The 106597-nt window shown below is 61.5% G+C and carries 73 protein-coding genes and 1 tRNA gene (1 of these 74 running past the window's edge); 24 read left to right on the forward strand and 50 right to left on the reverse strand.

What is annotated here, in order from left to right; translation table 11 throughout:
- Positions 1 to 1659 carry the 3' portion of an alpha-galactosidase gene (locus JNK74_06795; GenBank protein ID MBL7645884.1) on the forward strand. The gene continues 345 nt to the left of window position 1, outside the view, so 1659 of the gene's 2004 nt are visible here — the last part of the coding sequence; its start codon lies beyond the left edge, outside the window; the stop codon is at positions 1657 to 1659.
- 104 nt (positions 1660 to 1763) lie between these two features.
- Here the strand turns inward: JNK74_06795 and JNK74_06800 are convergent, their stop codons facing one another.
- Together JNK74_06800 and JNK74_06805 are read right to left on the reverse strand one after the other, a co-directional pair.
- On the reverse strand, positions 1764 to 3266 hold the full coding sequence (locus tag JNK74_06800) for a hypothetical protein (GenBank protein ID MBL7645885.1): 1503 nt from the start codon (positions 3264 to 3266) through the stop codon (positions 1764 to 1766).
- A gap of 174 nt (positions 3267 to 3440) precedes the next feature.
- Positions 3441 to 3824, reverse strand: a complete 384-nt coding sequence (locus JNK74_06805; protein MBL7645886.1) for a GxxExxY protein — start codon at positions 3822 to 3824, stop codon at positions 3441 to 3443.
- Between the two features lie 636 nt (positions 3825 to 4460).
- Here JNK74_06805 and JNK74_06810 point away from each other — a divergent pair.
- Complete coding sequence (locus tag JNK74_06810) at positions 4461 to 5894, forward strand: hypothetical protein (GenBank protein ID MBL7645887.1); 1434 nt, start codon at positions 4461 to 4463, stop codon at positions 5892 to 5894.
- A gap of 285 nt (positions 5895 to 6179) precedes the next feature.
- Here the strand turns inward: JNK74_06810 and JNK74_06815 are convergent, their stop codons facing one another.
- Positions 6180 to 7637, reverse strand: a complete 1458-nt coding sequence (locus JNK74_06815; GenBank protein MBL7645888.1) for a hypothetical protein — start codon at positions 7635 to 7637, stop codon at positions 6180 to 6182.
- Between the two features lie 336 nt (positions 7638 to 7973).
- Between JNK74_06815 and JNK74_06820 the strand changes: the two genes are divergently transcribed.
- Positions 7974 to 8663 carry an alpha/beta hydrolase fold domain-containing protein gene (locus tag JNK74_06820; GenBank protein MBL7645889.1) on the forward strand — a complete coding sequence of 230 codons (690 nt, stop codon included), beginning with the start codon at positions 7974 to 7976 and terminating at the stop codon, positions 8661 to 8663.
- Positions 8664 to 8761: 98 nt separating this feature from the next.
- Here the strand turns inward: JNK74_06820 and JNK74_06825 are convergent, their stop codons facing one another.
- From JNK74_06825 to JNK74_06840, 4 genes are all read right to left on the reverse strand, one after another.
- Complete coding sequence (locus tag JNK74_06825) at positions 8762 to 9193, reverse strand: hypothetical protein (GenBank protein ID MBL7645890.1); 432 nt, start codon at positions 9191 to 9193, stop codon at positions 8762 to 8764.
- Positions 9194 to 9245: 52 nt separating this feature from the next.
- Positions 9246 to 9650: a hypothetical protein gene (locus tag JNK74_06830; protein MBL7645891.1), complete on the reverse strand. Its 405-nt coding sequence runs from the start codon at positions 9648 to 9650 to the stop codon at positions 9246 to 9248.
- 125 nt (positions 9651 to 9775) lie between these two features.
- Positions 9776 to 10954, reverse strand: a complete 1179-nt coding sequence (locus JNK74_06835; GenBank protein MBL7645892.1) for an exo-alpha-sialidase — start codon at positions 10952 to 10954, stop codon at positions 9776 to 9778.
- Positions 10955 to 11503: 549 nt separating this feature from the next.
- A complete protein-coding gene (locus JNK74_06840; protein MBL7645893.1) occupies positions 11504 to 12970 on the reverse strand; it encodes a putative DNA binding domain-containing protein in 1467 nt (488 codons plus the stop codon).
- Positions 12971 to 13245: 275 nt separating this feature from the next.
- Here JNK74_06840 and JNK74_06845 point away from each other — a divergent pair, with 275 nt between their 5' ends.
- Both JNK74_06845 and JNK74_06850 read left to right on the forward strand, forming a co-directional pair.
- Positions 13246 to 14268: a Gfo/Idh/MocA family oxidoreductase gene (locus tag JNK74_06845; GenBank protein MBL7645894.1), complete on the forward strand. Its 1023-nt coding sequence runs from the start codon at positions 13246 to 13248 to the stop codon at positions 14266 to 14268.
- Positions 14269 to 14283: 15 nt separating this feature from the next.
- Complete coding sequence (locus tag JNK74_06850) at positions 14284 to 15267, forward strand: Gfo/Idh/MocA family oxidoreductase (GenBank protein ID MBL7645895.1); 984 nt, start codon at positions 14284 to 14286, stop codon at positions 15265 to 15267.
- Positions 15268 to 15396: 129 nt separating this feature from the next.
- Here JNK74_06850 and JNK74_06855 read toward each other — a convergent pair whose 3' ends face one another.
- The 3 genes from JNK74_06855 to JNK74_06865 all read right to left on the reverse strand — a co-directional run bounded on the left by JNK74_06855 (position 15397) and on the right by JNK74_06865 (position 17916).
- On the reverse strand, positions 15397 to 15933 hold the full coding sequence (locus JNK74_06855) for a transposase (GenBank protein MBL7645896.1): 537 nt from the start codon (positions 15931 to 15933) through the stop codon (positions 15397 to 15399).
- A 316-nt stretch (positions 15934 to 16249) separates the two neighbouring features.
- On the reverse strand, positions 16250 to 16786 hold the full coding sequence (locus tag JNK74_06860; protein MBL7645897.1) for a methylated-DNA--[protein]-cysteine S-methyltransferase: 537 nt from the start codon (positions 16784 to 16786) through the stop codon (positions 16250 to 16252).
- 86 nt (positions 16787 to 16872) lie between these two features.
- On the reverse strand, positions 16873 to 17916 hold the full coding sequence (locus JNK74_06865) for a metallophosphoesterase (GenBank protein MBL7645898.1): 1044 nt from the start codon (positions 17914 to 17916) through the stop codon (positions 16873 to 16875).
- 393 nt (positions 17917 to 18309) lie between these two features.
- On the opposite strand from JNK74_06865, the gene JNK74_06870 reads away from it, so the two are divergent.
- Positions 18310 to 19431, forward strand: a complete 1122-nt coding sequence (locus JNK74_06870; GenBank protein MBL7645899.1) for a hypothetical protein — start codon at positions 18310 to 18312, stop codon at positions 19429 to 19431.
- Here JNK74_06870 and JNK74_06875 read toward each other — a convergent pair.
- Positions 19364 to 22456, reverse strand: coding sequence for an efflux RND transporter permease subunit (locus JNK74_06875; GenBank protein ID MBL7645900.1), 3093 nt, complete (start codon positions 22454 to 22456; stop codon positions 19364 to 19366). The two genes, JNK74_06870 and JNK74_06875, sit on opposite strands and share 68 nt — an antisense overlap.
- Positions 22453 to 23601, reverse strand: a complete 1149-nt coding sequence (locus tag JNK74_06880) for an efflux RND transporter periplasmic adaptor subunit (protein ID MBL7645901.1) — start codon at positions 23599 to 23601, stop codon at positions 22453 to 22455. Before JNK74_06880 ends, JNK74_06875 begins: the two co-directional genes overlap by 4 nt.
- 356 nt (positions 23602 to 23957) lie before the next feature.
- Between JNK74_06880 and JNK74_06885 the strand changes: the two genes are divergently transcribed.
- Entirely contained in the window at positions 23958 to 25292 is a 1335-nt protein-coding gene (locus JNK74_06885; GenBank protein MBL7645902.1) for a sulfatase, read from the forward strand.
- 9 nt (positions 25293 to 25301) lie between these two features.
- Here JNK74_06885 and JNK74_06890 read toward each other — a convergent pair whose 3' ends face one another.
- Complete coding sequence (locus JNK74_06890) at positions 25302 to 26537, reverse strand: hypothetical protein (GenBank protein MBL7645903.1); 1236 nt, start codon at positions 26535 to 26537, stop codon at positions 25302 to 25304.
- Between the two features lie 141 nt (positions 26538 to 26678).
- On the opposite strand from JNK74_06890, the gene JNK74_06895 reads away from it, so the two are divergent.
- Positions 26679 to 28277, forward strand: coding sequence for a calcineurin-like phosphoesterase C-terminal domain-containing protein (locus JNK74_06895; GenBank protein MBL7645904.1), 1599 nt, complete (start codon positions 26679 to 26681; stop codon positions 28275 to 28277).
- A 152-nt stretch (positions 28278 to 28429) separates the two neighbouring features.
- Positions 28430 to 29305 (forward strand): ankyrin repeat domain-containing protein, encoded by an 876-nt coding sequence (locus tag JNK74_06900; protein MBL7645905.1) that lies wholly within the window; start codon positions 28430 to 28432, stop codon positions 29303 to 29305.
- A gap of 24 nt (positions 29306 to 29329) precedes the next feature.
- Here the strand turns inward: JNK74_06900 and JNK74_06905 are convergent, their stop codons facing one another.
- The 4 genes from JNK74_06905 to JNK74_06920 all read right to left on the reverse strand — a co-directional run bounded on the left by JNK74_06905 (position 29330) and on the right by JNK74_06920 (position 33859).
- On the reverse strand, positions 29330 to 30541 hold the full coding sequence (locus JNK74_06905) for an ABC transporter permease (GenBank protein ID MBL7645906.1): 1212 nt from the start codon (positions 30539 to 30541) through the stop codon (positions 29330 to 29332).
- 62 nt (positions 30542 to 30603) lie between these two features.
- A complete protein-coding gene (locus JNK74_06910; protein ID MBL7645907.1) occupies positions 30604 to 31815 on the reverse strand; it encodes an ABC transporter permease in 1212 nt (403 codons plus the stop codon).
- Between the two features lie 5 nt (positions 31816 to 31820).
- Positions 31821 to 32525, reverse strand: a complete 705-nt coding sequence (locus tag JNK74_06915) for an ABC transporter ATP-binding protein (protein ID MBL7645908.1) — start codon at positions 32523 to 32525, stop codon at positions 31821 to 31823.
- Entirely contained in the window at positions 32522 to 33859 is a 1338-nt protein-coding gene (locus tag JNK74_06920; GenBank protein MBL7645909.1) for an efflux RND transporter periplasmic adaptor subunit, read from the reverse strand. Before JNK74_06920 ends, JNK74_06915 begins: the two co-directional genes overlap by 4 nt.
- Before the next feature lie 186 nt (positions 33860 to 34045).
- On the opposite strand from JNK74_06920, the gene JNK74_06925 reads away from it, so the two are divergent.
- The gene (locus tag JNK74_06925) at positions 34046 to 35761 is read left to right on the forward strand and encodes a TolC family protein (GenBank protein MBL7645910.1); all 1716 of its coding nucleotides are present in this window, start codon (positions 34046 to 34048) and stop codon (positions 35759 to 35761) included.
- 112 nt (positions 35762 to 35873) lie between these two features.
- On the opposite strand, the gene JNK74_06930 is transcribed toward JNK74_06925, so the two are convergent.
- From JNK74_06930 to JNK74_06945, 4 genes are all read right to left on the reverse strand, one after another.
- Positions 35874 to 36158, reverse strand: coding sequence for a hypothetical protein (locus tag JNK74_06930; protein MBL7645911.1), 285 nt, complete (start codon positions 36156 to 36158; stop codon positions 35874 to 35876).
- A gap of 192 nt (positions 36159 to 36350) precedes the next feature.
- The gene (locus tag JNK74_06935) at positions 36351 to 37148 is read right to left on the reverse strand and encodes a hypothetical protein (protein MBL7645912.1); all 798 of its coding nucleotides are present in this window, start codon (positions 37146 to 37148) and stop codon (positions 36351 to 36353) included.
- A gap of 665 nt (positions 37149 to 37813) precedes the next feature.
- A tRNA-Ser gene (locus tag JNK74_06940) sits at positions 37814 to 37903 on the reverse strand.
- Positions 37904 to 38044: 141 nt separating this feature from the next.
- The gene (locus JNK74_06945; GenBank protein MBL7645913.1) at positions 38045 to 39961 is read right to left on the reverse strand and encodes a VCBS repeat-containing protein; all 1917 of its coding nucleotides are present in this window, start codon (positions 39959 to 39961) and stop codon (positions 38045 to 38047) included.
- 197 nt (positions 39962 to 40158) lie between these two features.
- Between JNK74_06945 and JNK74_06950 the strand changes: the two genes are divergently transcribed.
- The 3 genes from JNK74_06950 (at position 40159) to JNK74_06960 (ending at position 43362) form a co-directional block, all read left to right on the forward strand.
- On the forward strand, positions 40159 to 41199 hold the full coding sequence (locus JNK74_06950; GenBank protein ID MBL7645914.1) for a TetR family transcriptional regulator: 1041 nt from the start codon (positions 40159 to 40161) through the stop codon (positions 41197 to 41199).
- A 37-nt stretch (positions 41200 to 41236) separates the two neighbouring features.
- Positions 41237 to 41656 carry a GreA/GreB family elongation factor gene (locus JNK74_06955; protein ID MBL7645915.1) on the forward strand — a complete coding sequence of 140 codons (420 nt, stop codon included), beginning with the start codon at positions 41237 to 41239 and terminating at the stop codon, positions 41654 to 41656.
- Between the two features lie 122 nt (positions 41657 to 41778).
- Complete coding sequence (locus JNK74_06960; GenBank protein MBL7645916.1) at positions 41779 to 43362, forward strand: hypothetical protein; 1584 nt, start codon at positions 41779 to 41781, stop codon at positions 43360 to 43362.
- 97 nt (positions 43363 to 43459) lie between these two features.
- Here the strand turns inward: JNK74_06960 and JNK74_06965 are convergent, their stop codons facing one another.
- From JNK74_06965 to JNK74_06975, 3 genes are all read right to left on the reverse strand, one after another.
- On the reverse strand, positions 43460 to 44245 hold the full coding sequence (locus JNK74_06965) for a trypsin-like peptidase domain-containing protein (GenBank protein ID MBL7645917.1): 786 nt from the start codon (positions 44243 to 44245) through the stop codon (positions 43460 to 43462).
- 10 nt (positions 44246 to 44255) lie between these two features.
- Positions 44256 to 45254 (reverse strand): RluA family pseudouridine synthase, encoded by a 999-nt coding sequence (locus tag JNK74_06970; protein ID MBL7645918.1) that lies wholly within the window; start codon positions 45252 to 45254, stop codon positions 44256 to 44258.
- Between the two features lie 101 nt (positions 45255 to 45355).
- Positions 45356 to 45817 (reverse strand): hypothetical protein, encoded by a 462-nt coding sequence (locus JNK74_06975; protein ID MBL7645919.1) that lies wholly within the window; start codon positions 45815 to 45817, stop codon positions 45356 to 45358.
- 286 nt (positions 45818 to 46103) lie between these two features.
- On the opposite strand from JNK74_06975, the gene JNK74_06980 reads away from it, so the two are divergent.
- The 3 genes from JNK74_06980 to JNK74_06990 all read left to right on the forward strand — a co-directional run bounded on the left by JNK74_06980 (position 46104) and on the right by JNK74_06990 (position 48788).
- A complete protein-coding gene (locus JNK74_06980; protein ID MBL7645920.1) occupies positions 46104 to 46871 on the forward strand; it encodes an ABC transporter ATP-binding protein in 768 nt (255 codons plus the stop codon).
- Entirely contained in the window at positions 46871 to 48535 is a 1665-nt protein-coding gene (locus JNK74_06985) for a hypothetical protein (GenBank protein MBL7645921.1), read from the forward strand. The genes JNK74_06980 and JNK74_06985 overlap by 1 nt, the downstream gene beginning before the upstream one ends.
- A 115-nt stretch (positions 48536 to 48650) precedes the next feature.
- On the forward strand, positions 48651 to 48788 hold the full coding sequence (locus JNK74_06990; GenBank protein MBL7645922.1) for a hypothetical protein: 138 nt from the start codon (positions 48651 to 48653) through the stop codon (positions 48786 to 48788).
- Between the two features lie 365 nt (positions 48789 to 49153).
- Here the strand turns inward: JNK74_06990 and JNK74_06995 are convergent, their stop codons facing one another.
- Positions 49154 to 49246 carry a hypothetical protein gene (locus JNK74_06995; GenBank protein MBL7645923.1) on the reverse strand — a complete coding sequence of 31 codons (93 nt, stop codon included), beginning with the start codon at positions 49244 to 49246 and terminating at the stop codon, positions 49154 to 49156.
- Positions 49247 to 49469: 223 nt separating this feature from the next.
- Between JNK74_06995 and JNK74_07000 the strand changes: the two genes are divergently transcribed.
- Together JNK74_07000 and JNK74_07005 are read left to right on the forward strand one after the other, a co-directional pair.
- On the forward strand, positions 49470 to 50666 hold the full coding sequence (locus JNK74_07000) for an ImmA/IrrE family metallo-endopeptidase (GenBank protein ID MBL7645924.1): 1197 nt from the start codon (positions 49470 to 49472) through the stop codon (positions 50664 to 50666).
- 21 nt (positions 50667 to 50687) lie between these two features.
- Positions 50688 to 51188, forward strand: coding sequence for a DUF4411 family protein (locus JNK74_07005; protein MBL7645925.1), 501 nt, complete (start codon positions 50688 to 50690; stop codon positions 51186 to 51188).
- Positions 51189 to 51191: 3 nt separating this feature from the next.
- Here JNK74_07005 and hemB read toward each other — a convergent pair whose 3' ends face one another.
- The 6 genes from hemB to JNK74_07035 all read right to left on the reverse strand — a co-directional run bounded on the left by hemB (position 51192) and on the right by JNK74_07035 (position 60295).
- Positions 51192 to 52181, reverse strand: a complete 990-nt coding sequence (gene hemB / locus JNK74_07010) for a porphobilinogen synthase (GenBank protein ID MBL7645926.1) — start codon at positions 52179 to 52181, stop codon at positions 51192 to 51194.
- 66 nt (positions 52182 to 52247) lie between these two features.
- Positions 52248 to 53969: a hydroxymethylbilane synthase gene (hemC, locus tag JNK74_07015; GenBank protein ID MBL7645927.1), complete on the reverse strand. Its 1722-nt coding sequence runs from the start codon at positions 53967 to 53969 to the stop codon at positions 52248 to 52250.
- Positions 53966 to 55246, reverse strand: a complete 1281-nt coding sequence (locus JNK74_07020) for a glutamyl-tRNA reductase (protein ID MBL7645928.1) — start codon at positions 55244 to 55246, stop codon at positions 53966 to 53968. Before JNK74_07020 ends, hemC begins: the two co-directional genes overlap by 4 nt.
- Positions 55243 to 56100, reverse strand: coding sequence for a cytochrome c biogenesis protein CcsA (gene ccsA / locus JNK74_07025; protein MBL7645929.1), 858 nt, complete (start codon positions 56098 to 56100; stop codon positions 55243 to 55245). The genes JNK74_07020 and ccsA overlap by 4 nt, the downstream gene beginning before the upstream one ends.
- Before the next feature lie 214 nt (positions 56101 to 56314).
- Positions 56315 to 59320 (reverse strand): penicillin acylase family protein, encoded by a 3006-nt coding sequence (locus JNK74_07030; GenBank protein MBL7645930.1) that lies wholly within the window; start codon positions 59318 to 59320, stop codon positions 56315 to 56317.
- 123 nt (positions 59321 to 59443) lie between these two features.
- Entirely contained in the window at positions 59444 to 60295 is an 852-nt protein-coding gene (locus JNK74_07035) for an SDR family oxidoreductase (GenBank protein MBL7645931.1), read from the reverse strand.
- A 633-nt stretch (positions 60296 to 60928) separates the two neighbouring features.
- Between JNK74_07035 and JNK74_07040 the strand changes: the two genes are divergently transcribed.
- Positions 60929 to 61489: a hypothetical protein gene (locus JNK74_07040; protein ID MBL7645932.1), complete on the forward strand. Its 561-nt coding sequence runs from the start codon at positions 60929 to 60931 to the stop codon at positions 61487 to 61489.
- A 14-nt stretch (positions 61490 to 61503) separates the two neighbouring features.
- Here the strand turns inward: JNK74_07040 and JNK74_07045 are convergent, their stop codons facing one another.
- Entirely contained in the window at positions 61504 to 61998 is a 495-nt protein-coding gene (locus tag JNK74_07045; GenBank protein ID MBL7645933.1) for an NUDIX domain-containing protein, read from the reverse strand.
- A gap of 111 nt (positions 61999 to 62109) precedes the next feature.
- Positions 62110 to 62559, reverse strand: a complete 450-nt coding sequence (locus JNK74_07050) for a hypothetical protein (protein MBL7645934.1) — start codon at positions 62557 to 62559, stop codon at positions 62110 to 62112.
- Between the two features lie 627 nt (positions 62560 to 63186).
- Here JNK74_07050 and JNK74_07055 point away from each other — a divergent pair.
- Positions 63187 to 63876 carry a transposase gene (locus JNK74_07055; GenBank protein MBL7645935.1) on the forward strand — a complete coding sequence of 230 codons (690 nt, stop codon included), beginning with the start codon at positions 63187 to 63189 and terminating at the stop codon, positions 63874 to 63876.
- An 875-nt stretch (positions 63877 to 64751) separates the two neighbouring features.
- Here JNK74_07055 and JNK74_07060 read toward each other — a convergent pair.
- Both JNK74_07060 and JNK74_07065 read right to left on the reverse strand, forming a co-directional pair.
- Entirely contained in the window at positions 64752 to 65816 is a 1065-nt protein-coding gene (locus JNK74_07060; protein ID MBL7645936.1) for a phosphotransferase family protein, read from the reverse strand.
- Positions 65816 to 67027: an acyl-CoA dehydrogenase family protein gene (locus JNK74_07065; protein ID MBL7645937.1), complete on the reverse strand. Its 1212-nt coding sequence runs from the start codon at positions 67025 to 67027 to the stop codon at positions 65816 to 65818. Before JNK74_07065 ends, JNK74_07060 begins: the two co-directional genes overlap by 1 nt.
- Before the next feature lie 204 nt (positions 67028 to 67231).
- Between JNK74_07065 and JNK74_07070 the strand changes: the two genes are divergently transcribed.
- Positions 67232 to 68242: a hypothetical protein gene (locus JNK74_07070; GenBank protein ID MBL7645938.1), complete on the forward strand. Its 1011-nt coding sequence runs from the start codon at positions 67232 to 67234 to the stop codon at positions 68240 to 68242.
- Positions 68243 to 68453: 211 nt separating this feature from the next.
- Complete coding sequence (locus JNK74_07075; protein MBL7645939.1) at positions 68454 to 69167, forward strand: Bax inhibitor-1/YccA family protein; 714 nt, start codon at positions 68454 to 68456, stop codon at positions 69165 to 69167.
- A gap of 103 nt (positions 69168 to 69270) precedes the next feature.
- Here JNK74_07075 and JNK74_07080 read toward each other — a convergent pair whose 3' ends face one another.
- From JNK74_07080 to JNK74_07145, 14 genes are all read right to left on the reverse strand, one after another.
- A complete protein-coding gene (locus JNK74_07080) occupies positions 69271 to 70014 on the reverse strand; it encodes a Bax inhibitor-1/YccA family protein (protein ID MBL7645940.1) in 744 nt (247 codons plus the stop codon).
- A gap of 110 nt (positions 70015 to 70124) precedes the next feature.
- On the reverse strand, positions 70125 to 75080 hold the full coding sequence (locus JNK74_07085; protein MBL7645941.1) for a choice-of-anchor D domain-containing protein: 4956 nt from the start codon (positions 75078 to 75080) through the stop codon (positions 70125 to 70127).
- Between the two features lie 162 nt (positions 75081 to 75242).
- Positions 75243 to 79820: a hypothetical protein gene (locus tag JNK74_07090; protein MBL7645942.1), complete on the reverse strand. Its 4578-nt coding sequence runs from the start codon at positions 79818 to 79820 to the stop codon at positions 75243 to 75245.
- Between the two features lie 325 nt (positions 79821 to 80145).
- Positions 80146 to 86892, reverse strand: a complete 6747-nt coding sequence (locus JNK74_07095) for a DUF5011 domain-containing protein (protein ID MBL7645943.1) — start codon at positions 86890 to 86892, stop codon at positions 80146 to 80148.
- Positions 86893 to 87259: 367 nt separating this feature from the next.
- Entirely contained in the window at positions 87260 to 88708 is a 1449-nt protein-coding gene (hisS, locus tag JNK74_07100) for a histidine--tRNA ligase (GenBank protein MBL7645944.1), read from the reverse strand.
- A gap of 432 nt (positions 88709 to 89140) precedes the next feature.
- Complete coding sequence (locus JNK74_07105) at positions 89141 to 89959, reverse strand: PEP-CTERM sorting domain-containing protein (protein MBL7645945.1); 819 nt, start codon at positions 89957 to 89959, stop codon at positions 89141 to 89143.
- Positions 89960 to 90410: 451 nt separating this feature from the next.
- Positions 90411 to 90953 (reverse strand): cyclic nucleotide-binding domain-containing protein, encoded by a 543-nt coding sequence (locus tag JNK74_07110; protein ID MBL7645946.1) that lies wholly within the window; start codon positions 90951 to 90953, stop codon positions 90411 to 90413.
- A 74-nt stretch (positions 90954 to 91027) separates the two neighbouring features.
- Positions 91028 to 93904, reverse strand: coding sequence for a tetratricopeptide repeat protein (locus JNK74_07115; protein ID MBL7645947.1), 2877 nt, complete (start codon positions 93902 to 93904; stop codon positions 91028 to 91030).
- Positions 93905 to 93920: 16 nt separating this feature from the next.
- On the reverse strand, positions 93921 to 94568 hold the full coding sequence (locus tag JNK74_07120; protein ID MBL7645948.1) for an EpsI family protein: 648 nt from the start codon (positions 94566 to 94568) through the stop codon (positions 93921 to 93923).
- Complete coding sequence (locus JNK74_07125) at positions 94565 to 95482, reverse strand: exosortase/archaeosortase family protein (GenBank protein ID MBL7645949.1); 918 nt, start codon at positions 95480 to 95482, stop codon at positions 94565 to 94567. The genes JNK74_07120 and JNK74_07125 overlap by 4 nt, the downstream gene beginning before the upstream one ends.
- On the reverse strand, positions 95482 to 98688 hold the full coding sequence (locus JNK74_07130; GenBank protein ID MBL7645950.1) for a tetratricopeptide repeat protein: 3207 nt from the start codon (positions 98686 to 98688) through the stop codon (positions 95482 to 95484). The genes JNK74_07125 and JNK74_07130 overlap by 1 nt, the downstream gene beginning before the upstream one ends.
- 195 nt (positions 98689 to 98883) lie before the next feature.
- The gene (locus tag JNK74_07135) at positions 98884 to 101205 is read right to left on the reverse strand and encodes an AAA family ATPase (GenBank protein MBL7645951.1); all 2322 of its coding nucleotides are present in this window, start codon (positions 101203 to 101205) and stop codon (positions 98884 to 98886) included.
- 25 nt (positions 101206 to 101230) lie between these two features.
- Positions 101231 to 102613, reverse strand: coding sequence for an SLBB domain-containing protein (locus JNK74_07140; GenBank protein MBL7645952.1), 1383 nt, complete (start codon positions 102611 to 102613; stop codon positions 101231 to 101233).
- 22 nt (positions 102614 to 102635) lie between these two features.
- Entirely contained in the window at positions 102636 to 103682 is a 1047-nt protein-coding gene (locus JNK74_07145; protein MBL7645953.1) for a sigma-54-dependent Fis family transcriptional regulator, read from the reverse strand.
- A 658-nt stretch (positions 103683 to 104340) separates the two neighbouring features.
- Here JNK74_07145 and JNK74_07150 point away from each other — a divergent pair.
- Both JNK74_07150 and JNK74_07155 read left to right on the forward strand, forming a co-directional pair.
- The gene (locus JNK74_07150) at positions 104341 to 104733 is read left to right on the forward strand and encodes a hypothetical protein (GenBank protein MBL7645954.1); all 393 of its coding nucleotides are present in this window, start codon (positions 104341 to 104343) and stop codon (positions 104731 to 104733) included.
- 118 nt (positions 104734 to 104851) lie between these two features.
- The gene (locus JNK74_07155; GenBank protein MBL7645955.1) at positions 104852 to 106024 is read left to right on the forward strand and encodes an SGNH/GDSL hydrolase family protein; all 1173 of its coding nucleotides are present in this window, start codon (positions 104852 to 104854) and stop codon (positions 106022 to 106024) included.
- A gap of 137 nt (positions 106025 to 106161) precedes the next feature.
- Here the strand turns inward: JNK74_07155 and JNK74_07160 are convergent, their stop codons facing one another.
- Complete coding sequence (locus JNK74_07160) at positions 106162 to 106533, reverse strand: hypothetical protein (GenBank protein ID MBL7645956.1); 372 nt, start codon at positions 106531 to 106533, stop codon at positions 106162 to 106164.
- Positions 106534 to 106597: the final 64 nt, after the last annotated feature.

Below are 106597 nucleotides of genomic sequence, written 5' to 3' on the forward strand. Positions count from 1 at the left end.
CACGTGGCCGATTTTGCCTGGAAGGACGCCGGGGCCGCCCCCATCACCCTCCACCACGCCGAGGGCAGCCACGCCATCATCACGGACTTCCAGCCGAAGTCCACGCCCCTGGAATCCGGTACGCCCGCCGTCTTCACGCCCTTCGGCGGACGCTCCTCGGACGGCGTTCTGCCCTTCTTCAACCTCGCCGGGCCCGACGGCGGACTGATGGTCGCCATTGGCTGGACGGGACAATGGACAGCGTCATTCAACCGCACCGACGCGGGCGTCCAGATTCAGGCGGGCTTCGAGCAGGCCCATTTCAAGCTCCTTCCGGGCGAATCGGTGCGCACGCCGTCCGTCCTCCTCATGCCCTGGACCGGCACGGACCGTATGGTGGGCCAGAACAAATTCCGCAGGCTCCTCCTGGAGCACATCGTGCCCCAATACGACGGCGCGCCTGCCGCACCCCTGTTGGCCGCGTCGCCCCACGCCGTCATCCCCTTCGAAGGCACGACCGAGGCGAATTGTGTCGAGGCCATCCGCAACATCGCGGCGCAGAAGCTTCCCGTGGACCACTTCTGGATCGACGCGGGCTGGTTCGTGTCCCCGCAGAAAAACTGGGCCCGGGGCGTGGGGAACTTCACCCCCGATCCCGAGCGCTTCCCCAATGGGATGAAGCCCGTGGCCGACGCGGCCCACGAGGCGGGTCTGAAGTTCCTCCTCTGGTTCGAGCCGGAGCGCGTCATGACCGACACCTTCCTCTTCAACGAGCACCACGATTGGCTCATCCAGCCGCCCAGCGACTTCCCCGCCGATCTGATGTATCAGTACAACGACAAATTCCACCTCCTCGACCTCGGCAGGCCCGATGCCGCGAAATGGGTCACGAAGACCGTCTCCGACGCCATCACCGAGGTCGGCATCGACGCCTACCGCAACGATTTCAACATGTACCCCTCCTACTACTGGCGCGCCAACGAAGCGCCCGATCGCCAGGGCATCAACGAGATCAAGTACGTGACCGCCCTCTATCAATACTTCGACACCCTCCGCGCGCAGCACCCCCAGCTCCTCCTCGACACCTGCGCCAGCGGCGGACGGCGCATCGACCTGGAAATGCTCAAGCGCGCCCTCATCCTCACCCGCTCCGACTACCTCTGGGACCCGACCGGCCAGCAATGCCACACCTACGGCCTCGCCCAATGGCTCCCCATCACCGGCATCGGCGCCGCCAGCACCGGCCCATACGAATGCCGCTCCGGCTACGGGTCCCACTTCACCTTCGCCGTGGACTATTTCTCCAAAGACCCGGCCGTATGGGACGCCGCCCGCAAGGCCCTGGAAGAGTGCAAGGCCATCGCCCCCCTCTCGCGCAAGGACTTCTACCCTCTCACGCCGTACACGACGCAAAACGACGCTTGGATGGCTTGGCAATATCATGACCCGGAAAGAGACCAAGGGGCCGTGCAGGCCTTCCGACGGCAGGATTGCAAGGAGGGTACACTGACTTGTACGCTGCACGGATTGACGCCTGGGACGGAGTACAAATTGGCCAACGCGGACTCCGGGGACGTGACGCGCATCACCGCAAATGAGAGCGGCAACGCCGATATCAGCATTACCTTAGCCACCGCACCAGTCGCCGGAATACTCACCTATGAGGCTGTAAGCAATTAGCGCTCTTCCCTTTTGCGATAGCGTCATGGCGTGAACTCCAGAAGTTCGGGCACGCAAAGACGCAGAGGCGCAAAGAGCTACAGACGATGCTACGCGTTAGTCATTCAATCGCCGTACACCATGAACTCGTCCGCCAACGCCATAAAAGAATCCGGCTCCTGATGGAATTCCAACCATCGGCGCATCAACGCAACCACCTGAATCATCCTGTGGCAGTAAGCGTGCCCCATCGGCTTGCCACTCTCCCGATCGAAAGTAACCAGAAAAATTGACGGCTCTTTGTCTTTTGCGAACATGAGAGTGCATGTCCTTCCTCCTTCCACCGCGCGTGCAAATGCCACATCACGCGCCTCCCCCTGAAGCACGCCGAGAGCACTGCCCTGCTCCGTAAGGATGTAATTCGCGGGTTCGATGAGCGCGTGCACCAGCTCCCCATAGACGCCCGATTCCCAGACATTCGCAAGGTATCGTTTCAGGAACTGGAAGACCACACCGGCATCGCCCTCGACCTCACAAGTGCTGCAGTGTCTATCGTGCCCGGCACTGTATCCCAACGGTTTTGGGTACGCCGATCTGTCTGCCCACACCCAGGGCATGCCCGCCGTCGCATAGGGATACTCGGAGCAACGACTGAAAGCGAGTCTGCCCATGCTCGTGAACGTAAAGAAACGGCGCGTGACCGGATCCGCCCCAAGTAGCTCCAAGAGTGGCAGGTAACATGCCATATATTGGCTCTCGCAGGACTTTCGGTCTTCTCGCGCCCAATGGATCTCGCGATTCCAGTGCCAACCAGCGTAGTCACCGCGCTCGAAAAAGTCCGCGTAAGGATGAATCGTCAATTGAGGGACTGCCGACCCAATTCCCGTTACGGACGCTTCTTCCACGATCCACACTTGCGCTGCTTTAGCGATTTCAGGGAATGAGGCCGCCTTCACGCTTCCGACGACTGTATTCCTCAGCTCTACGGTGCAGCGAAAACATCTGTCCTCCGGCATTCGCGAAGCATCGATTCTAAGCAAACGCCCCGTGCCCTCAATGCGAACCTCGCCGCCGTCCCCAAACTTACCCGGTTCAATCTCGATTCGCATTGAAATACCGTGTAGTGCGCAATAGCTGGTGACGTAACCTACGAGCTCTAATAATGCGCGTTTTCGTATATCGACACAAGGAAACGCCTCGTAGAGATCATCCTTCGTTGCGACATCAAGCACCCAACGCCGAATACAGGCCACGACGGCTTTCGAGGTGTAGAATCGCCCCTCGGGATCGCGTTCGGAAGTCCTCTCCTCGCAGGCCCTGTCGCTCACATCACGAAAGACGATAAGAAATTCCGCGCCCGGATACTTCCTTGAAATATCACGGAAGCTAAAACGACTGGCCTCACGTTTTCGCATACGCTTTACACGCCGTAGACCATCCGCTACATAATTGAAGCAATTGATGTGGCAGGTGCGTGCGCCCGCCGATGCGTCGATGTGCCAATGCACGCCGAAGCCCGAAATGGAGAGGGACACCGCAGGCTCAGCGCCACTTAGCGACTTCGTCAGATGGTGCAGCATATCCTTCGCAAGGTCTTCTTCAATAAATCGACTCTTCTCGCCCATCATCTGCCTTCCGGTGAAAAACTCTCAATTTGCCCGCACCAGATTCCGATCCAGTGTATTCCTCCTCAACTCCTACACTCAACTCCATTGCTCCCCTCCTTTGCGCCTTAGCGCCTTTGCGCCTTTGCGTGAGACCAAATAGATCCGTCACGCAAAGACGCAGTGGCGCAAAGATTCTTACTCCTCCAGCCCGTTCACAATCCGCCAGATGCCGTCTTTCATCAATGCGGCGCCAAAATTGAGCAACAACCCCAGTCGCTTGTCCATCAGCCGAATATAGGTGAGTGTTTGTTTCTTGTGTACTGGAGCTACGCTCTCCACCGATTTCAATTCGAGCACCACCTTATCCTCCACCACCACGTCCGCCCGAAATCCCTCCTCAAAATGGAGTCCGTCATAAACCACCGGCACGGCCACCTGCCGCTCCACCTTCAGTCCCCGCTTGCGCAATTCGTGGCACAACACCGTTTCATATACCGACTCCAGCAGCCCAGGCCCCAGCGCCACATGCACCGTGTATGCCGCATCCACCACGTGCTTCGAAATCTCGTTCTCAGTCATTGCGCTGCTCCTCTGCCGCCCGGTTGGGGGCAATGTTGAAAACCACCACGCACGAAGCGCCCCTGCGCGTTTGCGTGACTGGATGAAACAAAAATAATCTCACGCAAAGGCGCTAGGGCGCAAAGGAAAAATTCGCACGGGCACTTCTGAACCCAGTCCCCTCAGTGAGTTCCATAGCAGGGGTAAACCGCTCGCCGAGTCACCGCAATTGATCACCGTCATCGAGCAGACTTCAGGACCCAATACGATCTCAACTTTGTCAGCGACCAACTCAAACCGATGCCGTCTAAAGCTTAGCCACGCTTGACCGTGGCCACTTTGAAAGCCGCCAATTGCCATAGCCCCTTCTCTTCCTTCCCCTCTTTGCGCCTTAGCGGCTTTGCGTGAGAATGTTTCTGTTGAACGCTAAGGCGCAAATAAGGATTCTTGCCTCCCGTCGCCCCCCTGTGCCACCATTAACCCCAGTCCGGGGGGGAACCGGACACCCCTCCCCCGGGAAAGGAGGCCGCCATGCGCGCCATGTCTTTCTTGTGCTTTTTCATGCTCGTCAGTACGTCCCTCTTCGCCGATCCCACCCAGGACGCCGAGCGCAATGGCGAGCAGGCGCGCAAAGCTTTTCTCGCCTGCTCCCGCTTTGTGGAGGGTTGGCTGCAGCACGCAGACCCCGCTTCTGGCCTGATTCCCCGCAACCTCACGCAGGATTTCTACTGGAACGCGAAGGACGCGGCGGCGGACAACTATCCTTTCATGGTCCTCTCGACATGGTTCACCAACCGCGCCGTATTCGACGGACCCATGCACGCCATCCTGGCGACGGAGCAGCGCGTGGCGAATCGCGTGGGCGTATTGCCCGATGATTTCCTCTTCGCCACCCAGGCTTTTCGCACGGACACGCCCGACGTGGCCGCCATCATCTTCGGCGCGAGCGAGTATGTGAAGGACGGCCTCCTGCCGCTCAACGAACTCCTCGGGCCGAGTCCCTGGACGGACCGCATGCTGGGCCTGCTGGACGGCATCTGGGAACACGCCACGATCGACTCCGAAGTGGGCAAGCTGCCCTCTACCTCACACGAAGTGAGCGGCGATCTCATGCAGGGCTATTCGCGCGCCTATTGGATGACGGGCAACTCGGCCTATCGCGACCACGCCTTTCAACTTGCGGCCTATTTCTTCGAATACCACTCGCCCGTGGATGCCCCCGAGCTGCGCCTGGACGATCACGGTTGCGAGGTCATCAGCGGCCTCTCGGAAGCCTACTACATCGCCGCGCAGCAGGATCCCGAGCGCCACGCGCGGTGGAAGCCCGCCATGCACCGAATCCTCGATCGCATCCTCGACGTCGGCCGCGATGAGAACGGCCTGCTTTACAACAAGATCGATCCCCGCGACGGCAAGATCCTCGACCAGGACCGGACGGATAACTGGGGCTACAACTACAACGCCTTTCTCGTGGTGGACCAGATCGATAACGTGCCGCGTTATCGCGAGGCGGTGGCCTTCGCGCTGCGGAATCTCATGGCGAACAAGGACTTTCCCTGGGAGGGCGACATCGCTGATGGCATCGCCGACTCCCTGGAAGGCGGGATCAACCTCATGAACCGCCTTCCCGACCCCGCCGCCGCCGAATGGGCCGATTACATGGCCACGCGCCTCCTCGCCAAGCAGCGTGACACGGGCGTCGTCGCAGGGTGGCACGGTGATGGCAATTTTGCGCGGACGGCCCTCATGTGGGCGCTGTGGAAAACCCAGGGCTGCTACCTCGAACCCTGGCGCAACGATCTGCGCATCGGCGCCGTGCCCGACGGAGCGGGCGGCCTCCAGATCGCCGTCTCCGCCGACTGGCCCTGGTCCGGCAAGATCCGCTTCGACGTGCCGCGACACGCGGAGTACTTCAAGATGCCCACGGACTACCCCCGCCTCAACCAGTTCCCCGAATGGTTCACCGTAAAGGAGGAGGAATCGTTCACCGTGGACGGCAACGCCATGTCCGGTGAAGCTCTCCGCGCCGGGCTGCCGGTACAGGTGGACGGCAAGACCGTGGCGCACCTGGCGCTACGTCGCGCGCCCTGAGTGGACCGTTGTCTTTGGGCCTGACGGAGGAAGAACTGGCGCACGTATTCCAGCAGCTTCCCGGTTCAATGGGCTTATGGAAGTTCGCCGCGCCGGGGTTGCGCACACGAGAGCGATCACGTCTCCGGTGTAGCCGGAAATGCACTCAACCCGGCGCCGACCAGTCCGCAGCGGGCCAATGGCTGATGGCGACGTGATGTGCATCCCGACCGTAAAGCGATCCAGATACGCGATTGCATAATCACCATCGCAACTCTTCCCTCTCTCACCCTTCCCGCATCCCGCTTAGAACCCTGCCACGCCAATTCCCAGACGAACCGGCGTGCTCTCTTCCAGTTGATCACGGTAGTGCCGCAGAAGCGCGCAGCGGTCCGCGTCGATGATGTGGTCATTGCCCTTCTCGTACACAATCTGGCCCGACGTTCCCACGCCGTAGGTGTGGGAGGCGTACTGGGATTCTCGATCCGCAATGGGTGGAAAACGAATGGTCCCTTCGTTCATGCGCCGTTGCAGCAGCTCGGTCATGAACTCTTTCACGCGCCGCCGCACGAGGTTGCCGTCGGGCATCGGTTGCAGCTCCATGCTGCCGCCAAACTCAAAGGCTTGGATTTTCTCACACCAGTCCTCCCCCAGGGCCATGAGCTGGTGGGCCACGGCGCGACCGCTGTTGCCCGCGTCGATCCCCACGCCGCGAAAATCGTAAGCCGCGTCCAGCGACTGGATGATCTGCTGCTGCCGCGCATAATTCACGCCCTCGAGGTGGAGGCGCAGCACGTTGACAATATAGGGCGGCTCGCTGCGATACACCACGAACTCCGAGGGGTCCCGCGCATAACCCAGATCGCAACCGAGATAATAGTCGCCCCGCGCCACGAAGCCCGGCCCGTCGAAAGGGTCGTCTTCCATCAAGCTGATGTTTTCGAAATCTATACTATCGTCCACGCACTGAAGATATTCGTCCAGCGAGAACACGGCATGCATGGGCGCGCCGTGCTGACCCAGGACCCGGTGGATATAGCCCGGCGTGTTGCGTCCACCGTAGAGCAGCGCCAGCTCGGCGTCTTTCGCCGCATCGAAGTTCGGATTCATTGAACTGGGCCAGTTGTATTGCTCCGCATCGGGCATCTGGCTCATGCGGTAGAAGCTGTTGCGCAGTCCATTGGGCACACCGTAGACCCAGCGCCGTCCGCCTCCATTCAGCGCCTGATAGAGTTCGCCCCACGACGCGTCGGTCATTTCCTGGGCCTCGTCCACGATTTGCCAGTCCACGTGCATGCCCTGGAAGTTCGTGCCGCGCGGCCCGGCGATGCGCCCCCACAGCACGAATCCATTGGAGAAGCGGAAGAACCACGATGGCGAACGCTTCATTTCGACCAGCGAGGGCGCGAGCTCGGGCGTGCCCTGAAAGCGCCGTACGAGCCGGTTCATCAGCGGAAAAAGCTGGTTCTCCGTCTGGGTCGCGATGAGCATCTCGGAATCCGGGCACGCCACCATGGCCCACGCGGCGATGGCCTCGATTTCCGTGGTCTTGCCCACGTCGCGCCCGTCGCAATGGACCTTGCGCGCCGCCTGCGAGTTGAGCGAGCCCCGCTGATAGTCCCGCACACGCCAGGGCGTGCCCGCGCGATCATGGAAGAGGTGCTCCGCAAAGGCGGCGCGATCCTGGAGAAAGAGCCAGTTCCGCGCGGACTCGGGCGAAATCCCGCGCTGGACGAGGGTATCGATATGGGGAAGGAGATGCATGGTGGATGCTCCTGATTGGTTCACAGTGCCTGTTTGCCTTCTTATGCTGTCGTTCGCCCCGGCGCGCTTCCGTGCCGTATAATCCGTGAAGGAATTTTCTTCAGGAGTATCATCATGCGTCTGTCCCATTGCCTGCCGGTCGCCGTCTTGTGTCTTTCCGCCGCCCTGTTGAGCGGCTGTCCGCCCCTCCTTTCCCCCGGGGTGATCCGCACGCCCGATCTGGTCTATGGCAAAGGCAACGTGGAGAGCAACGAGGCCGGCATTTATACCCTGGCCGATCTGCGCTACGACCTGATCGAAAAGGAAGGCACGGAGGAGAATCGTCCCGCCGTCCTCATGATCCACGGCGGCAGCTTTGAGAAAGGCAGCAAGGAAGACGAAAAGCTCATCCGCCAGGCGGACGCCCTGGCCCTGGCGGGCTATGCCTGCTTTCTGATCGACTATCGCCTGAAGGGCGACAATCCCCCCGCGCCGCAGGATTGGGAGCCGGACAGCAACTCGCCCCTGTTTGAGGCCCTGGACCTGCGCGAGGCGATGCACGCTTCTTTCGTGGATGCGAAGGTGGCGCTACGCTATATCCGCGCCAACGCGAGCGCGCTGCGGGTGGATCCGGACCGCATCGCCGTCTGGGGCGAATCGGCGGGCGCCTTCGCGGCCCTGGCCGCCGGGCTCACGACCGACGAATCTTTTGCGAATGACGGTCCCGGCTTCACGGTGCCCCCGGAGAACAACCCCGGCACCAGCGCCCGCGTTTCCGCGATTGTGGATTGCTGGGGAAGCGCCGCGCCGGTGATCGACGCTTTCGATCCGAGCGATCCGCCCGTGATGATCTTCCACGGTGCCCAGGATTTCACCGTGGGCCTGGCGCTTGGACCCGCGCTGGATATCCGCAATGCCTGCGTGGAGAATGGCATCCCCGTGGCCTACTACCCCATCTCCGGCGAGGCCCATGGCGCGTGGGAGGGTCTCTTCGAGGGCCAGACTCTCGCGGAGCTTACCGTGGCCTTTCTCGGGGAACATGTCTGAATTGAGAATTATGAATTACGAATTGAGAATTGCGCATTGATGGTGGAGACAAAAAAAACGGTTGAGCAGCATTCATAATTCGTAATTCAATTCGTAATTCACTTCAACCAAACCTGCACCTGCTTTTGCTGCTTGCCCCACTTGAGCGCGGCCTTGTGGCTCTTGAAGAAGAGATCGATATGGTCGCCCTTGATCGCGCCGCCCCGGTCTTCCACCGTGCCGTAGCCATAGCCAGGAATGTACATCTGCGTGCCCATGGGGTACTTGCTGGTGTCGGCCGCGATGGTACCCACTTTGGCCTTTTTTCCGCTCGCGGTCTTGCCCACGTCCTTCTTCTTGCCTTCGTTGGCCCCGTCTTTCACCACGGTACGGCGGAGGAACAGGGTGTGTTTCCAGTTGGTGCACTTGCCGCACTTGCAGTAGCCCGTGACGAGCATGTCGCGGGTCACCGGCTCGCCCTTCGGTTTCGGGGTGGAGGCGCAGCCTGCCAGCAACATGACAAGGATAAGGATGGCGGAGAGGTGTTTCATACCGCAATTTATGTCACACCGCGCCGCACGGTTGCAAGCGCCCCGACCGATTTCACCCCGCCTCCGCGAAGAAGGGGCTCGTTCCCTGAATCTGCTGGATGACGGGTTTCATCAGGTCGGCGATGCCCCGATCAATGGGGGTGCCGGCGCGCTCGCAATACTCTTCCAGCTCCTTGATCGCCTTGCGCAGCCGCTCCCGGCTCTTGCCGACGGCCTCGGCCTGGGCCGAGGTGGTTTTCGGCGCCTCGCCGTCTTCTCCGGGGCCCAGCCCGTCTTCCATCCGCCGCGCCAGCAGCCACGACACCACAATGTCGCTCAGCCGCAGCACCAGCAGCGGATTCTCCGCCACGCCCCGGTCTTTCAGCAACTTACCCACGCCCCGCACGAACTGTCGGTTCAATTCCGCTTCGTCTGCGGTCATCCAGAGCTCGCCCAGGGCGAGTGTCGTCATCTTCATGGTAAAAACCCTCCTTATATTAGGAGGGGACGTTGCACTTTTTGGGCGTGTCAGGTCAGCGAGTCAAGATAAATCGGGCCGATCAGATTGCGATCTGACCGGCCCGATTCGCGTGAAAATGGCGATTATTCGCCTTTAATCCAGCTTTCCTCAAAGGCCACATGCTTGATGGTGGAGCCGGGCGTCTTCTCGTCTTTATAGGAGTAGGTGCAGTGAATTTTTCCGTCCTTCGCCTGCATGATGGAAAAATAGGACCCCGATCCTGCCTCCGGCGCGAAATCTTCCAGCTTGCGCTTAACCGGCCAGGTAACTCCTTCGTCTTCCGACAGGTACACCGTGACCACGTGTCGACCATCCACATCGTTGCAAACGAGCACCCAGTGACCGTTTTCCAGCACCACCACATCCACCGATGAGCCGGGATTGGGAATGTCCATCTCGGTGACCGGTCCCCAGGTCATGCCGCTGTCTGTGGACACCGCCTGGCGGATCTTCTTGGGGAGGCCGTTATCGCGCATGTAGGCCACGATCTCGCCGTTCTTGCGCTTTGCGAAAGCCGGCTGGATGTTGCCCAGTTGCATGGTCATGATGGGCTCGCCGCTGGTCCAGGTCTGGCCCCAGTCTTCCGTGAAGACGGCCATGGACGAGTTCCAGATATCGGAGTAAAGCCCGAGCATGATCCGGTTCTCGCTCGTCATGATGGGGTGGATGCGGGTCATCCAGCCGAGGCGCTGGTGAATCTTGATGGGCGCCGTCTCGCGCAGTTGCTGGAGCATCTCTTTCACCCGGGGGATTCCCTCGATCACCGGCCCCATCTCGGTGTTGATCTGGTCCAGCGTGGCTATCATCTTTGTTTCGAGGTTCAGCGGCCGTGTGTGAATCACGTCCTGCCAGCCCCAGACCGGCGGGCCGTCGCCCTGGTAGTTGGTGGAGGTGCGATACTTCAACAGGGAGCCGCCCCACTCGTTGTCCTGCACGGCGATCCAGAAGAGCCACAGCGTGCCCCGGGGATCCATGAAGAGCACCGGGTTGCAGTCGGGCAGGTCCGGCGTGTCCGCCATGAGAAAGGGCTCGCTCCAGGTATCCGAGCCGGCCCGCTTCCGCGCGCCCTGCACCAGCACGTCGTCGGAATTGCGCTCGCCCGATCCATGGAACCAGCACGCAATCAGGTCGCCCTCCGGCGTCTGGATGATGCTGGACCCGTGGTTGTGCTTGGGATCCATGGGGAAAATAAGCTCGCTCTCCAGGGCGGGGGCGGCGAGTGCGCCAACGATGGCGCATAGCAACAGCAGGCGGGTCAGCATGGGGGATTTCCTCTCTCGTCGTAGTGTGGCATGATAGGGTTTGTGCCCTGTCCGCAGGCGGGGCGTGCCGGAAAAAATCGTGGCACAACCCCGCCGCGCGGGGCAAGTTCGCGTGAACGCGGGCTTCCGGGTGGGTCCACCGGCGACGCAGTATGAACGGGGGATAAGCGGGCCGCCGGCGGGGATGATAGCTCGGGCAGGCTCAACCCCTGCACGCGCGGGGACCACCCCCGTGAGCGGAAGCAGACTTAGTGTAGCATGAAACGGGCGCGAGCGCAGTGGCAATCAAGTTTTCCGAGCTGTGCTGGAATTTGCAATTTCAGCCCTCCAGTGGCACGCGGACGACCTTCAAAGTTGCCCATGCCGTCTGTCCTGGAGAACGCTCGCCCAAGACTTGGTTATCAAGCAACCATCAAGCAATTTAATTCGGTTGCAACCAACTGCGATAAAACACCTTATGGACGTTTTTGTCCTCGAAAATATTGAATTATTATGGAGCATAACAAGCAATTCTTCGGCTGGCCAATTAAATACAAATAAAAACCGACACTAAGACCAGAATGGGATGTACCGAAGCGCCCGCGTTCCCACTGAATCGTCGAAGGGGCGAATCAACCCACTCGAAATCGTGTCTCTGATTATTTTCGATGCTTGGGCAGCGTTCTTCTTCTCGATTCCAAATCGCTCTCGAAGGGTTGTGTTTGTCATCTCCTCTCTCGTTACCCATTTCAGGCATGCGTGAAGGTAGCATGCCCGAACGCGATCCTCGCCATTCATGTCGTTTAGAGAACGATGCGAAAAGAGTATCGAGCGCGTATTCTCACCCGGCGATTCAAAGACAGGAGCAGGCAATTGGTAGAGCTCCGTTTCGGAGACTACCTTATCCACTCCGCTGCCACGTTCTTCACACACTCCGACACGCCGCATATAAGCGGCGAGCGCCTCGTTTCGAGAACGAGGCGGTGTGTCGAGAAATCGAATGGTCTCAACAAGCGGAGCGCCAGGGTTTGTGATCTCCAGCCGGTCATCAAAAATCTCTATCATGGGACCAGCCCCGGTTATCAGAAAATCTTGATGGATTAATGCGTTTGCCACCAGTTCACGGACCGCAATTTCTGGATACATGGTCACGTTCTTCCGCAACGCCTTCTCGACAACTTCGTTGGCGGGGAGAAGGTTGTTCACGAAACCAATAAGTCCCTCAAAACCGTTCGCATAGCCCTTGGATCCGCATTGCTCGCGAATGGCTTCCCGACGTCCTTTTCCGCGGTAAACTATGACGCGGACCGCCTTCCGTGAAAGGGTGCCGAAGTCGCTCAGGCGACGGGCAAAGAGTATGGCCCCGAGATTCGAGATATTCCATCGCCCGGCGCCGTCACGTGCGATCATGCCGTCCGATTCGAGCGCGGCAAGAATGAGTTCCGGTGCCTTCGGTTCCGAAAGATTCAGGAGCTTGAAGTACGCTTGAAAATCCAAGAGGCGGAGCACTCCAGTGCCGGGAATGCCTCTGTTGGCGACCCTGGATTCAAAGCGAGTATTCTCAAATATCCGCCAGAGCTCACGTTCACGTTCAGGATGGGCCCTTAACTTCTTCTTATAGCTTCCCACTCGGACAAATTCCTCACCCGAGAATTGAACGGGTTGTCGGCATGCCGCCTCGATTTCGAGAAGCACGACGGGACATTCGTCAATGCGCAACTCGAAGAACCGGCAGTGGATCTGCGGGTTCAGCAATCGAAGCAACCAATTCTCAAGCGCCTCATTTCCGACTTTGGCCTCGAATGGGCGAAAGCTGGTGCCCAGGATAGCGTGTGAATGGTCATCCACACCCCAGAGCAAATAGGCCTTGGACTTCCCGACAAGCGCGGCTGAATTCGCCAAGGCAGAGACGTACTGGCCAATCTCCTCCGAATTGGCGTTGTTATGCTTGAACTCCACCCATTCGGTCTCGGCAGGCAGTTTTCGCAACTCCTGAAATAAACCCGCGTGGAAATCGTCTGAATTGCCGATCGGCATTATCTTGTGCTCCACATTCACGTTCACGCCATGCGTCGGGGCGTTGGTCTTTGGCCGCACGCGCAGTTTGTCGTCTTTGCGCTTCATGTTTCAAGTTCAGGGAATAGGGATAGTCTACCCCCCACTGATCACCCAAGACTCGCGTTCGCCATTCATTCCAAGATCTATTTTGGCCTGTGCTATCCTTGTTGCGTCGCCTTAGAAGTGCGCACACTTCACATTGAATCGGACGACGCAATTTTTCTGCAGAATTACGGCTGGAGACCAACAGACCCATGTTTGCAAACAGAAACCAACAAGCATCCACCGGTGTGCGGGCGTCCATGAACGTCGCCATCATCGGGTGTAGTGGCATGGGGCGCGTACACGCCCAGATGGCTGTCAATTGCGGCCTCAAGATTGTCCTCTGCGCCGACAAATCGAAGGAAGCGGCCGAGGCCCTCGCGGCAAAATACGGCGCCAAGGCCGTGACCGACGGCCTGAAGGCTGCCGCCAGCCCGGAAATCGACTGCGTAGCCATTGCGACGCCCACCATGACCCACCTCATGTTCATCGAGGCGGCGGCGGCGGCGGGCAAGCACATCTTCTGCGAGAAGCCTCTCTGCCGCACTACGGCGGACTGCAAGAAGGCCATTGCGGCGGCGAAGAAAGCCAAGGTGAAGCTTTTTGTCGGCCACGTGGTGCGCTACTTCCACGAATTCGAGGCCATGAAGGCCCAGGTGGAAGCCGGCGCCATCGGCGAGCCGGGCTATGTGAAGATCTACCGCGGCGGACTCTTCCCCGGCGGCCCGAAGAGCTGGTTCGCCGACTACAAGGGCAGCGGCGGCGTGACCTTCGACTGCGCGATCCACGACATGGACTGGGTGCGCTACGTCTTCGGCGAGCCGGAGCGGATTTTCTGTCAGGCGCTGATGAAGAACGAACCCTTGTGCATCGATTATTCCCAGAGCAATATCCGCCTGAAAAACGGCATGATCGCCACCATCCTCGGCACCTGGGCCCACCCCAGCGGCTTCCAGGTGAAGGCGGAGATCTGCGGCAGCGGCGGCATGATTCAGTACGACAGCAAGGAGGCCCCGATCGGCTCCATGCTGCGCCAGACGGAAGCGGGACCCAGCATGGTGGTACCCAGCAGCCCGGTGGCCGAGAGCCCCTACCAGCGGGAATGGGAAGACTTCATCGCCTGGGTACAAGATGGACGTACGCCCCGCGTCACGCCGGAGGACGGCATGATGGCCGTCAAGATGGCCGAAGCCGCATTGAAATCCAACGCCACCGGCCAGCCGGTCAAGTTATAAGAAGGACCAGAGATCATGGCTAAAATTGGCATAATGAGTTTCGCCCACATGCACGCCTTCAGCTACGCGGCCTGCCTCAACGCCCTGCCCGAGGCCGAACTCGCCGGGATTTGGGACGACGACGCGAAGCGCGGCAAGGCGATGGCGAAGGAATTCAACACGAAGTTCACCGCCAGCCTGGACAAGTTCCTGGCGGGTGATATGGACGGCGTCATCATCTGCTCGGAGAACGTGAAGCACCGCGCGATGGTGGAGGCCGCCGCGAAGGCCGGGAAGTGGATCCTTTGCGAAAAGCCCCTGGCCCCCACGGTGAAAGAGGCGAAGGAAATGGTCGCCCTGTGCAAGAAGGCCGGCGTCGGCCTCGGCACGGCCTTTCCCTGCCGCTTCGCCCCGACCCTCATCGAAGCGCGCGCCCAGATCCAGTCCGGCGCCCTTGGCAACATCCTCGCCATCGCGTGCACCAACAATGGCCAGTGCCCCTTTGGCTGGTTTGTCGATGAAAAGCTCGCTGGCGGCGGCGCCACCATGGATCACACCGTCCACGTGGCCGACGCCCTCCGCTGGATGCTGGACAAGGAGTTCACCAAGGTCTATTGCGAGAACGGCAACCTCCTCCACAAGAAGGAGATCAAGACTGACGACCTGGGCATGCTCAACCTCGAAATGGAAGGCGGCATCCAGGTCTCCCACATCGCAAGCTGGAGCCGCTCCAAGAGTTTCCCGACCTGGGGCGACGTCACCATGGAATTCATCGGCACCAAGGGCGTGCTCAACGTGGATGCTTTCAACCAGAAGGTCAACGTCTTCAACGACGCCACCATGCGCCACACCTGGGCCTCCTATGGTGACAACCCGGACCTGGGCCTGGTGCTGGACTTCGTCAACGCCGTCGACGAAAAGATCGAGCCGAGCGTCACGGGGTTGGATGGCCTCCGCGCCACCGAAGTGACCGTTGCCGCGTGCAAGTCTGCAAAATCCAGGAAAATGGAAAAGATCTGAATCCAGTCAATGCCGCCAGTCTCAACGACGAGGCTGGCGGCACACACTCGTTCCCACGGTCCTCCGTGGGAATGCATACCGTTCCGCTCGGCGGAACAAGCCTGCGGGTGCCCACTTCACACACCACTGTCACCCCCAGTCTTTGCACACTTCGATCAACCCCGACTCCCCCAAATAATTCCGCGCACTCGAATAACGCCAGTGCTCCGGCAAGTCCACATAACCCCGCTGCTCCGGGTTGTTGTGGATATAATCCAGCTTCTGCCGCATCATGTCCCAGCTCAGAATCTCCTGCGGATGGGACCCCTCCTGCCAAACCTGGAAATCCCGATCATCCTTGCCCCGCTTCTTGCAGAACTTCATCTGCTTCAAGATCGTGTTCGCGCGAAGCTCCCGGAGACACTTTACGATCTGCTTCGCCGTGTAGGATTTGAAGTTCGCCACGTCGTGTCCTATGTCCTCCGACGCGGCGATCATGTGCAGGTGATTCTCCAGAATGACATAGCCATAGATGTTCAATCCCCGTTCCGACTGAAGATAGCGAAAGCTATCGAGAACGATATCGACCGTCGCGGGGCGCGTGAACACGGGAAGCCAGTTCACAATGGTGCAGGTGAAAAAGTGTGCGGCCTTCGGATCGTCAATGCCGTAACGACTTCTACCCATGACATGCCCCTCCTGGCGGGTCTCTTGGATACTTCTGGGTATAGTCTAAAACGTCGGGGCGGTTTTCTACAAGAGCGCGATTAAGAATTCCGGTACGCTTTCATACCCCCTGTTCCGCCGAGCGGAACGATATGCATTACCACGGAGGACCGTGGTAACGAGACCATTTGGGTTGGGGGTGCGTTGCTAGGGCACGCCGCCTCAAGGCCATGTGCAATCCGAAACGAGACCGAGCTTCCTGGCTACCACGGTCCTCCGTGGTAGTCTATACCGTTCCGCTCCGCGATACAGCCCGAGGGCAGCCACTCGTCTTCCATCAGCGCCCCTCCTGTTCCCGCTGCAGCAGGGCGCCCTTGCGCTCCAGGCCCCACCGGTAGCCCGACAGCGATCCATCCGTGCGCACGATCCGGTGGCATGGAATGGCCACGGCGATCTTGTTTGCTGCGCAGGCGGTGGCCACGGCGCGGACCGATTTGGGCTGACCTAATCGATGCGCAATCTCCGTGTAGCTCGCGGTCATGCCGGGTGGCACCGCCTGGAGCGCCTCCCAGACCTGGCGCTGGAAGGCCGTGCCGCGAATGTCGAGCGGCAGATCGAGGCCACGCGCGGGATGCTCCACGAAGCCCACCACCTGGCCGACCATCACGTCGAAATCTTTGTCATCACCGGTGATTTCCGCCTTCGGAAAGGCATCCTGCAGATCTCGCGCGAGTTGCTCCGGGTCTTCGCCGAGGAAGATGGCGCAGATGCCCTTTTCCGTCGCGGCGACGAGGATCGCGCCGAGGGAGGACTGGCCGATGGCAAAATGGATTGTGTCACTTGCGCGAGATGCAGTGGGAGTCATGCCCAACATGATAGCGCTTCCTCCAAGTCATCCAGCCGAAGATCGTACATTCCGTAAAATTCCGTGCCCTTCCGTAGTCAATCCTGCTCTCACCCTTAGGCCCAGGGCAACGCCTCGACCTTGTCGATCTTCTTGCCCGGTTCACTGGTCCAGGTGCTGCCGTCGGGCAGGATGCTCTCGGCGGTGTACTTCCCCGTCTCGGCGTTGACCGTGATGATCTTGCCGCCCTTGGGCACCTTGTCGCCGCCGTAGCCGCCGTGGCCACTGGCGCGGCCGTAGTTCAGCTCGACGCCGCCCCAGGTGCCCTTGTAGTCATTCACATGATCGTGGCCGCAGAAATAAGCGCGCACCGTGCCCAGCGCGTCGATAAGCGGCAAGGTGGTGCCATCTTCCTCCCACGAGCAGACCTCCTCCAGAAAGACGCCACCCGTTTCCGCCTTCGACCACACCTCCGAGTACTGCTTCACGGGAATGTGCACGATGGCGAAGGCGTTCTTCGCGGTCGGGCGGTAGTCCTGCGCCGGCAGGGCCTTCAGCCAGTCGCGCTGTTGTTGGAGCATCCCGCCCTCCATGGAATTCATGCAGACGAAATCCCAGCAAGGATTGCCCGCCTTGTCCTGCAGCGCCACCACATAGTTGCCGCCACTAGCGCCGCCGCGATAGAGGGATCCCTTCGCATCGTGAAAGGTGTCGTGTCCCTTCACGTAGTCGTCCAGGCGGTCGTGGTTGCCCCACACGAAGAGCCAGGGCACGCCCCACTTCGCCAGCTTGTCCAGTGCAAAGGCCTGATACTCCGCGCCGCGCCCATCAGGATTGTCGCTCCACAAATCGCCCGACACCACCAGAAGTTCCGGCTGCGTCTTGTCGATCAAGCGGGGAATCTCCTCCAGCGTCCGCAGGTCCATGGCCGGGTCGTCGTTGCCGTAGAAGTGAATATCCGTAAGCTGGAGCATTCGGATGCGCGACGGATCCGCGATGGTCAGCGTCGACTTGAGTTCGGGATAGGTGGCCGAGGGCGCCAGGCCCACATGCTGCTCCGGAGCATCCTCCGCATGGGCGGAGCGGGGAAGCAGGGCGGCGGCGGAAAGCGCGGCGGCGCTCCCGAGAAACTGACGACGGTTAACGTGGAAGCGGGTCATAGCGGGTACTCCAGAGGGTTGCACATGGACGGAGCTATAGTCTGACACAGTCCACCGGGAACATTGCAAGAACGTTAAGGGGGGACGGACCCGTGCCGAAACACCCCACCGAGGCACAGGCGCTCCAAGTTCCAGAGCCCACCTCAACCCGCGCCCCCGACGCCAACGCACGGGCCTGTCCCTGGGGATGTAATGGCGCGACCAGAATTGATGCAAGTCCCGACTTTACATCCACTGGGACATGCCGCCGCTCTTGCGGGCGTTTCGCTCGACCGTTACTTCGAGGAAGTGAAACGGTTGCGTTGATCTCACCCGGTACGCCTGCGGCGGTACGTCCCATCCAGTCTTGGAATCTCCCGCCCCGTCCGATACACTGACGGCCGGAGGTATTCCATGTTGCGCCGCTCTTATTTGACACTTTATTGCGTTGTCTTGATTTTCCTTGCCCTTACCACTTACGCCGAGATCTGGCCCGAGGCCCACTGGGCTGAGTCCACACCGGCCGAGGCCGGTCTGGATGCTACCAGTCTCGACACCATGGCCGCCTTCGCAGGTGGGCGGGGCTGCGTGGTTCGCGGCGGGAAAATGGTCTACACCTGGGGCGATGCGACGAAGCGGGGCGATGTGGCGTCGGCGGTGAAGCCCTGGTTTTCCACCTTCCTCTTTCTCGCCGTGGAATCGGGCAAGATCGAGAGTCTGGACACGCCGCTGGTGACCTTTGAGCCGCGTCTGGCCGAGATCAATGCGGCGCTGGATCACAAGGACCGCAATATTACCTTTCGCCATGCGGCGAATCAGACTTCGTGTTATGGCGTGACGGAAGCGCCGGGCAGCGCCTTCAATTATTGCGACTGGCAGATGGCCCTCTTCGCGGACACGCTCTTCGGCAAAGTTTACAGCCACGGCTGGGACACCGTAGACACTGCCGTGCTCGCGCCGCTGCTGACGGATCGCCTTCAATGCGAGGACAGTCCCACGTTCAGCGCTTTTGGGGAGAAGGGTCGCCGCGGACGGCTCGGGGTTTCGCCTCGGGACTTTGCGCGCTTTGGCCTGCTCTATCTGCGGCAGGGCCGGTGGCGCGATGGACAGGTTATTTCGGCGGATCACGCCCGCATGGCCGTGACCAGCCCCCTGCCCGCCGAATTGCCCCGCACCGCCCGCGCCGTCAGCGAAATGATTCCCGAGCAGCGCAGTCTGGGCTCGGAAAAGATCCCCAACGACCAGACGGATCATTTCGGGAGTTACAGTTGGCTCTGGTGGGTTAACGGCGTGGACCGCGACGGGCTGCGCAACTGGCCCGACGCGCCGGTGGACACCTTCTGCGCGCTCGGCCACAAGAACGGCCAGCGGGGTCTGGCGGTCATTCCGTCGCTCGATCTGATCGTTTCCTGGAACGACACGACCCTGGGCGATCACCCGGTGAAGGAAAAACCGTTGAACACCATGTTCAAGTTGCTGATGGCGTCGCTTCTTCCGGGTTGTCCGGATGAACCATCGAGTACACCGCCGGAATAAGCAAAAGCGTGATCAACGTGGAGCTGGAGAGCCCGCCGATCACCGCGCGCGCCAGGGGGGCCTGGGCGTCCGCGCCTTCGCCGATACCGAGCGCCAGTGGCAACAGACCCAGGATGGTGGTCAGCGTTGTCATCAGAATGGGGCGCAGGCGTCGGCGTCCCGCCTCGGCCACCGCGTCGCGGGTGGACCAGCCTTCACCGGTGCGAAGCTGGCCCGCCTGATCGACGAGAAGGATGGCGTTGTTCACCACGATACCGCCGAGCATGATGCAGCCGATATAGGACTGGACGTTCAGCGTGGTGTTGGTGGCATAGAGCGTAAGTAGGACGCCGATGGCCGCCAGGGGCACGGAGCACATGACGATGACCGGGTCGCGCAGGGATTCGTACTGGCAGGCGAGCACCATGTAGACCAGGACCAGCGCGAGGATCATGGAGACCATCAATTCGCGGAAGGACTCCTTCTGCTCCTCGTAGTTGCCCGCCACCGCGAGATCGTAGCCGTCGGGCCGGGCGATGCCGTCCAGTACCTTTTCCACATCGGCGGCCACGGAGCCCAAGTCGCGCCCGGCGATATTGGCGGTGACGGAGGCGATGCGCTGCTGGTCCTTGCGCTCGATCTGCGTGGGGCCGCGCCCGCCCTCCGCGGAGACCAGGTTGCGCAGCGAAACCCGTTCACCCGTGGGCGAGGTGAGGGTCAGGTTCAATACTTCGTCGATCGTGAGCTGCTCCGCATCGCGAAATTGCACCAGGATTCGGTAGGAGTTTCCGCCGCTGCGAAATTCGCCGGCCTGGGTTCCCGCGAAGGCCGTTTCGATGGCCTCGGCAACGTCGCGCACGCTGAAGCCCAGGTCCGCGGCCTTGTCGCGGTCCACGCTGATCTCCTGCTGGGGCAGGCCGTCGTCCCGGCTGGAATCGATATCCGTGACGCCGGGCACATCCTTGATCGCATCCGCCACCCGGTCCGCCAGCAGATCGAGCGTCGCCAGGTCGAATCCCCGGATCTCCACCGTCACGCCGTCGGAGCCGCCGATGATCCGTTCGAGCAGGAACTGTCCCTGGGGGGCGGTGACGCGCACCTCCATGCCGGGAATTTTTCCGGCGAGGCGCTTGCGAAGGTCATCGGCAATCTCGGTGTTGGACCGGGTCCGCTCTTTGGCGGGCACCAGGGAAAGGCGCACCTCGGCCTCGCCGCTGTCGCTTGCTTCGGCGATAATCGAAATGGCCTCGGGCACCACCGGCTTCACAATTTCTTCCATTTTCCGGGCCTGTGCGTCGACGATTTCGAGCCGCGTCCCCACTTCCATCTCGCCGGAAACCCGCACCTCGCCCTCGTCGCTTGGGGGCATGAACTCCGTGCCGATCATGGGGAGGAGGAACAGGCTCGCGCCCAGCGCGACGAGGGCTGAAAATACGGTAAAGATACGATGGCGCAAGACGACCCGCAGCAGGTCGCGGTAGGCGCTGTCCAGGCGGTTGAACAACCCCTCGCTTGAATCGGCGAGCCAGCCAATCCAGCTCGGCTGCGATTCATACTTGCTGTGGCGTTCCTCGGGCGATTCCACCAGTTTGGAGGCCAGCATGGGCACGAGGCTCAGCGCCACCAGAAGCGAACACAACAGGGAAAAGACGATGACATAGGCCAGTTCCTGGAAGAGGATACCCGATACGCCTCGCACGAAGATCAGCGGCAGGAAAATCACCAGGGTGGTTATGGTACTGGCCACCACCGCCGCGCCCACTTCGCCCGCGCCGTGAATTGCCGCATCCATCTTGTCTTCGTGGAGCTCGTCGCGCCGCCGGAAAATGTTTTCCAGGACGACGATCGAATTGTCCACCATCATGCCCACGCCGAGGGCGAGGCCGCCCAGGGTCATGAGGTTCAGCGTGAAGCCGCCGAAGTAAATCAGTGCAAAGGTGGCGATGATGGAGATGGGGATCGCGAGTGAAATGACGATCGTGCTGCGCAGGTTGCGCAGGAAAAACAGCAGCACGATAACAGCGAGCGCGCCGCCGTAAAGCACGGAATTGGCCACGTTGTCGATGGAGCGCTCGATAAAGTTGCCCTGGTTGGCCACCGCGATCACTTCAATTTGCGGAAAATCGCGATTGACCGCCTCCACCTCCTTCAGGATTGCGCTGGATACCTCGACGGTGTTTGCGCCCGCCTGCTTGCGGATGCCCACGCGGATGCCCCGGTGGCCGTTGAAGCGCTCGGTCTCGGATTGCTTCTCGTAGGTGTCCACCACATTGGCAATCTGCCCGACGGTCACGGGAACGCCATCCTGAAGGGTTACCACGGTATTGCGGATTTCATCCAGGTTGGCGAATTGCGCCGGCGCCCGAAGCATGACCTCGTGGGTGCCCTGTTCTATCTTGCCGGCGGGCAGATCGAGGTTTGCACTCCGCACCGCCTCCAGTACCTGATTCAACGGCACGTCGAGGGCGTTGATCTTTTCGGGATCGAGCTCGATGCGGAGTTCGCGATTGAAGCCGCCCCAGAGGTCCACCTGGGCCACGCCGGGCACGCGCCCGAATCGGTAGCGCAACTGGTCTTCGATCAGCGTGGTCAGCTCCACCGGGTCGAGATCGCCCTGCACGCCAAGAATCACCACGGGGAAGCTCGCGATGTCGAATTTGCGCACGCGGGGGCGGGTAATGTCGTCGGGGAGCTCGTTGATCTCGTCTTCGATGCGCCCCTGCACGTCCAGCGTGGCCAGATCGATATCGGTGCCCCACGAAAAGGTTACCCGCACGTTGCTCCCGCCCTCGTAGGAGTTCGAGCTGAGCTCTTCCACGCCCGGTGTCGTCGCCACGATCTCTTCGATGAACTGGGTGACCCGCTGCTCCATGACCTCGGGGCTCGCGCCTTCATAGGAGGTGTTCACGGAAGCCGTGGGCATTTCGATGCTGGGGAGCAAATCGATCTGCAGGCGCTCGAGCGAGACTCCGCCGAGGATGACGACGATGAGCGTGACCATCGTGGTGAGCACCGGTCGCCGCACACTGAATCGGGGCAGGTTCATTCGGCCGGCCCCGCTTCCGAGGCCACCGTCACGGCGGAGCCGTCGTCGATCAACTGCTGGCCGAGAGTAACCACGCGCCCGGTGAGCCCTTCACCCTCCACCTGCACGCGCCCGCCTTCACGCAGGCCGGTGGTGATGGGCCGCCAGGTCACCTTCGTGCCTGCGTCGTCCACCAGGAAAACGCCGGCAACGTCGCCCCGCGTGGCGATGGCCGCCTCGGGGATAATCGTCGCGTCCTCCGCGCGGGCCAGTTCCAGCGTAACGCGTATGAACATACCTGGTTTCAGACGTTGATCGGGATTGTCGATGGCCAGCTCCACCCGCGCCTGACGGGAGGTCTGCTGGAAGATGGGGGCAATCCGCGCCACCTTTCCATGGAAGGTTTCACCGGGATAGGCGTCGGTCGCCAGGGTCGCCGTCTGGCCTTCGTGGAAGCGCGCATAGTCCGACTCGGTGACGTGGATCACGCCCGTGATCGGCGACAACTCCACGATGGCGAGGATGGGTGTATTCGCGGAGACGGTGTCTCCTTCATCCACGAATCGCTCCGCCACCACGCGGCGCTCGCTGCCCTCGGCCCATTCGGCGTTCACCTGGGTATAGGCGAGTCGTATCTTCGCGGACTCCAGCGATGATTCCGCCCGCTGCATCTGGGCGCGGGCCACTTCGAGGCGGGCCTGGCCCGCGAGCTGCTCCGTCTTGGCGGCGTCAAATTGAGATTCCGAGGCAATCCCCTGCTCCCGCAGGGTCTCCACGCGGGCCAGTTCGCGCTGGGCGATGTCCAGCGTGCTGTTGGCCTCCGCGAGCGTCGCCCGGGCCACCGCCAGATCGGCGTCGGCCTGCGCCACCGCCTGCACGTATTCGCGGTCATCCAACTCCACCACCAATTGCCCGCGGGATACCGGATCCGCCAGATCGACCGCAAGTCGTTCTATACGCCCGCTGATCTTGGGCGCCACCATGAATTCCGCCGTGGCCTCCAGCGTCCCGCTGAAGGTGCGGCGAAAAACGATGGGACCGTGCTCGATGGCGGCCACCTCCACCGGTGCGGGCAGCTCCTCGCGAGGCGCGGGCCCATTTCCCAGCGTTGCAACCCTCCCCGTATGGATGAGCCAGGCGAGACCACCGCCCGCGCCAATCAGTATGAAAAGAACGAAGAACTTTTTGAACCCCCGCCGGGCGCGGCTCCGCGAAGCTACGTTTACTGTCTGTGGGTCCAAGGCTGTGCTCCCGTGGGATGTTCATCGAGGGTCATAATTGGATTGAATGCAAGGTGGCGCCCGCCGGAGCCCTAGTCTACACGGGTGTGGACACCCGATGTCCAGCACGAAGGGATCGGCGGCACCCGGTGGCGCAATCCGACACGCCTGCTTCATTCGTACTCCGGAGGATACGGTGTCATGGTTGATAGCGGCGCTTTACTCGGTCCTCGGGGCGGATCTACACTGGCGGCTCAGCCCCGGAAAGGACTCATGCCATGCGCGGTTATTGGACTCGATCTTTGACCCTCGGGTTTCTCTCTCTCGCCCTGCCCGCCCTCGCCGAATTGCGCGAGCGCCCCAATGTCGTTTTTGTCTTTGCCGACGAGCATCGCTACCAATCCATGGGCCACACGGAAATGCCCGCCATGAAGACCCCCACCATGGATCGCATGGCCGCCGAGGGATTTTCCTTCAGCCAGTGCGTGAGCAATTATCCCGTCTGCTCGCCCTACCGCGCCATCGTCATGACCGGTCGCTGGCCTTATCAGTCCGGCATCATCGACAACAGCATTCCCCTCGCGCCGGAATCCGCCACCATTGGAAAGGCCTTCCAGGCGGCGGGCTATCGCACGGGCTACATCGGCAAGTGGCACCTCGGCGGTACGCGCGCCGAAGCCTATGGCTTTGACACGTCGTTGATCTGGGAACACACCACGAACCACTTCGATGCGGCCGAATTCTACCCGGCCGAGGGTGAACCCGTGAAACCCAAAGGCTATAACGCCACCCGCATGACCGATCAGGCCCTCGACTTCATCGTTGAAAACAAATCCCGCCCCTTCTTCCTCATGCTCTCCCTCGATCCGCCCCACGCCAGGTTTACCGATGCCCCGCCGGAGAAGCTCGCCCTGTACCCCGAAGGCTCCCTGCCTTTCCGCCCGAACTATGAGGCCCCCGCGCCGGGCGGGGAGAGCATCTTCACGTCGAACGGCTCGCCACACTACGAGGGCTACCACGCCCACATCAGCGCGGTGGACGATGAATTGAAGCGGATCCTGGACCGGCTGGACGGGGAAGGATGGTCGAAGGACACCATCGTCGTTTATTCCTCCGATCACGGATCCATGCATGGCTCCCACGGCGTGGGCAGCAAGCGTCAGCCCTTTGAAGAGTCCGTGCGTATTCCCCTCATCATCTTCGGCCCGGGCCGCGTGCCCGCGGGCCATTCGAGCCCGGCCCTGTTTGGCGCGATCGACATGGCGCCCACCCTCTGCGGTCTGGCCGGTATCGATCCGCCCGAAGGGTGTATGGGCGAAGACTACAGCGGTGTGCTCCGCGGCGAGGAGGCCCCCGCGCGGGACGCCCAGTTCATCATGCACATCGCGAAAGAAAATGCCTCGGGCGGCAATGAACACCCGGCCCCAATCTTTCGCGGCGTGCGCACCGAGCGCTACACCTACGCCGTGGGACCCGACGCCCCCATGTATCTCTTCGACAACGTGGCCGACCCGTTCCAGATGACGAATCTTATCGCTGATCCGGCATACGCCGCCCTGCGCCGAGAACTGCGCGGACGCCTCGCCCGATGGCTCGAGCGCGCCGAAGATCCCTTTGTCCCGCCGGCGGCCGAGTGATTTCGCGCGCTACGATCTCTTCAAGTCGAAATGCAGCATCGCATTGAAAAGCGGGGTGACCTGAACCAGGTCGCGCGCCAGGTCGCGCTCGTGCTTGTTCCCGATCCTGGTGTGCTGGACCAGCCCGAAGTCCTCCATTGGCCTGAGCACTCGCGTGAAGAACGTCACCAGAGCATGCCTCGGGTACGGCCCCTCGGAAAACTCGGCGGCGACCGCCGGTGTGTAGGCCTTTGCCATCAAATCGCCTGCGGCAACAGGTTCCTGCGCCGACTGCTGAATCGCATAGAAAATAAAAGGGATGGTGGCCTGAACGCCGGGGTAGTCGGGCAGGGTGTCCAGGTAGGCAAGATCAAACTCGTTGTATAACGATTGAAACATCAGGCGCTGGAGCGTCCCGGCGCCGTCGTCTTCCAGGGCTTGGAGCCCTTTTTTCGTGACTACCAGCGTTCCCTTGTAGTGGCGAACGAAACCGATTTCCAGAAGCAGGAGGTGGACCATGTGCAGTGGCTGTACGTCCATTTCGTTGATGACACTGGAATATCGAAGCATTTGCGCGACGTCAACTTCGGGGAAACAGTCCGAATCGAGCAGAAATCTCACCGACGCCCGGTTCAGTCTCTTCTTGGGCGTGAGCTTGAAACCGCCCGTGCTTTTCGCGAGCGCGAGAAAGCGGAAGGCGTTCATGCAGTAGCGGCTCCCCGCCAGTTGCTCTTTCGGGATCTCGTCATCGATCCAGAAAACCCCGCCGGGCTCGGTCCAATCTTCTCCGATGAGATTGAGCACCTCCCCCGTCGTGAGGCCAAACAGTCGTTCGTAACGCGTGTCGTCCGCCTCAACGACCGCTTTCTTGAGGGCACCCATCAGTTCTTGGGGCGTCTCGTAGTCGCCGGAGTCAAACACTTGCTGAACCGCCTCGCGGACCGCTTCGGGCATATCGGGTGGAAAATCCAGCTCCTCCGCCGGGCCGCCGGCCTGGACATACTCTTCGTGGATCATATCCACCAGGCGAACAAAGACCGCCTCCACCTCGCGCGCGTCGGCCCGCTTCTTGATTCTGGGCAGGTGCTCCTCAATGGCCTCGGCAAGATCAATAACGTCATCGCCCGAGAGGGTCAACTCCAAGCTCTTCATCGTGCGGAGAGCAAAGCGAAGACGGGCCACAATATTGGCCGGGAGCGGTACATGATTCAAAATGGCGTCCCGCTCGGAATCGCTGATGTCGATAGTTATCAAGGGTGTTGTCAAGCTCTGTCTCATTCCCGACGGGTTGGCGATTGGATGGGGGATGGCGCGCGAACGGCATCGGCTCCGTCGGGTATACTATCTTTTTTGGCGTCCCTGATTCGACACAACCCGGTACGCGCCCTGCGGCGCGGGGAGAATGGCATGTTCCATATTCGCGGCGCGGCGATGGCCGCCATCACACTCGCCCTCTCGACCTCCGGCCTTGCCCAGGAAATGGCCCAGGGCCGCGTCTACCTCGACACCAATCGCAACAACACCCTCGACGCGGGCGAGGCCGGAGTTCCGAACGTCTGCGTGTCCAACGGCGAAGCCGTGGTGAAAACCGACGCCGAGGGTCGCTGGTCCCTTCCCGTGCAGGCGGGCGGCGCCGTGTTTGTCATCAAACCATCGGGCTACACACTTCCCGTGGATCACGCGCAGATACCGAAGCACTACTACCTCCACAATCCCGAGGGCTCACCGCCTCTTGATGCGCCCGGCATCCTCCCCACCGGGCCACTGCCCGCCTCCATCGACTTCGCGCTCTACGAGCACCCGGAGAAGGAACCCTTCAAGGCCCTGTTCTTCGGCGATACCCAGGCCCGTGGGCTGCGCGAGGTGAACTTCGTCACCCACGACGTCGTTGAAGAATGCATCGGCACCGACGCCGTCTTCGGCGTATCGCTGGGAGATATCGTGGCGGATGATCCCGCGCTTTTTTCGGAAATCAGCGAAAGCATCGCCCAGATCGGTATCCCCTGGTACAACGTCTTCGGCAACCACGACAACAACGGCACGGCCACGGAGCACAAGTACTCCGACGACACCTTCGAGCGCTATTTCGGCCCGAGCACCTACGCCTTTGAGTATGGCGAGGTCGCCTTTATTCCCCTCAACAACATCTACTTCCCGCCGGGGGAAAAGGGCTACAAGCCTTCCTTCACCGACCAGCAGGTCGCTTTCGTGAAGAACTATCTCGCCCACGTGCCCAGAGAAAAGCTGGTCGTCCTCATGATGCACGTGCCCATTGCCCGTTGCGGCAAGCGCGACGAAATGCTCGCCCTCCTGGCCGATCGTCCCAACACGTTAACCGTCGCCGCACACGTCCACGAGCAGTTCCACATCTTCATGGACGAATCCATGGGCTGGAAGGGCCCCGAGCCCCACCACCTCTTCATCGCCGCCACGGTGTCGGGCAGTTGGTGGTGCGGCAGTTTCGACGAACGCGGCATCCCCCACGCCACCATGAACGACGGCGCGCCCAACGGCTACTCCATCCTCACCTTCGAGGGCCCGAAGTATTCCATCGAATTCAAGGCCGCCAGCCGCCCGGCCGACTACCAGATGAACATCTACCTCGCGGACGACGTGGCCCAGCCTTCACTCGCCTCTACCGAAGTGCTCGCCAACATCTTTGCGGGCTCCAAGCGCAGCATCGTCGAAATGCGGGTGGGCGCGGATGGCCCCTGGCTCCCCATGGAATACACCGAGGTCATCGATCCCGAGTGCCTCCGTATGCACGAGCAGAGTCCCTTCCTGGACATGGAGAAGGACGGCAGGAAACTCGACACCATCTTCGGCTGGAAAATGGACTACCCCAGCAAATCCCGCCACATGTGGAAGGCCACCCTCCCGGCCGACCTCGCCACCGGCACCCACACCCTCACCGTGCGCACCACCGACCAGTTTGGCCAGACCTACCAGGCCAAACGGGTCTTCCGCGTCCGTACCCAGGAGACCATGCCCGCGCCGGGCGCATGACGCCGGCCCAGGAGATGTCACGCAAAGGCGCGAAGGCGCAAAGGGATGCCCTCCTTATTCCGTAAGCTTCCGTGCCCTTTCGCCGTAAAGAAAGCCACCTGTGTCGCCGCATTTCGCCCCTCCACCGTTGTATACTCAATCGGAGGGCTACCATGATTCCGTTCACACCCCGAACCACCCGAGGCTTTTCCATCCTCGAGCTCATCGCCGTGCTCGCGGTGCTCCTCGTGCTCATGCTCCTCGCCTGGCCTTCAATTCAAGTCCGACGCAGCGCCGTACTCGGGGAGGATCTGCGTCAAGCCATGTTTAGAAAAGACCGCGACGCTGCCCTCCGCTATCTCTCGCTCGGCGCGCCGCCCGACGCCTGGTCCGGCGCTTCCCCCCATTTCTGTATCTACTGCGAGTCCGTCAAGAAGGGGGACCAGGAATTGTTGCGGGGTGCCGTAACCTCTGTCGGCATTGACAACACCAGCATCCGCTTTCACTGCCCGCCGCTGCTGGTCATAGCCCTGGAGCGGCACGACACAGCGATGGTGGACCTTCTGCTGGAACTCGGGGCACCGGTCACCCAGCGATTACAGTGCCGGGAGGACATCTACCCGGAACGCTACGTGCGCCTTTCGCCTCTGGCCGCCGCCATCGAAGTGAATGATAGCGCCATGGTAAATCTCCTCCTCGCACATACCACACCGCAAGACCTTCAAGAACCCGGACACCCGAGCGGCTCCCTGGACAACGATTCCACGTTACTCCACAGCGCGGTCCGCTCCGGCAACCCCGAATGGCTGAAGCTGCTCCTTGAGCGGGGCGTGCCGGTCGATGCCCTGGAGCGCCTGGGTGAAACAGCACTCCACGAAGCCGCACGGCGTGGCAACAAGAAAATGATCGCTATTCTCCTCGCCCATGGCGCCGACCCCAGGGCCAGGGATAACAGCGGCGCAGTTCCTCTCGATAAAGCCCCGCTCCTGCTCCGCGGTGAAATGGCAACGTTGCTGGGCGCAGCGCGCCTGCCCGAAAGGCCGGACTGACAAGCCCGACTATCGCGTCAACCGTTATTCATACCGCAAGGCGTCGATCGGGTTCAGGCGCGCCGCGCGCTGCGCGGGATAGTATCCGAAGAAGATCCCGATTATGGCCGCCGAGGTGATGGACATCACGATGTTTTCCGTCTGTACCACGGGATAGATCTCGGTAAAGAGCGGCAACAGATTCGAGACACCCACCCCCAGAAACACCCCCATAATCCCGCCTATAGTGCTCATCACGATCGCTTCGAAAAGAAACTGCCGCAGGATATCCTTTTCCCGCGCGCCGATGGCTTTTCGTATGCCGATCTCGCGCGTTCGCTCGGTCACGGTCACCAGCATGATGTTCATGATCCCGATACCGCCCACGAGCAGCGATATACTACCGATGCTCGCCAACAACACACTCAGCGTCGTGGTGATAGAGGATAGAAACTTCAGCAACTCGGTCTGATTGGACATACTGAAGTCATTCTCAGCCTGGGGCTCCAGCTTGTGTCGACGCCGTAGCAGTTCCTGTATGTTGCTTTGAATGACATTGAGATCAAATCCCGGCTCGCCCTGGACATCTATTTCGTTCAAATAATCCGTGCCCAGCAGCACCTGGACCGCCGTGGTATAGGGAACGATCACCAGATCATCGGGGTTGTACCACCCCTGATCCCCCTTGGCCGCCGTCACACCGATCACCCGGAAGCTGATGCCGTCCACCTTGATGGTGGCCGTCAGCGGATCGTCCACGCCAATCAAATTCTCCGCCGTCGCCGGGCCGATGATCGCAACCCGCGCGAGGTTGTCCACCTCGCCGTCGGTGAACTGGCGACCCCGCTCCACCTCGTAGTTGCGCGCCTCAAAGTAGGTGTTGGCGGTGCCGACGAGATTCACGTTCGCATTCTGATCGTAGTACTTCACCTGGGACCGGCCCGTCACCACCGGCGCTACCGCGTAAATGCCGGGCACTTCCTTCAGGATTGCGTGGCCATCCGCCGCCGTCAGGCTGCGGTGGGCAATGGATCGAACACCGCCCGGGCCATTCTTCAACGCGGGCCGCACGATCAGCAGGTTGGTGCCCAGCGACTCCAGTTGCTGGATCATGGACGCCCGCGCACCCGCGCCGATGCTCAACATCGCGATGACCGCGCCCACGCCGATGATGATGCCGAGGACCGCAAGAAAGGAGCGCAACTTGTTCCCGAGCAGACTGCGGAAGGCGATGCTGAGCAAGACGAAAATGGGCATGGTTAGTTCCTGAAGATGATGATTGTCCCCCCACGCTCAACTACGCTGCCGCCTTTCAGGTCCTACTCGTACCGCAACGCGTCGATCGGATTCAGCCGCGCCGCACGCCGCGCGGGATAGTACCCGAAAAACACTCCGATGGCCGTTGCAAAGGAGATCGACAGCAGCACGCTCTGCACCTGGACCACCGGATAAATCTCCGCCACGAGGGGCAGAAGACTGGATACGCCTACGCCGACCATCACGCCGATGATCCCGCCGATCGTGCTCATCACGATAGACTCAAACAAAAACTGGCGCATGATGTCGCTCTCCCGCGCGCCGATGGCCTTGCGGATACCGATCTCCCGCGTCCGCTCGGTCACCGTCACCAGCATGATGTTCATGATGCCGATGCCGCCCACCACCAGCGAAATACCGCCGATACTCGCCAGCAGCACACTCAACGTCGTTGTGATCGCCGTCATGAAGGAGAGCATCTCCGCCTGATTGGAAACATTGAAATCGTTCTCGGCCTCCGGCGCCAGCTTGTGCCGTCTTCGGAGCAACTCGATGATCGATGCCTGAATGGCGTTCAAATCCGAACCCGTCTCACCCTGAATGCTGATCTCGTTGAGATAGTCCGTTCCGATGAGCACCTGCATCGCCGTGGTAAAGGGAATAATCACCTGATCGTCCGGGTTGAACCAGCCCTGATCACCCTTTGGGACGGTCACGCCAATCACGCGAAAATTCAACCCGTCCACCTTGATCGTCGACGACAGCGGATCATCCGCACCCAGCAGATTTTTGACCGTGGTGGGGCCGATGATGGCCACCCGCGCAAGATTATCAAGTTCGCCGTCGGTAAACTTGCGGCCCTGCGCCAACTGATAGTTGCGCGCCTCGAAATAGGTGGTGGACGTGCCCACCACGTTGATATTCGCGTTCTCGTCGAAGTACTTCACCTGGGCGCGGCCCTGCACCACCGGCGCCACGGCGTAGATATCCGGCACTTCTTCCAGAATTGCACGGGCGTCTTCCGGCGTCAGGGTCTGCTGCATCACCGACCGCACGCCCCCGGGGCCGCCGCGCTGGCCGGGGCGAACCATGAGCAGGTTCGTGCCCATGCTCTCCAGTCGCGAAACCATGGATTCGCGCGCGCCCGCGCCGATGCTGAGCATGGCGATGACCGCGCCCACGCCGATGATGATGCCCAGCACCGCCAGGAAAGAGCGGAGCTTGTTCGCCAGGAGACTACGTATGGCAACTTTCAGCAGCATGAGGGCTGTCATCTTCGTTAACTCCGCGCGGCGTAGCCCGCAACAACATCGGCCGAAGGCCCGTCGGAAAGTATCGCGCCATCGTGAATACGGATGCAGCGCGGGCATTTAATTGCAATATCGGGCTCGTGCGTCACCACCACGATCGTGCGGCCTTCACGGTTCAGCGCCGCAAACAGCTCCATGATCTCATCGCCCGTGCGGCTGTCCAGGTTGCCCGTGGGCTCGTCCGCCAGCATGAGTGTGGGATCCGTCACGATCGCCCGCGCAATCGCCACGCGTTGGCGCTGGCCGCCCGAGAGCTGGTTGGGCTCGTGGTGCATGCGATCGGCCAGGCCAACGCGCGCCAGGGCCTCCGCCGCGCGGGCGTTCGCATCTTTCACCCCGCCGTACAGGAGCGGTAGGGCCACGTTCTCCTGCGCGGACATGCGCGGCAGCAGGTTGAAGGTCTGAAATACAAAGCTGATGTACTTGTTCCGTATCGCGGCCAGCTCGTCCGGCGAAAGCCCGGCGATGTTGTCGCCCCGGAGCATGTACTGACCGCCATCCGGCTGATCCAGACAGCCCAGGATGTGCATGAGCGTCGATTTGCCGCTGCCCGAGGGCCCCATGATGGCCACCATCTCGCCGGCGTCGATGCCTACGCTTACGCCGTCCAGCGCGCGAATGGTCTGGCCACCCAGCTCGTAGGTCTTGAGTAATTCTCGTGTTTCGATGATCATGTCTTCTTCTTGGGCGCGCCGAAGAGTGACGGCGGGCGCGGTCCGCCGCTGTTCGATTTCTGCCACTCCGAATCATCACCGCCCCGCACCAGCACCACTTCGTCGCCATCCTTCAGCCCGGCTTTGACTTCGATATTGATTCCGTCGCTCGCGCCCGTCTCCACCGGCACCGTCTCCGTCTCGCCGGGGCTGGTCACGCGCGTCACAAACTTTTCCGTGCCCTTGCGCGCGAGCGCGCGAATGGGAACCGTCACCACATTCTCCGCCTCCGCCGTCACAATTTCCACATTCGCCGTCATCTCCGGCTTCAGCACGGTCTTATTCTCGCTCGTCACTTCGATCTTCACTTCAAAGGTAACGACGTTGGCCGTGTTCGTGCCCTTGTTCGCGATGCGCTGCACCGTCCCTTCAAAGGTCTCGCCCGAGTAGGCGTCCACCGTAACCAGTGTCGTCTGGCCCAGAGCCACACTGCCGATATCACTCTCGTCCACTGAAGCGAGCACAAACATGCGCGACAGATCGGAGACGGTCATGACCGCCGTGCCGCCGCCCACGTTGCTGATACCAGAAGAGATAATCTGGCCGATCTGCACGGCGCGCGTTGACACCACGCCGTCGATCGGCGAGAGCACCTTGGTCTCGGTCAAACGCTGCTTCGCCAGCTCCAGCGCGGCCTGATCAGACTGGATTTGCACCTCCGCAAGCTGAATTTCCTGGCGCGTGGCCTCAAGCTGGGCCCGCTGCGCGTCCACCGAGGAAAGCTCTGCCTGGGCGCTGCGCAGGTTCGCCTGGCTCTCCAGCAGCGTCGTGCGCGAGGTCTCCGCCTCTTCCACGCTGATGTGCTTCTGCGCCAGCAATTGCTCGTCGCGCTGGGCCTTCGCCGCCGCGTCCTTCGCCCGGGCCTCGCCGGAAAGCACGCTGGCCTGCGCCCGGGCACCGCTGGCCGCCAGGTCCTTCTCCGCCGCCGTAAGATTGGCCCGCGCCTGGGCGAGGCGCGCCTGCGAGGCCGCATAGGCCGCTTCGGACTGCTGAAGGTTTCGGAGTTGATCCACCGGATCCAGCTCCATGAGCAGGTCACCCTTTGCAACCCGGTCACTCACATCAACGGGTAGACCAATGATTTCACCGCTCGCTTTGCACTTGATCTCCACATCCAGATTCGACACCACCCGCCCCGTACACTCTACGCTCTGGCGTATGGAACCCAGCGTGCTCTGAGCCGTCTCCACGGCTGCCGCGGCCTCTTCCAGCGCGGCGGAGGCGCTCATCTTCCACCAGATTCCACCGCCGCCACCGGCCGCCACCACCAGCCCTATCAAGATCCACTTTTTCATGGGAAAAACACTCCAGTTCGGCTCGCCCGTTTGCCCATACTGTGTACCAGCTCCCAGCCCCCGTTACACCCCGCACCCAGCTCGCCATTCATAATGCTCCCCGCCCTGTAACGTTCCCCCCGCGGCCGTGCACAGTCCTGTCAGCCGCGCCGCACTTTGGACCCGCCCGGCAACAGGACAACAATCATGAAATCCCACCCCTGCAGCATTGCTATCGCAAGCATGTTTTTCCTTTGCGCCTGCGCCACCCAGCAGACCACGTCGTGGAACGCACAGAGCGTTGCCCCGCCTCCCTGGCCCCAGACTGAAACCACGCCCGCCGTCGAGCCCGCACCACCCGCGACACCAGTCGAACCCGAAACGGCGGCTACCGACACCCCGCGCATTGCCCGGCCACTCTCCCTGAGCGATGCCGTGGTCATCGCCTTTGAGAACAACCGCACCATCGCTGTCGCCGACCTCGACCCGAGCATTACCTCCACCACCATACAAGAGGCCCGCGCCGAATTCGACCCGATGCTGTCCGCCTCCCTGCGCTATGGCCAGAACACCAACCGCACCACGACCAGCGGCTCCGCCACCTCCACATCGGGGGGCGCGAATATCGACACGAGCGACGGCACCTCCGTGGGCGAGATCCTTTCCGCCGCGCAAACGATTCAGGCCTTTGCCAATCGCAACAACGAAGTTACCACCACAGCGCGCTCCAACCAGACCTCGGGGGGCGCGGCCCTCTCGCAATACTTCGCCACCGGCACCACGGTCACCGCCTCGACGGACTACACCGGCGCCAGCAATGACCCCGCTAACGATCTTTACAGCGGCGGGTGGAGCGTGGAACTGCGCCAGGCCCTCCTCCAGGGCCGGGGGCGCGACATCAACCTTATCACCGTGCGCCAGGCGGAGAATGACGTGGCCAGCAGCGTCCATGGCCTCCGCCAGCAGGTCATCAGCACCGTGCGCGATGTGGAGCTGACCTACTGGGATCTCGCCCTGGCCCGGGAAGTTCTGAAAATAAACGAGGTCGCCGTGGCCCTGGCCGACGAACAGATGCGCCTCAATCAGGACCTGCTCAATGCGGGCCGCGCCGTGGAAGCGGACGTACTCTCCGCCAAAGCCGAGCGCGCCACGCGCCAGGCCGACCTCTCCGACGCCCAGGCCCAGATCGAAGATCGCAATCTCGCCCTCATCCGACTGCTCAACCCCGATCAGCCCGACCAGTGGCAACTCGTTTTCGAGCCCGAGCCCGCCCCCGAACCCGCGCCCGTCGACGCCGATGCCGAGTCCAGTGTCGCCCTCGCCATGGACTACCGACCTGAACTCGCCCAGGCGCGACTCGGTCTGGCCAACGCGGAACTCGGCACACGCCGCGCCCGCAATGACCTCCTGCCCCGCGTGGACCTCGTGGCCACGGTCGGCGGCGGAGCCGATGGCGATCACGGCAGCGAGGCCTGGAATATGTTTGAAGCGGGTCGTGATGAATCCTACGGCATCGGCATCGAAGTGGAGACCGCCCTCTACCGCCGCGCCGAGAAGGCCCGCCTCCTCCGCAGTGAACTCCAGCAGACCCAGAGTGAACGCCAGATTGCCGACACCGAACAGGCCATTGAAACCGCCGTGCGACAGGCCGTCGTCGAACTCCGCCGCAACTGGGACCGCCTCGGATCAACCCGCGAGGCCGTCACCGCGCGCACCAGCGAACTCGAAACCGCCCAGAGCCGCTACGCCAGCGGACGCTCCACCAACCTCGACGTCCTCCTCGTGCAGCGCGACCTCATCCAGGCCCAGATCGACGAAGTCGCCGCCCGCGTAGGCTGCGCACAGGCCCTCACGGGACTCTACGCCGCCGAAGGCACCCTGCTCGAACGGCGCGGAATTGTCGTGGAGACGGAGGAAGAGTAGGCTGTAGGCTTCAGGCTTCAGGCTTCAGGTTTCAGGCTGTCGGCTGTTGAGACCCCTTCGCACGACCCATACGACCCATACGACCCATAAGACCCATAAGACCCATCGCCCCCTACTTCCGGCGTTCGCTGTCCCGCTTCACCTGCCCCAGCGTACCCCGGCCCCGCTGCACCGCAGCATGATAAAACCACGGTCCAAGAATCGCCGCAAGCACGCCCGCCACGAGCGCGACATACATGTAACCCGAGATAGTCTCCCCGTCCCAGTCTCGATAGTATCGACGCGGCATATTGACCATCATCAATACAAACGTGGCCCCAAACAACCCGATGCGCACCACAACATCGGCAATAAGATGCGCCCAGAAATCCTCCCGGCGCGAAAACTGATTTCTCAACGTACTCTCTCCCACCCGTCGATTGGTTCAGGTTGATTCCCCCTCCCTTACACCATTCCCCCACGCTCTATTCACCTCCTCCATTCACTATTCCCAACTCACTATTCTCTATTCAAAAAAGCGCCCCCGCAACACCGAAAGCATTGCGGGGGCGAACAACAAACACATGACGATGTGCCGTCAAGCGCGATATCAGGAACTCTTCTTACGAAGCTTGCGGGCGAGGCCGATCAGGCCCATGCCCAGCAGACCAAGGGGTGCGGCAGCGGGAATCGGGACGACGGCGCCGGCTTCCAAGTTGCCGTTAATTACTATGTTGCTGATTGTGTACGGACCGGTGCTGACGTAGTTGGACATCGTGTCCCCGTAGATAAAATTGAAGCCGTACCCACCATTCTTAGGAGCACCGGTGCCGCCCCACGCAGTACCCGGATTTGGATTGTCAATCTTCCAACCTCCGGCCACCAATGAGGCATAGGAAATTTGGTTTCCGCCGAAGAGCCCTGTTAACCACGATGTGTCGCCGTTTGACTCATGAACGTAATAGCTCATATCGGAGAAATTGACTGCAACAGTCTCTCCATTGGAAAGATAGCCTCGACCGTCCGGGTACAGAATTGGGTCGTAAGTCAGCAAATTGTTCAAGGGCGCGTTGGATGGCTCATTCGCAATTACGGCCCAGCGACGATCTGCTGGGTTCGCGGCACCATTAGTAATCCAGATGTTCATGTAGGGCATCCACGCCCCGCCGACGTTAGTGGCCACGAACGAAACTGACTGCAAATCAGCGAAGGTCATCCCGTCGAAGTACGACGTTCCATAGCCGGCTTTGTCACCTGTGCTGGGTGTATTGAAGGAGACACCGTTCTGCCCAAGCAACTCTGTTGCCGTGCCACCACCTCGGATTCCAAACTCTTCAAAATCAATCACGGCCGCTTGCGCCGTCCCGCCGACCAACAGGGCCAACCCCAAAACTAAGCTTTTCTTCATTCCTCATTCCCTTTCGTTAGTGTTTGTACTTCCTCTTCACACACGACGCTCCAGGACTTGAGACCTCCTTTGGGGTTCGGAGGAACCCCGACCCGTGCACGCTTGTTGCCCGGTCGGATCTCAAGGGAATCGAGGGAGATAAAACGGGGACCTTAGCCACCATCGAGGAATGCACCGACATGGAACTCCCCGAGCTGAGTTGGATGGGCGAGACCGACCTGGAACCCGGATAGCGCACACCCAATACAGTACTGCCTTGACTATTTCCCGCCGTCATCTCTCCCAATACACCCTCATCATCTGCAAGATTTATTCCGAAATCGTCGGTTTTGACAGATTTATGGCACCCCCAGGTGGCCCATGCCGAGAAGCAGTTGTGATGCAACGACTTAGATTGGAAGATAATTTTCGCCCCGCTCCGCGGCGCGACGGGCCGGACCGATTTCGAATTCAAGTGTCATATATATAATACACGCACCTAAGTTTTAGTGTTTATATATTTGTCATGATTGAACAAGGATTTCGGAGCGACACCTCGGGAGCGAGGATGGAGAATTCGCTGTATTCATCGAGGGGTCAACAGTGTACCGCCGCCAACGTATGGGCAACGTGGCAAGTTCAGGTGATCTGGAGGAAGGAAGGAGCAGGGGGCGGGAAGAGACAAATGGCGGAGAGGCAGGGATTCGAACCCTGGTTACGGTTGCCCGTAAAACGGCTTTCGAGGCCGCCGCCTTCAACCACTCGGCCACCTCTCCGCGCTGGGAGCCGGAAGTGTAGCAAATGCCGCCCGCGCGATGCGAATTTAGGCTTTAGACTGTAGGCTGCAGGCTACGGGGAAGCCGGGCCTTTCTGGAATATCCGTCCTATCGGTCGAATCCGTCCTATTGAGCCCCACCCTACTCCTTCGGCTTCTCCAGGTAGTAGAAAAAGCCGTCTTCAGCACCAATCAGCAGCTCCGGCTTGCCGTCTTTGTTCCAGTCCACGAGCGTGGGGCAGGTGTCGTGGCCCGCAAGAAGCTGGATATCGACCTCACCCTCGTTCTTGAACTGGAACTCGCCTTTCTTCTCGGCGATATTGCGCATGAAGTCGATATTCTTGCTGTTGATCAGGATATCCACATCTCCGTCGCCATCCCAATCGCCCATGGTGAACTTGCGGCGTCCGCTGCCGCCCGCGTTCTTCTCGTTCAGGCGCAGGGGCTGACCCTTCTCATCCTTGAAGATCCGCTTTGGCGCAAGCAGCACCAGCCCCCCCTCCGTCTTCGCGCGCTCGAAAAAGGCCAGGTAGCCTTCCTGATCGAGCATGGAGAGATCGGGCAAACCGTCTCCGTTCAGATCTTTCACGATGGGGCTCGTGCGCCACTGGGTTACCAGATTCTTGCCTTCGGGGGTCCACCAGTACCAGGCGGGCTTGGGTGCGGGGCCCTCCCACTCCACCGTGATCGCCTGGGCCGCCGCCAGCACCGCTTTCTCCTGCGTGCCCGTGTTTTTCAGCCACTCCACCTTGCCCCAGATGGAGTTGTACACGATGTCCAGCAGGCCGTCCCCGTCCCAGTCGGCCACGTTCAACACGGTATAGCCCCACTTGGCCTCTGCGGGACCCTGGATCGATCCGTTGGGACCCGCCTGAATGCGAAAGAGCGCGCCACCGGCCTCCAGGTAGACCGGCTTGGCCCATTTGGGATCCGTGCCGCCGCTGAGATTTTCCACGAAGTTGATGTAGCCCGCCGTATCGCCCGCGATGATGTCCTCGTCGCCGTCGTTGTCCCAATCTACGCTGAAGGGCGTCACCAGCGCGCCCACCTTCACGTTTTCGGCCTCCTGCTGGAAATAACGCGGCGGCGTGAAGGTCGGTAGACCGTTCTTTTTCTCACCGATGCCCAGCAGCATCACCACGCGGCCGTCTTCCTTGCCCACGATGATGTCCGGGTTGCTGTCGCGGTTCCAGTCGAAGACCACCACCTGAAGCATCTCCAGATCGAGGTGGAGCGTTTCACCCTTCAGCTCGATAAAGCGCCCCTCGCCATACACGGGCGCCGTCCGCGTGCCCGTGTTCTCAAAATAGGTGAGCCGGTCCAGAAACTCGCCACAGAGCAGATCAAGATCGCCGTCCTTGTCGAAATCCACGAAGTTCGGTGACGGCGTGCCAAAGACATCCAGCGCCTTGCCACCCGCCTGAACCTGCATCGCCTCGGCATAGGACGGGGCCTCGTTGGTGCCCGTATTCTTCATCACGTACACATGGCCGTGAAGGGGGCCCTTGGTCCACTCGCCCTTCTCGTTGAAAGCGTTGTCCCATCCATAATCCGTCCAGTCACCCACGCCCACCACGAGATCCCGGACACCGTCGCCGTCATAATCGCAAAACTTCCACTGCTTGCCGCGCGTCGCGCGAAAGGTCGGTTCGTAGGGAATCGGCACCGGCTCCTGAAAATAAGTTTTCTTGAAATTGGGATAATAAATCCCCGGCTCCGTCATGAAGACTTCATCGCCCTCGTAGGAAGGTGTAATGTCGTGCTTCGCCCCGTCCAGCCGCACCGCCGGTTTGAAGATGGGCCAGTCGATATTCCCCTGCGTATTTTCGAAGAAGTAAATGCCGTTGTAGGGTTTGTCGGCGCTTGCGCAGAGGAGGTCGTAATCGCCGTCCCCATCGAAGTCCATGGGGAAAGGCGAGCCCCACAGGCCCACACCCAGATCGACCACCAGCCCGGGGTTGTTGTACGGGATGCGCCGCAGCTTGGAGCCCTCGGTCAGGGGAAGGGAAAAAGCGGCACCGGCGAGGACGGCGGCGAAGAGGAACGTGGCAATGCGCATGGGGGATCCTTTCGTGAAACAGACTCGCCCTATCTTACGGGATGGCGGCCCGCGTTACCAGTGGATGATCCGAGCGATCAGACGGATCGGTCCGATCGGTCCGATCGGTCTGATGCCCCCTTGACTTTCCCGATAGACCGACGTAGAATGAACATAGACTCATTTAGTGAACACAAATTCACTTCAGGTTCATCGCCATGGCCCAACCAAGACGCATCCACGAAATCCTCGATGCCGCCGAGCATCATTTTCAGTCCAAGGGCTTCGCCCAGACCACCATGGACGATGTGGCCCGAGAGGCGGGCGTTTCCGTCGGAACGCTGTACAACAGCTTTCAGGGCAAGGAAGATCTCTATGCTCAGGTGGCGGAGCGCATCGGAGACGCGGTCATCGAGCGCCTCACCTCTTTTGTCAACGTAACCAAGCCCGAAGAGGCCGTACTGGATGTGATCCGCCTTCGGCTCTACAACCACACCCGGGATCGCCTCTTTTTTCAGCCCTTTTCCTTCCCCAGCTACCTTGGCATCGAGCCCCGGCCGGAGCAACTGGGTCCGAAGGTCAACAAGCTCCACCGGCGCTATGTGGACTTTGTGGAGCAGCTTTTCGATCGCTACTGCAAGGGCGCGGCGCGCCCGCGAAGCTCCACCGTGAAAATGGCGGTCTACCTCGACGGCCTTGTCACGTCCTTCATGGGCTATTGGAGTGGCAACGTCCAGGCCGATTCCATCGCGAAGGCCGCCCGGGAAATGCGCGACATGCTCTTCCGCTCGCTGGAGGGCTCCGCCTCGGATCTCCACACCGGGCACACCGACGGCGTTGCGGAGTATCGCGCCACCTGCGTGAACCAGTATGACCTGGATCGCCTGAAAGAGCTGATCGCCGTTGTCCGCGTTTTCGGCCGCAAGGAGTGGCAGGACAATGCCGACGCACTGGATCGCGAATTGACGGAAGCCCGGGTCATCTCACCCCGCGAGGTGCCCGCCGACGTGGTCACCATGAACTCCCGGGTACGCATACGGGACCGTAAGAGTGGGGCCGATCAGGTCGTCGTGCTCGTGTTCCCCCGGGATCTCCATGCCCACCCGACCAACGTCTGCATTCTCGATCCCATCGGCCTGGGTCTTTTCGGGCGCCGCACCGGCGATGTCTACGAAGTGCGCAACAAGCGCGGCGAGACCCTGTACCAGGTCGAAGAAATTCTCTACCAGCCCGAAGCCGCGGGCGACTTCCACATTTAACCCCGTCACGCCAATTCGCGTGCAAGGAGGTACCCCCATGACCAAAAACATCTGGACCACCGCGACCGACATGGCCCGACTGCGCGCCTGCATTGAAGCCCTCGGCCCCCAGGCCGATCGTCGCGACCGCCCCCACCTCGACGAACTCGAGCAGGAACTCGATCGCGCCAGGATAATCAAGAACCCGAAAAGGACCCCCGCAGACGTCGTCACCATGCGCTCCGTAGTCGCGCTGGAAAACCTCACCACGGGCCGCGCCCTTTCCTGCGCTCTGGTCTATCCCGAAGAAGGTGAGGCGGAATCCAATCAGATTTCCGTGCTCGCGCCCCTCGGCACCGCCATGCTCGGCCAGCGCGTGGGGCGCACCTTCAAAGTGCGCCTGCCCAAAGGCACCGCCGAGTTTCGCGTCTCGGCCATCGAATACCAGCCCGAGGCCGCAGGGGATTTTGATCGCTGAACGCCCGGACCCGCCCGCCCGAGATATGCCGAGGGGGGCCGCGCCTCGCACCTGCGGGCCTGAATTCGCTATGCTTCCCGCCTGTGGTGCCGGTTCATCACCCCACACCAAGAGGAGATTCCATGCGATTTGTTGCCCTGTTGCTCGTGCTCGCCGCGAACACGATTGCCGCCGATAGCCCCGTACACGTTCAGGCCCACCGCGGTGGACTTCGGGAAGTCCCGGAGAATACCCTTGCCGCCTTTCAGCACGCGTGGGCGCTGGGGGCCGCACCCGAGATCGATATCCGCACCACGAGCGACGGCATCATCATCTGCCTCCACGACGAGACCCTGAAGCGCACCACCAGCGCCACGCTCAACGCCGACACCCCCGTCAGCCAGTTGACCCTTGCGGAGGTGCAGGAACCCGACGCGGGCGCCTGGTTCGACCCGAAATTCGCGGGCGAAAAAGTGCCTGAGCTCCGCAGCGTGCTGGAGATCCTCCGCGATCACAAGAACTATGAGGTCTACCTCGACCTGAAATCCGTCGATCTGCAGCGCCTGGCCGCCCTCATCAAGGAGTATGGTGTGGCGAAACAGATCATTTTTGCCCACAACAAAGCCGAGTCCTGCCGCGAAATCAAAGCGGCCGTGCCCGATCTCCGCGCCGGCGTCTGGATTGGCGGCACCGCCAACGATATCTACACGAAGTTTCAGAAGCTCGCCAGCGAGGACTTCGCCGGTCTCGATCTGGTCCAGCTCCACTTGAATACCGAAGCCTCGGGAGACTGGCCCTATGCCCTCTCCCGGGCCCAGCTCCATCAGGCCGTGGCCCTCACCCAGGCCGCGGGTATCGAACTGGAAGTACTGCCCGAACACTTTACCTGTGACGAACTGGGCGAACTCCTGGCCATGAACATCCGCTGGTACGCCACCGACGAACCCAGAAAATTCAAGGACTGTCTCGACGCGCTCAATGCGAAAGAATTCCTGGCCAATGGCGTCACCGCCCACCGGGGGGACTCCGGTGCATTCCCCGAAAACACCCTCCCGGCCATCGAAAGCGCCTTGAAACTCGGCGCGGACTGGATTGAAATCGATGTCCAGCGATCGAAGGACGGCGCCCTCGTGGTCATCCACGACGAAAGCACCGGACGCACCGGCAATCGCGATATCCCCGTGGCATCCACCACCCTCCAGGAACTTCGCGCCGTGGACGTGGCCGCCGCGTTCCGCAAAGATAAAGGCCTCGATGAAACCACGTGCCCGCCCGAACCCATGCCCACGCTGCGCCAGGTGCTGATGCGCATCATCCGCCAGGAAAAAACCCGCCTCTCCATTCAGCCCAAGGCCGACGTGGTGGACGAGGCCATCGCCCTGATCAAGGAAGTGAACGCCCAGGACTGGGTGGGCTTCAACGACGGCGACCTGGCAAAGATGAAGCGCGTGAAAGAGCTCGCCCCCGAAATCCCCGTGTTCTGGGACCGCCCCGCCGACTTCCCGGCAGCACAGGACATCGCCACGGCGAAGGAACTGGGCTTCGAGTCCATCGTGGTCAATGCCGCCGGAGCCAGCCGGGAAATCATTGCCGCCATTATCGCCGCCGGCCTCGAATCCGGCGCGTGGACGGTAAACGATGAAAGCGAAATGAAGCGCCTGCGGGACCTCGGCGTCAAGAGAATCTACACCGATTTTCCCGGCGCGCTGTTGGGAATCAAGAATTGAGAGTAGTGAACGACGAATGAAATCACGCACGCAACGTGGCGCGAATGGAAAATGGCGAGTCACCACCCGGTGACTCGCCATTTCCAATTCGTAATTCTCAATTCTCTTTGTACGCCGGCACCTGCTTCGCCACCTCCAGCACGTCCGCACCGGAAATCACCACGCTCGCCATATTGCTCTCGTATTCATCGGCCACGCCCATGCCATTCTGGGAGTTGGTCTTGAGCATTTTGGTCACATTGATACCGAGGCATTCGCCGGTAACTACGAAGACGGGCGCTCCGTGGCCCGCGTACTCGCCCACGAAGTAGGTCATTCGCGGCTTGTCCAGCACGGCATCAATTCGCAGCAACTGGGCCGTGGAAACGCGGTTGGCCACCTTGCCCAGCCGGTTCATCACGATGACCGGGTCAAAGGCCTTGGCCTGGGCGCCCGCCGCGAGATCCGTAAAGGGGCGTGGCTCCGCCGGCTTCTTCACCGGTCGGAGGAAGGCCAAATCCAGATCGCGGTCGCGAAGCACGATCTCCGCGTCTTCCTCTGCTTCGCCCCGGCGCACTTTCAGCGATGTAATCTCCGTCTTGCTGTCGAAGCCCTCTTCGCTGTTGGCATATTCTTCCATGAGCACCGAAGGATCCACGACCATGAGCGAGGTCACCATCAAGCCCTCGGGCGAGATAACGGTCGCGGTAATATCCTGCGTGTATTCGTTCACATCCGACCCGCCGTCGTACGAGTAGGTCTCTTTCAGCGCGACCTTGACCGTCACCACCGCGGCATCGTTCTTGGCTACCGCGCCGCGCATGGCCTCGGCCAGGTCATCGGCGGGGACCGCCAGACAGAAAGGAAGAGCGAGCAGGGCAGCGACAATGCTAATAGATTTCATGAAATTTCCCTCAGGGTTCCGTTACGTTTCGGGGCGCTCCCTGCGCCGCCGCATGCGATCTCAAGGCGTCCAGCGCCCGCTGGAAATCCTGCGGGGGCGGCACACTGAAAGTCAACCGTTCGCCCGTGACCGGGTGGGTCACGCCGAGCCGCTCCGCGTGGAGCGCCTGGCCGATCAGCCCGTCGAGCGCCGCTCGGGTTTCATCGCTGATGGGCCAACTCTTGTACTCCCGCTCGCCATAGACCGGGTCGCCCAGCACGGGCCGGCCCGCAAAGCGCATGTGCACGCGGATCTGGTGGGTACGCCCCGTCTCCAGTTGCAACCCGACGATCGACGCGATTCCGAAGCGCTCCAGCACCTCAAAATTGGTTACCGCTTCCTTCGCGCGAATACCCGTCACCGCCATGCGGCTGCGATCACTCAGGCTGCGGCCGATATTGGCGTTGATGCGGCCCCTATCCTCCTGAAACTCGCCCCGCACCAGGCACAAGTAGCGTCGGTCAAAGGTGTGGGCCGCGGCCTGCGCCGCCAGATGCCGGAAGGACCGCTCGTTCTTCGCCACCACCATGACGCCCGAAGTATCCCGGTCAAGGCGGTGCACGATGCCCGGACGGCCCATGTCGTCGCCCGCGCGCTGAAAATCCTTGCACCGAAACAGCACCGCGTTTACCAGCGTGCCGCTGTGGTGCCCTGGCGCGGGGTGGACCACCATGCCCGGCGCCTTGTTGACCATGATCAGCTCGCTGTCTTCGTAGAGAATATCCAGCGGAATATCTTCCGGCTCCGGCCACGCCGAAGGGGACGGCGGCAAGTCCACCGTTACCACTTCATCCAGCGCCATCGTCCGACTCGGCTTCGTGCAGACATGCTCGTTCACCTTGACGAGCTCGTCCTTAATTAGCTTCTTGATATAGGAGCGCGATGAGTCCTCTAGCGCCTCCGCAAGAAATACGTCAAGCCGAAGACCGACGTGCTCCTCCTCCACTGTAATTTCTATCAACTCATTCAAAGTAATCGCTGCTTTCGTAAGTTCCGTGACAAAAGTTTCGTGCGCCCCTGCAAGATCGGTCCGATCCGTCTGATCGGTCCGAAGCTACAGACTCCCCGCCTTCATCCTTCATGAATATCTCGAAAATGCATCACCGCCGCCATGAAATCATCGCCCAGAAACTGGGGCAGATAGTCCCCCGCTTCTTCCGCCTCCACCCGCGCGGCCACGTCTGTAATCGCCTTCGCCAGCAAATCCACCATGGCACACCACAGGTCATAATTCGCGCGCCAGAAGGACGTGTCCGCCTCCAGCAGGGCCACCAGCAGGTCGCCCTCGTGGGCGCCCGCCTTCAAGAAGGGGTCGCCCATCATCCGCGCGATGGCCGCTGGCACCGTGAAGCGCAGGCTCACCCGCCACTGGATGAGTTGCATCAGTTCTGCGGGTGTCAATCGCCGCACTGGCTTCGTCACCAGTCCATGGGCATGGCGCGGCGCGTCAAACTCCTCGGGATCAAACGACCAGCCCTCCTCCTCCAGCTCGGCCAGAGATCGGGAAGCATCAAAAGAAATGGGGGGTACCATGGAAAAGCCTGCTCCGCTCAAGGTGGGCCGCCAGCGCAACTCCAGAGCGCCAGCGTGCCCTATCATACCACGCCGGACCCCACGAATGCCGGAATCGACCCACACGGCCCACACGGCCCACACGACCCACACGACCCATAAGACCCATAAGACCCATAAGACCCATAAGACCCATAAGACCCATAAGACCCATAAGACCCATAAGACCCATTCCACCGCCCGGCCGAACTCTGCTATGATCACCCCGCATCGCGGCGGCAGCCCCATCCCGCGCAACGGAGACACGATGGACTACAGCATCGAGACCTACGGCCTCAGAAAAGTCTATGAGGGCGTCACCGCCGTGCGCGGCCTCGATCTCAAAGTGGAGAAGGGCTGTTTCTTCGGCTTCCTCGGCCCCAACGGCGCGGGCAAATCCACCACCATCAAGATGCTCACCGGCATCATCGCGCCCACCGAGGGCGACGCGCGCCTCCTGGGTATTCCCCTGCGCCGCCAGCCCCTCCAGATCAAACGCCGCATCGGCGTGGTACCGGAAGACCTCTGCCTCTTCGAAAACCTCACCGCCCGGGAGTACCTCGCCTTCGTCGGCCGCATGTACAAGCTCCCCCGCGAAGTGGTGCTCCAGCGCATGGACGAGTTACTGGGCCTGCTCAACCTGGCCGAGGCCAACAAGACTCTGATCCTCGAATACTCCCACGGCATGAAGAAGAAAATCTCCCTGGCTGCCGCCCTCATCCACGATCCCGACCTCCTCTTTCTGGACGAGCCTTTCGAGGGCATCGACGCCGTCGCTTCGCGCACCATCAAGGACGTGCTCCAGCAAATGGTGAACCAGGGCCGCACCATCTTCCTCACTTCCCACATCCTGGCCATCGTGGAACAGCTCTGCACCCATATCGGCATCATCCACAAAGGCGAGCTGATCCTCCAGGGCTCTCTGGCCGAAGTCGCCCAAGGCGAGTCCCTCGAAAACCGCTTTGTCGAAATCGTCGGGCGCAGCCAGGCCGAGTCTGGCGGACTCTCCTGGCTCGGTGGCGGACGGAACGGCTGATGCGCTACCTCCAGGCCCTGGCCATACTTCAGTTTCACCTCATGCGCCATAGCGTCACCGGCGGCAAGCTTGTGGCCTATTTCGTCATCGGTGTCCTCGGCACCGGGGCGCTTTTCTTCGCCGGAGGCCTCGCCTGGCTCTTCCACTATCTCGGAGCGACCTGGTTCCCACGACAGCCCCCCGAGTTGGCCCTCGTCGCCCTGAACCTTCTCCTCCTGATCTATCTCGTCGGCTGGTTTTGGGGACTCGCCATGGAGGTGCAGCGCTCCGATCTCATCGATGTTCGGAAGATGCTCTACTTCCCCGTACCCATTGCTGTCATCAATGCCATCAACTTCATCCTCTCCCTTTTCGGCATCACCTCGTTGCTCTATGTGGCCGCCGCCCTCGGCCTGTTGACCGGCGTCTATTCCAGCACCGGTGGTGGGCTGATCGCGGGCTTGGGCGCGGCCGCCGCCTTCTTCTTCACCGCCGCGGCCTGGGCCTGGTGCCTCCGCGGCCTCATGACGGTCTGGATGGAGAACAAACGTCGGCGGCGCCTGATCATGAGCATTCTCCCGCTCTTTTTCATGGCGGGCGGCTTCATGCCCATGATCCTATCCAATACCCTGGGCCAGAGCGGCGCCAGCGACTCCACCGTGCGCCGCCTCCTCGAGCCCGATCAGTTCGTGTGGGTCGAACGCTTTTCCGCCATCACCCCAACCGGATGGGCGGCCCTCGCCCTGAACCGCGTCATCACCGGCGAAGGCCCCTTCTTCCTCCCCCTGATTGCCCTCGTCGCCCTGGGCGGCATCGGCTACTACCTGGGCCACCGCCTGACGCTCCGCTATTGCTTCGCCGCCGGAAACACCGCCGGGCCCCGCACCGTCGGTGGAAAACCCCTCAAAGCCCCCTTGACGGCCCGGCGAATCCCGGGTTTAGGCGACGAGACCGCCGCCCTCGCCCTGGCCGCATTCCTCAGCTTTACACGCCACCCCCAGATGCGTACCCTCCTCCTGGCCCCCCTCGGCATGATTATCCTGCTCGCCATCGCCAATAGCCGTTCCCTCTTCTTCGGACAGGAGCTCGGGCTGCCCGTCATCGTCATCATGTGGCCCTTCTTCATGTTCAGCGCTTTCTTCTTCAACCTGTTCGGCATGGACGCCCGCGGATTCCGCGCCATCATGATGCTCCCCATCGCGCGCCACCGCGTCCTCCTGGCCTACCACCTCGCCCTGCTGCCCCTCGCCGGTGGCATGGGCCTCCTCTTCGCCCTCCTGGCCGCATGGTACTTCTCCCTCGACCCCCAGACCGTCGCCGTATGCCTGCTGCAGGTCGCCCAGCTCTTCCTCCTCTTTACCCTCGCGGGCAGCTTCGTCTCCATCTACGCCCCCTTCGCCATGAGCCGCAACATGATGCGCGGCCAGCACTCCCGTTCCCTTCTCGTCGGCATTCTCATGCCCTTCATTGTCGCCATCCTCGTCCTCCCCTCCTCGGCCTGCCTCCTCATCGACGGCATCGCCAACCGCTGGGGCTTCGCCGACTTCCCGGCCGGACTCACCCTCTCCGTGGCCTTTATCCTCCTCACCCTCGTCGCTTACCCCTTCGCCCTGCGGCACGCCGGCGACCTCCTCCTCCTGCGCGAACAACGCATCCTCGCCAATCTGCAGAAAACCGCCGAATAACCTCCGCCACGCCCACGCCCACGCCCATGCCCACGCCCATAAGACCCATGCCAAAATTCATGGTATAATTCCAGCGGACTGCACACGGCGTGCAATTCCAGAAAGCGAGTACACCATGAGCCACTCACGCGACAAAGGCAAACACGAAAACAAAAAGAAGCCCGCTCACACCCTCAAGGAAAAGCGGAAAATAAAACACGAGAAAAAGGTGCCCCACCCCCAGGAGGTCGTGGCCAACATTCAGTCGCACTGAGCGACACACTGTCGACCCATCCCCGGCCCCGATCGATCGGAGTCCCCCTGCCTGACCTGACGTAGCAATGTCGCACAGCAGGCCTGAGGTGAGGTGGGCTTTTTTGTTTTTTCCACCCGCGCCCGATTCCTTTTCCTCGCGGTCGCTCGATAATTCAAGGCACCCTGGGGACGTACCGCCGCACGGGCACGAAACCAGGGGATGAAAAGCGAAGGGCAAAACAAGCCCCTCGAAGCCGTCATGGGCAAGCCCTACCCAGTGCCAGTCAGTGTGGCCCACATCCCGGCCTGACGTTGTCTGAACCCGAACGAGTACCTTGCAAATTGAATATCCAATATTCAATTTGCAAGGCGGGTACCTGAACTTCACCCCTCCGCGATCCACTTCGCGGCGTCCTTCGCCCAGTAGGTCAATATCATTTTCGCGCCGGCGCGCTCGATGGACAGCAAAGACTCCATGGCGGCTTTGCGCTCGTCGATCCAGCCGTTTGCCCCGGCGGGGACACCGTGGGTCGTCAACCCCGCAGATGTTGCGGTAAAATAGCCACTCCGATACACTATAAAGCAGACGCCAGTGAAACTTCGTGTCTTCGGTCGTGGAAATGGCTGTCGGCGTGCTGAAGACTAAGGGTAAACGTGAGTCTGAAGGTTTGCAGGGAAAGTTTCGTATGGGGATTGGTAAGTGCCTGGCGTAAACCCAGAAATACTCCGATGGGCAAGGGAAAGCGCGGGATTGGACGCGGAAAGCGCCGCCCGGAAGATCGCCCTGAATCCCGCAAGGGGACTGTCGGGGCAAGAGCGACTCGCGCAGCTCGAGTCCGGCGCGGAGCGCCCTTCTCGCAAGCAGCTCGTAGAGATGGCGAAGCATTACCACCGTCCGCTATTGACCTTCTACTTGCCGGCCCCGCCCCGCCGCGGGGATCGTGGCGAAGACTTTCGTTCACTGTCGGCTGCTCAGCCCAGAACCGACGACGCTATTCTAGACGCCCTACTTCGTGACATTCGAGCGCGGCAAGGTATCGTTCGAGCCATGCTGGAAGCCGAGGAAGAGGCGGCACATCTTCCTTTTGTCGGTTCGGTGAAACTCTCGGACGGGGTCGATGCCGTCGCTTCGTCTATAGCGCGCACTATTAATTTTTCCCTCGACCGATTTCGACAGGCGCCGTCACCCCAGGCCGCTTTTTCCATATTGCGAGACGCGGCGGAAGAAGCCGGTGTTTTTGTTCTCCTCAAGAATGACCTCGGGAGCCACCATACAAGTATCGACGTCCAGGTTTTTCGAGGCTTTGCGTTGGCCGATCCAATTGCGCCAATCGTGGTGGTCAATGGTCAAGATGCAAAGACTGCGTTGTCCTTCACGCTACTTCACGAGTTGACGCACCTTTGGCTCGGACGTAGCGGCGTCAGCGGAACCGATTCCGAAACTGCAATCGAACAATTCTCCAATGACGTTGCAAGTGAGATACTCCTGCCAAAAGGGGAGCTTGGCCACTTGCACCTCAACACACAAATTACGCTGGAAGAGTTGGCGACAATCATCACGTCCTTCGCCAGAGGTAGAAACCTCAGCAGTTCCATGGTCGCCTATAAACTTCTGCGTACTAACGCTATTTCCACCTCCCGTTGGCGGGAGCTATCGGGCTACTTCCGTAATTGTTGGCTCGCCGAGCAACGAAAGAGACGAGAGCGCGACAAAGAAAAGGAGGGCGGCCCGGATGCCAACAGGGTCGCGCGATATCGGCTCGGAAACCGCCTAATCAGGCTAACGGGACGGATGGTGCGTTCGGGGGCGCTCTCTACTTCAAAGGCCGGAATCCTTCTCGGAGTCAAGGGCAAGCGAGTCGAAGCCATCCTGCGCGCGGGCGGCGGAGAGTCATAGCACGGAACCTGGGGGCGACTGATGCTTTACCTTATCGATGCGAACGTCCTTATCGACGCGAACCGAGATTACTACCCGCTCAGCCGAATACCCGAGTTTTGGGAGTGGTTGCTGTACATGGGGAGGACAGGAAACATCAAGATCCCGCGCGAAATCTTGGAAGAAGTGACGGGGGACACTGCCGGACTTCCGAATTGGCTGCGACGACCAGAATCAAAGGAAGCGCTTCTGCTCGAGGAGGAGGCCGACCCCGTTTTTGTTTCTCGCGTGGTCTACGAAGGTTACGCAACGGACCTTACGGAAGACGAGATCGAAAAACTGGGCCGCGACCCCTTCCTCATTGCGTATGGGCTCGTTGATCCAGCCTGTCGATGTGTTGTCACCACGGAAAGCTCGAAGCCTTCGAAGTTGCGCGCCAACCGTCACATACCCGATGTTTGCAGAAGTCTTGGGGTCTCTTGTTGCAACACGTTCAACATGTTGCACGAACTCGATTTCCGAACAGACTGGGGTGATCTCTAAACCTCACCCCTCCGCCATCCACTTCGCGGCGTCTTTCGCCCAGTAGGTCAGGATCATCTTCGCGCCGGCCCGCTTGATCGACAGTAGCGATTCCATCGCCGCTTTGCGCTCGTCGATCCAGCCGTTTGCGCCGGCCGCCTTGATCATGGCGTACTCGCCCGAGACGTTATAGGCCGCCAGGGGCAGATCGAAGTTGTCCCCCGCCCACCGGATGACATCCAGATAGGGCAGGGCCGGCTTCACCATGATGATGTCCGCGCCTTCTTCGATATCGAGCTCGATCTCGCGCATGGCCTCGTTCAGGTTGGCCGGATCCATCTGGTAGGATCGCCGATCGCCAAAGCTCGGTGGGGACTCCGCCGCGTCGCGGAAGGGGCCGTAGAACGCCGAGGCGAACTTCGCGCTATAGGCCATCACGGGCACATCCGTAAAATCTTCGTCGTCCAGTGCAAGCCGTATCTCGCCAACCCGGCCGTCCATCATGTCCGACGGCGCCACGATGTCCGCGCCGGCACGGGCGTGAGCCAGCGCCTCCTTTACCAGCAGGTCAAGCGTCTCGTCGTTGTTCACATCCGGTTTGCCGTCGCGGTTCGGCTGGATCGCGCCGCAGTGGCCGTGGTCCGTGTACTCGCACATGCAAACGTCCGTAATGACGCACAATTCCGGACACGCTTTCTTCACCGCCTCTACCGCGCGGCACACAATGGCATCGGTCGCATAGGCCTGGCTGCCCAGCGCATCCTTCACTTTGGGAATGCCAAAGAGGATGATCGCCGGTATGCCCAGATCCTGAATTTCCTTCGCCTCCTCCACCAGCGTGTCCACCGACAACTGGAACTGGCCCGGCATGGACACGATCGGATTGCGCACCCCCGAACCCGGCCGCACAAACAGGGGCAGGATCAGATCGGACACGCTCAACTCCGTCTCACGCACCATGCGGCGCATGGTCTCATTCCGGCGCAGCCTGCGCATGCGGGTCATGGGAAACATAGACTACCTCCTGGGAAGGGTAACGAACGATTGGAAAATCTACTACTGCATTGCGGGACGGCGCGATCAGGCGGAGGTCACGGCTTGTTGCCCCGCAACATGCTGAACGATCCCATAGACCAGTGCGGGTATTTCATGCTCCTCGGGCTCGATACTCACGGCCAGCCCCAGCGTCTTTGCGGTCGCTGTCGTGATGGGACCTATCGAAGCGAATTGGGCCTTCGCCTTCAGGGACTCAAGCCGCGCATCGCCCAGGATCGTCGCGAAGTTCCGCGCGGTGGAAGAGCTCGTAAAGACCACCAGTTCCGGCGCTGCCGCCAGCATGGCCGTCACGGTCTCTTCGGGAACCACGGGCATCACCGTGTCATACACCACACACTCCGTCACCTCGGCGCCCGCCGCGCGCAACGCCTCGGGCAGGTCCGGTCGCGCAAGATTGCCCCGGGGCATGAGGAAACGCTTTCCGGCCACGCCACCCTCCAGCCGCGTCAGCGCCTCCAGAATCGACTCGGCCACGTACTGCTCGGGCGTCAGGCTCACAGGCACTCCATGAGCGCGCAGCGATGAAGCCGTCGCCGGACCGATCGCGCAGACCGCCGCAGAGCGAAAGGCCGCCAGGCTTCGTCCCGCCCGGGCCAGCGCCGAAGCGAAATGGTTTACGCCATTAACGCTCGTGAAGATGAGCCAGTCCACCGCGTCGTCGCCGGGAATCGCACCGTCGGGCGCAACTTCTTGAATGGAAATCGTGGGGAATTCAATCACGCTCGCCCCCATCGCGGAGAGCTCGTCGGAAAGTATGCTGCCCTGACTCTCGGATCGCGTCACCACCACCGTCCGCCCCGCCAGCGGCTGTTTTGGCTTCAGCGCGTCCAGAGCTACCTGGCGGATAAAGACCGAAGCGCCCCCCTCGATCAGCGCCTTCGCCACCGCCTGTCCCAAGGCTTCCGGCGCGTCGACCGGTCCGCTCAGCGCCGCGCGAACGACCTGGGTGCCGTCGGGACTGCAGGCGCAGGCCTGGAGGTGCAGCTCGCCCGAGCGCACCACCGCCAGCGCACCCAGTGGCACCTGGCAACCGCCGCCGACGCCGGAAAGCAGCGCGCGCTCGGCGGTGGCCGCCGCCGCTGTGTCTTCGTCGTGTATGCGCGAAAGCAATTCTTTCAGCGCCGTGTCGTTCGCGCGAATCTCGATGCCCAGCGCACCCTGACCCACCGCCGAAAGCATCACCTCGGGCGGGAGCAGTTCCGTAATGTGCGCCGACAGGCCGAGTCGGTTCAGGCCCGCCGCTGCGAGAATGATGGCGTCCAGGCCCTCGGTCTCCAGCTTCTTCAGCCGCGTGGGCACGTTGCCCCGCAAGTCCACCAGTTCGAGATCGGGCCGGACCGCCTTGAGTTGCACCTGCCTGCGCGTGCTCGATGTCCCCACCTTCGCGCCCTGGCGAAGGGCCATGAGCCCAAGTCCCGAAGCGCTGATCAGGGCGTCCGCCGGATTTTCCCGGCCGGGAATCGCGCCCACGGCCAGACCGCCCGGCAGCTCCGTGGGCAAATCCTTCAAGCTGTGCACCGCCAGATCGATGGATCCGTCCAGCAGGGCCACTTCCAGCTCTTTCGTGAAGAGCCCCTTTCCGCCCACCTGCGAAAGGGGCACATCCGTAATCCGGTCCCCCTTCGTGCTGATGATCAGCACCTCCACCGTCAGGCCCGGCGATACCGCCCGGAGGCGTTCCGCAATATAGTTTGACTGGGTCAGCGCCAGTTCGCTGCCCCGTGTTCCAATCACCAACCGGGTCATCCGGCACTCTCCTCCAGACCAAAAAGTCGTTTCACCAGATGCAGGACCCGGCTGGGGTCCTCGCGCACCACCTCCTGCTTGATCTGGTTCATGGGTCGTTGCAGGATGTTGTTCACGATACGCTTGGACAAATACTCCACTTCATCACGCTGGCGGTCCGTCAGGTCCGTCAGGATACTCAAGGTCTTTTCCAGCTCCCGCTCGCGAATCGCGTTCAACTCCTGCGTCATCGACACGATCATCGGCTCCGCGTAGAGGCCGCGACGCCAGTCGATGAAGCGGTCCACCTGGATCTCCACCATCTCCAGGCACTTCACCAGCTCCGCCCGGCGCGACTCCAGATTCTGCGCGGCCACGGTTTCCAGATCGTCCATGTCATAACAGTAGACGTTGTCCAGTTGCGCAACCCGGGGATCCACGTCGCGCGGCACCGCAATATCGATGACGAACATGGGCGCCTTGTTGCGCTTGCGCAGCGCGCGGGTAAAATCATCCACCCCGAGAATGGGCACCTCCGAGGCCGTGGACGTTATCACAATATCCGCCGCGTGAAGATAGTGCTCCAGCGAGGAAAGGGCCAGCGGCTCGCCCTGGTAAATCCGGGCCACCTCTTCGGCCTTCGAAAGCGTCCGGTTTGCCACCAGCACCTTGCCCACACCCTTCTCCACCAGGCACTTCAGCGTGAGTTCGCCCATCTCCCCCGAACCGATCACCAGCACCGTCTTCTCCGAAAGATTTCCGAAAATCGACGCCGCCAGATCCACCGCCACCGACGACACCGAAACCTTGCCCACGTTGATGTTTGTCTTCGTGCGCACTTCCTTCGCCACCTTGAAGGCGCGCTGGAACAGCGCGTGCAGAATCTTGTCCGTCGCCCCCTCGCCCTGCGCCGCCAGGTAGGCATCATGCACCTGGCCAAGAATCTGGTCCTCGCCCACCACCATACTGTCCAGACTCGATGTCACGCGAAACAGATGGGCCACGGCGTCGCGGTTGTGATGCTCGTACAGGTGCCCCGTGAACGCATCCGGTTCCATCCGGTGCCACTCGGAAAGAAACTCTCGCACCAGATTGCGCAGGTGCTCCGGGCGGGCTGCGTTGTCGTGGGTGTACACCTCCACGCGGTTGCACGTGCTGAGAATGACCGCGCCCCCGTCATCCAACCGTTGCTTGAGCTGGCGCAGCGCCTCGCCCCGTTGATCCTCCCGGAAGGACAATCGCTCCCGTAGCTCCACGGGGCAGGTATGATGGCTGAGGCCGGTGAGCGCGATCGTCATCCGGCAACTCCATAAAAGTTGTAGTTCAGCACGTCCAGCAGCGCCAGCACCAGATAAATCCCGATCAACGTGCCCGTCCCGTAGCACACCAGATGGGCCAGCTTCGGCCCGCGCAGGCGGCCCGCGGCCCGCGCATGGAACGTGAAGGCGTAGAAGGCGAGCATCGCCACCGCCATGAAGATCTTCGGTGACAGCCACCAGGTCGGACTGAGGTTCTGCCCTTCATACCAGACCCAGAAACCGCCCACCACCAGCGTGATGGCAAAAGCCGGGTAGCCGATTTTAATCAGCCGGAACAAATCCCGATCCAGTGACTCCAGCGACGGCAACTTCTGGAATAGGCCCGTCGTCATCCGGTGTTTGAGCCGCTGCGCCTGAAACGCATAGGCCACGCTGTTAATACCCGCCACGAAAAACAAGGCGAAGGCCAGAAACACCAGACCCACGTGGGCCGTCAGCAACGCGCCGCTCAGGGGCCGGGGCGCCGTGCTCAGGGCCGGAATCGCCGTGTACATGCTCAACGCCCCCACCAGCGCCAGCGGCGGAAGATAAAAGCAGAGCAGAGCGCGGTGGGACGTGTCCAGGCCCAACTGGAGAAAGATCGTCAACAGCGAAAAGAAGGCCAGCAGGCACAGCGAGTCCGCCGCGGTTGTAAAGGGGACGAGATGCCACTGGATCGTGCGGAACACGATCATGGCCAGGAGCGCAAACATCGCCACCAGCGCGCTGCGATAGGCCCCTGCCAGCCACTGGGCATTGCCTTGATCCACCCGAAGGTACGCCAGCGCGGCGCCGGCACTGCCGATCAGGAGGATATTCCCGAGAAAATGCGAGATATAGACCAGAATAGACATGGTGTTCCTATGCGACGGAGCCTGAACCCTCCGGGATTGATGCCGGAGATGGCCCTGATGGCTTCTATGCAAAGACCGTTCGGATCGACAAACCCGATTTACCCCATATCATAGCAGTTGGCGGTGGACAGTTGACAGTGAGGAATAGTTGACAGCGGTACCCCGAAGACCCGAAGACCCATAAGACCCCGATCCCCCCCGAGGGGTCCGCCAACTAATTGAAGTTCGTTCTCGGGGCCCTGGTGCGGGTTCCCGGCTCCTGTACTACCTTCTTCTTCGCGTTGCGGGGTTTTTCCTCCGCTTCGGGGGCCGGTGGAGCCGGGTCGGTGGCGTCTTCCACCGAGGGTTCTTTCTTCTTTCGTTTCTTTTCCTTCTTCTTTCCGTCGCCGCCATCGGACCGATGGGGATCCGGCCCTGAAAAGAGGCTGGAAACCGGCTGTGACACACCGGGTTGATCCATGAATTCCAGATCGAAAAGCGGCTTTGCCGCCGGCTGAGGCCCTGCCGCGCCGGGCTCACCCGGGACCGGCCCTTCCCCTTCTATCGCAGCCTCGGGGGGAGTCTCCGCCGATGCAACCACCCCATCCGGCGTGCCTTCGTTTTCCATCTCCGGCGAGGGCAGCGGCGCGCGCAGGAAGTCATCGGCCGGCGCCGGGGCCACGTCCGGGGCGGGGAGTTCGGGTGCTTCCGGTTTTTTCAAGACTTCCTCGGGACCCAGCACCGCGATGATCGCCGAGCCGGTTCCCTGGCCCACGAAGGCCCCCAATGCACCGTCGAAACGCTGTTCCGGCAGGGGGCGCCAACCCGCCTCGAGGGTGTGTACGAAGATCTGCAGGCGGTTCAACGATTCCGCCGCGCAAATCTCGTCGGGCACGCGAAGTTCCAGTGCCCACGTGTGGGCGGGGGCCCCCGCCACGAACACCGGTCGAAACGCCGGTGTGAAGCCCGCCAGGCCCACGGGCAGCGGGCCGGGTGGCGTCTGAATAGCCTCCAGTTTCACCTGTTGCGGTTGTGCCGAGAGTATGGTGCAGTGGCCTTCGAGGCCCGGAGTGCCCAGCAGGATCCTCGTGCCGAAACCGCTTGATGCCCCTCCAATGACGGTCCCATACTGGAAATTGGTGGGCTTCATCCGCCGCGCCAGAAAGAGGTCCAACTGGTCACCGAAGTGGGGGGAATCGGTCAGCTCCGAAGCGCCGAAGGGAACGATGCTCGCCGCCTGGGTCTTCTCGCCAAACTGCACGACCATGGCGAAGCCCGTGCCGAAACTCGCCCGCCACTGCCGGTTCGTAAACGACTGGCTGTCCATGTGGAAGATCGAATCGCCCGTGTCCGTCCCCGGCGCGGCTTCATTCCGGACGCCCCGCTGGATCCGGTGGAGATTGCCCCAGGGTATGGAGAGCGCACCGAAATCGTTGCGCATGATCCGGGCCGCTTCCACCGCCGCATCCAGGGCCTGCACCTGCGCCTGGGGGGTATTGGCCAGCAGGCCCTGATAAAGCTCCTGCTCGCTCCCGAACTGGGCGCTGTGGCGCTTCTTCATGAGGGCCCACCAGATGCTGTAGTAGGCCATCGCCGTGCTCTCCCGGTCCGAGCTCAGGTTCCAGCCCTCCAGCAGGCGCAACGCGGTCAACAGATCCGGATGGGCCGTACGGACCAATTCGGGGCGCTTCCTGGCCATCGCCAGCAGCAGGGGGACCATATCCGCCGCCGCGGGAACATGGGTGTCGAAGAGCATGGCCTGCATGTCGAAAAACGAGTATTTTCGGGCCGAAAGAATTTGATTAACCCGAAAACCCCGGTAATTTGGCCCTTCCCCCACCAGCCACCGCGGCCAGTCGGCCGCGTTGAGTCCGCTTTTCGTCGTGGCCAGCCAGGGCGGCGTGCCGCAGGCCTGCACATACCCGCTTGCCGGGCGCTCAATCTGCGGTAGCAGCCCCGGTGCAATAACCTCGCGCCAGGCGAAAACATCCCGCCCCGAATCCACCGGCATGGACCAGTTCATCGGCTGGCGATCCGACGGCGAGGCCGCCGCATCCCGGTTCCCCAACCGCGCGTTGTAGCGGTAGTAGAGTTCGCCCGACTTGTCCGCGCAGACCACCTGAAAACCCGGCAACTGATGCATCGCCAAGGCGTCTTTCATCTCGGCCACACCCGTGGACTGTCCCATCATCAGCATCTGACGCAGACCGCCAAACTGGAGGAAAGCCCCGTTGCGCCAGGAATACAGCGCGCCGTCGCCCCCCTCAAAGATGGGGCCCCGCGTCCCGATCATGGAGGGCACCGCACGCTCCACCAGCCCCGCGCTCGTGCGAACGAAATAGGGCTTGGCCGTGGACATGAATCGCAGCAGCGGCGCCGCGTCGTCAATCACCGGGGCCGCGAACGGCGCATCACTCCCGGGCGTCTGCGGCCCGCCGATCTGCTCCCGGAAAAAATCCGCCGTGTCCGCCAGGTTCGGCGTCAAGGCCCACCCTGCGTTCTCATTGTGTCCCATCATGAGCACCGGCACGCCGAAGAGCGTCGCCCCCGCCAGATTCATCTCGCCCGCCATGAGATGGGCCTCGTACCAGCGGTAGGGGCTGTCATAATATTCCTGCGGGTTCATGACCAGCAGGGTGCTCCCCTCCAGGGTGTTCCCCGGCGCCAGCGCCCACGCATTCGCACGTTCCAGCGGCGCTTTCGGGTGGTAGACCCCGGGCAGGTCAAAGGGCGTCTGCGCCACCATCAGGTAGTGCCACCACGCGAGCACATCCTTGGGCTGCACGCCCTCGGCCCAGGCCGGCACCCGATCCTGATGCTCCAGAATCCACGCGTTGACACCCAGCGCGAAACCCTCGCAAAGATCCAGCGTCACCGGGTCGGCCTGACCCAGGGCGATGGCGGACTGCTCCGCGTTGCCAATCTTGATCGCAAACGCGTCGCTCTCCGCAAAGGCCTCGCCGCCCACTTCCGCCGCACGGCCCAGCGCGATCCGATAGGCCATCAGCATGGGCTCCAGATGATCCTCCGCCTGCGCGTAGCCGAAGGCCGACGCCATCGCGCGAATCGAACCCGCCTCAATGTGGGGCGTGCCGAATTCATCGCGGTAAAGCGTGGCTTCGTTCCAGAAGGACGCACCTCCCGCCTCCGGCTGGGCCGGTGCCGGCGGCGCGGCACACAACAGGCCCACCACAACCGTCAGCCGGCCAGCCCAGTACCAACCTGTGCCTCTCTTCTTCATAGGAGTCCTTGTTGTTCTAATTATAACGACGCTGAAGCTGCAGGGACGGCGAGAGCCGCGCGATGCGTGGACCTTGTCGTGTTGATGGGACAACCGCTGTCCCCGCCACTTCCCGAGCCCCGGCTACTCCGCCTTGCGCTGCGCGTCCATGAACGCCGCCAACTGGCCCAGCGGCTCCGGCGCAATGCCCGCGCGGCGGGCCGACAGGCTTTCGCCGCCGTCTATCGTTACGATGGAACCCGTCATCCAGGAACCCGCGTCCGACGCCATGAACACCACCATATTCCCGATCTCTTCCGGCTCGCCGACGCGCCCCAGCGGCACCGTGTCCAGGTGATCGTCAAAGCTCCCGCCGAGGGCAAAGGCCTTCTTCACTCCCTCGGTAATAATCGGACCGGGCGCAATCGCATTGACCCGGATCCCGAATCGGCCCCACTCCTGCGCCAGGGTCTTCGTCATCGCGTCGATCCCCGCCTTCGCCGAGCAGGCCGGCACCATGCCCACCCAACCGGTGTGGTGCAACGTCATGCTCGTGCTCACGATCGTTCCGCCCTGGGCCTGCAGGTAGGGAAAGGCCGCCCGCGAACAGAAAAAAGTCCCATACAGATCGATCTCCACCACCGCCTTCCACTGGCTGTCCCGAAGCTTCTCCGCCGGATAGTAGAAATTCCCGGCCGCGTTGTTCACCAGTATGTCGAGACGGCCCATAATTTCAACGGCCTTGGCCATCACTTCGTTGACACGCGCCGAATCGCGCACATCCAGCGCCAGACCCACCGCGCGAACGCCGAATTCCGATACCAGCGCAGCCGCCACCGCCTCGCACTGTTCCAGCCGACGGCTGGCGACGACCACATCCGCCCCGGCCTGCGCCAGACGGCGACTGATGCCTAGACCGATGCCGGAGGCGCCGCCCGTCACGAAAGCGACCTTGCCCGAGAGAATGCCATCTCTAAAGATATAGGGGACGTCCATAAAGTATCCTTGCGTTGAAAGTGAATCCCACAGGGCCCTTCATCATAGGCCATTTGGGGGCACGTGGCAAGCCGGGAATCGCGAGGTGGATGGGGTTGCCGATCCGGGCGCTAACGCGTCGGGCCTGCTGATTTTTTTTTTTGGCCCTGCCTCCTCTTGCAACGACCGGGCCGCAATGATCCTCACTTTTCGCGCACACCGCGCGGTTGCTTTGTGAGATTTGCGTTATCGCCAGCCTACCGTTTGGTTAGATACTCTGGAGGGCGATGCGATACCGACAAGCATCGACCGGGTCGACCGCCTGCGCAAGACCTTGGCATGGTTGGGTTAATGCGCCTGCGCGTCCGCGTTCACTTTACGCGCTCGGGCTTGGCCCGATACTTGCATCAAAGATCGTGGACAGCAGGTGCAGGCGCTCGAATTAGCACGGGTTTCCCCGGACCCTTGCCTGGAAGCCGCCGGATGCCGCCGGGACCTTGAGCGGTGCGCACGCCTGGCCCATGTGAAGTATGAATGGTGAGCATGAGCGCGAGCCCCGCCCGTCTACGGGTTCGCGCAGCACCATCGAAGTGGCCGGACATCCCTCTGAACGTTTTTCCGGCCTTGTTGAGCGCACAACGACAGGACACCCCAATGAAGTTGATACCCCGATGCCTGGCTTCCGCCCTGGTATCCCTCGCCGCCCTGCACACCGCACAGGCGCTTCCACTGGATACGCAGCGGGAAGAACCGGCCAGTGAAGCTCTTTTCCCCACGCCCCCCACGCATGAAGGCAATTCGCCGCTTACCGCCGTGCTTCAACCCCGAATCGAGGCGCCCGCACTGGGAGAGACCCACCTGAGTCCCCCCGCCTTCGTGCCGCCGCGCGACACCCCGACGGGGGCAAGTCTCCTGATGGTAAGTTCTGGGGAGACCCCGCCCGCCAGGTCACCGCTGACAATCCCGGCACCTCGCGGCTACTACGTTCCGTCCCCTGCGCTGGAGGCGGTCCTGCCGCCGCCCGATATGGATCTGGGATACGTGGCCCTCGGCACAGCCGATGAGGAGAAGGGGCTCGATTCACGCAGGATGGGCCCCGGTGACCTGCCGATGCCCATCACGATTCCCGAGCCCAGAAGCGCGAGCCTCCTCGCCATCGGTCTGGCCGGGCTGGGACTGCGGGCCTGCTGGGGCGCGCGTCAGCGTGCGGAATAGCGCTCGCCCCCGGACTACACAAAGCCCTTCTTGCGCTTCCAGGGATTCTGGTGCGCAATTACACGGTCATAAATCGCCTTGCGTTGGCGCACCAGCAGACGCTCTTCGTCCGGCCAGAACATCGCCGGAAGCGTGTCGAGCGGCGCCCAGATCTGCTCGTCGTGATGCTCCGTGTCCAGGATCGTGCCGCTGACCTGCTCGGTGGCATAGAGGAAATAGTGGTTGATGGACCACTTGTCTTTCTTCTCGCTGAGGCGCTCCAGCACGGCCAACTCGCCCAGCAGATGGATCTCGGTTAGACCCGACTCCTCCTCGATTTCCCGCAGCGCGCCTGCTTCCAGCGACTCGCCGGGATCCACGCCACCTTTCGGCAGGACATACCCCGCGCAGCCCTTCTCATGCACGAGTGCCACCAAGACATTGCCCCGATCAATGCGGACAATCACCCCGCCCGCCGAAACGCGCTCGGGAAGCCCCTCTTCGCGGACATACCAACTCTCATCAATCACCAGGGACATGCGTCAAACTCTCCAGAAAAAGAAAAGGCGCCGCAGCGCCCGGAAAGCTGAAAGTATAGCACGTTACAACCTGGAGCCCCACGGGCCCCGCACCGGGCCCCCTCAATACATGATAAACACGATCAGCCCGATCACCGCCACCGCCACCACCAGTCCCAGGCCCACCAGCTTTTTTCGCGCCTCCCGCTGTCGCGCCCGGAAGCGCGCCTCCACCTCCGGCGGCACCACATTGAGCACCGCATTGTCGATCTTGGCCTCATCCACCACCAGCCGCTCCACCTGCTCTTCCACCCGGGGTTCGAAAGGATCATCCCACGAAGCCGCCGCCGTGGAACGCTCCGCCGGATCCTCCCACTTTTCCTCCGCGGCCTTGCTGTAGGCCCCGAAGCGCACCGGCAGTTCCCCGTCCTGGAGATCGCTTAACGCTGTCGACACCGGCGGCAATGGGATACGCCCCACCGACCCGCCACACATTGGACAGCGCTGATTGTGCCCCAGGTGCTCGTCCACATTGACCGACTTCCCACATGCCCCGCATTGCATCGCTATCATTTTCCCATCCTCGCTCCAAAGAGCAGCACGTGAGTTCAACAGGAAACGCCACAACCCTGCAAGTATTATAGTGACTGAAAGGAAGAAGGGCAATCGAAAAAGGCGAATGACTCCACCCGCCAGGGCCACCCTTTGCCGACCCGTGCCGCGGCGCAAGATCTCCGGATCACCAGCGGAATCCCGCACCAACACAGGCGATCAACGTGGGTTAGGCGTCCCGCCTGACCATAGTAACTGCGGGACCGCCCACGACAACAGGTCAGGCAAGGTGCCCAACCCACGTTGGCGATTCTCGATCAAAGCGCGTGGGCTTGATCGTAGCCGATCACGATACTACATCCCGCTCGATGACCCAGCGGCGTCTACCATCAAAGCGCGTCAAGGTGGGTTAGGCGTCCCGCCTGACCAAGGCGCCCAGCGTAACACAGTGGACTCCTAAAATTTGGTCATCTCTTGATTGGTCCGCGCCAACAAACTCGGCATTGACATAAGGTCAGGCAAGATGCCCAACCCACGTTGGCGCCCTTTTGGGACCCGATGTACAACCCGCTTGCTTCTGGCAACAACTCGCACTATTGTCAACCCGCTGCTTCTTTGCTAATCTGTTGTTCTTGGAGAACCATCTTCATGGACGATATCCCGGCAGAAGTGAACGCTGAACACGATCTCGTTTCACCCTTTCTAACGCCCGGCGCGGAAGTGCGCAAAGACGCCCGCCATCTGCCGCACTGGCGGCTCGATAGCGCTTTCTATTTCCTCACGTGGCGTCTCGCCGATTCCCTGCCCCAGGAGAAGCTGCGGGCCTGGAAAGCCGAACGCGAAGCCTGGCTCGTAAAGCACCCCAGGCCATGGGATGACAAGACAATGCGGGACTACCGTGACCGCTTCCCCAAACGCCTCGAAGCCTGGCTGGATGCGGGCTATGGTGCGTGCCACTTACGCTCGCCGCGCTGCGCCAATATAGTCGCCGATTCGCTCCACCACTTTGACGGTGATCGCTATGACCTCGCGTCATTTATAGTCATGCCCAACCACGTCCATGTCTTGTTTCAACTTCGGACTGATACTGCGCTGGAATCCGTGACGCACTCATGGAAAAGCTACTCCGCGAAGCAGATCAACAAGGCCCTGGGACGCTCGGGAACACTCTGGCAACAGGAAAGTTGGGACCATCTTCTGCGAGGCATCCCCCACCTCGACCGATGCCTGTCCTACATCGCACTTAATCCCATGCAGGCAAAGCTGTCTCCGGGCGAGTACCTGTACTACGAAGCACCTGGATTTCGCGAAAGCACAGGACTTGACGCCCCTGAATAACCTCGTACTTACAGCGGTGTCGACCATCAAAGCGCGTGGGCTTGATCGTAGCCGATCACGACATTACATCCCGCCCGATGACCCAGCGGCGTCGACCATGAAAGCGCGTCAAGGTGGGTTAGGCGTCCCGCCTGACCTTGGTGACTGCGGGACCGCCCGTGACAGCAGGTCAGGCAAGATGCCCAACCCACGTTGGCGCTTCTCGATCAAAGCGCATGGGCTTGAGCGTGGCCGATTGCGACATTACATCCCGCCCGATGACCCAGCAAGGTCGACCATGAAAGCGCATCAAGGTGGGTTAGGCGTCCCGCCTTACCATAGTGGCTGCGGAACCGCCCACGACAGCAGGTCAGGCAAGATGCCCAACCCACGTTGGCGCTTCTCGATCAAAGCGCGTGGGCTTGATCGTAGCCGATCACGATACTACAAGCGGCGTCTACCATCAAAGCGCGTCAAGGTGGGTTAGGCGTCCCACCTGACCAAGCCGCCCAGCGTAGCACAGTGAACTCATAAAATTTGGTCATCTCTTGATTGGTCCGCGCCAACAAACTCGGCATTGACATAAGGTCAGGCTGGAAGCCTAACCCACGTTGGCGCTTCTCGATCAAAGCATGTGGGCTTGCTCGTGGCCGATTGCGATACTACATCCCGCCCGATGACCCGGCAAAGTCGACCATCAAAGCGCGTCAAGGTGGGTTAGGCGTCCCGCCTGACCAAGCCGCCCAGCGTAACACAGTGAACTCCTAAAATTTGGTCATCTCTTGATCGGTCCGCGCCAACAAACTCGGCATTGACATAAGGTCAGGCTGGAAGCCCAACCCACGTTGGCGCATGCTGATCGGGATGGCTGGTTCCCCTCATCGCCAATCACCTGGCTACATCGCCCCCGTCTCAATACACCCCTCCGCCCGATGCCCCAGCGCCCCCACGACATAAATCAACGGTGCGAAACGCTCGTCTTTGGTCAGGCCCTGTTTGTATCGATAGTAAATCTGCTGCACGATCACCGCGAGCTTGAAGAGCGCGAACACATAGTAGAACAGTATGTTCTCCAGGCTGCGCCCGGTCAGTTCCGCGTATAGCGTCGCCATTTCTTTCCGGGTCATCATGCCCGGCTCCTGACTCAGGAAACATTGAATTACGCCTAGATCCGGGTCGCCCTTCTCGATCCAGTAGCCCAGTACCGTACCCAGATCCATCAGCGGATCGCCAATGGTGCACATTTCCCAGTCGAGCACGCCGATGATTTTCGTGGGGTCGTGGGGGTCCATCACCACGTTGTCGAACTTGTAATCGTTGTGCACCAGTGTCGCGCCGGAGTCTTCGGGGTGATTCGCTTCGAGCCACGCCATCACGGTGTCGATCGCGGGGATGTCGTCGGTCTTCGATCCATGATAGCGCTTGATCCAGCCCGACACCTGCCGCGCCACGTAGGAGCCTTCTTTGCGCAGTGCGCCGAGTCCCGCGGCCTCGTAGTCCAGCCCATGGAGCGCCGCCAGGTTCTTTACGAAGGCCTCGCAGCAGCCGCGCACCGTCAACTCATCCGCGTCGAAGCCTTCGGGCTTCACCCCGCGAAATATCGAACCGCGAATGCGCTCCATCACATAGAACTGTGCGCCCATGACTTCCAAATCATCACACAGCGCCAGGGGCTTCGGCGCCGCCGGATAGATGGGGTGCAGCGCCGACAACACGGTGTATTCACGGCCCATGTCATGGGCGGACTTCACCTTGCTGCCGAAGGGCGGTCTTCGGAGCACCAGCTCCCGCTCGCCCACCTTGAGCAGATAGGTCAGGTTGGAAAAGCCGCTGGGAAACTGAGCCACTTCGAGCGTCCCCTCAAGATCGGGGATAGCCGATTTCAGGTACGCCTCGAGACGCGAAAGGTCGAACTCTTCGCCAGGTCGGATGGGCTTGGGGGTGTCGATCATAGTAGTCATTACTGATGAGATTCCGCCTGCGCCTTATACAACTCCAGAATCCGCTTGGCCGCCGACATCTTGTGTACCTCGTCCGGGCCATCGTAAATGCGGCTGGCGCGCTCATTCCGCCAGAAGGACGCGAGGGGCGTGCGGTCGGTGATGCCGAGACCGCCGTGGGCCTGAATCGCGCGGTCCAGTACTTTCATCATCACATTGGGCACGAAGAACTTGATGAGCGAAATCTCCACCCGCGCCTCTTTCGCGCCCTTCCGGTCGATGGTATCCGCCGCCTGCAGCACCATAAGTCGCGCGGCATTAATCTCTGCGCGGCTCTCGGAAATCCAGCCTTGAACGAACTGCTGCATGCCCAGGGTGCGCTCCGGCGCCACTTCGCGGCTGAGCGCCTGGGCGCAGAGCAATTCAAAGGCGCGCTCACTTATGCCCACCCAGCGCATGCAGTGGTGAATGCGGCCCGGCCCAAGGCGCTCCTGCGCGATGAGAAAGCCGGCGCCCTCTTCGCCCAGGCGATTGGACTGGGGCACGCGGACGTTCTCATAATTCACTTCCGCGTGGCTGTCCCAGTCTTCGCCCCGATGGCCCATGCAGGAGATATTCTCCACAAGCGTAAAGCCGGGCGTGTCCAGCGGCACGATGATCTGGCTCGCCCGCAGATGCTTCGGCGCCTCGGGATTCGTCACGGCCATCACGATGGCAAAGTTCGCGCCTTCGGCGGACGAGGTGAACCACTTGCGGCCATTGATCACGTAGTCGTCGCCATCCTTCACCGCCGTCGTGCCCATCCAAGTGGGGTTCGAGCCTGGAAAGTCCGGTTCGGTCATGGAGAAGCAACTGCGGATCTCGCCCGCGAGCAGCGGCTTGAGGTATTTTTCCTTCTGCTCCGGCGTGCCGAATTTGATCAGGATTTCCATGTTGCCCGCGTCGGGCGCCTGGCAGTTGAAGCAATAGACGCCCACGGGCGACTTGGCCAGCTCGGCCTGTACGAGGCCATGCTCCAGCACACTCAGACCGAGGCCGCCGTGTTCTTTCTCGATCTGTGGCAACGCGAGTCCGAGGGACCGCACCTTCTTCCGCTTCTCTTGAAGTACGGGCAGCAGCGCGCCAAAACCTTCGCTGAGCAATTGGGGCTCCAGCGGATACAGCTCTTCGCGCACAAAGGCGCGCACGCGCCCCAGCAGGTCTTCCATCTTCGCCGATACGGTGAAATCCATTGCACTCTCCTGCCCCGATAGCCGGGGTGATTGTCTTCAGCACAGCGGGGTACAGCCTACACGCTTTCGACGGCGGATCCAAGAACGGGCGATGGGGAAGAAACTGGCGTGCCGGGTAGCTATACTGGTAGTCTGGCTTGGGTTGGACCAGTGTCTACACGTGGTGGCTGTCAACGACAGTTCGAACACAAAAGGGAGATATCAATGGATTCCTATCGTCTTATGAAGCCTCTGGGCCCCGCCCTGGCGGCCCTGCTCGCCATGGGCGCGCCCCTGGCCGCTCATGCGGATTTTGAGGTTACAGGGTATAACACCTTTGTCGACGCATCGACTTCGGCGATCGACGGCATTGAGAATCGGGATCAGGATGCCCTGCAGGAAATTTCGAGTGATGTGGCGGATGTATTCAACCCCTTTCTCGAGGTTAGCAGTGAATCTCCCGGCGGCGGTGTGAGTTCCACGCTCCTGACCGGCGGCATTTTCTCCGTCATCAATAGCGGCCTCCAATTGAACAGCCTGGCCACCCTCATCACTTCTTCCCAGTCTTGTGGAAACTGTGAAGGCACCACCAGTGTCGCAGTCGCCCAGGGCGTCGTCGAAACGGAGATACTCTTTACCGTTTCCAACGGCGGAGAGACCTTTGAGTGGAGCGGAAGCCTCGACTCGACCCTCACAGCACCCGGAGAATTCACGGATGAAGTGAACGCATCTGTTTCCGCATCCCTGCGGGACGAAGGAACAGGTGATTTCCTTGGAAGCAGCCAATTGTTTTGCACACGCGAAGAAGGCACCTGCGAGAAGTCCGGTTCAATCTCGATTGAACTCCCGGATGGCGAGTATTCTTTTCGCGTTACTACCGGCGGGTCGACCCGCAATACGGGCGTAGCGTCACTTCCTGAACTGGAGTTGCTCGCGGAGTGGACACTGACCATTGGTACGCCGGTAATCGCTGAGGGTGAAGGCGAAGGCGAAGGGGAAGGTGAAGGTGAGGGTGAAGGTGAGGGTGAAGGCGAAGGCGAAGGGGAAGGTGAAGGCGAAGGTGAAGGCGAAGGTGAAGGTGAAGGTGAAGGCGAAGGCGAAGGTGAAGGCGAAGGATGCAATTTCTATATCGAGGGCACCATCAGCAAGGTAGGCACCAAGCTGGGCGACCTCTTCCTTTTGGGCGTGGCCATGATCACGCTGCTGGGGTGGTCGTCCCTTCGCCGCGACGCGTAGCCTGAATCGGCGAACTCCAGAGCGACGACTTCGCCGAAGGATAGACAATAGCGGGCGCGCCTTCTTGACCGAAAAGGCGCGCCCGATTGTTTTGGAATACAATAAGCGTTGGCGTGGTTTACTGTAGTTGAGTTATTCCCTATAATGACTCCGGCATCAGTGCAGTGGGCTTGTGAGTAGACCAACAGCAACCAAACAGGGAGACAGCAACATGCGACAGGACATATTTCGTGCGGATGAGTACACAATGGCGGACCAGGCTTCGGCCGAGGCGCGCGCTTCCTTTATTTCCAAGACGTATGTGCATCTATTCGCTGCCGTACTTGCCTTCATCGGCGTCGAGGCGGTAATCCTGAGTCTTCCCATCACGGAAAGCCTTGTGGCGTCCGTGCTGGGTATCCGCTACGGCATGCTGATCGTCCTCGCCGGATTCATGGGCGTAAGCTATGTGGCCAACCGCTGGGCCGCTTCCGATACCTCGGTGGGCATGCAGTATGCCGGCCTCGGCCTTTATGTGGTCGCGGAGGCGATCTTCTTTGCACCGTTGCTCTACATCGCCGCCAACTTCGGCGGTCGGGAAGTGATCCCCACGGCCGCCATCCTCACCGGCTGCGCCTTTACGGGCATTACGTCCATTGTTTTCTTTACGCGCAAGAATTTCTCCTTCATGGGGCCCTTTCTGGGGATGTTCGGATTCGTAGCCCTTGGCCTGATCGTGTGCAGCGTTGTATTCGGATTTTCCCTGGGGATTTTCTTCACGGGCGTCATGGCCGTCTTCGCGGGTGCGAGTGTCCTCTACACCACCTCCAACGTGATGCACGAATACCGCGTCGGCCAGCACGTGGCGGCTGCGCTGGCCCTCTTCGCCTCCGTTGCGCTCCTTTTCTGGTATATTCTCCAGCTCCTGATGTCGTCCCGCGACTGACCGCCAGTCCACAACCTCCAAAACTGGAAGGCCCGCGAATGATCGCGGGCCTTTTCTTGTGCTTATCTTATCGTTGTTAACGCCAGTCGTTGCCCCATGGACCCTATCGCCGCGACTGGAGCTTCGACAGCAGCCTCAGGATCTCCAGGTAGAGCCAGATCAGCGTGACCATCAATCCGAAGGCCGAGTACCACTCCATGTACTTCGGCGCACCGCGCTCCGCGCCGTTTTCGATAAAGTCAAAATCCAGCACGAGGTTGAGCGAGGCTACAACGACCACAAAGAGGCTGAAGCCAATCCCGATGGCGCCGGTCTGGTGAATGAACGGCACCGCGATACCAAAAAGCCCCAGCACAATCGTGGCGAGGTAGGCCAGAAAGATCCCGCCCGTCGCGGCGGCCACGCCGAGCTTGAAATTTTCCGTGGCCTTGATGAGTCCGATGCGGTAGACAAACAGCAGGGCCAGCAGGATACCAAAGGTCAACGTGACGGCCTGTATGACAATGGCCTGTCCCGACATCACCTGGGCCTGTGCCGAAACTCCACCGAGGAAAAGTCCCTCGCAGAGCGCGTAGACCGGTGCCGTGTACATGGCGATTGCCGGTTTGAAACTGGTCACCAGACCAAACACCAGGCCTCCGATGAGCCCGCCAATCATCCAGAGCATGACCTGCTCCGACCCGTTCAGGTAACCGCGCCAGGTGAAGGCCGCCGACGCCATCACGAGCATGAGCAGAATGCCGGACTTGCTCACAGTACCTTCGATGGTCATGGACTGTCCACCGTAGGCCTGATCGTGAACATTCAAAAAGGTATTCTCATTCAGCGCTGGATTCGCTGTTCTCATCCTCGGTCTCTCCTCTGTTGATTCACTCTCATCTGAGACTTCAATCTCCAGGAAATACTACACCCTGCGGCCTCTCGGTATTCATGCCGCGCGGACAATCCTTTCCAGATTCACGCCCCGCCCGCGCCGCGCCAGGCCAGCAGACCCGCCAAGGCAATACCCAGCAGGAAGAGGTCACCGAGATAGCGCCGGACCGTGTCGGCCAGGGAGACCACGCCCACCTTGGCGCAGCCGCCGGGATCCACCGGGTTTACCCGGGCGTCGAGCTCCGCTTCTGTCAGGACGCCATCGCTACCCGCGAGTTCATTGAACTGGATCTGGGTAATGGCCGGCACTTCCGCGCGGGCCTCGGAGAAGCTCAGGCTGCCATTGCCGTCCTGGTCCGCCGCATCGAATTCGTCCAATAGCAGCACGGCCACCGCATCGGTGCTGAGTCCGGTGCGGGTCAGGCCGATCTCGATCGACTCGATAAAGTCCGGGGCCGTCACGGTGCCCGTGTTCGTCGCAAAGCCCGCCGCCGCGCCGTTCACGGTGTAATCACCCTGCGGCAGGGCCGGAAAGGTATAGACCCCATCCACATTGACGGAAGTCGACGTACCCGTCAGTTCCGCGATACTTACCGTGCCATTGCCGATGGGGGCCTCGGTTTCGAAATCCTTCAACAGCACCGAGAGGGTGAAGGTCAGAATCTGGGCGTTCGACGTAAGGCGATAGGGCAGGAAGTCCACCTCGCCGGGACCCTCCATCCTGAGATTGATCTCGCCGAACTCATCGCTGCCCCATTCGTTGCCTTCCGCAACAATAGTGGCGCTCTCATTGAGATTGTTGATGAAGGCTCCGCCGATGCTGTCCGCATCGAAGCTGTTCTGCCCCGACTCATTCAAGTCGCGGATGTCGCCCATCTGGGGCACCACTTCCGCCTCGGCCCCTTTGCGATCCGAGGGGCGCTGTACGAAGAGGGCGTCTTCCTGAATGGTCTCGAAGCGCGTGCGCGTTATCCGTGCGCCGGTGGCCAGGGCGCGTACGCCAAATTCGCACTGGCGAATAAGGCAATCTTGCACGACGGTGCCGGAGGATTCCAGATTCAGGATGGATATGCCCACGGAGCCCAGGAGATTGCTGCCGTCCAGCGCCACATTGAACACCGTCATCTTTACCCCGTCAATGGAGAGGAGACGGAAGTCCGACGCGTCCGTCAACTCCAGCACAACGGTCAAATTGGCCAGCACGGTGTTGTCCGCCGCCTGGATCGCCCGGTCGCCGTTGGTCTGCACTTGCGCGAGGGCCGGCGCGATCACCGTGGCGCCCCGGTCCGACGGATCGGCGCCGCGCAGCGCCACATTCGGCGCGAAGCTGACCGCTTCGGTATACGTCTCGGCCGACAACTGAATCGTCACCACGTAGTCTTCGGTGGCGTAGGTCGCGGCCTCTTCCATGGCCCGAGTGATGGTGGTGAACGGATCCTCCTCGGTGCCCGAGCCTTCGCCTTCGCCCTTTTTCACGTAGAGCACCGGCGGGCCATCGCCCGGTTCCCGGGGCGGCGCATCGCCCACAACGATGAACTCTTCCTTCCGCTCCACCGCCACACCCGCGTTGGTAATCACGGTCAAGGTCACGGTGTATCGACCATCCGCGGTGTAGGTGTGTTGCGGGTTCTCCTGGTTGCTGAAGAGGTTGTCGCCGAAGTCCCAGAACAGCGCGCCCTGGGTGGCGCCGTTCAGCGTAGTATCGTTCGTAAACTGGACGGTAAGCGGCGGCTCGCCGGACGTTCTATCCGCACTGAAGTCCGCTATCGGCCCTTCACCCTCGCCTTCACCCTCGCCTTCTCCTTCGCCTTCGCCTTCGCCTTCACCCTCGCCTTCACCCTCGCCTTCACCCTCGCCTTCACCCTCGCCTTCGCCTTCTCCCTCTCCTTCTCCTTCTCCTTCACCTTCACCTTCGCCTTCGCCCTCGCCCTCGCCCTCGCCCTCACCCTCGCCTTCTCCTTCTCCCTCACCACCCGATACGCCGGTGCCCGACAGCGCAACCAGGATCTCCGGTGAATCCGGGTCGTCGGAGTTTACGGACAAGGCCCCGGAGAAGTCGCCAGGCCCATCCGGATCAAAAGTAACGGTCACCGTCCTGCTTTCGCCAAATTCGAGAATCGTCTCTCCCGTGTCGCCATTCAGCCCGAAGCCATCCGACCCTTCCACGATCCCGGCGCCGGTGACGCTCAGGTCCCCCTCACCCGTATTGGTGATGACGACATCGCGCTCCACGGGCCCCGCACCGATATCCTGTGCCTCAAAATCGATACTGAGAGGCGAAACTTCGATATTGCTCGTGCAAGGCTCGCCCCCCTGAAACTCATCCGCGCCGATATCCACGTTGCAGCCCGAGGGCCGGTTCTCCGCGTCAAAGTCGCTCAGCGGGGTGACATTCTGGGACTCCACAATGACCGATTCGCCCCGATCCACGAGCGGTGAAGTCTCCAGCAGGTGATAGTCGTCGATGGTGTAGGTCTCCAGCAAGCCGCCCCGGTGCGCCGCGACGAGGTTTCCCTTCACCAGCAACGTCGTCTCCGTGTTGTCCACGATCCGGTAGTGCTCCCGCACTTCGGGATCGATCGACAGGTTCACGAGAGCGCCCGCCCACTCGCCGGGCGCCCAGCTCCGATCCGTGTCGGTCAAGGTCGACTGGCGCGTAACCGGATCATAGACCGTTGCGCTTTTCCAGCTTCCCGAGGCCTCGTCGTTGCCGTTGGTGTCGCCATTGCCCACCAGTCCGTTGGATAGCACCGAATTGTCTCTGAAGTTCACGCCGAAGAGGGGCGCAAGCTCTTCCGGGGTCGCGTGGGCGACGCCATCCCGCAGCACCAGCGCGGTATTCACATCAAAATTGTTGTTCGCGATCGGGATCGTGATCGCGTCGGCCAAATGGATCGCCGTCTCCACACGCTCAAAAAGGTTGTTGTAAAGGCCCGATAGATTGTCCACCGCGATCACCGGAAAGAAGATGCTCGCCCCGCCCTCGGGCGTACCGCTGAAAGAATTGTTGATCAGCGTGACCCGCTGCTCGCTCGCTATATCCGCGCCCTGCGGGCCCGTGCAGGTATTCTCCGTGAACAGGTTGTTCCGGATCAGGATATTGCGCCCTCCCTCAAACATGAAGTACATGCCGCCGCCCGCGTCCGCATGGTTGCGCGAAAAGAGATTCTGCTCGAAGAAATTCCGGTCGACCTCTCCCTCGACGAAAAGACCGCCGCCGGACGACCCGCCATCGACGCTGGTGGCGCGGTTGCCGACAAATTCGTTGGCGCCAAATCCGCCATCGAAGGTGCCGCCGACAAACATCCCCGCGCCATTCGACGTAAAGAGGCCGTTGCCAAAATCGACCATCTGCGCGCTGTTGCCGAAGAAGCGGTTGCTCACCACATCGCCCAGCAGTCCCTCGGCAATGCAGAGGCCGGCGCCCGCAAAATTCCGCGCCACGGTATTGGCCAGGATGTTGTTGATAAAATCGTTGCTCTCCAGCGTGCCGACGACCACCCCGCCCATATAGGCGCCCGCGCCCCGCAACTCGGCGGTGTTGGCCTCGAAACGGTTCCCGATGAAGGGAAGCGTCAGGGCGCCGGCAATATACAGGCCGCCGCCCGCACTGTTGCGCGTGCTGCCGGTGACGGAGCATTCCTTGAACAAGTTCCCGCTCAGGTCCGCTCCCGTAAAATCGCCACCCGCGTAAAGGCCCGCACCAAAAGCGTCGCCGTCGGTACTGCTCGCCCGGCAGTTGTCGAAGGTGTTCCGGCGCAGGGGGCCATTCCAGTTTCCGCCCACGTGCACCGCGCCACCCCGGGCTTCCGCCACGCCATTGCCCTGGGCGTCCATCGAGGCGCTATTGTTGGTGAAGGTGCAGTTGCTCAGACCCGTGTTGCTCGCCGTAAACTGCCCCAGAATCGCAATCGCGCCGCCGCGCTGCACCTGAAAGGACGACTCCCCCGCACCGGCCTGATTGCCGGTAAACGTGCAGCCCGTGATATCGCCGACATAGTCCCCGGCCACAAACAGGCCGCCACCCGAACCGCGCACGGTATTGTTTTCAAACGTGCAATTGCTGATATCGCCCGAAATGGACCCCGCGACCGCAAACGTGCCGTCAATGGAGAACGTGGGCGCGTTGTTGTCCGTGAACGAACACCCGGTCATGCCGCCGGTGAAGGACCCGTCCACCATCACCGCCGAGCCGAGGCCGTCCACGCCGTCCACGGTGGACACCGAATTGCCGTTGAAGCTGTTGGAGGCGAAACTCTCCACACCATTCGCCCCCACGAAGTCGCCCCCGATGAACAGCGCGCCGCCGAAGGCATCGGCCAGGCCATTCCCGAGGATATTGAGCTCGGCGGAGTTGCCGGTGAAGGAATTCCCCGTGATCTCTCCCGTCATCGCCCCGGCGACGCACACCGCGCCGCCAAAGCGGTCCTGAAAGGTTCCTGTCAGGCCTGTGGTGTTGCCGGTAAAGGTGTTGTCCGCCAGGCGCAGTTGCTCGCCCGTGGCCACGGAAATCCAGATTGCCCCGCCCGCCCGTTCGCAGGCGTTGTTGGTGAAGGCACAGTCTTGAATGGTACCGGAGCTGTTCAAGAACTCTATCGCGCCGCCGTTATCCGTGCCGCCGGTCCGCGCCGTGTTCTGGAAGGACAGACCGGAAATTACGAAATCGCTGATTCCACTGCCCGTCAACAGGGGGCCCGCCGCCGAGGCCGCACCGCCACCATCAATGATCGACGTCTCCTTGCTCTCGCCGATCAAGCGCACTCCATCCGTCGGCAGATTAATGGGAAAGGTCTCCACGGTCTCGTCGTAGGTGCCGGGGCCAATGGTGAGGGTCCAGGGCTCGGCCGCCCCTTCGAGGCCCAGCGCCGCCAGCGCGCCGCCGATGGTGCGATAGGGGCTCACCTGCGTGCCGGGATTCCCGTCGTCACCCGTCTGAACACTTACGAAGCGCGTCGTACCCGGATCTTCGCCCGCCCGCGCCGAACAAGAAAGCAGCGCACAGACCAGTCCGATGCAAACCCCTGATAGCGTGATCTTCATGCCCTGCAATCTCCCTGCGTGGCGCCTGTAGGCATTGGGCGGTTTCGCACACCGCTCCCACGGTAGAATACCACCGCTCCGACCCGTTTACAACGCGCCAAAAGAAGGCCGCCGCGCGGGCCGGGATGCCCGCGCGGCGGCGACAGAGATGACTGTTACCGGTCAGGACCGGGGCGATTGGTCGCCCGCGCCGGACCTGCCGAAACGAATGGAAAGGACGGCCAGCAGCAGCACTACGAGGCTCAGGTCACCCCAGAGCGTACCACCGGATGCGCCCGGCCCGCAGGACGCGGGTCGGCCCGGATCCTTCTCGCCTTCACCTTCGCCTTCACCTTCGCCTTCGCCGCCATTCAGCGCGGACAGGGGCAGCACAACACTCTTGATTTCCGCCGCGCCTACGTCGAAGGCCACGGAGTTTTCGTTGAAGCCCGTCGCGGCACCGATGATTTGATACCCGCCTTCAAGCACGGCCGGGAACGCATAGACGCCGTTGTCATTGTTGGTAACCGGTCGGAATCCACTCACTTCGAGCGCGGCGCTGCCGTTGGTCACCCGGGCCTGCGTTCGGTCGTCGAATATGGTGCAGATTACGGTGGAGGCGAGAATCGCGGAGCCTGCGGCGAGCTTGGGCGAGAAGTCCGCCGGCCCGCTGATGAGCGCGGTGACCGCGCCGTCATTGTCCGTTCCCCAGTCGTTGTTCTCCATGCGGAGCTCGACATCGGTCTCGTTGATTACCGCGACCGGCTCCGCCACGGGGTTCTCCGCCGCCGGATCGAAGGTGAACGTATTGAAACCGCTTTCCGAATCGAGGGAAGTGCTGAGGCCTTCGTCGCCGCTCACGTCCGCAGTCTCGCGAACCGCAATGCCCGCCGTACCCGGATCCTGGAAGAGCGACTTGCGAACCACCGGCAAACCGCCGGTGATCTCCACGCCCACGCCCAAATCAACGAAGTCACAGTCGTCCACGAGCCCCGAGGCCGAAGCCGAGCCCTGAGCCAGCACACCCGCGCCCGCGCGGTTCGTGTCCAGTCCGATAAACTGGACTCGGCGCACGATCATGTCGCTGCTGTCCATATTGAGCAGGGTTTCGGTGCCGTCCTGCGAGAGGATGGTCACATCTTCGACCACGGCGCCGACCGCGCCCGAAACGACGCCAATGATGACCGCCGTGTCGTCGGGGACCTCCGGATCATCCACGGGACCGCTCAGGGTCACGCCCGCCGCCAGGGCGACATCCTCGGCATATTCCCCGGCCGCCAGGCGCACAAACTTCACCGTGCCCGGCGCGCCGGCCGCACGCGCCATGGCAAAGCCAATCGTGCGAAGCGGATTATCGAGGGCGCCGTTGTCCGGGCCGTCCACGCCGATCTCGCTGTCCACGTGGAGCGTGATGTCCACATTGTCCGCGACATTCGGGTCCGTACCGCCCAGGTACTCTTCCAGATTACTCAGGAAGTCGTGATCATTGTCCAGCGCGGCGTCGTCCACCGAAAGGGGATTCAAAGCAAACTCGATTTCAAAGCCATCCGGCATGCCGTCGCCGTCCGTGTCGGGCAATTCGGGATCCGTACCTTCGATCGCCTCGTCGCAGTCGGTGACTCCATCGCCGTCGCCGTCGGCCTCGGGGTCCGTACACTCCGGCAGTACGCCGATCTCCGCCGGCTCGCTGAGCGCGGAGGTATTGCCCAGTGCATCCGTGACGGCGGCGGTATAGAAGCGAATCTCTTTGGTCGTCTTGTCCAACTCGATGCTCCAGTTCCCCTCCGAGTCGCACTGGGCCAGGCCCACGGTGTACTGGGCCTCGTCGACTTCGTCGGAGAACACTTGCACCAGGCCGTTGGGCGCGCCGACGCCCGCGACAAGCTGGCTGAGCGCCGTTCTGATCTCGGGCGCCGCGACACCGCCGTTGGCGCCGTTCAGCAGGGAAATCGCGTCGCCGCCGTTATTGAAGATGGAATTGTAGAGCATCGTGTTCCGCAGCGAAGTCTCGCCATCAATCCGAATGCCGTCCGCCACATTCCCGGCGATTGTATTCGGCGTGAGGAAGTTGACGGGGAGTACGCCCTTCCGTACGGCGCCCTTGGCCTGCCGGATGGCGCCCTTGGAAGACTCCTCTTCCGCCAGGCCTATGAAGTTTGAATGGCCCCCGCTTGAGATCGCTATGCCATGGGGATTGTTGGCCAACGCGGAAGTTGCGCCGTCCGCCGAACCAATCTGGCTCCCGAGGATGAAGTTGCGATTCGCGCCGCCGCTGATGACGATGCCACCCCCTTCGGTGCCGTCGCCGTTGCCCGCAATGATGTTGGGCAGGCCGTAACCGCCGGCGGAGGCGATGAAATTGAAGCTCGTGCCATTCGAGAGTACGATGCCGTTCTTCACATTGGGAAGCGCGTTCTCCCCGGTTGCGTCGACACCGATAAAGTTGCTCGCGATGGTTGTGTACGTCGTGTCGCCGCCATCCACGACGATGCCCGTGGTGGTGTTGCCCGAGATGATGTTTCGGAGGGAGGAAAGTCCGCCGCCGACCGCACTGGACTGAGCGCCGGCATTGATCAGAATGCCCACGCCGTTGCCCAGGGCGCCAACGCCATCCGTTCCGATGCGGCAGGATCGAACATAATTGGTGAATGCGAATTCGCCCGTGATCTTCACGCCCGCGCCCGGAAAATTGACGATCTGCAGTCCGGAAATCTGCCCGGACGTGCCCGTGAGGATCATGCCGCTCGCCTCGCCGGAGAGGAGCGCGCCGTCGAGCACCACCTCGCCCCGACCGTCGATGTATATCCGCGCGGAGATCGGGCCGACCGGTGGCAACTCCGAAACCGGCTGGATGGTGCCCGCTTCGGAAAACGTTATATACACATTGAACTCGGACTGTGTGGCGAGCAGGACTTCGCGAAGCGATATTTTCCCGTCCGAACCGGAGTCCAGCAGCAATGCCGAAAGCGTGTCGGTACTGGGCGCATCGGCGACGTCGTTCAGGGTGGTCACCACCACCTGCGTAAAGGACGATTCCAGGACGGATGCCGCGAAGAGCTCCTCGAAGGACAGCAGTCCGTCGGCGTTGGTGTCCGCCGCCGTGAAGGAGGCGCTGTTCCGACCCGTTCCGGCTTGATATTCGGCAAAATTGAGATGCTCGTCGAGATTGGAGTCGAATTCAAGATAGAGGTCGAGCAATTGGACCGGCGTCCCGTTCAAGGTGGCCGGGATGACCTGGGGCGCGCTGAACTCCGATGTATTCTGGTTTGGGTCGGTCACCGTGGCTACGATCGTGCTCTTCTCTGTGCGACTGATCGGGAATGAGGTCTGGAAGCCGCCCTTGCCATCGACAGTGACCCGCTCCAGGAAGAAGAATCCGCTTTCGTCGATCTCAAAGAGCTCCACCGCGCCCGGGGCGGAGGAGAAACCGAAGACCGGCTCGCCCGGAAGCACCGGATCCAGGCTTGGCGCCGTCACACCTTCCTGAGCGCCATTGAGCAGGCGTATCGGAAGTCCGCCGTTGTCGAAAATCTCGTTCTGGCTTATCGGGTTGCGCTTGGTCGCCGCACCATCCAGCCGCACGCCGTCACCGACGTTGAAGTTGATGGTATTGTCCCCGGAGAAGGTGCCGTCGCCGATTCGATTGCCTTCGGAAATGCCGGATATGGAGATACCGTCGCCGCCATTGCCGAGCACTTCCAAGCCCGCGTACTGACCGCCGATCACGTTGCCGAGAATCGCGTTGTTCCCGGCGTTTTGTATGCTGATGCCGTGGCCCGTATTGCCCGAAATCGTGTTGCCCCGCGCGAGGGACGGCTGGCCGATGGAGTTCTCCGTGGAGCTGGACCCGATCAGGATGCCGGTTCCGTTGGGCACGGCAACCTGTTTTTCCAAGTCGAGACCGATGGTGTTATTGTGCAGGGAGTTTTGCGACGACAGATTCAGGATTAGAACGCCGTTATCCCGGTTACCCGAAATCAGATTGCCATCGGCCGCGGACGCGCCGCCGATCATGTTGCCATGGGCATTGTTGAGCACGATGCCGCTGAGCTCGTTCGGAGCCGCGGCCTGACCGTCCGCCGTGGTGCCGATCCGGTTACGGCGTACGGTATTGTCAAAAGAACCGCCGTCGATGAGCAGCCCGTGCAGTTGATTGTTGGAAAGCACGTTTCCCGAATTCGAAACGCCCATCCCGATGAAGTTTTGTGATGCGCCTTCACCGATGGTAATTCCGATGCTGTTTGGATCCACCAGCGGGCCATCGCCCTCGCGCGTGCCGCCGATGACGCACTCCGAGACGATGTTGATGGAGGCCGAGGAACCTTTGATATGGATGCCCGAGGCGAAACCGCGTATGGTAAGACCGCGTACGTCATTCGCGCCGCTGGTCAGCACCAGGCCGTCAACGGTGCTGAGCCCGCTGTTGTTTCTCAGGGTGATCGCGCCGCCGCCATGGAGAATTAGATTCCCCGAGGTGTCGCTGAGCGCCGGCAGCTCGGAGAGCACTTCGATAGTACCGCTCACCGAGAAGGTGATGTCGTCACTGCCCGAGGTATTGTTGGCCGCGGTGATCGCCTCACGGAGCGACACCTTTCCGTCCGGGCCGGGCGTGGCCGCAAGGGCGTTGATGGATGTCACGTCGCCATCCAGCACGTCGCCCAGGGTATCGACCACGGCGCTCGCCGCCCACGTGGGATTATTCAGCGCAAGCAGCGCTCCGGAAAAAAACACCGCGCCGTATAGGGCTTTCAATCGTATCATTCGTACACCCGCCTGTATCGCCGCTGCTCGCGGCGACCCTTCTTCCTGACTCTTTGCCTGGATCGCGCACGCACACCACGGCGCATAGATGGATCCGTTCACACTTGCCTTATTATACCCGACGAATTCCATTGTCAAGTGGCTCTTTTATTCGCCCGGTCTCGTTGACAGCCACTAACAGTATGACTCAACTCGAAATTCGTCACGCCACACCGGCAATTCCACGGGCGTGAAAGAGCCTATCCCATTTATTTGGAATGGGATAGAAATAAAAAACCGGGCGGAGCGCGGTCACCGCGCTCCGCCCGGATATCGGTTATCCGAATTAGTTTCCGGCGTCAGACCGCCGGATCCGTGAACCCGCCAGCATTGCGCCGAGGAGGAGGGCCGCCACCAGAAGATCGCTCGGCCCGAAGCCCAGGGACGACCCCGGTGCGCCATAGCAACTCGGGCCGCCCGCCTTGTCTTCCGGCAACTGCAGGGCCACGATCTGTGATCCGAGCTGGCCCGGCTCCAAGGTCACGGACAGGGACTCACCTTCGTAGCCGTTCGCCTCCACCTCGATGGTGTAGGCTCCGGCGCGAAGAATCGGCAGCGGGTAGACGCCATTGCTGTTGGCTTCCACCGTTACCGAAGCGCCACCACTGGCTGTCGCGGTAACCGCCGCCGTGCGGATCCGGTTCTGCGTGTCGGCGGTCCACACCGTCACGTACAGGCTCGCCGTGTCGGCGGCGCTGCCCGGCGCGAGCAGCGGCGCGATTGTTACCGGTCCGCTGATGAGGTCGCGCTGGACAAGATTGGCGTCCAGCGTGCCCCAGTCGTTCTGCTGGGCCAGCAGGGTCGTGGTGAGTTCATTGATGATCGCCCGGCCCTGGGAGATCCCGCTGAACAGGTTCGACCCGGTCGAAGGATCGTCCACATCGCCCATGGACGCGCCCGCGCCAATGGTCGCCGTGTCGCGGACGAATACGCCCGCGATGGTGGTGTCCTCAAAGGTGCAGCGGCGGATGTTCGGCAAAGCGCCGCCCACATCGATGCCGATGGAGACGCTGGTGAAGAAGCAGCCGTCAATCGTGCTCAGGGCCGAGCGCGCGCCGTCCGCGAGGATGCCGGCCGCCGGGCGGGCGGCCGATCCGCGGAAGACCACGTTCTCCAGGGCCATCGCCACGTCGTCCATCACCAGCATCACTTCGTCGCTGGTGAAGGCCGCGATCTCCAGATTGACCAGACCGCTGTTGTCCGCGCCGAAGACGGTGCCCTCGATGCGCGGCAGCGCGCCCACGGCTCCCACAAGAACCACCCAGGGAAGCAACTCCACATCTTCCGGATAGTTGCCGTCCGCGATTACAATGCGTACGGGGTTGACCGCGGAAGCGCCCGACTGGGCAATGGCGTAGGAGATGGTGGCCCACGGCGAAGTGGAACTGCCACCGCCCACCGTGTCGGCACCGCCGGCGGAGACGAAGAAGGAAATCGCCGGGCTGTTCGGATCGAGCGCGTCGGAGTCGAAAATGAACTCTTCCAACTGGGTCAGGCCGTCGCCGTCAATATCCAGCTCGGAATCGGGCAGCACGGGATCCGTCCCGTTGTCCACTTCCGTGCCGTCCGGCACGCCGTCGCCGTCGCTGTCGATCTCGGAGTCGCTGGTGCCCAGGCAGGTTTCGATACACGCCGTGAGGCCGTCGCCGTCTTCGTCAATCGCATTGTCGGGATCGCCCGCGCACTGGTCTTCGCAGGGCGCCGGGCAGACGGCCACGATCACCGTGCGGGATACGCGCGCGGCGCGGTTGCCGATGCTGTCGGCCACGTCGTAGTTGATGGTGTAGGTGCCCGCCACGCTCGTGTTCACGGAACCCGAGATCACGATGGAGTCGCTCAGGTCGCCTTCACAGTTGTCGGAGGCCGTGGCCCCGGCTTCCGTGTAGGTGCCGCCGCATTCCACGTTCACCGTGGAGGCGCCATTCAGCGTGATCACGGGGATGGCATTGTCCGCAACACGCACGATGCGCGTCACCGTCTCCGCCACGTTGCCGGCCGAATCGCTGGCGGAATAGACCAGCGTGTAGTTGCCGGGGACGCTGGTGTTGACCGTGCCCGTGACGATGAAGTCGATGTCGTTTTCGCAGGTGTCGTTTACAACCGCGCCGGGTTCGTTATAGGGCACGCCGCATTCAACGGTGATGTCGCTGCCGCCCAGGAGCGTGATCACCGGCGCCGTCGTATCCACCACGGTGACCGTGCGGAAGGCCTGGCCCGCCTCGTTTCCGGAGGCGTCGGTGGCGTCGTACAGCACCGTGTAGACGCCCGGCACGCCGGGCTCCACCGGATTGTCCGTCTCCACTTCAACCGCGGAGTCGCAGACGTCGGAAACGGTCGCCCCGGCGTCCAGATAGGGGTCGCCGCATTCCAGGGTCACGGCAAGCGAGCCGAGGACCGAGATCACCGGGCGCGTCGTATCGGCCACGGTAACCGTGCGGGTTACGTCGGTCGCCGCATTGCCCTGCGCATCGCTGACGCGATACAGGATCGGGTAGACACCCGGCGTGGTCGGGTCAACCGTGCCGAGGATGGTCACTTCAAGGTCACCATCGCAGCCGTCGGTCGCGGAAGCGCCCGCCTCCGTGTAGGTCGCGCCGCATTCCAGCAGCAGGGCGGAAGCGCCGTTGAGGGTGATCACCGGGGCCGTGGTGTCGACCACGTCCACCGTGCGCGTCACCGGCGTGGCCACCTGGCCCGCATTGTCGCTCACTTCGTAGGTGATCGTGTAGGTTCCGAGCACGCTGGTATTGACGGACCCAACGGTGTTGCCGCCGAAGGTAATGGTCTCCACGATGCGGTGGGTGATGTTGCCGTCCACGTCATCGAGGGCCGTCGCACCGGCATCCTCATAGAGGCTGCCACACTGGACCGTGACCGGCGTCGCGCCCAGCAGGGTCAGGACCGGGGGTTCGAGGTCCACGAAGAACCCGTCGCTGAATTCAGACGTGTTGCCCGAAGCATCCGTGGCCGTCGCGGTGATGAAGAGGCCCACGACCGGCTCCACGTCCACCGGGCTGGTGAAGTCGCCGTTGCCGTCCGCCACCGCGGTCGCCAGGTAGGTTTCACCCTGCCCGTCGGTGCTCGTGTAGAGGTCAACCGTGCTGCCGGGAACCGCCGTTCCGTTTACGGAGCCGAGACCCGTGATAACCGGGGCGGCCAGTTGAAGGTTGCCGTCATTGCTCAGCTCGATACCCGTACCAAAATTGTCCGTGATCTGGTTGAAGCGGATCGTGTTCTGAATCGTCGCCGCGCCGTCCACCAGCACCGCCGCGCCGGCGTTGCCGCTGATGATATTGCCGGCTTCTATCGCCGTGCCGCCGATCACGTTGTCGGAGGCGCCGTCGAATAGGGCCACGCCCTGCGCCACATTGCCGAGCTGGCTGGTCCCGTTGGCGGCCAGACCGATGATGTTTCCGGACACGATGTTGCCCGCGGTGCCCGCGCCGCTGATCACCACGCCTGAATCGTTGTTGGCGGAGATCACGTTTCCTTCACCGGCGGCGTCGCCACCAATCGCGGTGCCCGTGGCGCCGTCGATCAGAGTTACACCGGCTTCATCGTTGGCGATCGCCGCCAGGCCGCTGGCCGACAGGCCGATGTAGTTGCCGGTTACTACGTTGTCCGGCGCGCCCGTCACATAGACACCGCTGCGCTCGTTGCCGGAGATGATGTTGCGGCTGGCCGCGTCCACACCGCCAATGATGTTGGCCGAGGCGAGGTCCGCGATCTCGATGCCGTGACCGCCGTTGGCGCGGATAGCCGTGCCGTTCGTGCCGATCTGGCAGCCAACCACGCTGTTCGCCGTCGCCGCGACGCCGGAGATACTGACGCCATGGCCGGGGAAGTTGATGATGGTCAGGCCCGAGAGCACGTTCTCGGCGCTGGAGAGCTGAAGGCCGACAATGCTGCCGCCAAGATTCGCGCCATCCAGGACGATGTCGCCCGCGCCGTCGATGGTGGTGCCGCCGTCCGCGTCGTTCAGGCTCGGCAGACCGCCCTGAAGGGTGATCGTGCCGGCCACATCGAAGGTGATGGCATCCGCGCCCGCGCGGTTGTTCGCCGCGATAATCGCTTCACGGAGCGAAATTACGCCATCCACGCCGGGATTCACGATCAGGTGGGCCGGCGAGGTCGTGTTGGCGTCGGAGACGTCGGTCAGCCCGGAAACCACCGCGGTGGCCGTATTGGCCGGAATAACGTCTACCGTGACCACGATCGTGGTGACCGTGTCCACCGCATTGGTAACCACGCACTGATAGCTGCCTTCGTCGGTCAACTGTGCGCTGCTGTTGGAGAAGCCGTTGGTGGTCGCGCCGGAGAGCGTTCCGCCGTCGGTGAGATCCTCAAACTCGGCGCCATCCGTTGGAAGGAATTGCCACTGGTAAGACAGCGGTTCGGAGCCGGAGGCTTCCGTATTGAGGCTGAAGGCTTCGCCCTCGACGACCACTACGCTGGTCGGCTGCGTGTCTACCGACGGAGGCTCGACCACAAACGGGGCGGAGAACTCCGAAGTATTGCCTTCGGCGTCGGTCGCGGTCGCGGTAAGCGAATCCAGCGAAAGGGTAGCTAGAGCGGAGAGATCAAGCGCCGCAGAGAAGGCGCCCGAGCCGTCAGCCGTCGCCTGGCCCAGATAGAGTCGCCCTTCCTCATCCGCATCGCCATAGATGTCGATTGTCGCGTTCGCCGGTCCCGTACCCGATACCGGACCTATAAGTTCGATCACGGGTGCCGCAATATTGTCATTGGCCGTCTCGATGCCCTCGACCTGCAGCTTGATGCCTTCGTTCGCGTTCCGGTAAATCGAGTTCCCGCGGACGGTGTTCCGGTCTGTCAGGTGCAAGCTCCCGCCCTTGATACGCACGCCGAACAGCCCGTTGGCAGCGATCACGTTTGACTCGCCGGCCGCCGTGCCGCCCACGGTGTTTTGATTGGCGCCTTCCAGCAGCGTCACGCCGCTTTCGCCGTTCGGAAGGAACGTTGTGCCGTTGGCCGCCGTGCCGATCAGGTTGCCCTGTATGACGACATGGTTGACCTCTTCACCGCCTAAGCTTCGCGCCGCGCGGATCCCGTCGAGCCCGTTTCCGGAAATGATGTTGCCCTGGCCAGCGCCCGGCCCGCCGATGTTTACATATTCCGCGCCGCTGTCAAGCAGAATTCCCACGACTGAGTTTCCGAGCGCCTGGGTGCCGGTAATGTCGGTACCTATTTTATTTCCCTCGATAAACACTACGGGACTATCCGATCCGGCTGTTACCCCATTCAGGATAATTCCGTCGTCGACATTGCCGGAAATGACGTTGCCCTCGCCCGCTCCGCTGCCGCCAATCCGGATGAAATTCGGAGCGGTAAGCCCCCCTCGAACCACAACGCCGGAGTCCTGGTTGGGAGACGCCGCGGTGCCGTCCACCGTCGTCCCCACAAGGTTGCCCTGCATCACAATATTTCGGCAGCTTTCGATGAGCACGCCACGCAGATTGCCCGAAATGATGTTGCCGCGGCCGACCCCGCCGATCACAGTGCCGGTGCAGTTGTACATCTCGATCCCGTGCTCGTTAAGTTGCGCGCTACTGCCATCCGGCCCGAGGCCGATGTTATTGTTCTGGATTACAGTGCCGATCGAGCCGAACAGGAGAATGCCTGCGTTGTTGAAGAGCGTCGTGTTCGCGTGGGTTGAAATTATGTTCCCGGCTTCGGGCGTGGTCCCGCCGATTATCGTGTTCAACGAAAATTCGTCCACGGTCACGCCGGCCCCTTTGTTCTGCAGCCCTTCTCCGCTCGCGGTCACTCCGATCCAATTGCCCTGAATGATGTTGTCGGACGCGTCGTTCAAAAGAACGCCATGCCCGTAAGCGCTGGCGAATCCGAACCCGCAGTTATCGCCGCAGCCATCCGGGCTGTTTCCGTTGGCCGAGATTATGTTGCGCTCCTCCGCCGTCGTGCCGCCGATTATGTTGTCCGAGGCACCGTCGCGAATCTCGATCCCGCTGAACGCGTTGGCGAGATCGAGTTCGCCAGTGGCATCCACGCCGATATAGTTGCCTATGACCACGTTACGCGAGGTGCCCGCGCCCCGGATCATGATGCCGTGGCCGAAGGCTTTCGAAATCTTATCTGCGTCGACTTCTTCAGACCCGTTGCCGGAAATTACGTTGCGGTCTTCTACCGTTGTCCCGCCGATGAGATTGTCGTGCGCGCCGTTCTCGATAAGAATGCCGTGATCGTCATTGCCCTTATCGGCCGTGCCGTCGTTGCCGATCAAGCAACCCTGGATAGCATTGTTCGACGCGGTGGCTCCCTGGATTTTGATACCCGCGCCTGCGCACCCGGTAATCAGTATGTCTAGTATGTTATTGTTCGGACTCTGGATGATGAGTCCGGGCACGTCTGGATTGACGGCCGTCAGTTCCGCTGCGCTGAGAAAATTGTCGTTGTCGATGTCCAACTGCCGGAAATCGGCAATGTTGATATTAAATAGATTGTGAAATATGTTGTCCACTCCGTCGGAATTTACGAACCGAATCTGGATCGCCTCCGCGAAGGAAAGTAGAGCATCCGTGGGATTGACGTCGAGCGCGGCGAAAGACCCGTTGATAAGCGATGCGTAAGCTTCCAGACGGTCTCCCGAGCTCGACCCGTCAATCGTAAACTTGCCGGTGCCGAAGCTCATGATGGTGACGCCCGATGGATCGGTCAACGCGGGCAAGTCGGTGTAGTGTTTGGTCGAATTCCCGCCCGGGACCATGATGATATCGTGACCGGGAAAGGCGTTGGCCTCTTCTATCGCCGCGCGCAGAGTGGTGTCGCCTCGACCGACATCGCGCTCCGCAATGCCGTCCCCAAGCAGCGCATCACCGTCGTCCGCCGCATCGTGATTGCCCACATCCTGCACGGAGAACTGGTTGACTGTAAACACCTCCGCCGTCACGGGCGGTCCCGATAGCCCGACAGCGACCATTGCCGCCGCCAGGAGCGTCACGCGAGCCCCCCCATACACACCGAATTTCTTCACACAAAGCTTGTTGCGCATCGTCATACCTTACTTCGTTGCCAGGTTGATGTGTTCCCGAACACAAACCACCCCGTAGCCTATCCGAGCGCGCGAGTGAACCGATCAATCGCGTGACGAACACGCCCCGGCACCCGTCCAGGACGAAAAGAATTCTCCATAAGTGTAGCTAGCATATACCGTAACGCGTCGAACCGCAAGCCTTTTCTTAACAGACTCAATATAAATCTGCGAAAGGTAATAATAGGTTACTTTTCGTCCGTTAACTACCTGAAATACTTACCTGCACACCATACACATACGCTTCCACGGCCCTCCCGGTTTCCCGCATTCAGGTCGCTTTGTATTGTCTGCTTCTACGGTTGGACAGTTCAACTTTGCGCCGAGCGCGCGATCAATGGGGGAGCCCGAGCACGGCGCGCACCGCCGAAACCATCTCACTTCGGGCCACGGTGACCTGGCCGGTCTTTCCAGCTTCCCGATAGGCTTCCCGATCGGCAATCTCCTCCCGGCCCGCCTTGCCGGCGTTCAGATCTTTCACCGAAACGACGCGCTGGGCGATCTCGTCCTCGCCGATGATGACGGCGACCGGGATCCCGTAGTGGTCGGCGTGGCTCAGTTGATTGCCCATCTGCATCTTCTTCTTGCTGGCAAAGTAGGTTTCCGTACGGATCCCCGCATCGCGGAGCGCACGGGCTACCTTGAGGGTTTCGGCCTTCGGCACGTTGCCCATGGTCACCACGAGCGCCTGCACCGGCGTCGTCACGGGTCGCACTGCCTCCAGGTGCAGCAGCGCCGCGAGCAATCGGTCCAGTCCGACCGACATGCCCGTGCAGGGGATGGCCTGGTGGGCAAAGCGCTCCACGAGCTGGTTGTATCGCCCGCCGCCCATGACGGTTCCGAAGGCGGGCGCCTGGGGCAGGATCATCTCGAAGACGGGGCCGGTGTAATAGTCCAGGCCTCGAGCCAGGCTCGGATCGAAGCGCGTGCGCGTCTCATCAACGCCGAGCGCCTCCAGGGCCTCCGCCAGCTCCCGCATTTCGCCCAGGGCCTCCACCGCCAGCGGGCTGCCCGTCAGGGCCCCTTCCATCGCCGACAGCACATCCGCCCGCTTCTCTCCCGTCATGGCCACGAAGCCCATGATGCGGTCGATGGTGGCCTCTTCCAGCCCCACACCGGGTATGGGATCGCCGGAGTCGTCCACACGGCCGCCGCCCAGTTCCAGCCGCACGTTGGCGGCGCCGGCTTTGCCCAGTTTATCGATTACGCGAAGCACATGCTTTTGTCTGCCGGACTCCACGATGCCGCAGTCCTCCAGGAGTGCGTCGATCAGCTTGCGGTTGTTGATCAGCACCAGGTACTCGGGCACCTCCAGCGCGGCCATTACGGCGCACATCACCGCGATGATTTCTCCATCCACGGCCATGGCCGTCGCGCCCGCGGCATCGATGTCCACCTGGGTAAACTGGCGAAATCGGCCCGGACCGGGCTTGTCCGCGCGCCACACCGGGCCCATGGCATAGCGCCGGAAGGGAGCCTTGATCTGTTCAGGATACTGGGAAAGCAGGCGCGCGAAGGGCACGGTCAGGTCAAAGCGAAGGGCAATGGCTTCTCCCTCGGGGCTTTCCAGCCGAAAGAGCTCCTTGTTGGTCTCCTCGCCGCCGGCACCGAGCAGCACATCGAGGTACTCCAGGGCGGGCGTTTCCACCGGGGCAAAGCCGTAGGTCTGGAAGATGGCCTCGATACGACGCATGACTTCGCTGCGCAACATCACCTCCCCCGAGAGGAAGTCTTGAAACCCCTTCAGGGTTTGCGCCTTTACAAGGGCCTTCGAGTCGGCCATAACACCTTCTTTCTATACATCGTGAAGCACCCCACTCAGCCCACTAGTCTAGCAAAGGTACGGGAAAGTGTTCAAAAGGAGAAGGGGTTTGACAGTGGACAGTGGACAGTGGACAGTGGAAAGTGGAAAGTGGAAAGTGGAAAGTGGAAAGTGGAAAGTGGAAAGTGGAAAGTGAAAGGGGGAAAGGGGAAAGGGGAAAGGGGAAAGGGTAGAGCGAACAGCAGACAGTGGACAGGGCGATTAACGTGAGATTGCGCTTTACACCGAACCCCGATGACTGAAACACCAACCCCGACGTCAACTATCAACTATCAACTATCAACTATCAACTATCAACTGTCAACTATCAACTGAACAAAACGAGGCAGCCTGACCCGAAGGTCAGGCTGCCTTTTATTGATTCGGAAGATCTCGGTTCTTTTCAGCCAGTAATCAGGCGCTGAACTTGCGGCGCAGGGCCACACCCAGCATACCCATGCCCAGAAGGGCGAAGGTGGAGGGTTCCGGAACCGGGACGAAGGGGTTGTCGTCGCGGACGTCAATCACGTCGTTGCCGCACTGCATCGTCCAGTGGATGCCGATACCGCCGTTGTTCGGGTCGACCAGGATGTCTTCATCGGTACCGCTGACGTCAAAAGCGATCTCGTAGAAGTAGTGCTTGCCGGTCAGGGCGATAGCGATGGAGGGGTTGTAGGAACCGGTCACGTCAACCGCACCCGCCTGGGTCTCGTCAACGCGCCACGGGGTGGAGGCGACGAAGGGAGCGGGGTTGAGGACGGACCAGTTCGGTGCGCCGGTGTTGCCGAACATCCGGCCGTAACGGGCCGCGTCCTGAGCAGCGGTGCTCACCGCGATGGCGTGGGTGTAGCCACCGGTGTTGCCGAGGTCAAGGAAGAAGTCGCCGGCATAGAGGCCGTCAGCGGGCATGCCCTGGGGCGGGAAACCCGTTACCATGCCGATGTAGAAAACGCCACCCGTGGACGCATTCGGATCGGTGTCATCGTAGTAGTAGAAGATCTGCTCGATGTCATAGTTCTGACCGCCGCCACCGGGGGTGGGGCCTTCTTCGTCGTTCAGCGTGCGGATGTTCGCGTTCAGCGTGGTAACCGCATTCTCATTCCACGTGTTGAAACCGGCGTTGCCGGCGTAGTTGAACCAGTCGGACCAGCTACCGTCAACCGTGATGGCACCCGCCGTGGAGGCCATGCTGAAGGCCGCGCCGATTGCCAGCATTGCGATTGTCTTTTTCATTACTCAACTTCTCCTGTGTTTTTGGTTGTGGGTTGGATTGTTGCTTCACTCAACGTTTCAATTTCATTTGGAACCAGTTAACTTCCGTTACCTTTAACTTGGTTGTCTCTATAAAGCATGTTGCGTGCCAACTTTTCCATAATCAAAAACACACAAAAACCGATGCGACTATGGTTGATAGTTGTCAAGAGTGAATAAGAAGGTGTCAAGAAAGAGGTTCTGCCGAGCTTAACACGATCTTAACATAGTCAAAGATGACTACTATTTTACGAGTGAGCGAAGCCCATTCGGTGGGCTCTTACCCGAAAAGATACCAAAATGTATCGTTTCAGGACAGGGTATGGGGGCGGGGTGGGCGGGGGCGGGGAGATCGCGGTAAATCGGGTGGCGTCGCCACGTCGTGCATAGTCACAAGGGACCGACAAGTTGTCAGTTCTGACAACATGCCGCCTCAGTGCGGTCCAGTGTGTCGCCGCTGTGCTTCCAGGCTGGACGCAATCCAAGTGTTGCCCGCCTCCAGGCGTTGACTCAGGACGTCTATCACGTTCAGGAGGAAGGGAATGGCAAGGGGACCGTTGAGCAGATTGTTTACCGCCTTCTCATCCAGCACGAGCAGTCGTACGTCTGTAACCGCGCGGGCGGTTGCCGAACGGTGGCGGGGCCGGAAGGCGGCCATCTCCCCGAAGGCCTCCAGGGCGCGGCATTTCGCGATACATTTATCCCCGCAATAGATGGAGACGCTTCCCTCCAGGACAATGTAGAGGTAGCTTCCTTCATCTCCCTGGCGAAAGATAACGTTCCCGCCCTGGAGGAATTCCGTGCGCCCGAGTGAAGCGACGAGATCAACGGCGTCCGCGTCAAAGCCCTTGAAAATTGCCGCTCTTTGGAGACGAGTGTGATCTTCCATGGCCGTATCCAGGCCGCACTGGCCGTTGTGGGCGCGGACCTCCGCACCCGGTTCCGCCGCTCGCAAGGCATTGCGAGCCGGTGCCATTACAGGTCCGGCGCCGCAATCCCGGCAGGACTGCGGCGCCGTTGAAATCATGGGCAATTCAGAAATTCATTGTACTAGTTCAGCTCCGTCAAAAGACTCTCCGCTTCGGCCTGTTCGGGGAATTCGAGTCCCGCGCGCGCACTGATGCCGAGAGAATAGCGGATACGCTCTTTGGCCTTTTCCTTGTCGCCCAGCTTCATGAGCACACGACCGAAGTCGAAGGAGATGGTGGGATTGGCCGGATCAATTTCGGCGGCGCGGCCGAGGGTCGTCCGGCTGGCCTCCAGGTCGCCGGTGCGCATCTGCGCGAGGCCCAGCGTGTGGAGTATACCCGGATTATTCGGCACCTTTTCCTGAGCGGCGGTGGCAAACTTGAGGGCTTCCTCGTCGTTGCCGCCCGCCATCAGGAGCATATAGGCCAGGTTGTTGGCCGCCGGAGCGTTTTCAGGCTGCAAGGCGACGAGCTTGCGATAGCTCTCCGCGGCGCCCTTGTAGTCCTTCTTCTTTTCAAGCATGGCGCCATTCCGGGACCAGACTTCGGGGCTGTCCGCACCCGTGGCGATGGCCTTCTCCATGGACTGGGCTTCGCCTTCGGCGTCGCCCAGGCTCTTGAGGAGTTCGGCATAGGCGATCCAGGCGCGCGGATCGGCGGCCACGGTGTCTACGATGGCCTGGCCTTTCTCCTTCGCGCCATCCACCTTGTCGCCGAACTGGAGCGCCGCGATGGCAAGCTGGGCGATGGCGAGGTGGGGCGTGCGACCGGCGAGGTTCTTTTCATAACTCGCCCACGACGCGTTGTAAAGTCGGCCCATCTGAAGGGCGAGTGTGGCCCCGTAGGCCAGCATCAGTTCGCGATCCGCCCCAAGCGTGGAAGCCCAGGCCTGTTCGTCGTCGTTGAGCCCCTCCACCGCCACACCGAGCGCGGAGGTGAAAATAAGTCCGAGCTTGCCGGCGGCGGGTTGATCGGCGCCGGGCACCGTCAGCGCGGCCACGGCCCCGTCCACATTATCCGCCTGAAGAGCGGAAAGGGTCTTCATGACACGTAGACTTTCGGGCCAGAACGCGGGATCGGCGGCGTCCGCCAGGGTACCCACGGTGGCCCAGTCCCCTTCCTGCAGGGCACAGAGGGCGAGAAGATTGGCCCGGTCGGCGATAATTCTGGGCGCCGTGGAGGTTATGCCCTCCAGCACGGCGCGGGTCTGGGCGCAGTCGCCGAGGCGGGCATGGATCCCGCCCTTGGCCAGTTCGATCTCCGGGTCGCCTTCAAACAAGCCGGACGCGCGGTTCAGCACCTGCAGGGCCAGTTCCGGTTCGCCCGTGTCCAGATAGGCCTGCCCGAGGTAGAGAAAGCTCCACCGTTCTTCTGGAAAGAGCGTATAGCTTGCCTCGGCGGCTTTGCGCGCGGGCTCGAAGGCGCCGCCCTCGCGCAGCGCGCTGTAGAGCATCTGGTGCGCGTCGATATTTTCGGGATACTGTACGATCAAACGCTGCAACTGCTGGGCGGCGATAATCGGCTGACGCACGGAGCGGAAGACCTGGGCGATGTTGTAGAGCGCGACCATGTTGTCGGGAAAACGCTCCAGGGTGAACAAGAAGAGCGACAGGGCCTGACCGCGGGCAGCGCCGCTCGCCATGGCGAAGCCCAGGGCGTTATCGCGGAGGATAAGCTCTTCGGGCGCTTCCGGCTTCCACTCTTCAAACAGGGCCGTGACCACCTTGGGGTCGCGGGAATCCATGGCTTTGAAGAACTGGCCCACGCGCGACTCGGCGGGCAGGGCCCCGGACAATTCGCGGGCGAGGCCCACGTCCTGCGTGAAGAGTGCCGAGAGCACCAGCACTTCCCGGACTTCATTGCCGCCTTCGGCAAGGTAGGTGTCGCGGTTGCTGACGAGTCGCTTGAGGGCCGCCTGCTTCCACAGGTCGCGCCAGGTGAGGGACTCGGGGTTGCGCGCGATTGCGGCGGGCGCGGCGACCGGGGCCGTCTCGACTTCCGACGGCAACTTACCGGACTTGGCCTGGGCGAGAAGGGCGGACACGGCTTTTTCCTCGGGCAGGGCGGTGGCCGCGCTTTCCAGGAAGGGTACCGCTTCTTCGAAAGCGCTCTGGCTGAGCTTTACGGCGCCTACGACATAGTTCGCCCAGCCGGCGGCGGGATCCTTCTCCAGGATCTTGCGGGCTTTTGCTTCGGCCTCTTCGGTCTTGCCCGCCAGGAGGAGCGCCCGGGCATGGCCCGTCTGAATTCCCCCATCGTCGGGTAGGGCGGCCGCGAGGCTCTCGAACTCCGCCAGCAGCTCCGCCACTTTGCCCTGCGACTGGTAGACCTCAATCAGGGCCAGGTGGGCCGCGGTCGAGACGGGGGATGCGCCCTGGGACACTTCCTTGAGCAGCGCGACGGCCTCGTCGTTCTTACCGCCCTGGGCATAGGCAACGCCGAGGTTGAGCTTTACGTCGGACGACTCGGGGAACTGCTTTCCCAAATTTTCGAGTTCGGTGATGGCATCAGCGGTACGATCGGCCTTCAGGAGTACGGCGCTGTGAAGGAGTCCGCCCTTTTCCGGGGCCACTTTGAGGAAGGCCTCCGCGATGGCGAGCGCGTCGTCGGTGCGCTGCAGGTCCACCAGGTGCATCACCGGCTCCGTGTAGCTCTCGGGCAGCGCCGGGTTGAGCGTGCGCGCCTTTTCAAAGAACGTCAGGGCGAGTTCAATATCCCCACCCTTGAAGGCGCAGCGGGCGAGCCCGAGCTGGGCCATGGGATTCTCGGGATTGGTCTCGGCGGATTTCTGATAGGCGGCTTTGGCCTCGTCCAGGCGTCCGAGCGTGAAGAGCGTGTCGCCCTCCCCGCGGTACTGTTCACTGCGGCGTCCACTGCAGCCCGCGGCCAGCAACACGGCGCAGCACAACACGCAGAGGGTCAATTGCCGCATTCGGGCAGCATAGCTAAGGTGGTCCATGGTGATCCTTCCCATATTAATCAAGGTAGTCGTTCTCCAACAGTATGGGGCCGAGCCGGCTGGCAAAGTCGTCCAGTACGGCAAAGGCCTCTTCGTCGTCCTGCCCCATCTTCTTCAGGACGGGCATGCTCAATTTAATCATGGATGAGGTGGGGGTCCCGAACAGCAACTGCTCCCGGGCCCAGTAAATGGCGTTCATGAAGGTGCTGCTTGTAAATCGTTTGCCGGTCTTCAGCCAGTACAACACCGCCTGCTCGTCGTCGCCGCGAAAGATCACGAGGCGGCGCGCCTCGAACTCGATCCCGACGGGGGCCGAGTAGGCCTGCTCCACTTCCCAGCCCTGGCCCACCAGGCAGACCTCGGGAAAGTGGAGGCTGCGCCGCTTCTGACCGGCATACACGATCGTGACGAGGATCGGCGCGCCGTTCGGGGCCGTGTAGTAACGCATGAGGATGTCCGACTTCCCGACTTCGAGGGCCTTTCGCACCACGTCGCCGGGATCGATATCCTCGCCGTTCTGGCGATAGGGCCCGACCTGGGCGGGTAGATCCAGGCTGACCGTGGCGACGCCCGCGGCGGCGGCCCAGTCCCGCTTGAGATTGATCCCCCAGTGGAGCGCCGCGCTTACGAGCAGAATGGCGATGCCTGCGATGTAGTGGATCATGACTGTTCCTCTTTGGATTCCGGGGCGGGGGCGATCTTTCGCAACAGCGCCTCCGCGCCAAAAAGAAGCACGAATGCGAAGGCGAAGATGCCGATGCCCGACGCGTCGTGGACGATGCCCGTGGCCGCTTCGCTGCCCCAGATGTAGCCGACCACGCAGAGAAAGAAGATGCGGGCGACGTTGGCCGCGATAGCGACGGCGGGCGAAATCAGCAGGATGACGATCCGGGCCCAGCCCCGGGTCTTGCTGATGTAGGCCATGAGCGCGCCGAAGGCGAGCAGGGCGATCAGGGAGCGCATACCGCCGCACACATCGCCGACCATGAGGCGATCCTCCGAGCCGAGAAACACATAAGAGCCGTCCTGCACGAAATTCAAGGTGAGCAACTGGCCGAGGTGCACCGCGGACTCGGTCGCGAGCATCTTGCTCTTAAACGAAATGACGGAGATGATGGAATAGGGCGGAGGGAGCATGAAGAAAAGAAAGGCCAAGGGAAACCAGAGGGCGACCGTGGCGGAGCGGCCCAGCATGAGGAAGCACAGTCCGCAGACGACCGGGAGCAGGGAGAAATGGACGAGGGTCATGAAGCCCAGGAAGTCCCCGACCAGCAGCATGAGGCAGCCCAGCCCCAGGAGCGGATAACCCAGCAGCGGGGAGGGCGCCAGCGGGGCCTTGCCGAGGGATTCGCGCTGGCGCCAGACGAAGAAGAGGCTGATCAGCGGGATGAACATCGCGTGGGAATAGAGCGACTCGGGCGCGGTCGCTCCGAAATAGATATCCGTGAAGGAATGCCAGTACGCCGCGACGACGAGCCCGAAAACCGCCGCGATAGCCAGGATCCAGGTGGTCCGGCCTCGGCGAAACGAATCCGCCAGCAGTGGCCGGGGGGCGGCCGTGAAACTACTCCCGCTCATCAATTTGCTCCTTCCGCCGCGACCAGGGCTTCGAGCTTCTTCAAGCGCTCCGTCAATTGTGAATCCCCCACGGGGATCAACTTCGCGGCGGCCTGAAGACGCTCCCGGGCGCCCGCCTTGTCGTTCTTGGCGAGGTGGGCCTCGGCCAGGGTCATCTCGTCTTCGGCCGTTGAGGCGCCCGCCACCTTGATAAATTCCGTCAGTTCGGCGATGGCCTCATCGGGGCGCGCCATCTGGATCAACAGATAGGACCGGAATCGGACGAAGGTGGGCCGCCTTTCGAGGGTGATGGCCTTGCCAATCCAGGCGAGGGACTCCTCGCGCCGGTCGGGAGCCTGCGCGAGCAGCGTGGCAAGGAGGAACATGATATCCGAGTCGTCTTCGTAGGTGCGGAGATAGCGCTCGCACAAGGAAATGGCCATGGGAGGATTGCTCCGGGCCTGCACCTCGATCTGGCCCCGAAGGGCGGGTTTGTAGTCGGCGATGATGATCTGGGCGCGGGTGAATGCGGTGGACGCCGCGCCGAGATCGGCGCCTTCGCCCTGCCGGAGTATCACCTGCCCCTTCAGCACCCAGGGTTCGGCCCGATCGGGGTACTGCTTGAGATAGGCCTCCACCCGGGCGATGGCCTCGGCGTAATTCTTCTCGTTTACGAGCGCGGTGACGTCGTTTGTCAATTCGGCGTAGGTGGCGCTGTCGCTCGGTGTAGCGTCGCTCCCGGCGACCGGTTCGGCGTTTTCACCGCCTCTCCTATTCAGGAACTTGCGGAGCTCTTCCACCTGGGCGTCGTGCCCGGGTCGATTGCGGCCGCTTTCTTTGAAACGGGCGAACATTTCGTCGGCACGCGGGTGAAACTGCATTTGTTCGTAAATTCGGACCAGCACGCGCATCGCGCGTGAATCGCTCCGGTCAAAAGATAGAATCTGCTCGAAGGTTCGCTGGGCCTCTTCCGGTTCGCCCAGGTCGAGTTGGGCATCGCCGAGAAGGTGGCGGACCTGGGTATTGCCGGGGGTGCGCTCCAGAATGGCGTTGCATAGCTCGACGACCTTTCTGTTGTCGCCCTGCATCGACGCCATCTCCGCCTGAAGCTGCTGCCCCTGCAAAAAGACGGGCGAGGCCTCGGCGATGGTGTCCACGAGATCGCGGGCCCCCTGCAGGTCGGGCAGGGGCCCTTTGAGCATGAGCCGCGCTTCGACGATTTTGAGACCGTCGTTCTGGGGCTCGGTCTGTCGGACGAGGGCGAGGAGGCCGTCCACCTCGTCCCGGGGGATCTCACTCGAGTTCATCACGAGCCCCTCCGCAAAGGCGAGGCGCATGCGGTTGAGGGAGGGTGCCAGGGCGGGATCCGAGCCGCGCGCGGCTTCCGCTTCGGCCACCCGCGCGCGTGCCGCCTCAAGATTTCCATACTGGAGCGCCAGTGAAAGGCGGAAAAGCAGTGAGTCATCCGACTCACTGGAGGGAATCGCCTCGCCCCCGAACTCCTTCACGAGTGCGTCGCCTTCGGTGAAATAGCCCTGCCGGGCGAAAAAGGCGCCCCACGTTCTCGCCTCGGCGCTGGGACTTTTTTCGAGGAAAGCTTTGGCGGAGGCTATGGCTCCATCTTTGTCTCCCTTAACCAGCAGGATACTTGTTCGGATCAGAGAGAAGCTGGACTGATCGACGCCGGCGGCGGCGGCGTCCCGCAGTACCTGTTCCGCCAGCTCGGTTTCACCCCGCTCCAGCCGAAATCCGGCGAGGGCGCTGTAACCGCGGGGATCGCGCGGGGCGATGGCGATCGCTTTTTCGATAAGGCGCAACGCCGTTGACTGCTCCGCCTCCTGGCGATGCTGTAGGAGGTCCTCGATGGTGAACATCAATTCGTTGACGTCGGTCTCGGTCTCGCTCAGCAGACGGGTGCTTCGCGCCTGCAACTCGGAGGTCGAGGGGGCCGAACCGAAATTGCGGGCCCACAGGCGTCGCGCCTGCTGGTCTTTGGGATTGCTGTCGAGGAACTGTTCGAGCGGCCCGCGGGCCTTGGACTTTTCGCCGAGTTCGAGTTCGCAGAGGGCGAGGAAGTAGTTTGCACGGTGCAGGTTGGGGTTCATCTCGACGGCAATGGCAAACTTGTCGCGCGCCTCCGGCAGCTTTCTCCGTTCGAGAAGGATTCGCCCACTGAGGTACTGATCGATCGATTGCTGGTCCGGATAGGCCTTGACGTACATCTGACGCGCTTCATCCGCGCCGTCGGCATCCCCCGCTTCGAGGCGCATCTCCGTCAGGAACATGATGAAGCCGGGCGTGTCGATGCGCTGGATCGGGTCCATTTTCTGGACGTAGTCCATGGCGACATCGCGTTTGCCGGCGCGTTCCAGCGCCAGCACGTAGTTAAGTTGAAGGTCGACGTTGTCCGGGCTTGCCGCCAGGGCCGTCTCGGCCAGGGCCACGGCGGTCTCGAAATCTTCGAGCGCGAGGTGGAGCCGGATGGACGCAATCACGTAGTCGACCTGCTCGCGCCGATCCGCGGGAACGGAGTCGAGCTGGGCCTTGGCGTCACGACTATTTTCCTGATCGAGCAGGTAGGCCGCATAGTGTACGCGGAGCGACGTGTCGTCGGGGTACTTCTCCAGGAGGGGCGGGAAGACGGCGTCGGCCGCGGGAATATCGCGCAGGGCGACATGGGCCCGGGCCTTTCGGAGGGGTGTGTCGCGCAGGTCGATGCCGCGATCAATGTAGGCCTGGAGCTCGGTGAGGGCCTCTTCGAGGCGGCCTTGCTCGTGAATGGCGACCACGCGATCATATTCCAGCGCGGCGAGATCATCCCCGCCATAGAGGCTGATCGCGCCTTCGAGTTCGGACCAGAACCGGTACTGGCGGTAGAAGTCAAAGAGCTGGGTTTTGCGTTGGGGGTTTTCCGGCTCCAACTGAATGAGCCGACTTATAATCCGGCCCGCGTCGGCCAGCACACGCCGGCGATCGGTCATCACCCCTTTACAGACCCCGATGTATTCGTCGAGGACGGCGACATCATTCCCATTCTTGTAGAGGTACTCTTTGTAGGGTCGGCGGGAAAGGTCCGGCTTGCCCTCGCTGACGAACTGGCGGGCCGTTACCAGACTCTGGGCGGCGCGATAGCGGGGCACCAGAATGAGCGCCGCCACGCCCGCCGCGCAGAGAAGCCCGACCGCGAGAGTGGATGCTATCAGAATTATCCAGGCTTTACGTGACATGATTTCCCCTGATTCAGGTTACACAACTTAGATCTGCCTTGCTGAACGCCGGATCCGCCGCGGATGAGGGCGCCCGGATCACACTGCCCGGCCGCCGCAGAGCCCGTGACACGGGGCTGGCGGCCGCTGGCAGGTGTGGTCCCGCACCGCGCCCCCGTGCGGTTTTCCTCTCGGGAGCCGGGGAACATGCGTGCGTTAGTCCTTTCGCTTTTCCAGCGGAAGCAGAACGACTTCCGCGTCCAGCGGTTCGGGAATATCCTCGTCTAGAATGTTGATCTCCGGCATGGCGGCCGGGCGCATCCGCGGCGGGGCTGCCTGATTGACATAGGCGTAGAAGAGCTTCTGGTTTTTCTTCAGGTAACCGCCGCGCAGGCTGCGGACGCCGTTGAGCACCACGCCGATGGTGTTCGCCCGGAGCAATTCCAGCTCCCGCAATCCGCGGCTCACCATGCCGAGGGAAGACTGGCCGACGCCGACCACGAAGAGCACACCGTCGATCGCGGGTGCGATCAATTTGGCGTCCGACATGAGCAACAGGGGCGGCGTATCGATGATGATGTGGTCGAAATGCTCGTCGGCCCATTCCATGAAATCCATCATCTCGCGTGAGGCGAGGCGGCCCGCGAGGGCTTTCGGATTCTGTCCGGGCCCGATGATGCCGAGATTTTCGAACTGGGTCCGCCGGATCAATTCCTCCCGCGCGTCCATGTTTTCCAGGAGTTCCGCGAGGCCGAGGCCGGGAACGAGGCCGAACGTGTTTTCAATGCCCGGGCGCTGGGAGCTCAGGTCGATGAGGAGGACGCGCCGGTTGGCGCTTTCGAGCGCCACGGCGAGGTTGCTGGCCACGGAGGTCTTGCCTTCGCCCCAGCTCGCGCTCACCACCATCAGCGAGCTGATTTCGGCGGCGTTGTCCTCGGGAAACAGGATACGGGCCAGGATGCGCCGGTATTCGTCCGCGACGACGGAGTTGGGATGCTGCGCCATGAGCAGTGCCGTGTCCACATTCTTGAGCGCGAGATCTTCGCTGAAATGGGGAATGGAGGCGATGATCGGCAGGCTGGAAATGCGGCTGATATCATGGGGCGTGCGCACCTGGCCGTCCGTCAATTCGCGGAGCACGCCATAAGTCAACCCGATGCCAAAGGCCAGGGCGATACCCATGAACGCCATCAGCAACTTCTTCGTAACACCCGCAACGAGGGGCGCATAGGGCTCGGTGTTCACGCTGATGCGGGCGGGCGCCTTCTCGTCAAGCTGGAGGTTGCTCACCGTATTGTTCCAGTTTTCGATGGACACGCGGAGGGCGTCTGCTTCCCCTCTCAATTTCTCCAGGCGCGCGCGGTCGGTCGAACTCTTCGTGGCTTTTTCTCGCTCCGTGTTGACGAAGGTTTCGTAGCGCTCCGTATTGCTGGCCAGATTCAATTCCGCATCGGTCACGCCGCGCTTCGCGGTTTCCAATTGCTGCATCAGGTCCCCGTGGAGGGACTGGAGCGCGCTTGTGCGGGCGACTTCCTCCTGCTTTGTAATGCTCTTGCGCAGGGATTCCAGGGTGCGCACCTGAGACTTCAGCTCGGGATGATTGTCCTTGTGGGTTTCGCGCAACCCGTCGACGACGCCCTCCTGGCGGACGAGATCGCCCTGGATGGTGCTCACCCGGGGGTCCGAGCCGACGAGGGTTTCCACGCCGTAGTCAAAAATGGGGGCGGAGGGGTTGCTCTTGTTGGAGGCCTGAAGCGCTTCGAGGCGGGCGATCTGGTCTTCCGTGTCGGCGACGACCTTCTGGGCCTGCTTGAGCTGGGTTTCCGCGTCGAGCATGCTCGCGCGGTATTGCTCGGCCTCGACGGAATCCTGGGGATGGACCATACCGGTGGAGGCGCCCAGCAGGCCTTCCAGATCCTCGATGTTCTGGCGCTTGTTCGCGAGATCCATTTCGAGCTTTTCGATCTGGTCGTTGAGGGTGACGATACGCTGGCTGCCCTCGTCGCTGGCCTCCTTGAGCGCCATATCCTGATACACGGAGGTGAGGACTTTCAGGACTTCCAGCGCTTCCTCGCGCGTCCGCATCGCGCAGATCACGGTGACCAGTTCGCTTCGGGTGACCTGGCGTGCCGTGACGCGGCTCTTGAGGAAGGTCAACTTGTCTTTGGCCTGCATGACGCTGGGGAGATTCTGGATGTTGGCGCGCTCCAGAACCTGCATGATCACGTTGTCGCCGGTCAACATGGCGATCTGCGTGTTTACGAACTTTTCATATTCCGCCGAATTGCCGGCCGCGTTGTTGTCGGCGAAGCTATTGGTCAGAGAGCGGTACTGGACCTGGGCCATGGCGGTGAATTCGACCGGGGTCAGCACCCATCCCGCCAGCGCAAAGGGCACGGCGAGCACGGCCGAGATCAGCATGATGACCGGCATTCGAAGGCTGAAGAAGCGCTTCACATCGAAGTGAAGTCCGGGCGTGCGGGTTCCCTGCTTTTCAATCGGGGCATCATCAACTACGGTCGAAAAATCTCTGGACATGCATGTACCTCTTGATTAAGTCAGGCTATTTCGCGCCGCCGGTTCCATTCGCCACGTCGCCAATGGTTCGAATGGCCTCGAGCAATTGGAGATTGGTCTGGAGCTGGCTGGAGTTTTCGGAATTGTAGAGCAGGTCGATGCGCTCGTCGGTGTAGAAGACCTCGTAGGCCTGGGTGTACAGGCCCATCGCCTGACTGGTGATCCCCATGATGGGTGACGCGAGCGCCGTGGAGCGGCTGATAAACTCGCCGAGCGTGACCAGTCGCTTGCGGGGCACGTAGATAATGTCGCCGGGCATCATGATGAAGTCGCCGCCGTTCTTAAGCATGTCCTTGGCGTCGATCAGCTTCACTTCCGTCTGGTCGTCGTTCACCTCGCGCATCAACACGACGTTGCTCAGCCGCCCCTGGGATTCATTGAAGCCGTTGGCGGCCGCCATGACCTGCAGGAAGCTCATTCCTTCCGTGAGCGGCTGGATGCCGGGCCGCCCGACGGCGCCGAGGATGTAGACCAGGTTCAGGCCCTCGGGAATAAAGATGGTGTCACCGGGCAACACGGGAGTCTGGGTGGCGTGGGCGCCGGCGCGGTCCATGTTGCGAAGATCATAGGCGGTCGCCGTACGTTCCTCGCCCGTGCCCCGGAGAACGACCGCCTTCACCAGTTGGCCCTGACCGCCGACGAAACTGTCGCCGCCGCGCTGGTTCACGCGCAGGCCGCCCGCCGCCACGATGGCGTCGAGAAGTGTGATCGGTTTGAGGTAGGGAAATTCGGCGGGACGGGCCACGTCGCCCGTGACCGTGTAGGATTTGCTCGTGGCTTCGGTAATCTGAAGGCTCACTTCCGCCTCGAAATACAGCGACTGGTAGGCTTCGCGCACCTTGGCCGTGGCTTCCTCGCGCGTGAGGCCGCCCAACTTCAGATCCGACACCCAGGGCAGCGACACGTAGCCGTCGTGACGCACGGTTACGCTCGTGTTGAGCGTTTCGTCGTCAAAAGAACGAAACTCCAGCACGTCCGTCGGCCCGATGCGGTACTGGGCCATAATCTCTTCTTCGGTGGGCAGGGCGGGCGGCGCTTCGCCGGTGGCCGAGCCGTCCACAACGACGCCCTCCGGCATGTTATCCGGCATGATTGCGTCGGTCTGTACCCGGACCGCCTCTTTCACCGGCCCACCTTCGGGGACCTTGACCGGCTCGACGGCGATCTCTGCCTGGGGCGCGGCGGCGGGCTGGGCTTCGGCGGTGGTGGTCTCCGGGGGTAGTGATTTTTCCGTCACTTCCGCCGCCGGAGCGGGCGATTCGCCTGCCAGGGCGGCTTCCGGGGCCGCTTCGGGATCATGAGCGCAGCCGCCGAGGACAAAAAGGCCAAGGGCGGGTACCAGGAGCATAGTGCAGAGGCGATTTCTCATTCCGATTTTTTCCCAGCTCGTTCTAGTCAGCTTTTCCGATACCGTACGCTTCAATACGGCGAAGGAGCGAGCTGTAGCTCGTTCTCAGCAGTTTGGCCGCTTTGCGACGGTTCCACAAAGTATAGTTCAACGTTTCCTCGATGAGGGCGCGCTCGGCCGCTTCAGCGGCTTTTCGCGCGGCCTCCTTCAAGGGCATGAAGGTCCGTTCCTCACGCGATTCCAGAATAATGGGCTTCGCGGCCTGGGCCGGCGCGAACATGGGCCGTTGTCCGGTCGCGTTCTCCTCCGCCAATAATAGATCCACGGAGCCCGTGGTTACATACTTTTTTATTCGCCCGGAAAGTTCCCGGACGTTGCCCGGATAATCCAACTGGGTGAGTGCATGGATGAGGTCGGGCGCGAGGGGCGCATATTCCTTCTTCATCATCTTGCACATATTATAATTAAAATGCTCCGCCAGTAAAGAGATATCTTCCCGGCGTTCCCGGAGGGGTGGAACCTCGATAACCACCTCCCGAAGTCGGAAGGAAATATCCTCGCGGAGGCGTCCCAGCGCGACCGCCTCATCTAAATCGAGGTTTGTCGCGGCCACGACGCGTGTGTCGCTGTGGACGGGGACGGTCCCGCCGATTCGCAGGATGGGCTCGCCATCGAGCACCTGGAGCAGTTTAACTTGCACTTGCGGCGCAGTTTCGCAGATTTCGTCAAGAAATAACGTGCCCTCGTGGGCCATCTCGAATCGACCGGGCTTGGAGGTGTCCGCGCCGGTGAAGGCCCCCCGTTCGTAGCCGAACAATTCGCTTTCGAGGATGTCCTCTGGAATGCTGGGACAGTTGACCTTGATGAAGGCTTTGCCGTAACGCGGGGACAGGCGGTGCAACTGGTTGGCGACGATGTCTTTACCGGTTCCAGTTTCGCCGCGGATCAGCACGGAGAGATCGACCTGGGCGAGCCGCCTCACCAGATCGTTGACTTCGAGAATCCGTGGATCCCGGCCGAGCAGTTGCTCGTGAAGCGGGGACGCCACCGCTTCATGCTGCCAGCTTTCTGTCTTGAATTGCGTTGTCACGACCGCTTCCTTTCCTGCCTTGCGCGTCGCCTTTGCGCGCGCTTGATGCCAAAAGCTCGGCAGCTCTTTGAGCATCAATTGTGCCAAACTATCATTCGCGCGGCGGGCGTGCCGGATTTCTGCCATTTATGTACGAGATAGGGGACATCACGACCATGCCTGCGGGAGTTGGTGGCCCCACCATCGCCCTCGATTGCGTGAAGTATACCACATAGCGCAACAAAAGTGGTCAAGGGTGACTATGATTAGATAGGATTCGTAACACTTTCTCCCTTCATTGATAGATTGACGTTGAGATATGAGGAAAAGATGGATCTGATTTCCGGAGTCCGGCGCGGCTTGTGCCCCAAAATGGGTCAAGATCGCGGATTCGATCCGGAACCATGGCAATAGTGTCGTTTATTTATTGAATTTCTACTTATACATACTGGTCGGTCGATACAAGGTTGTCAACTTTGAACCACAATTGGGTCTATTTTGATAGCAGTTCTATATTGTGCTGGGTGCCGCGCCAATGCGCTAAATCCCTAAGTTATTCTATGACTATCGCTTACACCGTGAACTACTTTAAACTCGTGAAAAATGCGCATGGGCATGAATATTGCTTCCCGTACGGAGAGCAATTCTATACCCATTCAGCCGATTTTGGGAGGCCAGCGTGAAGACGGACTTCACTATATTGCGTCAACTGCTGCAGTACGAGTTGTACAGCGCGCAGCGGCACCGGCGCTTCGTATCGATGGTCATGGTGACCACGGAAGAGGGTATCTCTGGATTGCGGAGTTTTCTGGGAGCCCACATTCGTGACAGCGATGTGATAGCTGATTTTGACAGTTCGATTGCCGTGCTGATGGGCGAAACCGATATCAACAGCGCGATGATCGCGGTGAATCGATATAAGGGCTTTTTCGAAAGCCAGTTGGACTTGCGTTTTTCCGTGGTGACCTATCCCAGTGACGGGGGCAAAGCGGAGAATCTGATCAAGATGGCGTATCGCCGCTTGAGCAAGGCCAAACAAGGCGAGACCGGAACCGTCGTCACTTCGGGTTGACGGCTTCGAGCCCCGCAAATCATAATAGGGTGGTTGCCAAGGGGTCATCGCTACGGAGCGGGGTGTAGCTGTCCGGCGGATGCGCCCCGAACCATGATCGCCAACCAGGATTCCGCCCTTGGACCCGAATGTCACGCCCGCCGCGTCCCCCCCACCTTCCTTGCCCCCTTCCCGCTGGGTGGCCCCGCTCTACTTCCTGATTCTCCTGCTGGCCCTTGTGTTTTCTCTGGAGATCGGCGCCCGGTTTATTGTGGCCCGCGGAAGCGACCCCGTGCTGATGCGCGTGGTGGAGGATTACGGTCGTCTGGCCGCCGAGGGCGCCGACTGGATTCGCTTCATTCCCGACGCCGAGCTGAGTTACCGCCTTCGCCCGGAGTTTACAGTGACCGGGCCGCGCGGCGGCGTGACCCGGCATAACAAGCAGGGCTTTCGCGATGCGGAAGATTTTCCACCCAAATCGGAGCAGGTGCTGCGGATTGTCTGCCTGGGCGCTTCGACTACCTATGGGGTCAGTGTGGAGGACAATAAGGATACCTACCCCGCTCAGTTGGAGGTGCAGCTTAACGGCCCGCTGAAACCGGCGGGCTGGGAGCGGGTGGAGGTATTCAACCTTGGCGTGGGCGGTTACACGTCCCGCGAAATCCTGGGCACATTGAAGCGCACGCTGCCGGAACTCAAGCCTGACGTGGTGCTGATCCAGAACGCCATCAATGATGTAATCCCCCGCTTCTATCCGAACTATCAAATGGACTACAGCCATTTTCGCACGGACTTCGCCCCGCTGGACGTGAAGCTCTGGCACCGGATTGCCTATCGCTCCCAGGCCTGGCTGACCTTCGCTTATGGTCTCGACTGGATCCGGCCCCTGTCCCTGCAGAGCCAGACGCAGAAGCCCATGCCGCCGGTGGACGAGGCCCTGGCGAATCTGGAGTTGAACGCGCCGACCGGCTATGAGGCGAATTTAAGCGAAATGGTGTCCACCGCTCAGGCGGCGGGGTGCCAGGTGTGGTTGTTGACCCAGGCCTACCTGGACGTCCCGGCCTTTGCCGGACCGAACGAGGAGTCGCGCCGCCTGGAAGGGGGCTACCGCCGCGGCCTGGCGGAGCACACGCAAATCGTGATAGCTCTTGCGCAAGAGACCGGGGCGGGGCTAATCGAACTGCATAAGACGACGCCCCGGGATCAGTTTTTATTTGCCGATCCGATTCATATGACGGCCGCGGGCAACGAGGTGAAGGGCAAGTTGGTGGCGGAGGCCATCGCAAAGAAACTGCCGCCGGGACCGTCCTGAACGCACAGGCCCCCAGATGGCGGGACACAACCGAAGCGTTATCCCATCGACACAACTCGTCGAAGCCTGCCAGAGGTTCGGGACGGTCCCGAATGGCACTAACCTAAGGTTCTCTGGGTTTGCGCTTTCTAGGGGATTTACTTGTTTCTCGAGCGCTTTGGCACACCTTCGGTTCTGGCTTCGAGTAATTCCAGCGAGACGTCCCGCAGTTGTTGTAACAATTCTTCGAGCTTTCGGTTCTCGGCAATGGCATGCTGATATGGCTTGAGTTGACTCGCGCTCAAGTTTACCGTGACCGTCTTTCCCTCTCGTTTCCACGTCCACTGATTGTAGGGGCCGTACTCCTTTTGCATTCCGGGATTTCGGGGGTCATCCCGCACGATGCTGCGCCGCGTTATGGTGCCTTGCAGAACGGGGCCGATTTTTGCGATGCGCTGGAGAATTTTTTCCCTGCGGCGCTCCATCGCATCGGTCTGTTTGGGGCTCTTTGGGCTCTCTTTTGTCGCCATGTGTGTGTCTCCATGCTCAGTATGGCATAGTCTGTAACTACAAGTATTAATACTTGTAGTATAA

The organism is Candidatus Hydrogenedentota bacterium (genome assembly GCA_016791475.1).
Taxonomy (GTDB): Bacteria; Hydrogenedentota; Hydrogenedentia; order Hydrogenedentales; family JAEUWI01; genus JAEUWI01.

What these genes read in the sequence shown, in the direction of transcription:
- JNK74_06990 (MBL7645922.1), top strand. Translation starts at nt 48,651, where the DNA reads ATGAGCCACTCACGCGACAAAGGCAAACACGAAAACAAAAAGAAGCCC.
- JNK74_06855 (MBL7645896.1), bottom strand. Translation starts at nt 15,933, where the DNA reads ATGGGTAGAAGTCGTTACGGCATTGACGATCCGAAGGCCGCACACTTT.
- JNK74_07050 (MBL7645934.1), bottom strand. Translation starts at nt 62,559, where the DNA reads ATGATAGCGATGCAATGCGGGGCATGTGGGAAGTCGGTCAATGTGGAC.
- JNK74_07040 (MBL7645932.1), top strand. Translation starts at nt 60,929, where the DNA reads ATGAAGTTGATACCCCGATGCCTGGCTTCCGCCCTGGTATCCCTCGCC.
- JNK74_06875 (MBL7645900.1), bottom strand. Translation starts at nt 22,456, where the DNA reads ATGAACCTGCCCCGATTCAGTGTGCGGCGACCGGTGCTCACCACGATG.
- JNK74_07140 (MBL7645952.1), bottom strand. Translation starts at nt 102,613, where the DNA reads ATGAGAAATCGCCTCTGCACTATGCTCCTGGTACCCGCCCTTGGCCTT.
- JNK74_07130 (MBL7645950.1), bottom strand. Translation starts at nt 98,688, where the DNA reads ATGTCACGTAAAGCCTGGATAATTCTGATAGCATCCACTCTCGCGGTC.
- JNK74_06800 (MBL7645885.1), bottom strand. Translation starts at nt 3,266, where the DNA reads ATGATGGGCGAGAAGAGTCGATTTATTGAAGAAGACCTTGCGAAGGAT.
- JNK74_07070 (MBL7645938.1), top strand. Translation starts at nt 67,232, where the DNA reads ATGGATTCCTATCGTCTTATGAAGCCTCTGGGCCCCGCCCTGGCGGCC.
- JNK74_06960 (MBL7645916.1), top strand. Translation starts at nt 41,779, where the DNA reads ATGCGATTTGTTGCCCTGTTGCTCGTGCTCGCCGCGAACACGATTGCC.
- JNK74_06870 (MBL7645899.1), top strand. Translation starts at nt 18,310, where the DNA reads ATGTTGCGCCGCTCTTATTTGACACTTTATTGCGTTGTCTTGATTTTC.
- JNK74_06815 (MBL7645888.1), bottom strand. Translation starts at nt 7,637, where the DNA reads ATGCATCTCCTTCCCCATATCGATACCCTCGTCCAGCGCGGGATTTCG.
- JNK74_06955 (MBL7645915.1), top strand. Translation starts at nt 41,237, where the DNA reads ATGACCAAAAACATCTGGACCACCGCGACCGACATGGCCCGACTGCGC.
- JNK74_07105 (MBL7645945.1), bottom strand. Translation starts at nt 89,959, where the DNA reads ATGAAAAAGACAATCGCAATGCTGGCAATCGGCGCGGCCTTCAGCATG.
- JNK74_07090 (MBL7645942.1), bottom strand. Translation starts at nt 79,820, where the DNA reads ATGATACGATTGAAAGCCCTATACGGCGCGGTGTTTTTTTCCGGAGCG.
- JNK74_07030 (MBL7645930.1), bottom strand. Translation starts at nt 59,320, where the DNA reads ATGAAGAAGAGAGGCACAGGTTGGTACTGGGCTGGCCGGCTGACGGTT.
- JNK74_06830 (MBL7645891.1), bottom strand. Translation starts at nt 9,650, where the DNA reads ATGAAGATGACGACACTCGCCCTGGGCGAGCTCTGGATGACCGCAGAC.
- JNK74_07075 (MBL7645939.1), top strand. Translation starts at nt 68,454, where the DNA reads ATGCGACAGGACATATTTCGTGCGGATGAGTACACAATGGCGGACCAG.
- JNK74_07080 (MBL7645940.1), bottom strand. Translation starts at nt 70,014, where the DNA reads ATGAGAACAGCGAATCCAGCGCTGAATGAGAATACCTTTTTGAATGTT.
- JNK74_07065 (MBL7645937.1), bottom strand. Translation starts at nt 67,027, where the DNA reads ATGGATTTCACCGTATCGGCGAAGATGGAAGACCTGCTGGGGCGCGTG.
- JNK74_07005 (MBL7645925.1), top strand. Translation starts at nt 50,688, where the DNA reads ATGCTTTACCTTATCGATGCGAACGTCCTTATCGACGCGAACCGAGAT.
- JNK74_06895 (MBL7645904.1), top strand. Translation starts at nt 26,679, where the DNA reads ATGTTCCATATTCGCGGCGCGGCGATGGCCGCCATCACACTCGCCCTC.
- JNK74_07035 (MBL7645931.1), bottom strand. Translation starts at nt 60,295, where the DNA reads ATGGACGTCCCCTATATCTTTAGAGATGGCATTCTCTCGGGCAAGGTC.
- JNK74_06805 (MBL7645886.1), bottom strand. Translation starts at nt 3,824, where the DNA reads ATGACTGAGAACGAGATTTCGAAGCACGTGGTGGATGCGGCATACACG.
- JNK74_07115 (MBL7645947.1), bottom strand. Translation starts at nt 93,904, where the DNA reads ATGGACCACCTTAGCTATGCTGCCCGAATGCGGCAATTGACCCTCTGC.
- JNK74_06925 (MBL7645910.1), top strand. Translation starts at nt 34,046, where the DNA reads ATGAAATCCCACCCCTGCAGCATTGCTATCGCAAGCATGTTTTTCCTT.
- JNK74_07020 (MBL7645928.1), bottom strand. Translation starts at nt 55,246, where the DNA reads ATGACGATCGCGCTCACCGGCCTCAGCCATCATACCTGCCCCGTGGAG.
- JNK74_06845 (MBL7645894.1), top strand. Translation starts at nt 13,246, where the DNA reads ATGTTTGCAAACAGAAACCAACAAGCATCCACCGGTGTGCGGGCGTCC.
- JNK74_06950 (MBL7645914.1), top strand. Translation starts at nt 40,159, where the DNA reads ATGGCCCAACCAAGACGCATCCACGAAATCCTCGATGCCGCCGAGCAT.
- JNK74_07160 (MBL7645956.1), bottom strand. Translation starts at nt 106,533, where the DNA reads ATGGCGACAAAAGAGAGCCCAAAGAGCCCCAAACAGACCGATGCGATG.
- JNK74_07125 (MBL7645949.1), bottom strand. Translation starts at nt 95,482, where the DNA reads ATGAGCGGGAGTAGTTTCACGGCCGCCCCCCGGCCACTGCTGGCGGAT.
- JNK74_06860 (MBL7645897.1), bottom strand. Translation starts at nt 16,786, where the DNA reads ATGTTGGGCATGACTCCCACTGCATCTCGCGCAAGTGACACAATCCAT.
- JNK74_06905 (MBL7645906.1), bottom strand. Translation starts at nt 30,541, where the DNA reads ATGCCCATTTTCGTCTTGCTCAGCATCGCCTTCCGCAGTCTGCTCGGG.
- JNK74_06985 (MBL7645921.1), top strand. Translation starts at nt 46,871, where the DNA reads ATGCGCTACCTCCAGGCCCTGGCCATACTTCAGTTTCACCTCATGCGC.
- JNK74_07085 (MBL7645941.1), bottom strand. Translation starts at nt 75,080, where the DNA reads ATGAAGATCACGCTATCAGGGGTTTGCATCGGACTGGTCTGTGCGCTG.
- JNK74_06915 (MBL7645908.1), bottom strand. Translation starts at nt 32,525, where the DNA reads ATGATCATCGAAACACGAGAATTACTCAAGACCTACGAGCTGGGTGGC.
- JNK74_07055 (MBL7645935.1), top strand. Translation starts at nt 63,187, where the DNA reads ATGGACGATATCCCGGCAGAAGTGAACGCTGAACACGATCTCGTTTCA.
- JNK74_06965 (MBL7645917.1), bottom strand. Translation starts at nt 44,245, where the DNA reads ATGAAATCTATTAGCATTGTCGCTGCCCTGCTCGCTCTTCCTTTCTGT.
- JNK74_07120 (MBL7645948.1), bottom strand. Translation starts at nt 94,568, where the DNA reads ATGATCCACTACATCGCAGGCATCGCCATTCTGCTCGTAAGCGCGGCG.
- JNK74_06935 (MBL7645912.1), bottom strand. Translation starts at nt 37,148, where the DNA reads ATGAAGAAAAGCTTAGTTTTGGGGTTGGCCCTGTTGGTCGGCGGGACG.
- JNK74_06900 (MBL7645905.1), top strand. Translation starts at nt 28,430, where the DNA reads ATGATTCCGTTCACACCCCGAACCACCCGAGGCTTTTCCATCCTCGAG.
- hemB (MBL7645926.1), bottom strand. Translation starts at nt 52,181, where the DNA reads ATGTTTCCCATGACCCGCATGCGCAGGCTGCGCCGGAATGAGACCATG.
- hemC (MBL7645927.1), bottom strand. Translation starts at nt 53,969, where the DNA reads ATGACCCGGTTGGTGATTGGAACACGGGGCAGCGAACTGGCGCTGACC.
- JNK74_06865 (MBL7645898.1), bottom strand. Translation starts at nt 17,916, where the DNA reads ATGACCCGCTTCCACGTTAACCGTCGTCAGTTTCTCGGGAGCGCCGCC.
- ccsA (MBL7645929.1), bottom strand. Translation starts at nt 56,100, where the DNA reads ATGTCTATTCTGGTCTATATCTCGCATTTTCTCGGGAATATCCTCCTG.
- JNK74_07110 (MBL7645946.1), bottom strand. Translation starts at nt 90,953, where the DNA reads ATGGCACCGGCTCGCAATGCCTTGCGAGCGGCGGAACCGGGTGCGGAG.
- JNK74_06835 (MBL7645892.1), bottom strand. Translation starts at nt 10,954, where the DNA reads ATGCTGACCCGCCTGCTGTTGCTATGCGCCATCGTTGGCGCACTCGCC.
- JNK74_07060 (MBL7645936.1), bottom strand. Translation starts at nt 65,816, where the DNA reads ATGACTACTATGATCGACACCCCCAAGCCCATCCGACCTGGCGAAGAG.
- JNK74_06920 (MBL7645909.1), bottom strand. Translation starts at nt 33,859, where the DNA reads ATGAAAAAGTGGATCTTGATAGGGCTGGTGGTGGCGGCCGGTGGCGGC.
- JNK74_06825 (MBL7645890.1), bottom strand. Translation starts at nt 9,193, where the DNA reads ATGAAACACCTCTCCGCCATCCTTATCCTTGTCATGTTGCTGGCAGGC.
- JNK74_06995 (MBL7645923.1), bottom strand. Translation starts at nt 49,246, where the DNA reads ATGGAGTCTTTGCTGTCCATCGAGCGCGCCGGCGCGAAAATGATATTG.
- JNK74_06945 (MBL7645913.1), bottom strand. Translation starts at nt 39,961, where the DNA reads ATGCGCATTGCCACGTTCCTCTTCGCCGCCGTCCTCGCCGGTGCCGCT.
- JNK74_07135 (MBL7645951.1), bottom strand. Translation starts at nt 101,205, where the DNA reads ATGTCCAGAGATTTTTCGACCGTAGTTGATGATGCCCCGATTGAAAAG.
- JNK74_06975 (MBL7645919.1), bottom strand. Translation starts at nt 45,817, where the DNA reads ATGGTACCCCCCATTTCTTTTGATGCTTCCCGATCTCTGGCCGAGCTG.
- JNK74_06980 (MBL7645920.1), top strand. Translation starts at nt 46,104, where the DNA reads ATGGACTACAGCATCGAGACCTACGGCCTCAGAAAAGTCTATGAGGGC.
- hisS (MBL7645944.1), bottom strand. Translation starts at nt 88,708, where the DNA reads ATGGCCGACTCGAAGGCCCTTGTAAAGGCGCAAACCCTGAAGGGGTTT.
- JNK74_06850 (MBL7645895.1), top strand. Translation starts at nt 14,284, where the DNA reads ATGGCTAAAATTGGCATAATGAGTTTCGCCCACATGCACGCCTTCAGC.
- JNK74_06910 (MBL7645907.1), bottom strand. Translation starts at nt 31,815, where the DNA reads ATGACAGCCCTCATGCTGCTGAAAGTTGCCATACGTAGTCTCCTGGCG.
- JNK74_06840 (MBL7645893.1), bottom strand. Translation starts at nt 12,970, where the DNA reads ATGCCGATCGGCAATTCAGACGATTTCCACGCGGGTTTATTTCAGGAG.
- JNK74_06820 (MBL7645889.1), top strand. Translation starts at nt 7,974, where the DNA reads ATGATCCACGGCGGCAGCTTTGAGAAAGGCAGCAAGGAAGACGAAAAG.
- JNK74_07095 (MBL7645943.1), bottom strand. Translation starts at nt 86,892, where the DNA reads ATGACGATGCGCAACAAGCTTTGTGTGAAGAAATTCGGTGTGTATGGG.